Source organism: Curtobacterium sp. MCBD17_019 (assembly GCF_003234555.1).
Taxonomy (GTDB): Bacteria; Actinomycetota; Actinomycetes; order Actinomycetales; family Microbacteriaceae; genus Curtobacterium.
In genome coordinates, this window is record NZ_QKTT01000006.1 from 56,987 (window position 1) to 171,893 (window position 114,907).

At 72.2% G+C, this 114,907-nt stretch carries 101 protein-coding genes and 1 other RNA gene (2 of these 102 cut by a window edge); 68 read left to right on the forward strand and 34 right to left on the reverse strand.

Features of this window, described 5'->3' with window-relative positions; genetic code table 11:
• Window positions 1-1,174: the 3' portion of an FAD-dependent oxidoreductase gene (locus DEI82_RS07455; protein ID WP_111036373.1), read on the forward strand. 83 nt of this gene lie to the left of the window's left edge; 1,174 of the gene's 1,257 nt are visible here — the last part of the coding sequence; the start codon falls outside the window, past its left edge; it ends in the stop codon at window positions 1,172-1,174.
• Window positions 1,175-1,193: 19 nt separating this feature from the next.
• On the opposite strand, the gene DEI82_RS07460 is transcribed toward DEI82_RS07455, so the two are convergent.
• The gene (locus tag DEI82_RS07460; protein ID WP_111012526.1) at window positions 1,194-2,069 is read right to left on the reverse strand and encodes a UbiA family prenyltransferase; all 876 of its coding nucleotides are present in this window, start codon (window positions 2,067-2,069) and stop codon (window positions 1,194-1,196) included.
• Window positions 2,070-2,203: 134 nt separating this feature from the next.
• Here DEI82_RS07460 and DEI82_RS07465 point away from each other — a divergent pair, with 134 nt between their 5' ends.
• From DEI82_RS07465 to DEI82_RS07475, 3 genes are read left to right on the forward strand one after another with little or no spacing between them, the layout of a single operon-like run.
• A complete protein-coding gene (locus DEI82_RS07465) occupies window positions 2,204-3,277 on the forward strand; it encodes a heavy metal-binding domain-containing protein (protein ID WP_111036374.1) in 1,074 nt (357 codons plus the stop codon).
• On the forward strand, window positions 3,274-4,098 hold the full coding sequence (locus DEI82_RS07470) for a heavy metal-binding domain-containing protein (protein ID WP_111008766.1): 825 nt from the start codon (window positions 3,274-3,276) through the stop codon (window positions 4,096-4,098). The genes DEI82_RS07465 and DEI82_RS07470 overlap by 4 nt, the downstream gene beginning before the upstream one ends.
• Window positions 4,095-4,925, forward strand: a complete 831-nt coding sequence (locus tag DEI82_RS07475) for a hypothetical protein (protein WP_111036375.1) — start codon at window positions 4,095-4,097, stop codon at window positions 4,923-4,925. Before DEI82_RS07470 ends, DEI82_RS07475 begins: the two co-directional genes overlap by 4 nt.
• Window positions 4,926-4,946: 21 nt before the next feature.
• Here the strand turns inward: DEI82_RS07475 and DEI82_RS07480 are convergent, their stop codons facing one another.
• Window positions 4,947-6,167 carry a toxic anion resistance protein gene (locus DEI82_RS07480; RefSeq protein ID WP_111036376.1) on the reverse strand — a complete coding sequence of 407 codons (1,221 nt, stop codon included), beginning with the start codon at window positions 6,165-6,167 and terminating at the stop codon, window positions 4,947-4,949.
• Window positions 6,168-6,348: 181 nt separating this feature from the next.
• Entirely contained in the window at window positions 6,349-8,547 is a 2,199-nt protein-coding gene (locus DEI82_RS07485) for a glycoside hydrolase family 36 protein (protein ID WP_181435140.1), read from the reverse strand.
• Between the two features lie 278 nt (window positions 8,548-8,825).
• Here DEI82_RS07485 and DEI82_RS07490 point away from each other — a divergent pair, with 278 nt between their 5' ends.
• From DEI82_RS07490 to DEI82_RS07510, 5 genes are all read left to right on the forward strand, one after another.
• Window positions 8,826-10,175, forward strand: coding sequence for a sugar ABC transporter substrate-binding protein (locus DEI82_RS07490; RefSeq protein ID WP_111008770.1), 1,350 nt, complete (start codon window positions 8,826-8,828; stop codon window positions 10,173-10,175).
• Window positions 10,162-11,133: a carbohydrate ABC transporter permease gene (locus tag DEI82_RS07495; RefSeq protein WP_258370061.1), complete on the forward strand. Its 972-nt coding sequence runs from the start codon at window positions 10,162-10,164 to the stop codon at window positions 11,131-11,133. The genes DEI82_RS07490 and DEI82_RS07495 overlap by 14 nt, the downstream gene beginning before the upstream one ends.
• Window positions 11,130-12,095: a carbohydrate ABC transporter permease gene (locus DEI82_RS07500; RefSeq protein WP_258372001.1), complete on the forward strand. Its 966-nt coding sequence runs from the start codon at window positions 11,130-11,132 to the stop codon at window positions 12,093-12,095. The genes DEI82_RS07495 and DEI82_RS07500 overlap by 4 nt, the downstream gene beginning before the upstream one ends.
• A gap of 31 nt (window positions 12,096-12,126) precedes the next feature.
• Complete coding sequence (locus DEI82_RS07505; protein WP_111036379.1) at window positions 12,127-13,155, forward strand: LacI family DNA-binding transcriptional regulator; 1,029 nt, start codon at window positions 12,127-12,129, stop codon at window positions 13,153-13,155.
• A gap of 133 nt (window positions 13,156-13,288) precedes the next feature.
• Window positions 13,289-15,946, forward strand: a complete 2,658-nt coding sequence (locus tag DEI82_RS07510) for a phosphoenolpyruvate carboxylase (protein WP_111036380.1) — start codon at window positions 13,289-13,291, stop codon at window positions 15,944-15,946.
• 38 nt (window positions 15,947-15,984) lie between these two features.
• Here DEI82_RS07510 and DEI82_RS07515 read toward each other — a convergent pair whose 3' ends face one another.
• Window positions 15,985-17,292, reverse strand: a complete 1,308-nt coding sequence (locus tag DEI82_RS07515; protein ID WP_181434643.1) for a PP2C family protein-serine/threonine phosphatase — start codon at window positions 17,290-17,292, stop codon at window positions 15,985-15,987.
• A 196-nt stretch (window positions 17,293-17,488) separates the two neighbouring features.
• On the opposite strand from DEI82_RS07515, the gene DEI82_RS07520 reads away from it, so the two are divergent.
• From DEI82_RS07520 to rnpB, 5 genes are all read left to right on the forward strand, one after another.
• A complete protein-coding gene (locus tag DEI82_RS07520) occupies window positions 17,489-19,060 on the forward strand; it encodes a protease pro-enzyme activation domain-containing protein (protein WP_111036382.1) in 1,572 nt (523 codons plus the stop codon).
• Window positions 19,061-19,149: 89 nt separating this feature from the next.
• Complete coding sequence (locus DEI82_RS07525; protein WP_111036383.1) at window positions 19,150-20,244, forward strand: hypothetical protein; 1,095 nt, start codon at window positions 19,150-19,152, stop codon at window positions 20,242-20,244.
• Window positions 20,245-20,374: 130 nt separating this feature from the next.
• Window positions 20,375-21,256 carry a Nif3-like dinuclear metal center hexameric protein gene (locus DEI82_RS07530; RefSeq protein WP_111036384.1) on the forward strand — a complete coding sequence of 294 codons (882 nt, stop codon included), beginning with the start codon at window positions 20,375-20,377 and terminating at the stop codon, window positions 21,254-21,256.
• Window positions 21,253-21,987 (forward strand): zinc ribbon domain-containing protein, encoded by a 735-nt coding sequence (locus tag DEI82_RS07535; RefSeq protein ID WP_111008777.1) that lies wholly within the window; start codon window positions 21,253-21,255, stop codon window positions 21,985-21,987. The genes DEI82_RS07530 and DEI82_RS07535 overlap by 4 nt, the downstream gene beginning before the upstream one ends.
• A 95-nt stretch (window positions 21,988-22,082) precedes the next feature.
• Window positions 22,083-22,447: RNase P RNA component class A (gene rnpB, locus DEI82_RS07540), an RNA gene on the forward strand.
• 152 nt (window positions 22,448-22,599) lie between these two features.
• Here rnpB and ppgK read toward each other — a convergent pair.
• A complete protein-coding gene (gene ppgK, locus DEI82_RS07545) occupies window positions 22,600-23,352 on the reverse strand; it encodes a polyphosphate--glucose phosphotransferase (protein ID WP_111008778.1) in 753 nt (250 codons plus the stop codon).
• Window positions 23,353-23,381: 29 nt separating this feature from the next.
• The gene (gene map, locus DEI82_RS07550) at window positions 23,382-24,245 is read right to left on the reverse strand and encodes a type I methionyl aminopeptidase (RefSeq protein WP_111036385.1); all 864 of its coding nucleotides are present in this window, start codon (window positions 24,243-24,245) and stop codon (window positions 23,382-23,384) included.
• Window positions 24,246-24,301: 56 nt separating this feature from the next.
• On the opposite strand from map, the gene DEI82_RS07555 reads away from it, so the two are divergent.
• Together DEI82_RS07555 and DEI82_RS16200 are read left to right on the forward strand one after the other, a co-directional pair.
• Window positions 24,302-24,487 (forward strand): SPOR domain-containing protein, encoded by a 186-nt coding sequence (locus DEI82_RS07555; protein WP_111012513.1) that lies wholly within the window; start codon window positions 24,302-24,304, stop codon window positions 24,485-24,487.
• Between the two features lie 201 nt (window positions 24,488-24,688).
• The gene (locus DEI82_RS16200; protein ID WP_181435141.1) at window positions 24,689-24,847 is read left to right on the forward strand and encodes a hypothetical protein; all 159 of its coding nucleotides are present in this window, start codon (window positions 24,689-24,691) and stop codon (window positions 24,845-24,847) included.
• A gap of 69 nt (window positions 24,848-24,916) precedes the next feature.
• On the opposite strand, the gene DEI82_RS07560 is transcribed toward DEI82_RS16200, so the two are convergent.
• Window positions 24,917-26,680 carry an NAD+ synthase gene (locus DEI82_RS07560; protein WP_111012836.1) on the reverse strand — a complete coding sequence of 588 codons (1,764 nt, stop codon included), beginning with the start codon at window positions 26,678-26,680 and terminating at the stop codon, window positions 24,917-24,919.
• 38 nt (window positions 26,681-26,718) lie between these two features.
• On the opposite strand from DEI82_RS07560, the gene DEI82_RS07565 reads away from it, so the two are divergent.
• The 5 genes from DEI82_RS07565 to DEI82_RS07585 all read left to right on the forward strand — a co-directional run bounded on the left by DEI82_RS07565 (window position 26,719) and on the right by DEI82_RS07585 (window position 36,212).
• A complete protein-coding gene (locus DEI82_RS07565; RefSeq protein ID WP_111008781.1) occupies window positions 26,719-28,056 on the forward strand; it encodes a glutamine synthetase family protein in 1,338 nt (445 codons plus the stop codon).
• A 77-nt stretch (window positions 28,057-28,133) separates the two neighbouring features.
• Window positions 28,134-31,094 carry a bifunctional [glutamine synthetase] adenylyltransferase/[glutamine synthetase]-adenylyl-L-tyrosine phosphorylase gene (locus tag DEI82_RS07570; RefSeq protein ID WP_111036386.1) on the forward strand — a complete coding sequence of 987 codons (2,961 nt, stop codon included), beginning with the start codon at window positions 28,134-28,136 and terminating at the stop codon, window positions 31,092-31,094.
• Between the two features lie 564 nt (window positions 31,095-31,658).
• On the forward strand, window positions 31,659-33,230 hold the full coding sequence (locus tag DEI82_RS07575) for a glycosyltransferase (protein ID WP_111036387.1): 1,572 nt from the start codon (window positions 31,659-31,661) through the stop codon (window positions 33,228-33,230).
• On the forward strand, window positions 33,223-34,782 hold the full coding sequence (locus tag DEI82_RS07580; RefSeq protein ID WP_111036388.1) for a glycoside hydrolase family 26 protein: 1,560 nt from the start codon (window positions 33,223-33,225) through the stop codon (window positions 34,780-34,782). The genes DEI82_RS07575 and DEI82_RS07580 overlap by 8 nt, the downstream gene beginning before the upstream one ends.
• Entirely contained in the window at window positions 34,779-36,212 is a 1,434-nt protein-coding gene (locus DEI82_RS07585) for a UDP-glucose/GDP-mannose dehydrogenase family protein (RefSeq protein ID WP_111008785.1), read from the forward strand. The genes DEI82_RS07580 and DEI82_RS07585 overlap by 4 nt, the downstream gene beginning before the upstream one ends.
• Before the next feature lie 218 nt (window positions 36,213-36,430).
• Here the strand turns inward: DEI82_RS07585 and glnA are convergent, their stop codons facing one another.
• Window positions 36,431-37,855, reverse strand: a complete 1,425-nt coding sequence (glnA, locus tag DEI82_RS07590; RefSeq protein WP_111008786.1) for a type I glutamate--ammonia ligase — start codon at window positions 37,853-37,855, stop codon at window positions 36,431-36,433.
• Between the two features lie 138 nt (window positions 37,856-37,993).
• On the opposite strand from glnA, the gene DEI82_RS07595 reads away from it, so the two are divergent.
• A complete protein-coding gene (locus DEI82_RS07595; protein WP_111012509.1) occupies window positions 37,994-38,434 on the forward strand; it encodes an RDD family protein in 441 nt (146 codons plus the stop codon).
• Between the two features lie 202 nt (window positions 38,435-38,636).
• On the opposite strand, the gene DEI82_RS07600 is transcribed toward DEI82_RS07595, so the two are convergent.
• The 4 genes from DEI82_RS07600 to DEI82_RS07615 all read right to left on the reverse strand — a co-directional run bounded on the left by DEI82_RS07600 (window position 38,637) and on the right by DEI82_RS07615 (window position 45,338).
• Window positions 38,637-39,350 (reverse strand): DUF4191 domain-containing protein, encoded by a 714-nt coding sequence (locus DEI82_RS07600; RefSeq protein ID WP_111008788.1) that lies wholly within the window; start codon window positions 39,348-39,350, stop codon window positions 38,637-38,639.
• Window positions 39,351-40,724: 1,374 nt separating this feature from the next.
• Window positions 40,725-42,257, reverse strand: coding sequence for a 2-oxoglutarate dehydrogenase, E2 component, dihydrolipoamide succinyltransferase (gene sucB / locus DEI82_RS07605; RefSeq protein WP_111036389.1), 1,533 nt, complete (start codon window positions 42,255-42,257; stop codon window positions 40,725-40,727).
• A gap of 70 nt (window positions 42,258-42,327) precedes the next feature.
• Window positions 42,328-43,701, reverse strand: a complete 1,374-nt coding sequence (lpdA, locus tag DEI82_RS07610) for a dihydrolipoyl dehydrogenase (protein WP_111012506.1) — start codon at window positions 43,699-43,701, stop codon at window positions 42,328-42,330.
• Window positions 43,702-43,847: 146 nt separating this feature from the next.
• A complete protein-coding gene (locus DEI82_RS07615) occupies window positions 43,848-45,338 on the reverse strand; it encodes a leucyl aminopeptidase (protein WP_111036390.1) in 1,491 nt (496 codons plus the stop codon).
• Window positions 45,339-45,443: 105 nt separating this feature from the next.
• Here DEI82_RS07615 and DEI82_RS07620 point away from each other — a divergent pair, with 105 nt between their 5' ends.
• The 5 genes from DEI82_RS07620 to DEI82_RS07640 all read left to right on the forward strand — a co-directional run bounded on the left by DEI82_RS07620 (window position 45,444) and on the right by DEI82_RS07640 (window position 51,426).
• A complete protein-coding gene (locus tag DEI82_RS07620) occupies window positions 45,444-46,382 on the forward strand; it encodes a proteasome assembly chaperone family protein (RefSeq protein ID WP_375334614.1) in 939 nt (312 codons plus the stop codon).
• A 65-nt stretch (window positions 46,383-46,447) separates the two neighbouring features.
• Window positions 46,448-47,788, forward strand: a complete 1,341-nt coding sequence (locus DEI82_RS07625) for a nitrate/nitrite transporter (protein WP_111036391.1) — start codon at window positions 46,448-46,450, stop codon at window positions 47,786-47,788.
• A gap of 284 nt (window positions 47,789-48,072) precedes the next feature.
• Window positions 48,073-49,392 carry an RNA polymerase sigma factor gene (locus DEI82_RS07630; RefSeq protein ID WP_111008795.1) on the forward strand — a complete coding sequence of 440 codons (1,320 nt, stop codon included), beginning with the start codon at window positions 48,073-48,075 and terminating at the stop codon, window positions 49,390-49,392.
• A 7-nt stretch (window positions 49,393-49,399) separates the two neighbouring features.
• Window positions 49,400-50,659, forward strand: coding sequence for a MurT ligase domain-containing protein (locus tag DEI82_RS07635; protein WP_111036392.1), 1,260 nt, complete (start codon window positions 49,400-49,402; stop codon window positions 50,657-50,659).
• The gene (locus DEI82_RS07640; RefSeq protein WP_111036393.1) at window positions 50,656-51,426 is read left to right on the forward strand and encodes a type 1 glutamine amidotransferase; all 771 of its coding nucleotides are present in this window, start codon (window positions 50,656-50,658) and stop codon (window positions 51,424-51,426) included. Before DEI82_RS07635 ends, DEI82_RS07640 begins: the two co-directional genes overlap by 4 nt.
• 111 nt (window positions 51,427-51,537) lie before the next feature.
• On the opposite strand, the gene DEI82_RS07645 is transcribed toward DEI82_RS07640, so the two are convergent.
• Window positions 51,538-51,762: a hypothetical protein gene (locus DEI82_RS07645; RefSeq protein ID WP_111008798.1), complete on the reverse strand. Its 225-nt coding sequence runs from the start codon at window positions 51,760-51,762 to the stop codon at window positions 51,538-51,540.
• Window positions 51,763-51,989: 227 nt separating this feature from the next.
• Between DEI82_RS07645 and DEI82_RS07650 the strand changes: the two genes are divergently transcribed.
• A complete protein-coding gene (locus DEI82_RS07650; protein ID WP_111008799.1) occupies window positions 51,990-54,116 on the forward strand; it encodes a type IIA DNA topoisomerase subunit B in 2,127 nt (708 codons plus the stop codon).
• 93 nt (window positions 54,117-54,209) lie between these two features.
• Here DEI82_RS07650 and DEI82_RS07655 read toward each other — a convergent pair whose 3' ends face one another.
• Window positions 54,210-56,684, reverse strand: a complete 2,475-nt coding sequence (locus DEI82_RS07655; protein ID WP_111036394.1) for a DNA topoisomerase (ATP-hydrolyzing) subunit A — start codon at window positions 56,682-56,684, stop codon at window positions 54,210-54,212.
• Window positions 56,685-56,725: 41 nt separating this feature from the next.
• On the opposite strand from DEI82_RS07655, the gene DEI82_RS07660 reads away from it, so the two are divergent.
• Window positions 56,726-57,871, forward strand: a complete 1,146-nt coding sequence (locus DEI82_RS07660; protein WP_258372002.1) for an alkaline phosphatase family protein — start codon at window positions 56,726-56,728, stop codon at window positions 57,869-57,871.
• Between the two features lie 15 nt (window positions 57,872-57,886).
• Here DEI82_RS07660 and sepH read toward each other — a convergent pair whose 3' ends face one another.
• Window positions 57,887-58,984, reverse strand: a complete 1,098-nt coding sequence (gene sepH, locus DEI82_RS07665) for a septation protein SepH (protein WP_111012500.1) — start codon at window positions 58,982-58,984, stop codon at window positions 57,887-57,889.
• A 298-nt stretch (window positions 58,985-59,282) separates the two neighbouring features.
• On the opposite strand from sepH, the gene DEI82_RS07670 reads away from it, so the two are divergent.
• The gene (locus DEI82_RS07670; protein WP_111008960.1) at window positions 59,283-59,579 is read left to right on the forward strand and encodes a DUF4193 domain-containing protein; all 297 of its coding nucleotides are present in this window, start codon (window positions 59,283-59,285) and stop codon (window positions 59,577-59,579) included.
• Between the two features lie 121 nt (window positions 59,580-59,700).
• Here DEI82_RS07670 and DEI82_RS07675 read toward each other — a convergent pair whose 3' ends face one another.
• On the reverse strand, window positions 59,701-60,132 hold the full coding sequence (locus DEI82_RS07675) for a DUF3093 domain-containing protein (protein ID WP_111008803.1): 432 nt from the start codon (window positions 60,130-60,132) through the stop codon (window positions 59,701-59,703).
• A gap of 39 nt (window positions 60,133-60,171) precedes the next feature.
• Between DEI82_RS07675 and dut the strand changes: the two genes are divergently transcribed.
• From dut to dxs, 5 genes are all read left to right on the forward strand, one after another.
• Window positions 60,172-60,702: a dUTP diphosphatase gene (gene dut, locus DEI82_RS07680; protein WP_111036396.1), complete on the forward strand. Its 531-nt coding sequence runs from the start codon at window positions 60,172-60,174 to the stop codon at window positions 60,700-60,702.
• Entirely contained in the window at window positions 60,699-61,406 is a 708-nt protein-coding gene (locus DEI82_RS07685) for a DUF3710 domain-containing protein (protein ID WP_111036397.1), read from the forward strand. The genes dut and DEI82_RS07685 overlap by 4 nt, the downstream gene beginning before the upstream one ends.
• A complete protein-coding gene (locus DEI82_RS07690) occupies window positions 61,406-62,182 on the forward strand; it encodes a DUF3159 domain-containing protein (protein WP_111036398.1) in 777 nt (258 codons plus the stop codon). The genes DEI82_RS07685 and DEI82_RS07690 overlap by 1 nt, the downstream gene beginning before the upstream one ends.
• Window positions 62,183-62,252: 70 nt before the next feature.
• On the forward strand, window positions 62,253-65,090 hold the full coding sequence (locus tag DEI82_RS07695; protein ID WP_111036399.1) for an aconitate hydratase: 2,838 nt from the start codon (window positions 62,253-62,255) through the stop codon (window positions 65,088-65,090).
• A 155-nt stretch (window positions 65,091-65,245) separates the two neighbouring features.
• Entirely contained in the window at window positions 65,246-67,195 is a 1,950-nt protein-coding gene (gene dxs / locus DEI82_RS07700) for a 1-deoxy-D-xylulose-5-phosphate synthase (RefSeq protein WP_111036400.1), read from the forward strand.
• 105 nt (window positions 67,196-67,300) lie between these two features.
• Here the strand turns inward: dxs and DEI82_RS07705 are convergent, their stop codons facing one another.
• The 6 genes from DEI82_RS07705 to DEI82_RS07730 form a co-directional block, all read right to left on the reverse strand.
• Window positions 67,301-69,469, reverse strand: a complete 2,169-nt coding sequence (locus DEI82_RS07705; protein WP_111012497.1) for a 3-hydroxyacyl-CoA dehydrogenase NAD-binding domain-containing protein — start codon at window positions 69,467-69,469, stop codon at window positions 67,301-67,303.
• Between the two features lies 1 nt (window position 69,470).
• The gene (locus DEI82_RS07710; protein ID WP_111008810.1) at window positions 69,471-70,682 is read right to left on the reverse strand and encodes a thiolase family protein; all 1,212 of its coding nucleotides are present in this window, start codon (window positions 70,680-70,682) and stop codon (window positions 69,471-69,473) included.
• A gap of 77 nt (window positions 70,683-70,759) precedes the next feature.
• A complete protein-coding gene (locus DEI82_RS07715) occupies window positions 70,760-72,028 on the reverse strand; it encodes an HRDC domain-containing protein (RefSeq protein ID WP_375334615.1) in 1,269 nt (422 codons plus the stop codon).
• The gene (locus DEI82_RS07720) at window positions 72,021-72,617 is read right to left on the reverse strand and encodes a DUF3000 domain-containing protein (RefSeq protein WP_146242859.1); all 597 of its coding nucleotides are present in this window, start codon (window positions 72,615-72,617) and stop codon (window positions 72,021-72,023) included. The genes DEI82_RS07715 and DEI82_RS07720 overlap by 8 nt, the downstream gene beginning before the upstream one ends.
• A gap of 174 nt (window positions 72,618-72,791) precedes the next feature.
• Complete coding sequence (locus DEI82_RS07725; RefSeq protein WP_111008812.1) at window positions 72,792-73,226, reverse strand: SufE family protein; 435 nt, start codon at window positions 73,224-73,226, stop codon at window positions 72,792-72,794.
• Window positions 73,223-74,146 carry a sulfurtransferase gene (locus DEI82_RS07730; RefSeq protein WP_111036402.1) on the reverse strand — a complete coding sequence of 308 codons (924 nt, stop codon included), beginning with the start codon at window positions 74,144-74,146 and terminating at the stop codon, window positions 73,223-73,225. Before DEI82_RS07730 ends, DEI82_RS07725 begins: the two co-directional genes overlap by 4 nt.
• Window positions 74,147-74,318: 172 nt before the next feature.
• Here DEI82_RS07730 and zapE point away from each other — a divergent pair, with 172 nt between their 5' ends.
• The 3 genes from zapE (at window position 74,319) to DEI82_RS07745 (ending at window position 77,596) form a co-directional block, all read left to right on the forward strand.
• Window positions 74,319-75,347 (forward strand): cell division protein ZapE, encoded by a 1,029-nt coding sequence (gene zapE / locus DEI82_RS07735; protein WP_111036403.1) that lies wholly within the window; start codon window positions 74,319-74,321, stop codon window positions 75,345-75,347.
• A gap of 243 nt (window positions 75,348-75,590) precedes the next feature.
• On the forward strand, window positions 75,591-76,865 hold the full coding sequence (locus tag DEI82_RS07740) for an ammonium transporter (RefSeq protein WP_111012494.1): 1,275 nt from the start codon (window positions 75,591-75,593) through the stop codon (window positions 76,863-76,865).
• A gap of 71 nt (window positions 76,866-76,936) precedes the next feature.
• Complete coding sequence (locus DEI82_RS07745; protein WP_181434640.1) at window positions 76,937-77,596, forward strand: tyrosine-protein phosphatase; 660 nt, start codon at window positions 76,937-76,939, stop codon at window positions 77,594-77,596.
• A gap of 165 nt (window positions 77,597-77,761) precedes the next feature.
• Here the strand turns inward: DEI82_RS07745 and DEI82_RS07750 are convergent, their stop codons facing one another.
• Together DEI82_RS07750 and DEI82_RS07755 are read right to left on the reverse strand one after the other, a co-directional pair.
• Complete coding sequence (locus DEI82_RS07750; protein ID WP_111008817.1) at window positions 77,762-78,085, reverse strand: hypothetical protein; 324 nt, start codon at window positions 78,083-78,085, stop codon at window positions 77,762-77,764.
• A 55-nt stretch (window positions 78,086-78,140) separates the two neighbouring features.
• Entirely contained in the window at window positions 78,141-79,112 is a 972-nt protein-coding gene (locus DEI82_RS07755; protein ID WP_111012491.1) for an aldo/keto reductase, read from the reverse strand.
• Window positions 79,113-79,231: 119 nt separating this feature from the next.
• Between DEI82_RS07755 and DEI82_RS07760 the strand changes: the two genes are divergently transcribed.
• The 3 genes from DEI82_RS07760 (at window position 79,232) to DEI82_RS07770 (ending at window position 81,638) form a co-directional block, all read left to right on the forward strand.
• Window positions 79,232-80,083, forward strand: a complete 852-nt coding sequence (locus DEI82_RS07760) for an SDR family oxidoreductase (RefSeq protein WP_111036404.1) — start codon at window positions 79,232-79,234, stop codon at window positions 80,081-80,083.
• Between the two features lie 106 nt (window positions 80,084-80,189).
• The gene (locus DEI82_RS07765; RefSeq protein WP_111036405.1) at window positions 80,190-80,582 is read left to right on the forward strand and encodes a ChaB family protein; all 393 of its coding nucleotides are present in this window, start codon (window positions 80,190-80,192) and stop codon (window positions 80,580-80,582) included.
• Window positions 80,583-80,669: 87 nt separating this feature from the next.
• Window positions 80,670-81,638 carry a beta-ketoacyl-ACP synthase 3 gene (locus DEI82_RS07770; protein ID WP_111036406.1) on the forward strand — a complete coding sequence of 323 codons (969 nt, stop codon included), beginning with the start codon at window positions 80,670-80,672 and terminating at the stop codon, window positions 81,636-81,638.
• 40 nt (window positions 81,639-81,678) lie between these two features.
• Here the strand turns inward: DEI82_RS07770 and DEI82_RS07775 are convergent, their stop codons facing one another.
• The 5 genes from DEI82_RS07775 to DEI82_RS07795 form a co-directional block, all read right to left on the reverse strand.
• Window positions 81,679-82,623, reverse strand: coding sequence for a hypothetical protein (locus tag DEI82_RS07775; RefSeq protein WP_181434639.1), 945 nt, complete (start codon window positions 82,621-82,623; stop codon window positions 81,679-81,681).
• A 615-nt stretch (window positions 82,624-83,238) separates the two neighbouring features.
• A complete protein-coding gene (locus DEI82_RS07780; RefSeq protein WP_111036407.1) occupies window positions 83,239-83,631 on the reverse strand; it encodes a flagellar assembly protein FliW in 393 nt (130 codons plus the stop codon).
• Window positions 83,628-84,521, reverse strand: a complete 894-nt coding sequence (gene flgL, locus DEI82_RS07785; RefSeq protein ID WP_111036408.1) for a flagellar hook-associated protein FlgL — start codon at window positions 84,519-84,521, stop codon at window positions 83,628-83,630. Before flgL ends, DEI82_RS07780 begins: the two co-directional genes overlap by 4 nt.
• Window positions 84,522-84,526: 5 nt before the next feature.
• Complete coding sequence (flgK, locus tag DEI82_RS07790; protein WP_111036409.1) at window positions 84,527-85,957, reverse strand: flagellar hook-associated protein FlgK; 1,431 nt, start codon at window positions 85,955-85,957, stop codon at window positions 84,527-84,529.
• Between the two features lie 2 nt (window positions 85,958-85,959).
• On the reverse strand, window positions 85,960-86,448 hold the full coding sequence (locus tag DEI82_RS07795) for a flagellar protein FlgN (RefSeq protein WP_111008825.1): 489 nt from the start codon (window positions 86,446-86,448) through the stop codon (window positions 85,960-85,962).
• Between the two features lie 305 nt (window positions 86,449-86,753).
• Between DEI82_RS07795 and DEI82_RS07800 the strand changes: the two genes are divergently transcribed.
• The 22 genes from DEI82_RS07800 (at window position 86,754) to DEI82_RS07900 (ending at window position 105,082) form a co-directional block, all read left to right on the forward strand.
• Window positions 86,754-87,575: a sigma-70 family RNA polymerase sigma factor gene (locus DEI82_RS07800; protein WP_111036410.1), complete on the forward strand. Its 822-nt coding sequence runs from the start codon at window positions 86,754-86,756 to the stop codon at window positions 87,573-87,575.
• Window positions 87,576-87,711: 136 nt separating this feature from the next.
• Complete coding sequence (locus DEI82_RS07805; RefSeq protein WP_111036411.1) at window positions 87,712-88,914, forward strand: flagellin; 1,203 nt, start codon at window positions 87,712-87,714, stop codon at window positions 88,912-88,914.
• Window positions 88,915-89,002: 88 nt separating this feature from the next.
• Window positions 89,003-90,442 (forward strand): flagellar filament capping protein FliD, encoded by a 1,440-nt coding sequence (gene fliD, locus DEI82_RS07810; RefSeq protein ID WP_258372003.1) that lies wholly within the window; start codon window positions 89,003-89,005, stop codon window positions 90,440-90,442.
• Between the two features lie 4 nt (window positions 90,443-90,446).
• Window positions 90,447-90,926, forward strand: coding sequence for a flagellar export chaperone FliS (gene fliS, locus DEI82_RS07815; RefSeq protein WP_111008828.1), 480 nt, complete (start codon window positions 90,447-90,449; stop codon window positions 90,924-90,926).
• 46 nt (window positions 90,927-90,972) lie between these two features.
• Window positions 90,973-91,266 (forward strand): hypothetical protein, encoded by a 294-nt coding sequence (locus DEI82_RS07820; protein ID WP_111036412.1) that lies wholly within the window; start codon window positions 90,973-90,975, stop codon window positions 91,264-91,266.
• Between the two features lie 146 nt (window positions 91,267-91,412).
• Entirely contained in the window at window positions 91,413-91,757 is a 345-nt protein-coding gene (locus DEI82_RS07825; RefSeq protein WP_111012833.1) for a flagellar basal body protein, read from the forward strand.
• Window positions 91,754-92,149, forward strand: a complete 396-nt coding sequence (locus DEI82_RS07830; protein WP_111008830.1) for a flagellar basal body rod protein FlgC — start codon at window positions 91,754-91,756, stop codon at window positions 92,147-92,149. Before DEI82_RS07825 ends, DEI82_RS07830 begins: the two co-directional genes overlap by 4 nt.
• Window positions 92,149-92,478, forward strand: a complete 330-nt coding sequence (fliE, locus tag DEI82_RS07835; RefSeq protein ID WP_111012485.1) for a flagellar hook-basal body complex protein FliE — start codon at window positions 92,149-92,151, stop codon at window positions 92,476-92,478. Before DEI82_RS07830 ends, fliE begins: the two co-directional genes overlap by 1 nt.
• On the forward strand, window positions 92,478-94,172 hold the full coding sequence (gene fliF, locus DEI82_RS07840; protein ID WP_111036413.1) for a flagellar basal-body MS-ring/collar protein FliF: 1,695 nt from the start codon (window positions 92,478-92,480) through the stop codon (window positions 94,170-94,172). Before fliE ends, fliF begins: the two co-directional genes overlap by 1 nt.
• Complete coding sequence (gene fliG / locus DEI82_RS07845) at window positions 94,169-95,224, forward strand: flagellar motor switch protein FliG (RefSeq protein ID WP_258368435.1); 1,056 nt, start codon at window positions 94,169-94,171, stop codon at window positions 95,222-95,224. Before fliF ends, fliG begins: the two co-directional genes overlap by 4 nt.
• A complete protein-coding gene (locus DEI82_RS07850) occupies window positions 95,217-95,879 on the forward strand; it encodes a FliH/SctL family protein (protein WP_181435142.1) in 663 nt (220 codons plus the stop codon). The genes fliG and DEI82_RS07850 overlap by 8 nt, the downstream gene beginning before the upstream one ends.
• A 2-nt stretch (window positions 95,880-95,881) precedes the next feature.
• Window positions 95,882-97,213: a FliI/YscN family ATPase gene (locus DEI82_RS07855; protein ID WP_111026074.1), complete on the forward strand. Its 1,332-nt coding sequence runs from the start codon at window positions 95,882-95,884 to the stop codon at window positions 97,211-97,213.
• Window positions 97,213-97,683, forward strand: a complete 471-nt coding sequence (locus DEI82_RS07860) for a hypothetical protein (protein ID WP_111008835.1) — start codon at window positions 97,213-97,215, stop codon at window positions 97,681-97,683. The genes DEI82_RS07855 and DEI82_RS07860 overlap by 1 nt, the downstream gene beginning before the upstream one ends.
• The gene (locus DEI82_RS07865; RefSeq protein WP_111036415.1) at window positions 97,680-98,591 is read left to right on the forward strand and encodes a C40 family peptidase; all 912 of its coding nucleotides are present in this window, start codon (window positions 97,680-97,682) and stop codon (window positions 98,589-98,591) included. Before DEI82_RS07860 ends, DEI82_RS07865 begins: the two co-directional genes overlap by 4 nt.
• Window positions 98,588-100,381, forward strand: a complete 1,794-nt coding sequence (locus DEI82_RS07870; protein ID WP_111036416.1) for a flagellar hook-length control protein FliK — start codon at window positions 98,588-98,590, stop codon at window positions 100,379-100,381. The genes DEI82_RS07865 and DEI82_RS07870 overlap by 4 nt, the downstream gene beginning before the upstream one ends.
• Window positions 100,382-100,441: 60 nt before the next feature.
• On the forward strand, window positions 100,442-100,885 hold the full coding sequence (locus tag DEI82_RS07875) for a flagellar hook capping FlgD N-terminal domain-containing protein (protein WP_111036417.1): 444 nt from the start codon (window positions 100,442-100,444) through the stop codon (window positions 100,883-100,885).
• Window positions 100,886-101,039: 154 nt separating this feature from the next.
• Window positions 101,040-102,215: a flagellar hook protein FlgE gene (locus tag DEI82_RS07880; protein WP_111026046.1), complete on the forward strand. Its 1,176-nt coding sequence runs from the start codon at window positions 101,040-101,042 to the stop codon at window positions 102,213-102,215.
• A gap of 139 nt (window positions 102,216-102,354) precedes the next feature.
• On the forward strand, window positions 102,355-102,885 hold the full coding sequence (locus DEI82_RS07885) for a MarR family winged helix-turn-helix transcriptional regulator (RefSeq protein WP_111036418.1): 531 nt from the start codon (window positions 102,355-102,357) through the stop codon (window positions 102,883-102,885).
• 47 nt (window positions 102,886-102,932) lie between these two features.
• A complete protein-coding gene (locus DEI82_RS07890) occupies window positions 102,933-103,511 on the forward strand; it encodes an RNA polymerase sigma factor (protein ID WP_258368437.1) in 579 nt (192 codons plus the stop codon).
• Window positions 103,477-104,517, forward strand: a complete 1,041-nt coding sequence (locus DEI82_RS07895) for a CU044_5270 family protein (RefSeq protein WP_111036419.1) — start codon at window positions 103,477-103,479, stop codon at window positions 104,515-104,517. Before DEI82_RS07890 ends, DEI82_RS07895 begins: the two co-directional genes overlap by 35 nt.
• Window positions 104,514-104,642, forward strand: coding sequence for a hypothetical protein (locus tag DEI82_RS16495; protein WP_258368438.1), 129 nt, complete (start codon window positions 104,514-104,516; stop codon window positions 104,640-104,642). The genes DEI82_RS07895 and DEI82_RS16495 overlap by 4 nt, the downstream gene beginning before the upstream one ends.
• 53 nt (window positions 104,643-104,695) lie before the next feature.
• On the forward strand, window positions 104,696-105,082 hold the full coding sequence (locus tag DEI82_RS07900; protein WP_258368439.1) for a VOC family protein: 387 nt from the start codon (window positions 104,696-104,698) through the stop codon (window positions 105,080-105,082).
• Between the two features lie 9 nt (window positions 105,083-105,091).
• Here the strand turns inward: DEI82_RS07900 and DEI82_RS07905 are convergent, their stop codons facing one another.
• The 5 genes from DEI82_RS07905 to DEI82_RS07925 all read right to left on the reverse strand — a co-directional run bounded on the left by DEI82_RS07905 (window position 105,092) and on the right by DEI82_RS07925 (window position 110,252).
• Window positions 105,092-106,093, reverse strand: coding sequence for a Gfo/Idh/MocA family protein (locus DEI82_RS07905; RefSeq protein WP_181435143.1), 1,002 nt, complete (start codon window positions 106,091-106,093; stop codon window positions 105,092-105,094).
• 59 nt (window positions 106,094-106,152) lie between these two features.
• Window positions 106,153-107,250, reverse strand: a complete 1,098-nt coding sequence (locus DEI82_RS07910) for a Gfo/Idh/MocA family protein (protein WP_111036421.1) — start codon at window positions 107,248-107,250, stop codon at window positions 106,153-106,155.
• Window positions 107,247-108,230: a glycoside hydrolase gene (locus tag DEI82_RS07915; protein ID WP_111036422.1), complete on the reverse strand. Its 984-nt coding sequence runs from the start codon at window positions 108,228-108,230 to the stop codon at window positions 107,247-107,249. The genes DEI82_RS07910 and DEI82_RS07915 overlap by 4 nt, the downstream gene beginning before the upstream one ends.
• A gap of 27 nt (window positions 108,231-108,257) precedes the next feature.
• Window positions 108,258-108,995, reverse strand: coding sequence for a sulfite exporter TauE/SafE family protein (locus DEI82_RS07920; RefSeq protein ID WP_111036423.1), 738 nt, complete (start codon window positions 108,993-108,995; stop codon window positions 108,258-108,260).
• A gap of 75 nt (window positions 108,996-109,070) precedes the next feature.
• Complete coding sequence (locus DEI82_RS07925) at window positions 109,071-110,252, reverse strand: glutamate--cysteine ligase (RefSeq protein ID WP_111036424.1); 1,182 nt, start codon at window positions 110,250-110,252, stop codon at window positions 109,071-109,073.
• Between the two features lie 223 nt (window positions 110,253-110,475).
• On the opposite strand from DEI82_RS07925, the gene DEI82_RS07930 reads away from it, so the two are divergent.
• From DEI82_RS07930 to DEI82_RS07950, 5 genes are all read left to right on the forward strand, one after another.
• A complete protein-coding gene (locus DEI82_RS07930; protein ID WP_111012472.1) occupies window positions 110,476-112,254 on the forward strand; it encodes an N-acetylglutaminylglutamine amidotransferase in 1,779 nt (592 codons plus the stop codon).
• Window positions 112,255-112,423: 169 nt separating this feature from the next.
• The gene (locus tag DEI82_RS07935) at window positions 112,424-112,720 is read left to right on the forward strand and encodes a flagellar FlbD family protein (protein ID WP_111008849.1); all 297 of its coding nucleotides are present in this window, start codon (window positions 112,424-112,426) and stop codon (window positions 112,718-112,720) included.
• Window position 112,721: 1 nt separating this feature from the next.
• Window positions 112,722-113,546, forward strand: coding sequence for a motility protein A (locus tag DEI82_RS07940; RefSeq protein WP_111008850.1), 825 nt, complete (start codon window positions 112,722-112,724; stop codon window positions 113,544-113,546).
• A gap of 1 nt (window position 113,547) precedes the next feature.
• Complete coding sequence (locus DEI82_RS07945; RefSeq protein ID WP_258372004.1) at window positions 113,548-114,570, forward strand: flagellar motor protein MotB; 1,023 nt, start codon at window positions 113,548-113,550, stop codon at window positions 114,568-114,570.
• A 73-nt stretch (window positions 114,571-114,643) separates the two neighbouring features.
• Window positions 114,644-114,907, forward strand: partial view of a flagellar motor switch protein FliM gene (locus DEI82_RS07950; RefSeq protein WP_258372005.1) — the 5' end (the start) only. 714 nt of this gene lie beyond the right edge of the window; the window shows 264 of its 978 coding nt (coding positions 1-264); it begins with the start codon at window positions 114,644-114,646; the stop codon falls past the right edge of the window.

A 114,907-nucleotide genomic window follows, 5' to 3' on the forward strand; every position in this document is an offset into this window, starting at 1 on the left:
CGTCGACGTCGCGGTGTGGGAACGGCGCGCCGGAGCGCCGTCCGGTTCCCGCGCGATCGGGATCCACCCGCCGTCGCTCGACGCGCTCGCCGCGGTCGGCGCGACGGCACCGGTGCTCGCGGAGGCGGCGCGGGTGGACCGCGGAACGGCGCGGAACGGGGGGCGTCCGATCGGCTCGCTGTCGTTCGCCCGAGCGTCGTCGACCCATCCGTTCGTCGCGACCCTCGACCAGCACCGCACGGAGGCGATCCTCCGGGAGCGTCTCGCGGCCCTCGCCCCGGGATCGCTCCGCACGGGCACGACACTCACCGCACTCGAACGACGGCGGGACCGCGTCACCGCGCAGGGGAACGGCCCGGAGGGGCCCGTCACGCTGACCGCGCGGTTCGTCGTCGGAGCGGACGGCGCCCGGAGCGTCGTCCGCGACCGCATCGGGGTCCGCAGCCACGGGCGGGACTACCGCGACCGGTACGTCATGGGCGACTTCGCGGACGCCGAACCCCCGTGCTCCGGTCGCGGCGGCTCGGGCCCGTCGCCCGCGACCACCGCACTCGTCGACGTCGGTCGGCACGGGGTCGTCGAGTCGTTCCCGCTGCCCGGCGGTCGCCGCCGGTACGTCGTGCTCCGCTCGGACCCCGCGGACCGGCACGCGCTGGACGGCGCGTCACTGGATCGGGACGCGCGCGCGCCGGGCCGGCCGCTCGACCCGGACGACCCCGACCCCCGCGCCGCCGCACACCTGGCGCGGACGATCCGGGAGCGCACCGGCACCGAGGCGGACCCGGAGACCTGCACCATGCTCAGTCCGTTCCGGGTGCGCCGCCGCACCGCCGAGCGGGTCGGGGTGGGCCGGGTCGTGCTCGTCGGCGACGCCGCCCACGAGATCAGTCCGATCGGCGGGCAGGGCATGAACCTGGGATGGCTCGACGCGGCCGCGCTCGCACCGATCCTCGCCCAGGCCGTGGCCACCGGCAGCGCCGGCCCATGGCCCGAGTACGCGCGGCACCGACAGGCCGCGGCGCGTCGGGCCGCGCGGCAGGCCGAGCTGAACATGGCGCTCGGGCGACCGGCTGCGGGCCCCGCGCTCGCGGTCCGGGAGGCCCTGCTCCGGACGCTCCTGGCCCTGCCGACCGCGGACGCCCTGGCCCGCGTCTACGCCATGCGGTGGGCCTGAGGGCGAGGTCCCAGGCGGGTCACGCCGCGAGTCGTGCGCCGGAGAGCGCCAGCTGCACCACGACCACGAGCGACGCGATGATGACGAGGCGGAACAGCGTGCGCGTCGGGGGACCGGTGAGCACGAGGCGGATGCCCACCGCGGCGAGGACGACCACCGTGACCGCGCCCGCGACCGCCAGGGCGAGCGCCGGACCCCGCGCGGGGTCGTCGCCGGTCGTCTGTCCGACGAGCACGAGCCCGTCCGCCACGACGAGCGCGGCGAACGCCAGGACGCCCGACGCGTGCAGCCCCAGACGATGCGGGAATCCCCGGACCCCGGTGGCGGCGTCGTCGACGAGGTCCGGCAGCACGTTCGTGCAGTGGATCGCGACGCCGAACACCGCGCCGGTGGCGATCGCCCAGGGCGCCGGCCACACCGCTGGCATCCCGCCGGGCCCGAGGCCGCTGTCGGCGGACACCGCCACGACCGGCAGCAGCCCGAACGCGACGACGAACGGGGCGACGGACCACACGCGGCGCTTGAGTCCGGCGTCGTACGCCCACCCCGCGGCGACGAGGACGAGGTGCGCGGCACCCGCGACCAGTCCGAGCGGTACGGACAGCAGCACCGCGGCGACGGCGGTGCCGATCGCCGCGCGGCGGACCGTCGTGACGGGCACGAGCCCGCGCGCGACGGGCTTGTCGCTGCGGCCGACGGCACGGTCGCGGTCGGCGTCGATCCAGTCGTTCGCCAGGCCGATCGACAGCTGGCCCGCGAACACCGCGAGCGCGACGAGGAGCACGCTCCACACCGGGTGTCCGACGGCGACGGCGATCACCGTGGCGAGCACGGTCACGGCCACGGTCGGACCCGGGTGCGACGCGGCGAGGAGCAGACGCACCCGGGAGGTCACGGCGCCAGCCTACGGACTGCCCGGAACCTGAGCGTTCTCGCCGTTCCCAGCGCGCCACGCGCCTGGCATGCTGGCGGGGTCTCCCGTGTCCGCGCGCCGTCCGCGCGCCGAACCGGGCCGACGGAGGGGAACGCATGGACGGCTGGGCCGGGGGGCTGCCGCCCGCTGCGCACGACCGCATCGAACGCCAGCGGTCGAGCGGCGTGGCCGGGTCGTTGCTGTCCGCCGCCGGCGCGGCCGCGATCCGCGCGGTCGACCTCGCGCCGGTCGGCGAGGTCTTCGGGTGCGTGGTCGAGCAGCTCGCCTACGCCGGTGGCGGATGTGGCATCTGGTCGTCGGGGCTGAACATCCCGTTCGGCGGCGGGTACTCGGCCTTCCCCAACGGTTCCGGCACGGCGACCCTCGGACGCTCGGGACCGTTCGGCTCGGGCGGCTTCGGGTCCGGACCCTTCGCCTCGGGTCCGTTCGCCTCCCAGCCCGGCGGGTACGTCCCCTGGACCTCGCCCGTGCTCACCACGGGGAGCGACGGCCGGAACGCCGGCTTCGGCTCCTACGTCCACGCCGTGCAGGAGGCCTGGCACGGGGCGCTCGACCGGATGATCGCCGAGGCTGCGGCCCTCGGCGCCGACGGTGTCGTCGGTGTCCGCATCCGGCGCACGCGGCTGGAGACCGCGACCCACGAGTTCACGGCGACCGGCACCGCCGTGCGCACGCTCGACGCCTCGGTCTCGCCGCACGCGCGGTCGGCACGCGACGTCTGGGCGGCCGGGTCGACCGCCGAGGAGGTCGCGGCCCTCATCCGCTCGGGCTGGGTCCCACGCGGGATGGCGTTCGGCGTCTCCATCGCCACGAAGCACGAGGACCCGCTCCTCAAGTCACAGCGGAGCGTCTGGTCGGGCAACGTCGAGATCGAGGGCCTCACCGAACTCGTGAACGCCGCCCGTCACGACGCCCGGGTGCAGCTCACCCGTCGCGCCGCACCGCTGAACGGCTCGGACATCGTCATCACCGGCAGCAGCCTCGGTGAGTTCGACACCCCGTGCGGCGAGGAGGCCGACCTCCACGCCGAAGCGACGTTCACCGGCACCGTCATCGCGCCGGGGCCCATGCACGCGTTCCGCGACCACTCCGCGACCGCCGCCGCCCGGCGCGACGTCACGACCGTGATCCCGCTCCGCGACACCACGAGAGGAACCACCGGCCGATGAGCACCACCGGACCCGACCTGTCCCGCGTCCCGCTCCCCGCCGACGCCACCGCGCGCCTCGACGAGGGACGGCGCCGCCTGTTCACGTCGGACCTGTCGGTCAACGAGTTCCTGCTCGTGCGGCAGGCCGGGTTCCGTCCGGTCGGCCTCGTCCTCGGCTCGAGCGTCTACCACGTCGGGATCCAGACCGGACGCTGGAGCAAGAACATGGAGCTCGACAAGCTCAGCCAGGCGATGTACCACGCCCGGGAGCTCGCCATGACGCGCATGGAGGCCGAGGCGGACCGACTCGGTGCCGACGGCATCGTCGGTGTCCGGCTCGAGATCGAGTTCAAGGAGTACGGCAACGACCTCGCCGAGTTCGTCGCGGTCGGCACCGCCGTCGTCGCGGACGCCCCGCCGCCCACGGGCAAGTGGCGCAACACCCGGGGCCTGCCGTTCACGTCGGACCTGTCCGGGCAGGACTTCTGGACCCTCATCCAGGCCGGGTACGCGCCCCAGGGCCTCGTCATGGGCACGTGTGTCTACCACATCGCCCACCGCGGCATGATGGCGTCGCTCGGCACGATCGGCCAGAACACCGAGATCCCGCAGTACACCGAGGCCCTCTACGACGCGCGGGAGCTCGCGATGGGCCGGATGCAGACCGAGGCCGAGTACCTCGACGCCGAGGGAATCGTCGGCGTGCAGCTCCTGTCGCTGCCGCACCGGTGGGGCGGCCACACGACGGAGTTCTTCGCGATCGGCACCGCGGTCCGGCCCCTGCGCGAGGACCACGTCATCGCCACGCCGGGGCTCGTGCTGCCGCTCACCGACCGATGACCGTGTCGCTCCCGGTGCCCCTGCCGTCCGCGGACGAGCCGCAGGCGCTCGTCGAGGCGCTCGCGGTGAACGCCGCGCGCGCGCTCGGCCCCGCGGCCGACGCGGCGCTCTCGGTCGAGCGCGACCGGTCGCTCGGCGATCGCCTCGCCGGGCGTCCCGGGACGGTGACCGCCCTCCGGCTCGAGGGCGTCGATGCGCGCATGACGTTGCGCCTCGAGCGGCACCGACTCACGGGGGAGGCCGCGCAGGTCTCGGGCGGCGTCGTCATCGCGCGTCGGGCGATGCCGCTCGGCGCATGGCTCCAGGCGTTCGCGGGCGAGGTCGCCGCGGTGGCCGCGGACGCCGCCGGCGACGCGGCCGTGGCCGCACGGGCGCTCGCAGCCCTCGGTGTCGCCCCGGCCGCCGACGTCGTGCGCGTCGACCCGTCGGACGTCGCCGGCGGTCTGCTCCCGCTCCGCGCGGCCGTCGCCGGACGCGTGCCGGAGCCGGCCGCCGCGATCGTCGACCGGATCGCCACGGCCCTCCAGGAGGCCCTGCCGCGCGTCACCGGCACCGGCGAACCCGAGGTCGTCGTCACCCGGACGGCGACCGACTACCTGCCCGAGACGCTGCGGGCGTACCTCGCGCTCCCGGCGGAGTGGGCGGCGCACCACCGGCTGTCCGACGGCCGGACGCCGGCCGAGGCGCTCGTCCAGCAGCTCACCGCGCTCGAGCAGGCGGCCGCGCGGATGCGCGACGCGGCCGTCGAACGCGACGCCGACGCCCTCCTCGTCAACGGGCGCTTCCTCGACGACCGGTTCCGGACCTCCCGGCTCGACCTGCCCTAGCCGCCCGGCCTGCCACGCGCGTCAGGCGGTCCGGCTCGCGTCCTCGGCGTGGGAACGAGCGAGCGCTCCGCGGGCACGCTCGACCTGCGCGCCCAGCGCGTCCACCGTCGTCGCCATGGACTGGACGGCACCCGCTCGGTAGGCGTCGATCGCGTCCATCGTCGCGAACACCTGGTCGAACGCTTGCTGGAGGGTCTCGACGCTGACCCCGGACGACGTCGCCTGCTCGTGCACGGCCGCGGTCTGCTGCCGGAGCAGGTCGCTCGTCCGGCCGATCATCGCGTCGGTCGCCGAGTTGAGCGCGGCGACCTGTTCGAGGACGAGCCGCTGCTGCCCGAGCGCCTGCGCGACGACGATGGCCGTGCGGAGCGCGGCGACGGTGGTCGTCCGTGCGCGGTCGACGCCGCGGATGAGCTCGAGGTTGTTCTTGCGGATGAGGTCGAGCGCCAGGTACCCCTGCACGGACACGGCGATCTGCGTCGCGAGGTCCTGCCGCCGCTGCCGCACGGGGAACAGCGCGTCGGCGACCAGCGCGTCCGCCGCGCGGCCGTCCGAGGCCCGGAGCGCCTCGGCCTTCGCGCTGATCGCGTCGTCGAGGGCGGCCGCCAGCGTGGCGTACTCCGCGAGTCGTCCCATCGTGGCCCACAGCTCCGCCCGCTCCTGCTCGATGGCGGCGTTGTCCCGGCGCAACGAGTCCTGACCGGACACGAGCGCCGTGATGATCGCGTCGAGTTGCTGCTGCGCGGACTCGTACTTGTGGAAGTACCGGGCGATCCGGTTCGCGCCCGGCAACCGACCGAGCAGGCGGCGGGCGCCGGTCAACTCGGCGCGCGCGGGGTCGAGGTCCGTGACGGTCTCGCGGAGGTCCTGCAGCGTCCGGGCCACCGCCGCCTGCGGATCACCCGCCGGGCCCTGGCCCTTCGCGGCGGCGAGCGACGTGGCGGGCCGCTCGAGCATGCGGCTCGACACCTGCGACGCCGAGCGGATGTCCTGTTCGCCCATCCGCACGAGGTCGTCGACCCGCTTCGTGAACTCGGGGCTGCCGGGCTGCTCGGCGGCGAGTGCATCGGCGAAGGCGCGGGCCTTGTCCTGCAGTTCCGACCGCTTGTCGGCCGGGACGGCCACCATGCCGACGGCCTGGTCCGGCTCCACCTCGGGCACGGCGGCCGGCGGCGTGAGCTGGAGTTCCTGCCCGGTCGGCTCCGGCGGGGTCAGCGGTGCGTCGAGGTCGAGTTCGGACATGCGGTGTTCCCCCTCCGGCGACCGGCCGTCGGCGCCCGCGCCCAGCGTAGGGCCGGCGGCGTGGTGTGCGCCGGACGGCTCCCTGAGAAGACGGTCATCGTCCAGGGCCGACGGGCGCAGCGCGATCCGGGCGCGGCGGCCCGCTCCTGGTGGGGCGGCCCGCCGTCGCGGCCGTTCCTCCTCAGACCGTCAACCGGTACATCCGCGCCTGCGCGTTCCCCGCCTCGGTGCCGATCGTCAGCCCGGCGGTGGTGGGCGTGACGGACCAGGGCGCGCCGACGCCGGCGGGCGGGTAGACCTGCTCGACGGTCGGCACGCTGCCACCCAGGTGCGGCAGGGCGAGCTCGACGTCGCCGGCCGCGGCCGGGAGGCGCCACACCACCAGGAGCGTCTCGTCACCGGCGTCGAACGCGACCGACAGCCACTGGTCGTCCCACGTCGGCAGCCCCGTCGGGAACCGGGGGACCGCGCGGGCGAGGGTGTGCTTGGTGGCCTGGTGGGCCTCCACGGCCGCACCGACCAGGGCGAGCTGGTCGTCGTCCATGCCGCTGAGCACGCCCGCGAGGTACAGGCGACCGGCGAGCCCGGCACCCATCGCGAACACGATCTCCTCGTCCGACATCGTCGGCTGCGGGTACGCCCAGTTGCCCGCCTGCTCGGGCAGCACGTGTGCGAGGGCCCCGACGGCGATCGCCGGGTACAGGAGCGGGTCCTGCTGGTCCGAGGTGGACTGCAGCTGCAGGGTGCCGAGCATCGCGGGATCCGAGCGCATGGCCCCGGATCCGCAGTTCTCGATGACCAGGTCCGGGTGGCGGTCGAGCACGTCGCCGAGCCACGCCAGCAGCGCGCGGTCGTGTTCGAGCAGGCCCTGGCCCGCGGACTCGGCACCGACCTCCGTGCCGGCGCCGGGCGTGACGTTGTAGTCGAACTTGAAGTAGCCGATGCCGAACTCGGCGATGAGCCGGTCGACCGCCTCGTCGAGGTGTGCGCGTGCCACCGGGGAGCGCATGTCGAGGAAGTACCGCTGGTGCTCGCGGATCCGTTCGCCGTGCCGTCGGAGGAACGCCTCGTCGGGGAGCGTCTCGGCCGCGGTGCTCGTGACGCCGACCACCTCGGGTTCGAGCCAGACCCCGGGCACCATGCCACGGTCCCGGATGTGGTCGACGACCGCGCCGAAGCCGTCCGGGAACCGCAGGGTGGACGGCCGCCAGTCGCCGACGCTCGCCCACCATCCGGCGGAGTCGTCGTACCAGCCGGCGTCGATGCAGAAGTACTCGGCACCGGCCCGCGCTGCTGCGTCGACGAGCGGCAGGAGCTTCGCCGTGGTCGGGTCGCCCTCGAGGGTGTTCATGTAGTCGTTGAACACCACGGGCAGCGTGTCACCGACGGGGTGCGGTCGTCGGGCCGCGCGTCGATGTGTGGCGAGGTTCCCGAGGGCGTCCTCGAACGACGCCGCGACGGTCACGGTGACGGGCACGGTCGTGAACGTCACGTCGGGCGTCAGGGTGAGCGACCACTGGTGGTCGGCGTCCTCGGGGCCGAGCAGCGCGACGTAGGCACCGTCGTGCGAGCGGTCGCCCTTCGGTGGTCCGTACGGCTCCGGCGCGCGGACCCGGTCCTCGATCGGCACGGCGCCCCGGTTCCAGTCGGGGTCCTCGCCGACCTCCCAGTGCCAGGCGCCGTTGTGCTCGATCTGCCACGCGAGGGTTCGGCCGGTGCTCCGGGCGACGGCGGCACCCGCGGGGTTGTACAGGCCGGACGACCACGTCGAGGTGCTCGTGGCGGCGATGCGGTTCCGGCTCGTCTCGCCGCGCGCCCCGGGGTCGATGGACGGCAGACCGGGAGCGCGGAGCGGGGTGGGCGCCCACCGGTTCTCGGCGGACCACCCGGTGCGCGCCGACCAGATGTCGAGGTCGTCGATGTCCTCGGAGACCACGGCCCCGGTGGCGAGACTCGTGACCGCCCAGAGCGTGAGGGGAGCCGCGCCGTCACGGAGCGACACGGTCGTCGCGGTGCGGACGGCGGGCGCTCCGCCGACGAGCTCGAACCGCGAGGACACGACGAGCCCGTCGGGGTGCTCCTGGCGGATCTCGAGGCACTCGCACCCGGGCCGTCCGTCGGTCGCGGGCTCGGTCGTCGCGACGTGCGTGACGTACCGGAGGCCCGCGCCGAGTTCGGTGCCGTCGAACCGGTAGCTGTTGTTCCGCCGCCCGTACCGGGGCGCGAGCACCTCGACGAGGGGCTGCGTGGGCAGCAGGTCGTCCTGGATCCGCGGCGCCGGAGCGGCCGGACCCGCCAGCGACACGAGCCGGACCGGCCCGTCCTCGTCGGCGGCGAACGTCAGGGTGAGGGATGAGGGTTCCCAGGAGAAGTGCGTCACGGTGCTTCCTCGCATCGGTCGGACGGGTCGGTCAGCGGCGACCGTAGCACCGCGAGAGCGGTTTTGGTAACGTTTACATTCGTTATCATCCCGTTACCGAACGCGCTTGACCGGCTTCCCGGCCGCCGGACATGATCGTCCCCACGTTCCGGAGCCGAGCAGCCCGGGACCCACATCCGGCCCAGGCGGACACCCGTCCGCGGGGCTCCATCGGCGATGGCGCCGGTGGTCCGTCGGCGTGCCCGCCGGCGGTCTCGTCAGGACTCGAGGAGGCGTCCGTGAACGATCAGAAAGCCCAGCCCGGAGACGACGGACGGCTCTCGCGCCGTGGGTTCGTCGGCATGGGCGCGGCCATCGCGGGCGGGGCCCTGCTGTCCCCCCTCGCCGCCGCCGGCGTGCCGTCCGGCGCCGCCGAGGCCGCCGTCCCGAAGAACGTGAAGGCCGACCTCGTCCTGTCGACGTGGGACATCGCCGCGGACCTCGTCACGTACGCGAAGTTCGCCGCGGCGTACAAGAAGACGCACCCCGGGGTGAACATCAAGATCCAGAAGACGCCCGGCGGCGACTTCAACCAGTGGTTCACGACACAGCTCAGCGGTGGGAGCGCGCCCGACATCGTCCGTGTGACGTGGCAGTCGTTCGGCCGGTACGCCGAGAACGGCGGCCTCATCGACCTGTCGAAGTGGGTTCCCGCGCGGTACGGCAAGGGGTTCCAGAAGAGCTTCTGGCAGGCGTCGCTGCTCGACGGCAAGCCGCACGCGATCCCGCAACACACCGACACGTTCGCGACCTACTACCGCAAGGACGTCTTCGCGGCGATCGGCGAGCAGCCCCCGGCGAGCATCGGGCAGGCGTGGTCGCTGTCCGAGTTCCACGACCTGCTCGTCAAGGTCAAGAAGCAGACCGGCAAGTACGGCATGGTCTACGGCTTCGGCGGTCCGAACACGGCCTACCGCTGGCTCCCGTTCCTCTACATGATGGGCGGCCGGTTGCTCGACAACGACCTGAAGAAGCCGATGATCAACACCAAGAAGGGCATCGCCGCGCTCGACTGGTTCCAGGGCCTGTACAACGACGGCCTCATCCCGAAGTCGAACACGATCAAGGCCTCGAACGACGCCTCGACGCTCAACAGCTTCACGACCGGTCAGGTCGGCGTCATGCTCTACGGCGACTGGCTCATGGGGGACGTCGGCAAGGGCCTCGATCAATCGAAGTGGGACGTCACGTACATGCCGAAGGGCAAGAAGGCCGCGTCCGACCTCGGCGGGAACCTGCTCGGCGTCTCGAAGTCGTCGAAGCACCCCGACGTCGCCGCCGACTTCATCAAGTTCGTCTGCAACCAGGCGAACATGGAGTACTTCTGCGAGAACGACCTGTTCCTGCCGATCCGCACCGCGCTCGACGCCGACTCGCTGCACTTCAGGTCCAACAACGACCAGATGAAGACGTTCGTGGAGCAGGTCGCCACGATCCCGACGAACATGGCGAAGATCGAGACGAGCCCGCAGTTCAACCAGATCAACGAGGTGCTCGCCGACCAGCTCGACCTCTGCTTCATCGGGACGCAGACCCCGAAGGAGACGGCGAAGAACATCTCGGACGGGATCAGCCGTGTCGTCGGCTAGCGAGGTCGCCGCGCGCGGGGTGGTCGGGTCGGTCGACGTGCGGCCGTCGTCCCGCACCGGCGGGCGGCCGCCGCGTCGGGGCGGGCGGCGTCGCGTCCCGGTCGCCGTGCCGTGGACCTTCGTCGCCCCGTCGCTGCTCCTCTTCGTCGTGTTCGCGTTCGGACCGATCATCGTGTCCGTCGTGCTGTCGTTCCAGGACGTGCAGACGTTCGGCGGCGGGAGCTGGATCGGTGGGAAGAACTACGCCGACATCCCGAGCGACCCGGTGTTCTGGACGAGCGTGTGGAACACCGTCGTGTTCACGCTCGGCACGGTGCCGACGTCGGCGGCGATCGGGCTGCTGCTCGCCGTGCTCCTCAACCGCAGGCTCCCCGGCCGCGGCGTCATCCGCAGCCTGTACTTCCTGCCGATGGTCGTGTCCGGCGTGGCCGTGTCGCTCGTCATGGCGTGGATCTTCAACGCCGACAACGGGATCGCGAACGCCGCGCTCCAGGCGCTCGGGCTCCCGCGGATCACCTGGTTGTCGTCGCCGCACTGGGCCATGGCCACGGTCATCCTCACGGTGGTCTGGGGACGGATCGGGTTCTGCATGGTGACCTACCTGGCGGCGTTGCAGAACATCAACCCGAGCGTGCTCGAGGCGGCGAGCGTCGACGGTGCCGGCAGTGGCAAGCGCTTCTCGAACATCGTCTGGCCGCTGCTGCGACCCACGACCTACATCCTCGTCGTGCTCAACGTGGTCTTCTCGATCCAGGCGTTCGACGTCATCTACGTGCTCACCGGCGGTGGCCCCGGGTTCTCGACGACCGTGCTCGTGCAGTACATCTTCCGGGCCGCGTTCACGCAGGGGACGATGGGGTACGCGTCCGCCGTCGGCGTGCTCCTCGTGCTGACGCTGCTCCTGCTGACACTGGTGCGCAACGTCCTCGCGCGCCGCACCGAGGAGGACCAGGCATGAGCACCTCGACATCGCGTCCCGTCGAGCGGGTCGGCAGCTCCACCGCCGTTCCCGCCCGTGCCGTCGGACGCTCCACGGCCGGTCGTCCGGGAGGCACGGCACGCGTCGTGCGCACCCGTCCCGACCGCCGCGTACCGATCCAGGACCGGATGACCCCCGCGCGGTGGGTCATCTGGGTGGCGATGGTCCTCGGGGGACTCGTCATGGTGTTCCCGGTCTACTGGGTGTTCGTCACCGCGATCAGCCCGGGCGGCCTCGCCCAGACGTCGGGGTTCTCGCTGTGGCCGCACCGGGTCGACCTCGGGGTGTTCGCCAAGGCGTTCGCGGACCAGCCGGTGCTGACGTGGCTGGTCAACTCGGTGGTCATCGCGGTCGCCGGGGTCGTCATCTCGGTGTTCATCAGCGTGCTCGCCGGGTACGCGTTCGCGAAGTTCTCGTTCCGCGGACGGAACCTGCTGTTCGGCGCGATGCTCGTGACGATCATGGTGCCGATCCAGGTGGTCATGGTGCCCGAGTTCGTCATCATCTCGAAGCTCGGACTCGTCGGCACCCCGTGGGCCGTGATCCTGCCCTCGGCGGCACAGGCCGTCTCGATCTTCATGGCCCGGCAGTACATCCAGGCGATCCCGACCGAGCTCATCGAAGCGGCTCGGGTCGACGGCGCGGGGGAGTTCCGCACCTTCCGGACCGTCGTGCTGCCGGCGTGCGGCCCGCTCGTCGCGGTCCTGACGATCCTGACGTTCGTGTGGCGGTGGAACGACTTCGTCTGGCCGCTCGTCGCCCTGCAGAAGCCGGAGAGCTACACGATCTCCGTGGGCTTGTCCTCGCTGAACGGGTCCTACTCGCACCCGTGGGACGAGATCATGGCGATCACGCTCGTCTCGATGATCCCCGTGATGATCGTGTTCTTCGTCTTCCAGCGGCAGTTCGTGCAGGGCATCGCGGAGTCCGGCATCAAGTGACCGGCGCGTGGTGTCGGGATAGCATCGTCCGATGGTCGAGCGTCCGCCCCGCGCGCCGGGCATCGCGGACGTCGCCCGGATGGCCGGCGTCTCGGTCGCGACCGTCTCCCGCGTCCTCAACGACCCGGGGGTCGTGAGCGAGCGGCGTCGGACCGCCGTGCAGGACGCCATCGTCCGACTGGGCTACCGGCCGAACGAGGCGGCCCGCGCGCTCAAGTCGGGTCGCCAGAAGATGATCGGCGTCATCACCGGGAACACGACCCGGTACGGGTTCGCCTCGGTGCTCCGGGGCATCGAGGAGGCCGCGCGTGAGGGCGACTTCCTCGTCACGATCACGGTCGTCGAGAACGGGGACCCCGACCACGTCCGGTCCGCGGTCGAGCTCGTGCTGTCCCAGCCGTTGTCCGGGATCATCGGCATCGAGTTCGACGAGTTCGTGACGGCGGCACTGGCGCGGATCCCCGCGACCATGCCGACCGCCACCGCGGCGATGGTCGGCACGAACCGGTCGGGCCTGCCCTACGCATGGCTCGACGACGAACTCGGTGCGCGACTGGCGACCGAGCACCTGCTCGCGCTCGGTCACCGCACGGTCCACCATCTCGCCGTCGACTACCCGAACGACATCGGGCACGGCCGGACGTACGGGTACCTGGCCGAGCTCGCCGCCCGCGACGCGCCGGTGCCGCCCGTGGTCGCCACGGACTGGGCCCCGATGAGCGCCCGGGCCGCCGCGATCGAGCATCTCCCGGACGACGCGACCGCCGTGTTCTGCTTCAACGACGAGGTCGCGATGGGCGTGCTCCGGGCGATGGCGGACCAGGGCCGCGCCGTCCCCGGCGACGTCAGCGTGGTCGGGTTCGACGACATGCCCCTCGCCGAGGTGTGGACGCCCGGGCTCACCACCGTCCGGATGGACTTCGCCGGGCTGGGCCGCGCCGCGTTCGAGGTCCTGCGCGCGACGATGGCGGGTGCCCCGCCTCCGACCGCGCGGGCGATCCGGCCCTCCCTCGTGGTCCGCGGCTCGTCGGGCGCACCCCGCGCCGCCGCGCGACCGTGACGCGTTCGACGGTCCCCGCTCGGACGCTCCCGCCGGGCCGACCCGGGCCTCCCGGCGTCACGCGAATCGCGCCCGGCGAGCACGATGTGGTACTCACGTGTGTGCACCCCGCCCATCCCTCGGAGGAACGACGATGACCACGATCGACGGCACGGCCCGCCACGACCGGCCACGCGACGACGTCCGGGGCGAGGTCGACGACGACCTGCGCGGCGACGTCAGCTTCCTCGGGAACCTGCTCGGGCGGGTGCTCCGCGAGACCGGCGGCGAAGCCCTGTTCGCCGACGTGGAGGCCCTCCGCGCCGCCGTGATCGACGCGTACGAGGGCACGGACGACCGGGCCATCGACCGGGCCCAGGAGATCGTCGAGGGCTTCGACCAGGACCGCGCGGAGCAGGTCGCCCGGGCCTTCACCTGTTACTTCCACCTCAGCAACCTCGCCGAGGAGCACCACCGCGTCCGCGTCCTCCGACGCCGTGGTGACGTGGGGGGCACGCCGGGGGACTCGATCGCGGCGACCCTCGCCGGACTGCGTGACGCACTCGGCGAGGACGAGGCGGCCGCCCGCCTGGCGGCCCTCCGGTTCCACCCGGTGCTCACGGCGCACCCGACCGAGGCCCGACGCCGAGCCGTGGCCACGACGATCCGCCGGATCAGCGACCTGCTCGACGCACGGGACGCCGTCCGGAACGCCGTCGACGGTGCCGAGAACGCCCGCCGCCTGCTCGAGGAGGTCGAGACGCTCTGGCGTACCTCGCCCCTCCGGCCCACGCGTCCCACCCCGCTCGACGAGGTCCGCACGGCGATGAGCGTCTTCGACCAGACGCTGTTCGAGATCGTGCCGGCGGTGTACCGGCTGCTCGACGACCGCCTCCTCGGCGACGAAGCCGGGCGCCGTCCGGTGGCCGCCCCGGCGTTCATCCGCCTCGGCAGCTGGATCGGTGGCGACCGCGACGGCAACCCCCACGTCACCGCCGACGTCACGCTCGAGGCGGCCCGGATCCAGTCCGAGCACGTGCTGCTCGGGCTGACCCGCGCCGCGACCCGGATCGCCGACGCGCTGACCCTCGACGACGGCGGCACCCCGCCCACGGCCGACCTCACCGCGCTCGATGACGCCCAGCAGGCGCTCGACGCCGAGGTCGCCGCCCGCATCGCGGTCCGCGCGCCGCAGGAGGTCCACCGCCGCGTGCTCCTGTTCGTCGCGGCCCGCATCGACGCGACCCGGCGCGAGGACGTCCCGCTCGCGTACGCCTCGCCCGAGGACCTGCTCGCCGACCTCCGGACCGTCCAGGGCTCGCTCGCCGCCGCCGGCGCCGAGCGCGCGGCCCACGGCGAGCTCCAGAACCTGATCTGGCAGGTGGAGACCTTCGGCTTCCACCTCGCGGAGCTCGAGGTCCGGCAGCACTCGCAGGTGCATCGAACCGCCCTCGCCGAGGTCCGTGCCGGCGTCGAGCACAGCCCGATGACGGACGAGGTGCTCGCGGTGTTCCGGGCGATCGCGTCCCTGCAGGCGCGGTACGGCGTGCGCGCGGCGTGCCGGTACGTCATCTCGTTCACGCAGTCGTCCGAGGACATCGCCACGGTGTTCGAGCTCGCCGAGGCCGCACTCGGGTCCGCCGAGGCCGCGCCGGTGCTCGACGTCGTCCCGCTCTTCGAGACCTTCGCCGACCTCGACGCGAGCACGCGGATCCTCGACGAGGCCGTCCGCCTGCCCGCGGTCGAACGTCGACTCGCCGCGACCGGGCGCCGGCTCGAGGTGATGCTCGGGTACTCCGACTCGTCGAAGGACGTCGGTCCGGTGTCGGCGACGTTCGCGCTGTACGACGCCCAGGCCCGGATCGCCGCGTGGGCTGCCGACCACGACATCGAGCTGACGCTGTTCCACGGCCGGGGCGGTGCGCTCGGCCGCGGCGGCGGTCCGGCGAACGAGGCCGTGCTCGCGCAGCCGCCGGGGTCGGTCGACGGCCGACTCAAGATCACCGAGCAGGGCGAGGTCATCTTCGCCCAGTACGGCGACAAGACGATCGGCGCGCGGCACCTCGAGCAGATGGCCGCTGCGACCCTGCAGGCGTCCGCGCCCTCGAACGAGTCCGTGACCGCCGCGGCCGCCGATCGCTTCGCGGACGTCGCCGCCACGATGGACCGCGCATCGCGCGCGGCCTTCTTCGACCTCGTCAAGGCGGACGGGTTCGCGCCGTGGTTCGCCACCGTCACGCCGATGGAGGAGATCGGGCTCCTCGCGCTCGGATCCCGGCCGGCCCGTCGCGGCTTGTCGGTCGAGTCCCTCGAGGACCTCCGCGCCATCCCGTGGGTGTTCTCGTGGACCCAGGCGCGCATCAACCTCGCCGGCTGGTACGGCCTCGGGTCGGCGCTGGCCGCGGTCGGCGACGTCGAGCTGCTGCAGGACGCCTACCGGTCCTGGCCGCTGTTCTCGGCGATGATCAAGAACGTCGAGATGTCCCTGGCGAAGACCGACGAGGCGATCGCGAACCGGTACCTCGCGCTCGGCGACCGTCCGGACCTCGCCCGCATGGTCCTCGACGAGATGGCTCTGACGCGCGCCTGGGTGCTCCGGACGAGCGGCTCGTCGGACGTCCTCGAGGACCGGCCCGTCCTGAGCCGCGCCGTCCGCCTGCGGAGCCCGTACGTCGACGCCCTGTCGCTCCTGCAACTCCGGGCGCTCCGTGGCATCCGGACCGCGAGTGACGGCGACCCGCAGGACGCCGACCACCGACTGCTGCTCCTCACCGTGAACGGCGTGGCCGCCGGTCTGCAGAACACGGGTTGATCCCGTCGTCCCCGTGGAGGCGTCCCTCCCGGGCGGGATCAGACGCCGACGGTGATCGCGCTGGTGGGCACGGCGGCCGCGGCGGTCGCGACGGGTTCACGCCGGAGCGCCACGACCGTGACGTCGTCGTCGTGCCCGGCGGTGCGGGCCATCGCGACGAGGGCCTCGACCACGGCGCCCGGCCGCGGATCCCGGCGGGCGATCGCGGCGACCTGGTCGATCGTGTCGAGTCCACCGCCGAACAGGTCGAGCACGCCGTCGCTGAAGGTGACGAGGACGTCCCCGGGCGCGATGGCGATCTCCATCGTCTGCCAGGCGTCGTCGATCCCGAGACCGATCGGCAGGTGCGCGGTGGTCAGGCGCTCGTGGGTCCCGTCCTCGCGGACGACGATCGACAGGCCGTGTCCGGCGTCCGCCCAGCGGAGGACGTCCCCGCTGAACCGGGCGTGGAAGAGCGTCGTGAAGGCCGTCGACTCGCCTCGGTCCGCGACGTCGGTCGAGAGCCCTTCCGAGGCACGCACGATCGCGGCCGCGGGGTCGGGATCACGCCGGGAGCTGCGGACCACGGCCCGCACGGCCGCGGCGATGAGCCCGGCGCCGACGCCCTTGCCCATGACGTCGCCGAGGGTGATCGCGATGCCCTCGTCGGTCCGGTACCAGTCGAAGAAGTCGCCGCCGACCGTGGCCGAGGGCAGACAGGTCCCCGCGACGGAGTAGCCGGGCAGCGAGCAGAGGGGCTGGGGGAGGAGCGAGCGTTGCACCGCGGCGGCGCGGTCGATCTCGTCCGTGACGGCTGCCTCGCGCTCGGCGGCGAGGCGCAGCTGCGTCGCGTGCTGCCGGGCGAACTCGTTGACGACGAGCGCCACGGTCGTGTAGACGACGAGCACGACGACGAGGCGGATGAGCTCGGTGACCCGGCCGCTGCCGCTGATCCCGAAGACGAACGGCGTGAGGATCACGACTGCAGTACCGAGCATCGCGTAGAGGACGTGCCGTCGGCCGTCGGTGGCGGCGAACCACACGACGGGCAGGACCACGAGGGCGGTGAAGATCGACGCCGACGAGCCCGTCGCCCATCGGAGGACGCCGAGCGCCACGAAGTCGACCGCGGGCACGAGGAGCGCGAGGGCACCGAGCCGCTCGCTGCGCGCGGTCACCACGCTCGCCCAGAGCGTGGCGATCGCGGTGAGCACCAGGCTCACCGCGAGTCCGGTGTGGTCCGACACGGCGAGCTGCGGGACGGCGACCGAGAGCACCGCCGCCAGGGCGACCAGCACCGCGATCGGTGCCTGCTTGAGGAACGGTGTCACCGAGTACCGGTGGATGAACCGACGCACGCTGGTCATGGGGGGGTGCCTCCGGTCCGCGTCCACGAGAGTGATCGTGACGACGATAGGTGTCGCGGCTCCCGCTTCCCACCCCCAGAACGGGCACGGCGGCGGATGGGCGCCACGCCGGAGCGGGTCGCCGCTGAGCGGTCCTCGGCGTGCATGCGCCACCCGGGACACGGGCGACGTCATGGGTGCGGAGTAGACCGGTGCCATGACCGACAGCTCGAAGGACCCGCAGCTCGTTCCGCTCGCCGGCAGCGAGCGTCCGTCCGCCCCCGGCGTCCGCGCCGCGGCGGCCCTCCCGCCCGACTCCCCGGTCCAGGCGACCGTGGTGGTGCGGCGCGCGAACCCCGTCGCGCCGCTCGACGGCACCGCCGTCCCGATGGACCGCGCCGCGTTCGTCAGTGCGCACGGGGCGACCGAGGCCGACCTCGACCTCGTCCGCACCACGCTGGAGGCCCTCGACCTGACCGTCCTCAGCGCCGACCCCGCCACGCGTCACGTGCGCGTCGAGGGGACGACCGCGGCGATGGGCCGGGCGTTCGGCACGGACCTCGAGACCGTCACGAGCGACGCGCCCGGCGGTGGCAGTGCCCAGCACCGGCACCGGTCGGGGGGCCTGAGCGTCCCCGCGGCACTCGACGGCGTCGTCGTGGCGGTGCTCGGCCTCGACGACCGCCCGCAGGCGCGGACGCAGTTCCGTTCCGTGCCCGCCGCCGCCCGCGCGACCAGCTACTCGCCCGTCGAGCTCGGCACCGCGTACGCGTTCCCGCCCGACACCGACGGCTCGGGCCAGACGGTGGCGATCATCGAACTCGGCGGCGGGTACGTGCAGTCCGACCTCGACACCTACTTCTCCGGTCTCGGCGTGGGCTCCCCGTCGGTGACCGCCGTGGGTGTCGACGGCGCCGAGAACGTCCCGGGTGGGGATCCGAACGGCGCGGACGGCGAGGTCATGCTCGACGTCGAGGTGGTGGGGGCGCTGGCTCCCGGAGCGGCCATCGTCGTGTACTTCGCCCCGAACACCGACGCCGGCTTCGTCGACGCCGTGGCCGCCGCGGCGCACGCGACTCCGACCCCGACGGCCATGAGCATCAGCTGGGGACAGAGCGAGGACGCCTGGACCGCCCAGGCCCGCTCCGCGCTCGACGACGCCGTGGTCGACGCGGTGTCCCTCGGGGTCACCGTGACCGCGGCCGCGGGCGACAACGGCAGCACCGACGGGCAGTCGGACGGCGGGCAGCACGTGGACTTCCCGGCGTCGAGCCCGCACGTCCTCGCCTGCGGCGGGACCCGGCTCGAGGCCTCGGGCACGACGATCACCTCCGAGACCGTGTGGAACGACGGCGCGAGCGGTGGCGCCACGGGCGGCGGGGTCAGCGATGCGTTCCCGCTGCCGGCCTGGCAGCAGGGCGTCGGCGTGCCGGGCACCGCCGGGTCATCGGGCGGCCGAGGCGTCCCCGACGTCGCCGCGGTCGCCGATCCCCAGACCGGGTACGAGGTCCTCGTCGACGGCAACCGCACCGTCATCGGCGGCACGAGCGCGGTCGCTCCGCTGTGGGCCGCGCTGATCGCCCGGATCGTCCAGTCGGCCGGGCGGCCGCTCGGGCTCGCGCAGCCGGTGCTGTACAGCGCGGCGTCGACCTTCCGCGACGTCACGTCGGGGTCGAACGGCGCCTTCGCGGCGGCTCCCGGGTGGGACGCCTGCACCGGGCTCGGGTCCCCGGACGGCGCTGCATTGCTCGGAGCCGTGGCCGCGGGCAGCGGTGGCGCCGGCGCGTGACGTCTCCGGACGACACCGCGGCCCCGCTCGGAACGCGACACACCGCCGATCATCCGGGTTCCTCCGCTCCTCGTGCCTACGATTCGGCCATGGAGACCCAGTCCGGAGCACGTCCCGCCCTCGTCGACCCGTTCGGCCGCGAGGTCGAGGCGTGGCTCCGGGACGTGCCGGCGGTCCACGCCCCGTACGTCCCGGACCTCGTCGTGCCGCCGGTGACCGGGCCCGTCGCACTCCCCACCGAGACCGACACGGCGGCCGCTCCGGACGCGGGCGGCACGGACGCGGGCGGTCCGGAGACGGCGGCCGAACCCGTCGCCGCTGCGGCCGTCGTCGCCGAGCCCGTGCGGGCACTCGAGGTCGCTCCGCTGGACGACCCGGCACCCGCCACGCTCGTGGACCCCGCGCCCGCCGCCTTCCGCCGTGATCGCGGACGGCACGCCTCCGCCTGCGCCCCGACGTTCCCCGAGCCCCCGGCCCGGATCTCGCTCCGGATCGGGGACCTCGCCGTCGAGCTCGCGACCGCGACCGGCCGGAGCACCGTGGAGCGCATCTCCCTGCTCGAGGAAGAACTGCGCCGCCGCGACGAGGACCGCGCGCGCTTCGCCGCATGGGAGGCCCGGATCGCCCGGTCCTCCGACCCCGAGGTCGCCGCCGCCCGGGCCTGGGCCACCGAGGTCTTCGCGGACCTCCTCGCCGCCGCCGTGGTCGCCCGACCAGCCCGCACCGCCGTCTCGCCCCGGGCCACCACCACGCCGGCCCGGGGCGACGCACTCCCCGCCCTGCAGTCCGTCCTCGCCGACGCCCTCGACCGCGAGGACGTCGACGTCGAGTCCGCCAGCGCGCCGGTCGCTCCGGTGGCCGCGGTGACGCGTCCGACGCCGCTCGTGCCGCCCGCCACGGGCCCGAGCGCGATCGACCACGAGGCCTTCGTCGCCGCGTTGCGCGCCCACACGGGTGCCGACGCCGGTGCGGCGACCGCGTTCCCGCTCGGTCCGGTCCGGTCCGGGTCCGACACCGCGGTCGAGGCATCTGCCGGGCCGCTCGCGGGCACCGACACCGACGAGCAGCACCGTTCCGACGTGGCGGCACCGGGGGAGCCCGTGCCGTCCGACGTGGCGGCGACCACGCCGAGCTGGTGGGCACGCGTCGTCGCCCGCGTGCTGCGGGTCCTCCGCCGCGCCTGACGTGCCGCTGGGGGCTGTCCTGCCGCGGGGGGCTGTCCTGCCGCTCGGCGCTGACGTGCCGCTCGGGGCTGACCTGCCGCTCGGGGCTGACGTGCCGCTCGGGGCCGACGGCCCTCGGTAGACTGGGCCGATGCCGACCCTCCGCGCCGTCCTCGCCGCCGCCGAGGCCCTCTGGCCCGCCGACGGTGCCGAGTCGTGGGACGCCGTCGGACTCGTGTCGGGCGACCCCGATGCCGAGGTCCGTCACGTGCACCTCACCGTCGACGCCGTCCCCGAGGTCGCGCGAGAGGCCGTCGCGCTCGGCGCCGATCTGCTCGTCGCGCACCACCCGTTGCTCCTGCGTGGTGTGACCACGATCGCCGAGACCACGTACAAGGGGTCGGTCCTCGCCACCCTCGTGCGCGGCGGCTGCGCGCTCCTCGCCGCGCACACGAACGCCGACGTCGTGACGACCGGGACCTCCGCGGTGCTCGCCGACCGCCTCGGCCTCGTCGAGCAGCGCCCGATCGAACCGGGCGCCCGACCGGGGACCGGGATCGGCCGGGTGGGCGTCCTCGCCGCCCCGATGACGCTCGGGGCGCTCGCGCGGCACCTCGTCGACGTCCTGCCCGCCACGGCGTCGGGTGTCCGCGTGTCGGGCGAGCACGACCGCCCGGTCCGGACCGTCGCACTCTGCGCGGGTGCCGGCGACTCCCTGCTCGGTGCTCCCGAGGTCCTCGCCGCCGACGTCTACGTCACGAGCGACCTCCGGCACCACCCCGCGTCGGAGTTCCGGGAGCGCGCGATGCTGTCGGACGGTCCGGCACTCGTCGACACGTCGCACTGGGCCACGGAGTGGCTCTGGCTCGACGTCGCCGCCGCGCAGCTCGCCGACGCCACGGGCGTCCGGGTGACCGTGAGCGACATCCGAACCGACCCCTGGGACTTCGCCGTCCTCCCGTCGTCCGCCCCGCATGCCGACGGGACCGACGAGGGGCCCCAGCCGACCGACCCGGAAGGAGCCGCCGCGTGAAGGCAGCCCCGGAGGCACAACTCCTCCTCCTCGATCTCCAGCGCATCGACAACGACGTGACCCGCATCGGCCACCGCATCACCGGACTCCGCAAGGGCGAGCACCTCGCGGAGCTCGGTCGGCGTGCGGCGGTGCTCCGCAGCGACCTCGCCGCGGCGACCGGCAGCGTGGAGGACGCCGAGCGCGAGCTCGCGCGCCTCGAGTCCGACACGGCAACGGCACAGGCCCGCATCGACCGCGACACCACCTTGCTCCAGGCGGCGAAGAACGCGAAGGACGCCGCCGGGCTCGAGAGCGAACTCGCCAGCCTCACCCGGCGCATCAACGACCTCGAGACCACGGAGCTCGAGGTCATGGAACGGCTCGAGGTCGCGCAGGCCCGCCTCGGCGACGTCCAGGCGCAGCTCGCCGAGATCGACGGCGAGCACGACCGGCTGCTCCACGAGCGGGAGGCCCAGGTGGCCTCGCTCGAGCAGGACCTCGGTCACGTGCGGGCGAACCGCGAGACCGTCGCCGCGCGCGTCCCCGCGGACCTCCTCGCGCTGTACGAGCGGCAGCGGGCGCGGTACGGCTTCGGCGCGAGTCTGCTCCAGGGTGGGGTCTCGACCGCGTCCGGTGTGTCGCTCACGGCCTCGGACCTCCAGACCGTCCGCGCGGCCGCGCCGGACGAGGTCCTGCTCTGCCCGGACAGTGACGCGATCCTCGTGCGGACGGCCGAGTCCGGGCTCTGACCACCCGGTGCGATCGCCGCGGTGGCCGTGCTGATGGCCGTCCGAGCGGCGACGACTGCGATCTCGGCGATCGGGCCGGTAGGCTGGACGCGCGAATGGGTCGGTGAGACGGTCGCGTCACCCCTCGGGGTGCCGAGGAACGTCCGGGCTCCACAGAGCAGGGCGGTGGGCAACACCCACCCGGGGCAACCCGCGAGACAGTGCCACAGAGAACAGACCGCCGTCGGGGCGACCCGGCGGTGAGGGTGAAACGGTGGTGTAAGAGACCACCAGGGATCCGGGTGACCGGATCTGCTCGGTAAACCTCGCCCGGAGCAAGGTCAGACAGAGGACGACGAAGCTGCTCGCTGAGTCCTCGGGTGGACCGCTGGAGGCCGACGGCGACGTCGGTCCGAGATAGATGGCCGTCACCGCCGCGCGAGCGGCGGGACAGAACCCGGCGTACGGCCGGCCCATTCGCACCGACGTCGGCAACGGCCGCCGAACCGGTACCTTCCGGTTGAACACCGGCATGCCGCGGTTCCGCCGGAAGCAACCGGTTCAACGGGGCGGGACGCGGCAGGACCGACGGACGGGAGGGGCGGTGCCAGGCGGCGCCGCCCCTCCCGACCGTCACTCCTTGCTGTCCGCCGCCAGCTTCGCGGCCCCGATGATCCCCGCGTTGTTGCGGAGCGTCGCGGGGATGATCTTCGCCTGGAGGTCGAGCAGGGGCAGGAACTCCTCGTGCTGCTTCGAGATGCCGCCGCCGACGACGAACAGCTCGGGGGACAGGTACGCCTCGAGGTGGGAGTAGTACTTCTGCAGGCGCTTGGCCCAGTGTTTCCAGGAGAGGTCGTCGCGCTCCTTCGCCGCGTACGACGCCTTCGTCTCGTAGTCGACGCCGTCGATCTCGATGTGGCCGAGCTCGGCGTTGACGATGAGCACCCCGTCGTTGATGAGGGCCGTGCCGATGCCGGTGCCGAGCGTCGTCATGATGACGAGGCCGTCGACGCCCTTCGCCGCACCGAACTGCTGCTCGGCGAACCCCGCTGCGTCGGCGTCGTTGACGAAGTGGATCTGCCGCCCGAGCCGCTTCTCGAACAGCTCCTCGGCCGGGAAGCCGATCCACTTCTTCGACACGTTGGCCGCGGACATGGTCCGGCCGTCCTTCACCACGGCGGGGAAGCAGATGCCGATCGGCTCGTCGTTCGTCATGCCGAGCTCGTTGATGATCTCGACGACGACCTCGGCGATGTCGTCCGGCTTGCCGCCCTCGGGCGTGGCCTTCTTGATCCGGTCGCTCGTGAGCGCGCCGGACTCGACGTCGACGATCGCGCCCTTGATGCCGGTTCCGCCGATGTCGACGCCGACCGCGAGTTGTGCCATGGGGGGAGTGCCTTCCGGTGCTGGTGGGTTCAGGAAACGGTGAGGAGCTCGGCACCGCGTTCGGTGACGACGAGGGTCTGTTCGAACTGTGCCGTCCAGGACTTGTCGCGGGTCGAGACCGTCCAGTCGTCGGGCCAGATGTCCGCGTCGATGCCACCGAGGGTGAGCATCGGTTCGATCGTGAACACCATGCCGGGCTCGATGACGGTGTCGTACTGCGGGGCGTCGTAGTGGGGGATGATGAGCCCGGAGTGGAACGCCCGCCCGACGCCGTGGCCCGTGTAATCGCGGACGACGCCGTACCCGAAGCGCTTGGCGTAGGACTCGATCGCCCGCCCGATGACGTTCACCTGGCGTCCGGGAGCGACGGCGCGGATGCCACGGCGCATGGCTTCCTCGGTCCGGGTGACGAGGTCCTGGACCTCCTGGCTCGCGGTGCCGACGACGAAGGTCCGGTTCGTGTCCCCGTGGACGCCGCCCTTGTACGCCGTGATGTCGATGTTCACGATGTCGCCGTCCTGCAGCACCGTGTCGTCCGGGATGCCGTGGCAGATGACCTCGTTGACGCTGGAGCAGAGCGACTTCGGGAACCCGCGGTAGCCGAGCGTCGACGGGTAGGCGCCGCGCGCGACGATGAACTCGTGGCCGACCCGGTCGAGCTCGTCGGTGGTCACCCCCGGGCGGATGGCGGCGGCGACCGCGTCGATGGCCTGCGACGCGATGCGGCCCGCGGTCCGGATCCGCTCGACCTCGTCGGGCGTGTACGTGTCGCCCAGGCCGTGCTCGTGCGGTTCGACGTGGCCCACGTACTCCGGTCGGGCGATGTCCGCGGGGACGGGGCGGGTGGGACTGATGCGGCCGGCAGTGAGGTGTCCGTGTTCGTCCCGGGGCATGCTGCCGAGTCTATCCGGCGGTCACGGGCCGGATCCTCGCGCGTACGCTCGCGGTCATGAGCGACGAACGGATCGAGTCCCAGTTCTGGTTCAACACCACCACGCACCAGGTCGAACAGGGCATGCAGTCCCCGAACCGCGACCGCATCGGGCCCTTCGACACGCGCGAGGAGGCGCAGGCGGCACTCGAGCGTGTCCGTGCGAACAACGCACGGTGGGACCAGGAGGACGCGCAGGGCTGACCGTCCCGCCGCCGCCGCGCCGATGTCCGGTTCGCGCGAGCGGAGGTCCGATGTGCGCAGGACCTCGTCCGGCTCGCGCAGTCCGATCGCGTCGCGACCCCGCCGGACGTAGCGTCGGAACGGGCGGGGAGGCTGACCACGGCGACCCACCGACGCCAGCATCCGGTCCGGTGTCCTCGCTCCGTCGAGAGGAGGCACCAGATGAGCCTGTACGAGTCCCAGTCCGGCGTGGAGCCGGCCCGCATCGCCACCTACCGCCGGCTCCGGCAGCAATGGCGCCGCGGCACGCTGACGAGCAGCGGTGGCCCACGGTACGAGGACTTCTTCAGCGACGACCCGTCGTCGCTGGTCGATCGCTAGCCGACACGAGGAACGGCCCGGCACCCATGGGGTGCCGGGCCGTTCGTCATCCGGCCGGGAGGCCCGGCCTCAGCGGTACTGCTGCGGCCGGTACGTGATCGGCAGACGACGGTCGCGTCCGAACGCCATGCCCGAGATCTTCGGGCCGATGGCACCCTGCCGGCGCTTCCACTCGGAGCGGTCGACCAGCCGGGTCACCTCGGCCACCGTGTCGGGGTCGTGACCCTCCGCCACGATGTCGGCGGCACCCAGGGCCCGGGTGATGTACCCGTCCAGGATGCTGTCGAGCACCTCGTACGGCGGGAGCGAGTCCTCGTCCTTCTGGTCGGGACGGAGCTCGGCGGATGGCGGTTTGGTGATCGAGTTCTCGGGGATCGGCTCGGTCTCGCCCCGTCCCGCGGCGAACCGGTTGCGCCACGTGGCGAGTTCCCACACGAGGGTCTTGGGGACGTCCTTGATCGGTGCGAAGCCGCCGACCGAGTCACCGTAGATGGTGGAGTACCCGACCGACAGCTCGGTCTTGTTCCCGGTCGTGAGCACCAGGTGACCATCGAGGTTCGACAGCCCCATGAGCACGAGCGCCCGGGCGCGGGCCTGGATGTTCTCCGCGGCGAGCCCGGTCAGGTGGAGCTGGTCCTCGAAGGGGCGTACGAGGTCGGCGATCGCCTCGGTCCGGTAGTGCAGGCCGAGGCGTTCGGCGACGTCGTCGGCGTCCGAGCGGGAGTGCTCCGACGACCACTGCGACGGCATCGAGACGCCGTACACGCGGTCGGGGCCGAGGGCGTCGACCGCGATCGCCGCGCACACCGCCGAGTCGATCCCACCGGACAGGCCGAGGACGACCGAACGGAAGCCGTTCTTCTCGACGTAGTCGCGGGTGCCGAGGACGAGCGCGTTCCAGATCTCCTCGAGGTCGTCACGGGGTTCGGCGACGTCGCGGGGGAGTGCCGGGCGTTGGCCGTCCAGCGCCATGCTCCCGGGGGTGGTGTCCGGGGTGTCGAGGAGGACCCGGTGGACGTCCTCGGTCACGACCGGGTCGGTCGCCGGTGCGGGGTCGAGGTCGACGAGGAGCAGGTGCTCCCGGAACTGCGGGGCGCGGGCGAGGACCGTCCCCGCTTCGTCGACGACGAGGCTGTCCCCGTCGAAGACCAGGTCGTCCTGGCCGCCCACGATGTTGACGTAGGCGACGATCGTGTCGGACTCCGTGGCCCGCCGGGTGACGAGCGGGAGGCGGACCTCGTCCTTGTCCGCGATCCACGGGGAGGCGTTGACGACGAGGAGCAAGCCGGCGTCGGCGGCGAGCACCCGGGCGACCGGACCGCCCTCGCGCCACAGGTCCTCGCAGATGATGATCGCGACGTCGACGTCGGCGATGCGCGCGACCAGCAGGTCGTCGCCCGGGATGAACACCCGGTACTCGTCGAACACCGAGTAGTTCGGCAGGTGGTACTTGGCGGTCGTGGCGATGACCCGCCCGTGCTGGAGCACGCTCGCGCAGTTCTGGGCGATGGCGCTCGGCGCGGTGGTGACGTCCACCGAGCGGGGCTCGAACGGGCCGTCCGGGTGGCCGACGACGACGGCGACGTCCCCGAGGCCCTGGTCGGCGAGCCGGCGTGCGAGGGTCTCCACGGCCTCCCGGGCGGCGCGGAGGAACGACGGGCGCGAGGCGAGGTCCTCGATGGGGTACCCGGAGATCGCCATCTCGCCGAAGGCGACGAGGTCCGCGCCCTGCTCGGCGGCCGATCGCGTGGCCGTGATGATGCCTGCCGCGTTGCGCTCGAACGCCCCGACGACCGGGTTCGTCTGTGCGAGCGCCAAGCGGAGTCGGGGCATGGCCACTACCCTAGTGACGACCATCAGAAAGGGCGTGCATGGACAAGCAGACGGACTTCGTGCTCCGCACCATCGAGGAGCGCGGCATCAAGTTCATCCGACTCTGGTTCACCGACGTCATCGGCACGCTCAAGTCCGTCGCGATCGCCCCCGCCGAGGTCGAGGGTGCGTTCGCCGAGGGCATCGGGTTCGACGGCTCCGCGATCGAGGGCCTCACCCGCTCGTACGAGGCCGACGTGCTCGCGCACCCGGACCCCTCGACGTTCCAGATCCTGCCCTGGCGCGGCGAGGTCGACCCGACCGCCCGCATGTTCTGTGACATCACGACCCCGGACGGGCAGCCCGCGGTGGCCGATCCGCGCAACGTCCTCAAGCGCACGCTCGCACGTGCCGGCGAGCGCGGCTTCACCTTCTACACGCACCCCGAGGTCGAGTTCTACCTGCTCAAGAGCCTGGCGCTCACCGACGGCCGCCCGGAGCCCGTCGACCAGGCCGGGTACTTCGACAACGTGCCCGGCGGCAGTGCCCACGACTTCCGGCGTCGTTCGGTGCGCATGCTCGAGGACCTCGGCATCTCGGTGGAGTTCTCCCACCACGAGGCCGGCCCGGGCCAGAACGAGATCGACCTCCGCTACGCGGACGCCCTGACGACCGCCGACAACATCATGACCTTCCGCACCGTCGTGAAAGAGGTCGCGATCGAGCAGGGCGTGTACGCCACGTTCATGCCGAAGCCGCTGTCGGGTCGGCCGGGTTCCGGCATGCACACGCACGTGTCGCTGTTCGAGGGCGACCAGAACGCCTTCTACGAGCCCGGTGGCGAGTACCAGCTGTCGACGATGGGCCGTCAGTTCATCGCGGGGCTGCTCCGACACGCGCCCGAGATCACCGCCGTCACGAACCAGTTCGTCAACTCGTACAAGCGCCTCTGGGGCGGTGACGAGGCTCCGTCCTTCGTGACGTGGGGGCACAACAACCGCTCGGCCCTCGTCCGCGTGCCCCTGTACAAGCCGAACAAGGGGCAGTCGAGCCGGGTGGAGTACCGGGCGATGGACTCCGCCGCCAACCCCTACCTCGCGTTCTCGCTGCTCCTCGCCGCGGGGCTCAAGGGCATCGAGGAGGGCTACGAGCTCCCCGCGGAGGCCGAGGACAACGTGTGGAGCCTCACGGACGCGGAACGCCGTGCGCTCGGCTACAACCAGTTGCCGGCGAGCCTCGACCACGCGCTGAGCCTCATGGAGGACTCGGAGCTCGTCGCCGAGACACTCGGCGAACAGGTGTTCAACTTCGTGCTGCTCAACAAGCGGCAGGAGTGGAAGGCCTACCGCGACCAGGTGACGCCGTTCGAGCTCGAGACGAACCTCGAGCGGCTCTAGCCGGACCGGACCACGAGCGGGTCCGAGCGCACGGTGCTCCGGACCCGGAACCACCGCCGAGCAGGACCAGGAACCGCATGAGCGACACGACGACGACGTCGCGGAGCGTGTTGGCGCGCCTCGGGTTCGCGGACCTCGGGACGGCACAGGAGCGGATCGCGGCCCTCGGCCGTCGGGTTCCCGTCGCCGAGGCCGCGTCGACCTGGGGGGCCACGGCCGACCCCGACGGCGCACTGCTCGCGGTCGAGCGGCTGCTCGACGCCGCGCCGGAGGCCGTCGCCCCCGTGCTCGCCGACCGAGCAGCCACCGAGCGCCTCATCCGCCTCGTCGGGGCGTCGGCGGGGCTGGCGGAGTTCCTCGTCCGTCGGCCCGGGGAACTCGCCCTGCTGCTCGACCCCGTCGCACCGCCGGACGACGCCGACACCTACCGGCAGGCGCTCGAGCGGGCGGTCGACGGCGCGGTCGGCGAGGACGCCCGGGTCCGACTCCGGGTGCGCTACCGCAGCCTCCTGGCCCGCATCGCGCTCCACGACGTCATGCACCCGGACGCGACCGAGGCGTTCCCGGCCGTCGCCGCGGGACTCGCCGACCTCGCTGGCGCCGCCCTCGACGTCGCCGTCGCGATCGCCCGGCGCGAGGTCCCCTTCCCGGAGGGCGACGTCGCCGCGACTCCGCTCGCCGTGATCGGCATGGGCAAGGCCGGCGCCCGCGAGCTCAACTACGTCAGCGACGTCGACGTCATCTTCGTCACCGAGCCCACCGAGGGCGTCGGCACCGACCGCGCGGTCCTCATCGCGACGCGCATCGCGATCGCCGCGACGCACGTCATCACGGACCTCGCAGCGGAACCGCCCCTCTGGGAGGTCGACGCGAACCTCCGCCCCGAGGGCAAGGACGGCGCGCTCGTGCGGACGCTCGACTCGCACGTGGCGTACTACGCCCGGTGGGCCCGCGAGTGGGAGTTCCAGGCACTGCTCAAGGCGCGGCCGATCGCCGGTTCGCGCGACCTCGGCGAGCGGTACGTCGCGGCGGTCGCGCCGTTCGTGTGGGAGTCGTCCGACCGGCCCGGCTTCGTGGAGTCCGTGCAGCGGATGCGCGAACGCGTCACGGCGGCGATCCCGGGCGACCAGGTGGACCGGCAGATCAAGCTCGGACCGGGTGGGCTGCGCGACGTCGAGTTCACGGTGCAGCTCCTCCAGCTCGTGCACGGTCGCACGGACCCGACCGTCCGGCAGCGTGCGACGCTCGATGCGATGGCGGCCCTCACCGATGCCGGGTACGTCGGGCGTCCCGAGGCGGCGCGGTTCGGGCCGGACTACGCGTTCCTCCGGGTCCTCGAGCACCGCATCCAGCTCCGGGGGCTGCGTCGCACGCACCTCATGCCCGCCGACGAGTCCGACCTGCGCGTGTTGGCGCGGTCGACCGGGCTCGCGACGAGCGCCGAGCAGCTGCTCACCCGGTGGCGCTCGGTCAAGCGCGAGGTCCGCGGCCTGCACGAGCGGCTGTTCTACCGACCGCTGCTGTCGGCGGTCGCCGCGACGTCGGCGGACGGCATCGTGCTCACGAGCGACCAGGTGCGGCAGCGCCTCGCGGCGATCGGGTTCGTCGACCCGGACGGCGCGTTCGAGCACATCCGCGCGCTCACGCAGGGGGTGTCGCGACGGGCGACGATCCAGCGCACGCTCCTCCCGGTCCTCCTGCGGTGGATGGCCGAGGGTCCGGCACCGGACCGCGCCCTGCTCGCGTTCCGACGGCTCAGCGACGCGCTGGGGGAGTCGAACTGGTTCCTCCGCATGCTCCGTGACTCGGACGGCGCCGCCTACAGCCTCACCGTCGTGCTGTCGGAGTCCGCGTTCCTGGCCGGTCTGCTCGAGCGGACGCCCGAGGCCGCACGGTGGCTCGACGACCCCGACGAGCTCCTGCGACCGCGTCCACGTGCCGCGCTCGTCGCCGAGGCCGAGGCGACCGTCGCGCGCCACGCGACGGACGACGTGGGCGCCGCCGCGGTCCTCCGCGCTGCCCGTCGGCGCGAGACGCTCCGGCTCGGCATGGCCGCGGTCATCGGGCGGATCCGGGTCGAGGAACTCGGTGAGGCGCTGACGGACGTGTCCGAGGCCATGCTCACGGGCGCGCTCGAGCTCGCGCGCCGGGGGACCGCGCCGGGGCTCGAGTTCGGCATCGTGGCGATGGGCCGGTTCGGCGGCCGCGAACTCGGCTTCGGCTCCGACGCCGACGTCCTGTACGTGTACCGCGCGGACGGCTGGGACCGCGAGGCCGCCGCACGTGCCGCCCGCCGCATCGTGACGCGCCTCGGGACCTGCACCGAGGACGCCCTGTTCCCCTTCGACCTCGACATCGGACTGCGGCCCGAGGGTGTGAACGGCCCGGTCGTCCGGACGCTCGAGTCGTACGCCGCGTACTACGCCCGCTGGTCCCTGACCTGGGAGGCGCAGGCGCTCCTCCGCGCCCGCGGTGCGGTCGGCGACGACGCACTGCTCCGGAACTTCGAGCACCTGGCCGACCTGACGCGGTACCCGGAACACCTCGACGACCGCGAGGTCCGCGAGGTCAAGCGCATCAAGGCGCGCGTGGAGTCGGAGCGGCTGCCTCGCGGCGCGGACCCCGCTCGGCACCTCAAGCTCGGGCGGGGATCACTCAGCGACGTCGAGTGGTTCGTACAGCTCCTCCAGCTCCGGCACGCACTCGCGATCCCCGGGCTCCGGACGACGTCGACCCTGCGGGCACTGCGCGCCGCCGAGCGCGCCGGGCTGGTCACGACGGACGACGCCGAGCGCCTGGCCGACGCGTGGCTCCTGGCATCGCGGGCCCGCAGCGCGCTGGTGCTCTGGACGGGCCGCACGACCGACGTGCTCCCCGTCGAGCGAGCCCAGCTCGAGGGCGTCGCGCGGTTGCTCGGGTACCCGCACGGGTCGGCGTCGCAGCTCGAGGAGGACTACCTCGCGACGACGCGCCGCGCTCGGCAGGTGTTCGAGCGCGAGTTCTACGGAGGACCGGACCGGAGCCCCGTCGAGGGCTGACATTCCTGCGGACGAGAGCCGCCGGGCGACAGCCGGTGCTCCCGGGCCGGCAGACCACTCGGATCTGCGCCCGACACGCCCGAGATGCAGATCTCGCGGGTGATGCGCCCGACGATCACGGGTGATTTCGTGTTGGCGCGGATCGTCCCCCGACCTGGGAACGGTGTACCCCGGCGCTCAGGGACTGCGCGGCTCCGGCGCGGCGCCGCCCGCGGTTCGACGCAGTGGTCCCGGTCCGGCCCCCGGGCGACACCTGTCGAGGACGAAAACAGGCTGTGACCAGGGAATCATGCGAGACGGACCGAAGCGGCGAACGGCCGTTCCGGCGCTGGAACATCGGCTCGATGCGGAACCGTCGGTCCCCCTTCCTGCTGTCGGGCGGACGGCGGACATGTCGGGTAGGGCGAACGACCGACCCCGATGTACCCCGTAACGCGCGTGAAACACCCCCGGACGGGGGCCGCGTTGCGGACTCCGGCACGCTCTGTCAGAAATGAAGCACCCGAACTGACCCTGGTTCCCCGATGGCGCGGAATCCCACCTCGAACGCCGAAGCAGGGATCGATGTTCACTTTCATCCTCCAAATCCGCCAGATGGTCGATGGACACCCGGAGTTCTACTTGTTCACCGTGTACTCGGCGATCATCTGGCTCCTCTGGATCGCCAAGGTGGTGATCTCCGCCCGGTACCGGCCGTACACGGGCACGTTCACGGGGACGACGAGCGTCGTCGTCCCCGTCGTCGACGAGCCACTCGACCTCTTCCGCGACGTCATCGGCCGCATGGTCGAGCAGCGTCCGGGCGAGATCATCGTCGTCATCAACGGCGCGCCCAACGCGGGGCTCGTGCAGGTCTGCGAGGAATTCGCACCCCTCGTGACCTGGACGCACACCCCGATCCCCGGCAAGCGCAACGCCGTCAAGATCGGAACCGAGCTCTCGCGCGGTGACATCACGATCCTCGTCGACTCGGACACCGTCTGGACCCCTGGCACGCTCGACGAACTCGTCAAGCCGTTCGCCGACGAGTCCGTGGGCGGCGTCACGACGCGCCAGCGCATCCTCGAACCCGAGCGCAGCTGGATCACCCGCTGGGCCGACTGGCTCGAGAACTCCCGAGCCCTCTACTCGATGCCGGCGCAGAGCGTGCTCGGGCAGATCGGGTGCCTCCCGGGCCGGACGATCGCGTTCCGCCGCAGCATCCTCATGCGCGTCATGGAGAAGTTCATGACCGAGAAGTTCATGGGCGTGTTCCTCGAGGTGTCCGACGACCGGACGCTCACGAACCTCACGCTCAAGGAGGGCTACCGGACCGTCTACCAGTACACGTCACTCGTGTACACGGATGCGCCGCTCAAAGTGAAGAAGCTGTTCAAGCAGCAGCTCCGCTGGGCGCGTGGTTCGCAGTACAACACGCTGCGGATGCTCCCGTGGATGATCGGCCACGCCCCGATCCTCGCGCTGTTCTTCGTGACCGACATCATCCTGCCGTTCATGCTCTTCGGTGTCATCGCCGGCTGGGTGTACCGCGCGTTCACCGGTCAGGGCCAGAACCTCTACCAGGGCATCCTGCACCAGTACGGGTTCTCGACCGGCTTCGTCTACGTCGCCGCGCTCATGGTCGTCTCGAGCGTGCTCAGCATGGCGATCCGGCAGATGCGGCACCTCGCCGAGAAGCCGTCCGACTTCGTCCGCCTGCCGATGTTCATCATCGTCTCGACGTTCTTCCTCATGCCGATCCGGCTGCTCGGGTTCTTCCGCCTCGCGCACGCCTCGGGCTGGGGAACGCGCGCCGGTGCGTACGCGGGCGGACCGATGGAGACCGAGCCCGCCGTACCCGTCCCCGGCCACGACAGCACCCCGCCCGTCAGCCCCATCGACCGGGTCGACGAGGTCCGCTCCGAGGACGTCGACCGCGAGTTCGAGCAGATGTTCCAACTCGGCTCCTCGACCGGCGCCGACGCCACCAGCACCTCCACCACCACCGTCCTCGCGACGCGTCGGGACACCGTCCGGGACGCCCGCATCTCGCGCAAGGCGGCGGCGACGCCCGCCAAGCGCGTCAACCCCTACGCGGTGATCCCGTACCTCATCGGTGTCGCGATCTTCGCCCTGGAGGCACTCACCATTGTCTGAATCCATCCGCCACTCCGGAAGCTGGTGGGCCCCGTCGAGCAAGCACGCCAAGCGCACCGCCGTCGGGACCACCGCCATCGTCGTCGCCCTCGCACTCATCACGTGGGCCGTCTGGATCTCGCCCGGCAACGTGGTCAGCACCGCCGTGCACCACGCGCTGGGCGTGAAGACCCAGGCCCAGAAGACCGCGGACGCCACAGCCGACGCGGCGAAGCTGCAGGCGAAGCTCACCGCCGCGCAGCACCGCATCTGGAAGCTCGAGGGGCAGCTCCAGTCCGCGAATGCCTCCGGCGCCTCTCGCGCCGAACGTCTCGCCTCCTTGCAGGCGCAGCTCAAGACCGCGTACGCCAAGCTCGGCACGGCCGAGTCGGCGGCGTCCGGTGGGACCACGACCGCGTCCGGATCGACGTCGGGCGGGTCCGGTTCCGCCAGCGCCTCCAACGGGTCCGGCGGGTCCGGTGCCGCCCCCGCGGCCGCCGGGAACCCGGCCAAGGCGTCGTCGACCTCGACGGCGGCCGTCGCGGCCCCGACGAAGGCCGAGGTCCTCGCGCAGACGTCCCGCTGGTACGGCCTGTACACGCCGCAGTCCCCGTTCAACTGGGCGGACTACGACGCGATCGAGCAGAAGGTCGGTACAGCGGCGAACATGGCGGGGTACTTCCAGGGCTTCGACCAGGCGTTCAACGCGACTGCCGTGCAGCGGTCGTGGGCGAACGGCCGCCTCCCCGTGATGACTTGGGAGACCGCACCGTCGCAGACCGGCAACGACAGCCCCTACATCGCGGGGTACTCGAACGCGGACATCATCAACGGCAACTTCGACGCCTACATCAAGCAGTACGCCGACGCCGTCAAGGCGAATGGGATGCCGCTCGTGATCCGGCTCGACCACGAGATGAACGGATCCTGGTACAACTGGTCCGAGAACATCACGAGCCTCCCCGCGAACGAGCGCAACGCGACCCACAGCTACACCGACATGTGGAAGCACGTCTGGACGATCTTCCAGAACGAGGGTGCGAACGCCGACGTGATCTGGGACTGGTCCCCGACGCGCATCGACAACCTGTCGCCGAACGCGAATTCGGTGAAGATGACGCAGGGGTACCTCAACGAGTACTACCCGGGCGACCCGTACGTCGACTGGGTCGGGATGAGCGGGTACTACCGCGACGCGTCCACGCCGGCGACCTTCGACGAGACCTTCGCCGGGACGCTCAAGCAGATCCGCGCGCTCCCGCACACCGAGGGCAGCAAGCCGATCTTCCTCGCCGAGATCGGCGCGACCGAGACCGGCGGCAGCATCGGCTCGGCCAACGCACCGAGCCAGAAGGCCGCGTGGATCACGTCGCTCTTCGACGCCCTGGCCGAACCGCAGAACAAGGACATCATCGGGTTCTCGTACTTCGACGAGACCGCGACGACGATCGCGGACGGCGTCCGCAGCACCAACGACTGGCGCATCGACTCGCGCTCCGACAGCCTCGCCGCGTTCACGGCGGGCATCGCACGCACCGACATCGACTACGACCTGCAGGAGGTCAGCAAGTGACGAACAGCAACAGCGAGCACGCCGCCACCGGGCTCGACACCCGCCCGGCGCCCCGGATCAGCGTCATCGGGACCGGGTACCTCGGTGCGACGCACGCCGCAGCCATGGCCGAGATGGGGTTCGACACCATCGGCGTGGACGTCGACCCGTCGAAGCTCGCGGCCCTCGCCGCGGGCGAGGTCCCGTTCTACGAGCCCGGGCTCCCCGAACTCATCACCAAGCACGTCGCGAGCGGCAAGCTCCGCTTCACGGCGGACCTCGCCGAGGCAGTCGCGTCGAGCGATGTGCACTTCATCTGCGTCGGCACGCCCCAGCGAGCGGGTAGCCACGCGGCGAACCTCAGCTACGTCGAGAGCGCCACCCGGTCCGTCGCGGAGCACCTGACGCACCCGGGCCTCATCGTGGGCAAGTCGACGGTCCCGGTCGGTACGGCGGCACGGCTGCGCTCCCTCGTCGCCGAGTTCTCGCCCGCCGGCATCGACGTCGAGCTCATCTGGAACCCCGAGTTCCTCCGCGAGGGCAAGGCGGTCGAGGACACGCTGCACCCGGACCGCCTGGTCTGGGGCGGTGCCTCCGCGGCGGCGGACGCCGTCATCCGCGAGGTCTACGCCGCACCGATCGCCGAGGGCACGCCCGTCATCGCGACGGACCTGCCGACCGCCGAGCTCGTCAAGGTGAGCGCGAACGCGTTCCTCGCCACGAAGATCTCGTTCATCAACGCGATCTCGGAGCTGTGCGACATCGCCGGCGCGGACGTCACGACGCTCGCCGACGCCCTCGGGCACGACGTGCGCATCGGTCGTAAGTTCCTGAACGCGGGCCTCGGCTTCGGCGGTGGCTGCCTGCCGAAGGACATCCGTGCGCTCATGCACCGCTCGTCCGAACTCGGCGCGAACCGGGTCGTCGGCCTCATGCAGCAGGTCGACGAGATCAACATGGGCCAGCGCCAGCGCGTCATCGACATGGCGATCGAGGCGGCCCAGGGCTCGGTGCTCAACCGGCGCATCGCCGTCATCGGCGCCGCGTTCAAGCCGCTCACCGACGACGTGCGCGACTCCCCGGCGCTCAACGTCGCCGCGGCCCTGCACCTCCGCGGCGCGCAGGTCTCGCTCTGGGACCCGGAGGCCATGGAGACCGCCAAGCGCAGCTTCCCGACGCTCACCTACGCGGAGAGCATGGAGGCCGCGGTCGAGGGTGCCGACATGGTGCTCGTCCTCACCGAGTGGGACGACATCGTGCAGGCCGACCCGTCGAGCCTCCGTGCGCTCGTCGGTCGCGCCATCGTGATCGACGCGCGCAACTGCATCCCGGTCACCGACTGGGTCAAGGCGGGGTGGTCCGTCCGATCCCTGGGCCGGACCGCCTCGGTCGCGGGTGCACCCGTGAGCATCGCCGCTGGGACGAACGACTTGATGGCCACGAGTCGCTAGCCCCGCGGGGAACCGGAGGGCCCGTGTCGGCGGACACGGGCCCTTCGCCGTTCCCGCACACGGCCGGGAGGTCCGTCCCGCGTCGCGCGCTGCGGTGACGCTCGCGGGCGGCCCGGCCCGTGCCTCCCAATCCGTGTCTCCCGGTCGTCCTCCGTGGTGACGAGACGACGAGAGGCCCGCACCCTGCCGGGTGCGGGCCTCTCGCGAGCGGCTGCGACTCAGACGCCGAAGTACATCTCGTACTCGAACGGGTGCGGGCGCTGCGCGTACGGGAGGATCTCCTTCTCGTACTTGTAGTCGATCCAGGTGCGGATGAGGTCCTCGGTGAAGACGTTGCCCTTCGTGAGGAACTCGTGGTCGGCCTCGAGCGCGGCGAGGGCCTCCTGGAGCGACGACGGCACCTGCGGGATGCCCTTGGCTTCCTCGGGCGGGAGCTCGTAGAGGTCCTTGTCGACCGGCTCGTGCGGCTCGATGCGGTTCTGGATGCCGTCGAGCCCGGCCATCATCTGCGCGGCGAACGCGAGGTAGGGGTTCCCCGAGGCATCCGGTGCACGGAACTCGATGCGCTTCGCCTTCGGGTTCGTGCCCGTGATCGGGATGCGGATGGACGCCGACCGGTTGCCCGCCGAGTACACGAGGTTGACGGGGGCCTCGAAGCCCGGGATGAGCCGGTGGTACGAGTTGATCGTCGGGTTCGTGAAGGCCAGGACCGCCGGGGCGTGCTTGAGCAGGCCGCCGATGTACCAGCGGGCGATGTCCGACAGACCGCCGTAGCCGTTCTCGTCGTAGAACAGCGGCGAGCCGTCGCTCCACAGCGACTGGTGCGTGTGCATGCCCGAGCCGTTGTCGCCGAACAGCGGCTTCGGCATGAAGGTCGCGACCTTGCCCCACTGCTCCGCGGTGTTCTTGACGATGTACTTGAACTTCAGGATGTCGTCGGCCGCGTGCACCATCGTGTCGAAGCGGTAGTTGATCTCCTGCTGCCCGCCCGTGCCGACCTCGTGGTGGGCGCGCTCGAGCACGAGGCCCGAGTCGATGAGCTTGAGCGAGATGTCGTCACGCAGGTCGGCGGTCTTGTCGACCGGCGACACCGGGAAGTACCCGCCCTTGTACGCGGTCTTGTTCGCGAGGTTCCCGCCCTCTTCGCGACGACCGCTGTTCCAGGCGCCCTCTTCGCTGTCCACCTCGTAGAAGCTGCTGTTCTGCTTCACCTCGTAGCGGACGTCGTCGAAGATGTAGAACTCGGCCTCGGGAGCGAAGAACGCGGTGTCCGCGATGCCCGTGGACGCGAGGTACTTCTCCGCCTTCTTGGCGACCTGACGCGGGTCACGGGCGTAGATCTCGCCGTTCCGCGGGTTGTAGATGTCGAAGACCATGATCAGCGTCCGCTCGGCCCGGAACGGGTCGATGTAGGCCGTCGTCACGTCGGGGATGAGCTGCATGTCCGACTCGTGGATCGAGGCGAACCCGCGGATCGACGAACCGTCGAAGAGCTGCCCGACGGCGAAGAAGTCCTCGTCGACCGTGGAGGCGGGGATGTTGAAGTGCTGCTGGACACCGGGCAGATCCGTGAAGCGGATGTCGAGGAACTTGACATCCGTGTCCTTGATGAACGCGAGCACCTCGGAGGAATCACTGAACATGTGAGTCGTTCTCCAATGGTTGGTGATGGCGGGGGCCAGGAGGCTACCTCCGTCGAGGCTATTGACCCGGCATTTCCCCGACGTGACTGCATTGTTTCCGGCATGTTACGTGGCGGTCGGCCCAGTACCCTGGGTGGTATGCCCGGTCCGACCAACTCAGCCCCCGCCGCCTCGTCGGACACCTGGCCCGGGAAGGACCTCGGGCTCCCGGCTGAAGGGTCCCGGAGCGTCGCTCGGCTCGGTCGTCGGATCGCTGCTCTCGCGATCGACGGTGTCCTGGCGGACCTGGTCGCCGTGGCGCTCCACGTCTACCCGTCCGGCCGCGACGTCGCCGAGGGCTGGTGGGTCCTCGGGATCTTCGCCGTGCTGCAGATCGTCTTCATCGCCGTGCTCAGCGGCAGCTTCGGTCACCTGTGCGTGGGGCTGCGGGTCGTACCTGTTCGACCCGGGTACATCGGCGTGGTTCGGCCGGTGGTCCGCACGGTCCTGCTGTGCATCGTGATCCCCGCGTTCATCTTCGACCGGGATCAGCGTGGGTTGCACGACCGGATCCCGGGCACCGTGCTCGTCCGCCGGTAGCCGAGCGCGCCCTCAGGGGACGAGGCGGACGCGCGAATTCCGCCCCCGCGAGCGGAGGGAGCCAACGTTTCGCCCCGGGAGCGGAGGGCGCCGACGTTTCGCGCCGGGAGCTGAGGGGCGCCGACGATTCGCCCCGCGAGCGAAGGGGGCCGACGACGAAGGCCCCGCAGTCGAGCGGGGCCTTCGTCGTGATCCGGGGTGCTCAGCGAGGTCGCCCGGCACGCATGCGCGTCGGGTCCATGCCCTTCGGGATCGCGGACGCGGGGTTCTGGGTCAGCGAGTCGAGCCGGTTCGCGACGGCGACGACCTCGTTGCGGTTGAGCGAACGCTTCAGACGGTTCATCCGCCGTGGCAGCCGGTGCAGCGTGACGGCGTCCTCGCCGTCGCCCACGGCGATCACGTGGAGCGCGACGTTCGGCACGATGCGGTGCACCTTGCGTCGCTCCTCCTCGACCAGGCGGGAGAGCGTCGCCGTCCGTCCCTCGGTGATGAGGACCACGCCGGGAGTCCCGACGGCGCGGTAGACCGCGGCCTGCGACCGGGCATGCACGGCGACGGGCATCTCGCTCGACCGCCAGTTGCGGCGGAGGGAGTTCGACAGGACGGCGCCGACCGCGCCGGGCTGGCCGTCGATCTGCGAGTACGCCGCCCGCTCGGCGAGACGCCCGAGCACGATGAGGAACAACAGGACGCCGAGCAGCACGCCCGCGACGATCCAGAGGATCTGGGCGAAGACGGTCTGGTTCGGCAGCAGGAACGCCAGCAGGACGCCCGCGAGCACGGGAACGCCGAACGCGAGGATGAACCACCCGAGCGACGTCGGGTCGGCGCGCCGCGTCATCTGGAAGACCTGGAACATCTGCTTGAGACGTCCGGGCTCCTTCGCCGTCGGCTCCGGGGTCGTGGTGCGTGCCATGCGTCCAGGATACGGCCTGCCCGGACACCGGCGATCTCGAGGTCGGCGCTGTGGGCGAACGAACCGTCCTGGTCCGTGTGGAGGGCGCGGGAGCCGTCGTCCACATGTGCCTGGCCGCCGGATCGTTCCCCTGGTGGATTCCGTGGCCGGCCGTGGCGGCGTGGGGACCGTGATGCTACGGGGCATGGACGGATGGTTGCGCGGAAGGAACGGGCGACGGAACGGCCGGATCGCGCCACCGCAGGTCCGGATCACCCGGAGACCCGACCGGCGTACCCCGCGCGTCGACCGTGGACGGGGCCACGGTACCGAAGCGGACGGGGGTACGGACGTCGCCGAGGCGGTCGTGCTGGACGACCAGGGGCGGCCCGGCTCCTGGATCCCGTGCGTCGACGTGGACGCGGCTGCTGGCTTCCTCGGATGGGTGGCAGCGAGAGGTGTTGACGAGGACCGTCACCTCGTCCGCGTCTCCGCGCTGGCGGCCGGTCCGGACGGCCTCCCGATGGCGTTCGTCCGTCAGGTGGAGGGTCTCCCGCTGCCGATCGCGCTCGACGTGCTCGGCGGACTCACGGTCGGTGTCGCGGTGACGCTCGGGCTGCCGCTCGTCCGCCTCGCCGTGCGCGCCGCCGTGTCGGGCAGCACCCCGGGCCTCCTGCCGTTCGGCCCGGTGCGCCCGTCGGACGTGCTCGTGGACCGCTCGGGGGCGGTCGTCGTCGCCGAGCGGCCCCCCGGCGCGGGGGGTCCGCCGCACCTGCCCGGTTCCGGCACGGAGAGCGCCATGATGCGTTCCTCGGCGGCGGGACGTCGCCACCGCGCGCCTGCCGGTGTGGACGGCCTGCTCGTGGCGTGCCGCGTCGTGTGGGAGCGCGCGGACCCGCGTCTGCCCGAAGTCGACCGCGTGTTGCGCGCACTCGACGAGGCGCGCGCCGACGTCGACGGCTGGACCGATCGCGTGCCCGCGGCGATGATCGCCGCGGCGGTGCCTCGCCCGGTCCGATGGCCTCACGACGCGACGTTCCCGGGCACGGTCGCCACCGACAGGGCCTCGCCGGCTTCGGTGCATGGGGAAGCGACGCGGTGGGGCGCAGGGGGAGCGGTGCGTGCCGGCGCGGGCCACGGCGACGGCGCGTCCGCGTCGCTCCCGAGCCGCGTGGGCACGATCGTCGGCGCGCTGTCGGCGGGTCTGCCGGTACCCGGGGGTCGGCGGCTCCCGCTCCGGGTGGCGATCGGCGTCCTCTTGGGCGTGGTCGGGCTCGTCACCGGGCTCGTGCTCACGGGCGGGCCGCGTGCGGCGACCGCGATGCCGGTGTCGCCCGGTGCGGGCACGACAGCGGCCCCGGTCCTCGTGCGAGGACCGGGGCCGCCGTGGTCGCGTCAGTACCCGAGGTGCGCCGTGAAGTCGCCCGCCTCGAGCCGGTTCTTCACCGCGACGAGGTACCGCGCGGCGTCGGCACCGTCGATGATCCGGTGGTCGTACGACAGCGCGAGGAACACGGTCGATCGGATGGCGATCGCGTCCTGACCGTCGACGGTGATCACCGCCGGCTTCTTGACGACGATGCCCGTGCCGAGGATCGCCGACTGGGGCAGGAACACGACCGGGGTGTCGAACAGCGCACCACGCGAACCGGTGTTCGTGAGCGTGAACGTGCCTCCGGAGAGCTCGTCGGGCTTGAGCTGGTTGTTGCGCGTCCGCGCGGCCAGGTCCGCGATGCTGCCGGCCAGTTCCGCCAGGCTCAGCTCCGCCGCGTCCCGGATGACCGGGGTCAGCAGCCCGCGCTCGGTGTCCACCGCGATCGAGAGGTTCTCCGTCTCCGGGTACACGATCTCGTCGCCCTCCACCGTGGCGTTGAGCTTCGGGTGGGCCTTGAGTGCTTCGGCGGCGGCCAGGGCGAAGAACGGCATGAAGCTGAGCTTTGAGCCGGTCTTCTGCTGGAACTCGGCCTTGTGCGCGTCACGGAAGCGGGCGACGTTCGTCACGTCGACCTCCACCACGCTCGTGAGCTGGGCGGTGGACTGCATCGACTGCACGGCCCGCTCGGCGACGACCTTGCGCAGGCGCGTCATCTTCTCGCGGGTGCCGCGGAGCGGCGACACCTCGGCGACGAACGGTGTCCCGCTCGCAGCCGGAGCCGTCGTGGTCGACGCGGTGGAGGCCGCCGCTGCGGCAGCGGCCTCGGCGGCCGCGAGGACGTCCTCCTTGCGGACACGCCCGCCGACACCGGAGCCGGTCACGGTGGCGAGGTCGACGCCCTTCTCGTTCGCGAGCTTGCGGACGAGCGGGGTGACGTATCCGGAGGTGCCTGACGTGGTCGGGTTCGGGACCGTGGCCGACGTCGCCGGGGACTGCGGCGCCGCCGCGGGGGCTGACGGCACGGCGGCCGGAGGAGCGGGGACCGGCGCCGGCGGCGCGGGCACGGCGGCGGGCGGCGCGGGCACGGCGGCCGGCGGAGCGGCGGGAGCGGCCTGCGCGGCCGGCATCGGCTGGACGGCGGGCGGCGCCGGCGGTGCCGGGACGGGCGCGGGAACCTCGTGGTCCTGCTCGTCCGTCGGGGCGGCGAACGGGGCCTCCTGGTCGGCGGCCTGCTCGTTCTCGGGCGCGACCGGCTCGTTCGACTCGACGGGCGCGGCATCCTGCGCGGGGGCGTCGTCGGAGGCGCCCTGGTCGGAACCGTCACCGATGCGGACCAGCGGCGTCCCCACCTCGACGGTCTCGTCCTCGCCGACGAGGATCTCCTCGACCACACCCGCGACCGGTGACGGGATCTCCGTGTCGACCTTGTCGGTCGAGACCTCGAGCAGCGGCTCGTCGACCTCGACGCGGTCGCCCACGTTCTTCAGCCATCGGGTCACCGTGCCCTCGGTGACGCTCTCCCCGAGCGCCGGGAGGTTGACGGATTCGCTCATCAGGTGGACTCCTCTTCGAAGGCGTGGTGGTGTGGTGGTGCGGTGGTGCTCGACCGGGTCCGGCGGAGCGTCACAGTGCGTGGAGGGGCTTGCCCGCGAGGTGCAGGAACGCCTCGCCGAGCGCCTCGTTCTGGGTCGGGTGTGCGTGGACCAGCGGGGCGACGTCCTCGGGGTGGGCTTCCCAGTTCACCGCGAGCTGGGCCTCACCGATGAGTTCGCCGACGCGCGCACCGATCATGTGCACGCCGACGACCGGACCGTCGACCACGCGCACGACCTTGATGGAGCCGGACGTGCCGATGATGTGGCTGCGCCCGTTCCCTGCGAGGTTGTAGTCGTACGCGTCGATCTTGTCGGCGCCGTACTCCTGCTCCGCCTTCGCCTGGGACAGCCCGACCGAGGCGACCTCGGGGTCGCAGTAGGTGACCTTCGGGATGTTCTTGTCCTCGATGATGACGGGACTCAGCCCCGCGATCTCCTCGGCGACGAAGATGCCCTGCTGGAACCCGCGGTGCGCGAGCTGCAGGCCGGGGACGATGTCGCCGACGGCGAAGACGCCGGGGACGCTCGTGCGGAGCCGGTCGTCCGTGAGCACGTACCCACGGTCCATCCGGATGCCGGTTTCCTCGTAGCCGAGCCCGGCCGTGACGGGACCGCGGCCGACGGCGACGAGCAGCAGGTCGGCCTCGACGGTGGAGCCGTTCTCGAGCGTCACGACGACGCCGTTCTCGTGCTGCTCGACGCCCTGGAACCGGACGCCGAGCGAGAACCCGATGCCGCGCTTGCGGAACGCCCGCTCGAGCTGCTTCGACATCGCCTCGTCCTCGTTCGGGACCAGGTGCGGCAGCGCCTCGATGATGGTGACGTCGGCGCCGAAGGACTTCCAGACGCTGGCGAACTCGACTCCGATGACACCGCCGCCGAGGATGGCCACCTTGTTCGGCACGTAGTCCATCTGCAGGGCGGTCTCGGAGGTGATGACCCGCCCGCCGATCTCGAGACCGGGCAGGCTGCGCGAGTAGGAACCGGTCGCGAGCACGACGTTCTTGCCGGTCACGGTACGGTCGCCGACCTGCACGGTGGTGGGGGAGGTGAGTCGACCGGAGCCCTCGACCACGGTGATGCCGCGCGCCTTGATCAGCCCCTGCAGGCCCTTGTACTTCGAGGTGATGACGCCCTCGCGGTACTCGATCACCTTCGGGACGTCGATGCCGTGCAGCTGGGCCCTGACGCCGAAACGCTCGGCGTCACGGGCGCCGTCGGCGATCTCGGCCGCGTGGAGCAGTGCCTTGGTCGGGATGCATCCGCGGTGCAGGCAGGTCCCGCCGAGCTTGTCCTTCTCGACGAGCGCGACGCTCATCCCGAGCTCCGCGGCCCGGAGCGCCGCGGCGTACCCGCCGCTGCCGCCACCGAGGACCACGACGTCGTAAGTCTCTTCCGTCACCTGGTGCAACTCCCTCGTGCGAGAGGGCCGATCGGGCCCTCGTGGAACGCCGCGCCGCGGCGGCGCCCGGCGGTCGGTGCCCTGGTTCGGGTCCCGTGCCGTGTGTGAGCAGTCGGCGGATGACAAGCGCATCCGCCGGAACGACCCTACTCCTCGGACTGAAGCTGTTCTGCGAGGGCGACGAGTGTCCGGACCATGACGCCGGTCGGACCCTTGCCGAGCCAGCCGTACCCGCCACCCTTGTTCTCGGCGGGCCCGGCGATGTCGAGGTGGGCCCACGGGATCGTGCTGCCGTCCGGGCGGGTGCCGACGAACCGCTCGAGGAACCGGCCCGCGAGCAGCATCCCGGCGGCGGGTTGCCCCGGCGTGGCGTTCACCATGTCGGCGACCTCGCTCGCGAGCCGAGCGTCCAGCTCGTCGGGCAGGGGCATCGGCCAGACGAGCTCGGAGACGGATTCGGCCACCGCACGGACGCGGTCGACGAGGTCGTCCGATCCCATCAGCCCGGACGTGCGGTCACCGAGGGCGACGACCTGCGCACCCGTGAGTGTCGCGACGTCGACGATCGCGTCCGGGACCTCGAGCGACGCCGCGGCGAGGCCGTCCCCGAGGACGAGGCGCCCCTCGGCGTCGGTGTTCGTCACCTCGACGGTCTTGCCGTTCTTGAGCGTCAGGACGTCGCCCGGGCGCGTGGCGGACCCCGACGGCATGTTCTCGGCCAGGCACAGCCACGCCGTGACGCGGACGTGGAGCCCCAGGCGGGCGGCGGCGACCGTGGCGGCGAGCACGGTGGCGGCGCCGGTCATGTCGTCCTTCATGCCGTTCATGCTCGCGGCGGGCTTCAGCGAGAGACCCCCGGAGTCGAAGGTGATGCCCTTGCCCACGAGCGCGAGGTGCTTCGACGCTCCGTCGGGCGCGTACCGCACGACCACGAGCCGGGGCGGCCGGACGGAGCCGCGGCCGACCCCGAGGATCCCGCCGTAGCCCTGCTCCTCGAGCGCGGCGACGTCGAGCACCTCGACGTCGAGGGGGAGACCGCGCGCTGCGTCCAGGGCGGCCTCGGCGACGTCCTCGGGCGCCATGTCGGCGGCAGCGGTGTTGACGAGGTCACGGACGAGCGCCACCGCGTCGGCGACGATCGCCGGTCGGACCGTGGCCTCGGCCGGGGCGGCCGCGAGCACCGTGATCCGCTGGTCGCCGCGGACCGGTCCGGTGGTGCCGGTGCCGCGGTGCCGGGTGAACGTGTAGGTCCCGAGGGCCGCGCCCTCGAGCGCTGCGTCCACCAGGTCCTCGTGATCGGTCGGGAGGCCCAGCGCGATCGAGACGACGTCGTGGAGCTGTCGGACGGCGCTGCCCGAAGCCGCACGGATCGACGCCGCGTCGACCCGGCTCCCCAGGCCGATGAGCGCCACGCTGCGCGCGGCGAGGCCGGGCGCCGGCAGCCGGACCAGCTGGTCCTTCGTGCCGCGGACGCCGAGCGCCGCGAGGTCGATCCCGAGGTCGACGACGGTGCCGTCGGCGGTGGGGGCGACGACGGCGGGCGAGCCGTCGGAGCCCGGGCGGACCCCGAGCACGAGGACGTCGGCGTCGACGCTGTCGGGGCGGTCGGAGGTGGTGTCGAGCGTGGGGCGGACCATACCGCCAACCCTACTGACGCGCTCGTGCCGGACCGTCGGAGCTGTTCGCTCTGGGCGTGCAGCGGCGGTCGGGGGTGTCCGACGGCCCCGCCTAGCATGGTCGGGATGAACCCCGAAGACCTGTACACGCTGACCGCGGCAGCGGCGGACGTCCCGCCCGGTCTGCATCTGGTCGCGGGCCTGACGGGGTTCGCCGACGCCGGCACGGCGGTCGGTCAGGTGACCGAGACGCTGCTCGCCGGTCCGGGGGCGGTGCTCGTCGCGGAGTTCGATCCGGACATCCTGCTCGACTACCGGGCGCGCCGCCCGGTGATCACGTTCGACCGCGACCACATCGCCGAGGTCACGCCGTCCCGTCTGACGCTGCACCTCGTGCACGACGAACTCGGTCGCCCGTTCCTCTTCCTCTCCGGGTACGAGCCGGACTTCCAGTGGAACCGGTTCGTCCGCGCGGTGGTCGACCTCGCCGAGGACCTGGCCGTCACCGACACGACGTGGATCCAGTCCATCCCCATGCCCGTCCCGCACACCCGTCCGATCGGGATCACGGTGAGCGGGACACGCGCGGACCTCGTCGAGTCGATGAGCATCTGGAAGCCGCAGACCCAGGCACCGGCGAACGTGCTGCACCTCGTCGAGCACCGCATGAGCGAACTCGACCGCCAGGTCACCGGTCTCGTGCTGCTCGTCCCGCACTACCTGTCCGACACCGAGTACCCCGACGCCGCCGTCGCCGCGCTCTCCGGCATCGCGGCGGCGACCGGCCTGATCTTCCCGACGGACCGCCTCCGCGAACTCGGGCGCGACTTCCACAACCGCGTCGACGAGCAGGTCGCGGGCAACGGCGAGCTCGAGCACCTCGTGCAGGCACTCGAGGAGCGGCACGACACGTACGTCGAGGGCAACCCGGTGTCGTCGCCGCTCACCGGTGCCGACGGTGAGGTCCCGACGGCGGACGCGATCGCGGCCGAGCTCGAGCGCTTCCTGGCGGACCGCCGCCCGGACGGCCCCGACGGGGTCGCGGGCGACGCCACGCTCGACTGAGCCGCAGGACGTCGGCAGCCGGAGCCGCACGGTCCGGAGGGCGGCCGCTGGATACGCTGGCGGGGATGAACTCCCGCCGCTCGTGGACCGTCTGGTCCGTCGCCGTGCTCGCCTACGTGCTGGCCGTGCTGCAGCGGTCGTCGCTCGGTGTGTCGGGCGTCCAGGCGCAGGAGCGGTTCGCCGTGTCCGCGGCCGTGCTCTCGACGCTGGCGGTCGTGCAGATCGCGGTGTACGCGGGCCTCCAGATCCCGGTCGGGATCCTGCTCGACCGGGTCGGGCCACGTCGGCTCGTCGCCGCCGGCGCGGCGTTGCTCGCGGTCGGTCAGGCGGTGGTCGCGATGTCACCGACGATCGGTCCCGCGATCGGCGGTCGGGTGCTCGTCGGCGCCGGCGACGCCATGACGTTCATCTCGGTGATCCGGCTGTTGCCGATGTGGTTCACCGGGCCGATCCTCCCGCAGATCTCGCAGTGGACCGGCAACCTGGGGCAGCTCGGGCAGATCGCTTCGGCGTTCCCGTTCGCGGTCCTGCTCCACGCCTCGGGGTGGAGCGCCGCGTACGGCGTCGCGGCCGCGGTGAGCCTCGCCGGGTTCGTGCTGGTCGCCGCGTTCGTCCGCAACGGTCCGATCGCGGTGCGGACGGACGCCATCCCGTTGCCCGGCTCGCGGCGCGGCGCGTTCTCGACGTTCGGGCAGGCGCTGCGGCGTCCCGGGACCCAGCTCGGCTTCTGGTCGCACTACGTCACGCAGTCGTCGGGGACGGTGTTCAGCCTGTTGTGGGGCGTGCCGATGCTCGAGCGCGGGCTCGGGTACTCCGCGACCGTGGCGGCGGCGTTCCTCACGGTGATCGTGCTCGTCGGGTTCGTGGTCGGCCCGGTCCTCGGGGTGCTCTGCGCACGCTTCCCGTTCCGGCGGTCGAACCTCGTGCTGACGATCGTGGGCGTCATCTTCGCCGCGTGGACGGCCGTGCTGCTCTGGCCCGGCGCTCCGCCGACGTGGCTCGTCGTCGTGCTCGTGGTGGTCCTCGGCGTGGGCGGCCCCGGGTCCCTCATCGGCTTCGACTTCGCGCGGACCTTCAACCCCGTCGGGTCGCTCGGTTCGGCGAACGGCGTCGTCAACGTCGGCGGGTTCCTGGCCGCCTTCGTCATGATGTACTGCATCGGCGTCGTGCTCGACGCGGTCCACGACCACACGGGCGCGGCGGTGTTCGCGTGGTCGTCCTTCCGGGTCGCCCTGCTCGTGCAGTACGTCGTGGTGGGGTTCGGCGTGGTGATGCTCCTCGTCGCGCGGAACCGCACGCGAGCACGGATCCACGCCGAGGACGGAATACGCGTCGGCCCCCTCTGGGTTGCACTGGTGCGGCGTATGCGCGCCGGCCGTACGACGGACGGGCCGACCAGACCCTGACATCGCATCCCACCCGACCACGCATCGTGCGTTCGATCGACCTCGAGCGGACGACACGCGTCGGGCGGCGGCGGGACGTGCAATAATGGCGTACGGACCCGTTCGGGTCCTGGTACGCCGATCAGCGGCGAGCTCCGGCTCGTGGTGATCGGGGCACGAGGACTTGACATGGGTCCTCATGCTGCCCGGAACGCAGGGTCCTGACGTCGGTCCGCCGACGGCGGGGGCAGGACAGCGAGGGGCCGTCACGACCCAGGACGTGACACGACGAGAGAGGTGATCGCATGGCTGCCCGGAGCACGACGATCGATGCGACGAAGGCCACGGCCGACGCCGAGACGGTGGAGACCGCGACCGATGAGAACGCGGCACCCGCCGCGCCGAAGAAGCGCGCCCCCGCCAAGAAGGCCGCGCCGAAGAAGACGACCGCCAAGACCGCGCGCGGCAAGGCGGCCGCCCCCGCCGACGACGAGCCGGACACCGTCGAGGACGCGCCGGAGGACGCCGTCGACGTCGAGGCCGACGACACCGAGGTCGCGGCCGACTCCGAGGACAGCGACACCGAGGACGGCGAGGAGACCGAGTCCGAGGACACGGCGACCCCCGCGCCCGAGGCGGCCCCTCCGGCGGGCGCGCTCGTCATCTCGCAGGCCGACGACGACGAGGTCCCGGTCTACTCGACCACGATCACGGGCGCCACGGCGGACCCGGTCAAGGACTACCTGAAGCAGATCGGCAAGGTCCCGCTCCTGAACGCGGCCGAGGAGGTCGAGCTCGCGATGCGGATCGAGGCCGGCCTGTTCGCCGAGGACAAGCTCCAGCACGCGACGGGGCTGTCCAAGCAAGAGGAGCGTGAGCTCAAGTGGGTCGCCCGCGACGGTCAGCGCGCGAAGTCCCACCTGCTCGGTGCGAACCTCCGCCTCGTGGTGAGCCTCGCCAAGCGCTACACGGGTCGCGGCATGCAGTTCCTCGACCTCATCCAAGAGGGCAACCTCGGCCTCATCCGTGCCGTCGAGAAGTTCGACTACACGAAGGGCTTCAAGTTCTCGACCTACGCGACCTGGTGGATCCGGCAGGCGATCACCCGCGCCATGGCGGACCAGGCGCGGACCATCCGCATCCCGGTCCACATGGTCGAGGTCATCAACAAGCTCGCCCGCGTCCAGCGGCAGATGTTGCAGGACCTCGGACGTGAGCCCACGCCCGAGGAGCTCGCGCGTGAACTCGACATGACGCCCGAGAAGGTCGTCGAGGTCCAGAAGTACGGCCGCGAGCCGATCTCGCTGCACACCCCGCTCGGCGAGGACGGCGACAGCGAGTTCGGTGACCTCATCGAGGACACCGAGGCCGTCGTCCCGGCGGACGCAGTGGGCTTCACGATGCTGCAGAAGCAGCTCGAGAGCCTGCTCGACTCGCTGTCCGAGCGCGAGGCGGGCGTCATCCGCATGCGCTTCGGGCTCGGCGACGGCATGCCGAAGACCCTCGACCAGATCGGCGACACGTTCGGCGTCACCCGCGAGCGCATCCGCCAGATCGAGTCGAAGACGATGGCGAAGCTGCGCCACCCGTCGCGGTCGCAGTCACTGCGCGACTACCTCGAGTAGGCCCCGCGTGCGTTTCGTCGTCCCGATCCTCATCGGGCGGATCCTCCGCGCCCTCGCTCGTGCGCGCGGCGGGGGATCCGCCTACCCCGGCTACATCCTCCTCAAGCTCGTTCCCGACTTCCTCCGGCACGTGTCGCGGCAGTTCCCGAACGGGATCGTGTTCGTCCTGGGTTCGAACGGCAAGTCGACGACGACCCACATGATCTCCGAGATCATGCGGGCGCACGGGCTCCGCGTGTTCACGAACCCGTCCGGGGCGAACCTGCCGCAGGGCATCGCGTCGGCGCTCCTCTCGGAGGTCGGGCTGACGGGACGCCTCAAGGCGGACATCGGCATCCTCGAGGTCGACGAGGCCTTCGCCGTGGAGCTGTCCGGCATCCTCTCGCCGTCGACGGTCACGATGCTCAACGTGCAGGTGGACCAGCTGTACCGGTTCTTCGAGACGGAGCGCGTCGCGACGATGATGCTCGACACCGCGGCGACGTCGTCGCGGAACGTCATCACGAACCACGACGACCAGTTCCTCGACGCCTACGAGGGCCGGGCCGGCCAGCGGGTCCTGCGCTTCGGCGCCGCGCCCGAGGTCGTCGCTGCGGCCCCGAACGGATTGCAGAACGCGGACGACTTCGCCCGGGGAGCGTCGGGCACGACCGCCGCGGACGCCGAGGTCGTCGAGTCCACCGGGGACGCAGCGGTGGTCCGCTTCGGTGGGGCCGACATCCCGGTGCGGCTGCCGGCCCGGGGGCTGCACTACGCGGTGGACGCCGCTGCTGCAACCGCGACCGCTTCGGCCGCCCTCGGCGAGCAGTTCCGCGCGGAAGCGGTGACCCGGGCCTTCACCGCGATGAAGCCGGCCTACGGGCGTGGTGAGCGCATCCCGATCGCGGGAGAGCACGCCGAGTTCACCATGTTCAAGAACGCCGCGAGCCTGCAGCTCAACCTCGACGCCCTGTCGACGCCGCCCGAGCAGGTGCTCATGGCGATCGACGAGGGCACGCCGGACATCTCCTGGATCTACGACATCGACTTCTCGCATCTCGACCACGTGGACGTCGTGTCGGGTGACAAGGCGTGGCAGATCGCCCTCGCCCTCGAGTTCGCCGGGGTGCGGATCGGCCGTGTGGAGCCCGATGTCGAGGCCGCGATCCGACTGATGTCCGGACTCGGGGCGACGACGTCCGGCACGAAGCACTTCATCGTCAACTACGAGATCATGATGCTGGCCCGCAAGGCCCTCGGTCATCCCGACCTGGAGAGGACGGCATGACGGCCGATCGCCTCACGATCCTGCACCTCTACCCGCGGCAGATGGGCGTCTCGGGCGACCGGGGGAACGTGACCGCCCTCGTCGCCCGCGCGGACGCCGCCGGGATCCCGACCGCGGTCGTGCGCCACGACGTCGGGGACAGCCTCCCGACGGACGCCGACGTCGTCGTGGTCGGCAACGGCCCGCTCAGCGCGATGCGCTCGCTCGGCGGGGACCCGGCTCGACTCGCACCGTTCCTCCAGGACGCCGTCGCCGCCGGCGTGCCGCTCGTGGCGGTCGGTGGCGGCTACGACCTGGCGACCCGCGAGGTCGTCCCCACCGAGGGGACGCCGGTGACCGGCCTCGGGGTGTTCGACGCCCGCGCCGTGCGCGGCGCCGAGCGCCGGGTCAACTACTTCCTGCTCGACGTGCGTGGGACCCTGCCCGGCGGAGACCAACGCGTGGCGGGGTTCGAGGACCACGCGACCCGCATCGAGAACATCGATCCCACGGCGGTGTTCGCGGACGTCGTGTCGGGCGGCGGCAACCAGGACGGCACCGGCACCGAGGGCTCGGCGACCGCCGCGGCGTTCGGCACCCACACGCAGGGGCCGCTCCTGCCACTGAACCCGCACCTGACCGATGCGGTGTTGGCCGCCGCCACCGGTCGTCTGGGTCGCGAATACGCGCCGGATCCGACGCGCACCGCCGCCGTGGACCGCTACGCTCGCGAGGCCCGCGCGGTGATCACGCGCTACGTCGACAAGGCGTTCAAGCGCATCGCCTGACGCGGTCGCGAGCGGCACACCGGCCGGGTACGCGAGAGGCCGGATCCCCGATGGGGATCCGGCCTCTGTTCGTCGGACCGACCGCGGCGATCGCCGTGGCGGGGCCGGGCGCTACTTGCTCTCGTAGAGCCGGCTGGTCTCGTCGTGCCACTCGAGAGCGGTCGCGGCGAGCTTGTCCTTGAACTCGGCACCGTGGTGGGCGCAGAAGAGGAGCTCGCCGCTCGCCATCGTGGCTCGGATGTAGGCCTGCGCGCCGCAGCTGTCGCAGCGGTCGGCCGCCGTGAGCTGGTTGCTGCCGAGGTCGTCGATGGAGAGGTCCTGCACGGTCTGGGACATGGTGTGCTCCTCGTTGATCGGAGGCGGTGCCGGGGTTGGTGCGTCCATTTCAGCACGCGCTCCCTGGGATCCCCGCATTGTGGTCGCGCTGTTTCGCTGACCGCGGATTCCGTCGACGGTCACCTGCGCGTCGCGGACACCGCCGGGAGGCGCGGGTCGACCGCGTCGTGCGCTCACGTCCGGGGTGGTGCGCCAGGAGCGTCACCGGTCGCGGGTAGCCTCGGCAGGTGAGTTCCGACTACAACGCCCGCCATCTCTCCGTGCTCGAAGGGCTCGAGGCGGTCCGCAAGCGTCCCGGGATGTACATCGGTTCGACGGACTCACGAGGGCTCATGCACTGCCTGTGGGAGATCATCGACAACTCCGTCGACGAGGCCCTCGCGGGCCACGGCGACGAGATCACGGTGCGGCTGCACGCGGACGGCAGCGTCGAGGTCGGGGACGTCGCGCGTGGCGTGCCCGTCGACGTCGAGCCGAAGACGGGGCTGACGGGCGTCGAGGTCGTGTTCACCAAGCTCCACGCGGGCGGCAAGTTCGGGTCCGGCTCGTACGCCGCGTCCGGCGGTCTGCACGGGGTCGGGGCATCCGTCGTGAACGCACTGTCGGAACGCCTCGACGTCGAGGTCGACCGCGGCGGCAAGACGTACGCGATGTCGTTCCACCGCGGTGAGCCCGGCGTGTTCGACGACGCTGCGGGCATCGGCCCGGACGCACCGTTCACCCCGTTCACCTCGGGCAGCGAGCTCCGGGTGATCGGCAAGGTGAAGCGCGGCGTCACCGGCACGCGCGTCCGGTACTGGGCCGACCGGCAGATCTTCACCGCCGACGCGGTGTTCCAGCTCGGCGACCTGACGAACCGGGCGCGGCAGACGGCGTTCCTCGTGCCGGGTCTCGGCATCACCATCACCGACGAACGCCCGCACGCGATCGCCGCGGCGTCCCGGCTCGCCGAGGGGCAGGGCGCCGAGCGGCTCGAGGGACCGGTCGTCGAGCGGTTCCGGTTCGACGGTGGCATCAGCGAGTTCGCCGAACACCTCGCTCCGGACACGGCCGTGACCGACACGTGGCGCGTCACGGGGACCGGTACCTTCACCGAGACCGTGCCGGTGCTCAACGACGCCGGGGCGATGGTCGCGACCGAGGTCGAGCGCACCTGCGAGGTCGACGTCGCGCTGCGCTGGGGGAGCGGCTACGAGACCGTGACCCGGAGCTTCGTCAACATCATCGCGACGCCGAAGGGCGGGACGCACCAGACGGGCTTCGAGAACGGTCTGATGAAGGCGATCCGCGCGCAGGTGGACGCGAACGCCCGCAGGCTCAAGGTGGGGCAAGACAAGCTCGACAAGGACGACGTGCTCGCCGGACTCACCGCGGTGTTGACGGTGCGGCTGCCCGAGCCACAGTTCGAGGGGCAGACGAAGGAGATCCTCGGCACGCCGGCGGTCCGGCAGATCGTCGCGAACGTGGTGGCCGCCCGGATGACCGAGATCCTGACGTCGACGCAGCGGACCGAGAAGGCACAATCGCAGGCGCTGCTCGAGAAGGTCGTCTCGGAGATGAAGTCCCGGATCTCCGCTCGCGCGCACAAGGAGACCCAGCGCCGCAAGAACGCGCTCGAGAGCTCGTCCCTGCCCACGAAGCTCGCCGACTGCCGGTCGAACGACGTCGCCGCGAGCGAGCTGTTCATCGTCGAGGGCGACTCCGCGCTCGGCACCGCCAAGCTCGCCCGGAACAGCGAGTACCAGGCGCTGCTTCCGATCCGCGGCAAGATCCTCAACGTGCAGAAGGCCTCGGTGAGCGACATGCTCTCGAACGCCGAGTGCGCGTCGATCATCCAGGTGGTCGGAGCCGGATCCGGACGCTCGTTCGAGCTCGACCAGGCCCGTTACGGCAAGGTCATCGTCATGAGCGACGCCGATGTCGATGGTGCGCACATCCGCACGCTGCTGCTGACGCTGTTCTTCCGGTACATGCGCCCGATGATCGAGGCCGGCCGGGTGTTCGCCGCCGTCCCGCCGTTGCACCGCGTCGTGGTGGTGAACCGGGGCAAGCCGAACGACACGCTGTACACGTACTCCGAGCAGGAGCTGCAGGGCGTGCTCCGGAAGCTCGAGAAGTCGGGCAAGAAGTACCAGGAGCCGATCCAGCGGTACAAGGGCCTCGGCGAGATGGACGCCGACCAGCTCGCCGAGACCACGATGGACCGGGCGCACCGGACCCTCCGGCGCGTCAACGTCTCGGACGCCGAGAACGCCGCCCGGGTGTTCGAGCTGCTCATGGGCAACGACGTGGCGCCACGCAAGGAGTTCATCCTGGCCGGCCAGGGGCTCGACCGGGACCGCATCGACGCCTGACCGGCCCAGGCCCCGGCCGCCCCGCGGGGTCGCCTTCCGGCCGCTCCGCGGGGTCGCCTTCCGGCCGCTCCGCGGGGTCGCCTTCCGGGCCCGCTACGCGGGGTCGGACTCCGCCCCGATGGGGACGGCGGGGCTCGCACCGATCGTGGTCACGACGGCCTCGAGCGGTGACCCGGAGCCGTCCCGCTTGGACAACCAGTCGGGCAGCGTCCGGGCCGCGCCGTCCGGACCGAGCGCGTGCGGGGGAGCGACGCCGGCCCACGCGACGGCGAGGCCGTCCTCGCCCTTGAGGAACGCGTGCGCCCGGACCCCCATGGTGCCGCGCCCCTTGGCGGGGAACTCGGACAGAGCGGAGACCTTGGCGCGGCCGGGGTCCGTGCCGGCGAGCGTCGCGGACGACGTGGACACGGTCGCGACGACGACGTCGGCCGCTGGGTCGACGGTCGTGAAGGCGATGACCGTGGCACCCGCGGCGAGCTGGACGCCGGCGACGCCGCCCGCGGGGAGCCCCTGCGGGCGGACCACGGCGGCGGGGAACCGCAGGAGCTGCGCGTTCGAGGTCACGAACACGACGTCGTCCTGTTCGGGTCCCTGTGTGGCACCGACCACGGCGTCGCCGTCCTTGAGGGCGATCGCCACGACGTCGGGCTTGTCCGGCCACGCGTTCGGCACGACGCGCTTGACGACGCCCTGCCGTGTGCCGATCGCGAGCGCGTTCGGTGACTCGGGGTCGAGGAGCGCGACGACGGTCTCACCCGACGGCAGGCCCAGGTAGTCGCGGACTCGCACGCCGGCGTCCAGGCGGACCGAGGCCGGCGGGACGGCGGGGACGTCGACGGGCGAGAACCGCACGACGCGGCCACGGTCCGTGAGTGCGCCGACGGAGGACCGCACCGTGGTGGCGACGGTGGACCGCACGGCGTCGTGCTTCGATCGCGCCGGGGAGCGCGCGACGCGGTCGGAGCCCTCGGTCTGGTCGACGCGCACGAGCCGTCCGGTGGTGGACAGGAGCACGCGGCACGGGGCGTCCACGATCTCGAGCTCGACGGCGGCCTTGCGTCCGCCGCGCACGGGCGCGTCGGCTTCGGTGAGCAGGGTGCGGCGCGGGGTCGCGAAGCGGTCCGCGACCTCGGTGAGTTCCGTGGCCACCTGGGTCCGGAGCCGGGCGTCGGAGCCGAGCAGTTCCTCCAGGGCGGCGATGTCGGTGAGCAGCTCGTCGCGTTCCCGCTCGAGCTCGAGGCGCGAGAACTTGGTGAGGCGCCGCAGGCGCAGCTCGAGGATGTACTCGGCCTGCACCTCGGACAGGTCGAAGACCTCTTGGAGCCGCGTGCGTGCGGCCTCGGAGTCGTCCGACGTCCGGATGACCTCGATGACCTCGTCGATGTCGAGGATCGCGATGAGCAGGCCCTCGATGAGGTGGAGGCGCTCGCGACGCCGCGCGAGGCGGTAGCGGGACCGGCGGGTCACGACGTCGAGGCGGTGTGCGACGTAGACCTCGAGGAGTTCCTTGAGTCCGAGCGTCTGCGGGGTGCCGTCGACGAGGGCGACGTTGTTGATGCCGAAGCCGTCCTCGAGCGGAGTGTGCTTGTACAGCTGCTCGAGCACGGCGGACGGGTTGAACCCGGTCTTGATCCCGATGACGAGCCGGAGTCCGTGGTTCCGGTCGGTCAGGTCGGTGACGTCCGAGATCCCGGAGAGCTTCTTGGACTGGACGCCGTCCTTGATCTTCTCGATCACCCGTTCGGGACCGACGAGGTACGGCAGCTCGGTGACGACGAGCCCGGTCTTGCGCGGGGTGATGCTCTCGACGCTCACCTTGGCGCGCGTGCGGAAGGAGCCGCGACCGGTGGCGTAGGCGTCCCGTACCCCGGCGAGGCCGACGATCGTGCCGCCCGACGGCAGGTCGGGGCCGGGCACGAACTCCATGAGCTCGTCGAGGGTCGCGTCGGGGTGACGGAGCAGGTGCTTCGCGGCCTCGACGACCTCGCCGAGGTTGTGCGGCGCCATGTTCGTGGCCATGCCGACCGCGATCCCGGACGCGCCGTTCACGAGCAGGTTCGGGAACGCCGCGGGCAGCACCTCGGGCTGCATGAGCTGGTTGTCGTAGTTCGGGACGAAGTCGACGACGTCCTCACCGAGGCCGTCGGTCATCGCCATCGACGGCTCGGCGAGTCGTGCCTCGGTGTAGCGGGCGGCGGCGGGTCCGTCGTCGAGCGAGCCGAAGTTGCCGTGGCCGTCGACGAGCGGGACGCGCATCGTGAAGTCCTGTGCCATCCGCACGAGGGCGTCGTAGATCGCGCCGTCGCCGTGCGGGTGCAGCTTGCCCATGACCTCGCCGGTCACGCGCGCGCACTTGACGTGTCCGCGGTCCGGGCGGAGGCCCATCTCCGACATCTGGTACAGGATCCGGCGTTGGACGGGCTTCAGGCCGTCACGGGCGTCGGGCAGCGCGCGGGAGTAGATGACCGAGTACGCGTACTCGAGGAACGAGCCCTGCATCTCCTCGGAGACGTCGACGTCCTCGATGCGCTCACCGTCGGGGAGGCCGACTGCGTCCGTGCGTGCCATGGGCCCTCTCTGTCGCGGCGCTGTCTGGTTGACTGGGCCGGATGACTCCGATGGTACCGACGGCGACGCAGGACACCGCGAACCTCGCCGACGTGGTGCCGGCCTGCCTGACCGCACTCGGCCACCCTGGACCGGCGCTCGCGGGGCTCGGTCGGGAGGCCCGGATCCGGCTCCGTCCCGCCCGGTCCGCGATCGTCGTGCTCGTCGACGGACTCGGTGCGAACGCCGTGCGGGCGCGCGCCGGTCACGCGCGGTTCCTCGCCGCCGAGAAGCGCCGGCTGCGGAGCGGGTTCCCCACGACGACCGCCGCCGCGCTCACGACGCTCAGCACGGGTGCGACGCCCGGGACGCACGGCGTCGTCGGGTACAGCGGGTTCGACCCGGGCTCGGGCCGCGTGGTCAACCTGCTCAGCGGTTGGGACACCGAGGTCCCCGCGGGGTGGTTGCTCGTCCCGACGCTGTTCGAGCGGGCCGTGGCCGACGGGCTCGTGGTGCGGTCGGTCGGGCCGGCGCGATACCGGACGTCGGGGTTCACCGCGAACGTCCTGGCGGGCGCGGACTACGTCGACGCCGACACCATCCCCGCCCGGGTGGACGCCGCGCTCGAGGCGGTTGCCGACGGGCCGGCCACGCTCGTCTACCTGTACGTGCCGGAGCTCGACTCGATCGCCCACAAGCACGGCTGGCAGTCGGACCGGTGGACGAGCGCGCTCGAGGCCCTCGACGCCGAACTGGCCCGGCTCGCGGCGGCGCTCCCGGCCGATGTCGGCCTCGTCGTCACCGCGGACCACGGCGTGCTCGACGTCCCCGACGAGGCGAACGTCGCCATCGCTCCCGACCTGCTCGAACCGGTCGTCGGGTTCGCGGGGGATCCGCGCTGCCGACAGCTCACCCTGGCGCGGGGGACCGACGTCGACGCCACCGTGCGCGCGTGGCGGAAGCGCGTCGGCAAGCGCGCGTGGGTGGCGAGCCGCGACGAGGCGATCGCCGCCGGGTGGTTCGGGGCGGTCACCGACCCGGTCCGGGCGCGACTCGGCGACGTCGTGGTCGCCGCTCGCGGTCAGTGGGCGTTCAACGACGACCGCGAGGCCGGCGAACACCCCCGGCGGATGCTCGGCCAGCACGGATCGATGTCGGACGACGAGACCTACGTCCCGCTGCTCCTCGCGGGGGCGTTCGCCACCTGAGGTCGGGGTGCCGGATCAGGCCAGGTCGTCGTCCGGCCGCGTGCCGAACACGATCTCGTCCCAACTCGGCATCGCCCGTCGGCTCCGCTTCTTCCGGTCCGGTCGGCCTCCGTCGGGCTGCTCCGCGGTGGAGCCGGACTCGTCCGCCCGGGGCGCGGACGACGGGCGGCCGCCGTCGCCCACCGGGTCGTCGACCCCGTCGGCGTCGCCGACCTCGCCGGGAGCGAGGGTGTCGAGCGGGATGTCCACGACGGTCACCGACCGGCGCTGCCGGTCGTCCCCGCGGCGGTCGTCCGAGTGGTCGCCGAACGTGGCGGCCTCGCGCTCACCGCGCCGGCGCCGCAGCGCCTCGAGCAGGTCGGCGGTCTCGTTCCCCGGGCCCCGTTCCTCGACGGCCGGCGCGCCGATGCGCGGCAGCGGTGCGCGGAGTGGCGGACGGTCGGCGGCCTCCCGGTCCGGTGCCGGACGCTGGTCGGTCTCGACCCGGAACGCGCCGGAGTCGAACCGGGTGGACGCGCTGTCCTCGGGCTCCGGATCGACGGCGCGGAGCCGAGGGGTGAGGCCCTCGTCGTCGTCCTCGCGCGACAGGCGGTGCGCGTCGCCGTTGTCGGGCGTCAGCGTCGAGGTCTTCGGGTCGAAGCGCCACTGCGCGTCGTGCTCGACCTCGTCCGCGATGTAGTGGACCTGCACCTGCCAGCCGTGCTCGACGTCCTTCCGGCTGGACCAGCGGACGTCGGTGGCGTCGCCGGCCTCGAGCCGCGCCGTGATGGCGTCACCGAAGACCTCGGGTGCTCCCGCTTCGCCCGTGACGGAGACGCGTCGGGCGGCGTCGAGCACGAACGACCGCTCGGCCATCACCGGCCCCTCGAACCGACGGACGTCCTCGACCGCGACGCCCATGAGCTCGGCGACCTGCTCGCTGCTCAGCCCGGCGCGGATGCGCGCCTGGATCTCCTTGGGCGGGATCCGGCGGTGCGGCTCGCCCTCGGCGGGGCTCGCCTGGCGGACCTGGCCGGACAGCGAGGGGGTGACCGCGAGCCGGTACTCGCTCCCGGAGTCGGTCGCGAGGAGGATCGCGCCCGGTTCCACACCGATGACTCTCACGTCTTGCATCTGTCCGCCTTCCCGTGCATGCGTACAGTCCGGAAGTGTGCCACCCGCCCGACCCCGCGACCGGGACGTCGTGGGCGTGCCGCGCGGAAACGTCGTCGGCCTCGTGTCCGTGGCCGGCCGCTGACGCCGGTGCCGACGATGGCGTGAAGACGGGCTGGAAGCGGGAATGCGCAGCCGGCCCGACGGGTTGCACCGCCTGCTGGAGCACCGGATCGCACGGTTTGCGAATCATCGGTACTTGATGCAAACTGTCGCCGCCGATCCCGGCGACGACCCCTCTCAACGAGAACGGATGGGCATGGCCACCGACTACGACGCCCCTCGGAAGACCGACGACGACTCCGAGTCGATCGAGGCACTGAAGGAGCGCGTCCCCGACAAGATGTCGGGTGTCGTGGACGTCGACGACGCCGACAACCCCGGCAGCTTCGAACTCGCCGGACAGGACCTCTCCGACGTCGACCTCGACGTCGTCGTGCTGCCGCCGCAGGTGGACGAGTTCACCTGCGTCGAGTGCTTCCTCGTGAAGCACCGCTCGCAGCTCGACCACGAGACGAAGCTCGGTCCCGTCTGCATGGAGTGCGCCTCGGCGTAGCCCACACCCCGCACGTCGAACGGCGCCGGATCCCGATCGGGTCCGGCGCCGTTCGTCGTCCTCCCGACCGGCGCCGTTCGTCGTCCTCCCGACCGGCGCCGTTCGTCGTCCTCCCGACGGGTCAGCGTCCGAGGGCCGCGACGACCTGGTCGGGGTGCCGCACGGACACCAACCAGTACGGGGTCGGGTCCTGCGCGTCGGCGACCTCGACCTTGACCACGCCGTGGACGTAGCCACGGAAGAGCGTCCATGCACGCGCGTCCAACGTCGGCCCGCGCTCGCGGGTCGCCGCGCTGCCGTCGTACCCCTGCACCGCGCCGACCGCGCTCCGCGGCAGGTGCGCGCGACCGGCCCGGAACTCGTCCTCGGTCACCTCGACGATCGGTGCGAGCAGCCAGAGCATGACGAGGACCGCGAGCTCCATGCCGATCGCGACGACGACGCCGACGGTGGTGTTGATGGGCAGGAACACGAGCAGGCTGGCGGGGATCACCAGCGCGGTCGCGAGGTAGAGGGTCGGGGGAGCCCAGAGTCGTTCGCGGTACACGGTCACCCCCCTATTCGACCACGCCGTGTGCACTACCCTCGTCACGTGACCGAGCCCCTCGACGTGCCATGGACCGGGGCGGACGCCCCTCGGTTCGCCCACCCGGGAGACGCCGGAGCCGACCTCGTCTCCACCGAGGCGGTGGTGCTCGCCCCCGGTGAGCGTCGACTCGTCGGCACCGGCGTGCGGATCGCCCTGCCCGACGGGTACGCCGGGTTCGTGGTGCCGCGGAGCGGTCTGGCCGCCAAGCACGGGATCACGATCGTCAACGCGCCCGGCACGATCGACGCCGGGTACCGCGGGGAGCTCAAGGTCGCCCTGCTCAACACGGACCAGCGCGAGTCGTACTCGGTGGCGGCGGGGGACCGCATCGCCCAGCTCGTCGTGATGCCCGTGCCCGCCGTGCGGTTCGTCGCCGTCGACGAGCTCCCGGACAGCGTCCGCGGACACGGCGGATTCGGGTCGTCCGGGTACGGTACGGCGGTGGACGTGAGCGTGGCGGCCGCCCCCACGACGGAGGGCTCGGCGCACGGCACGCGACCCGGAACGGACGACCAGGAAGGAGCCGGCGCATGAGGATCGGCAGGGGCAAGAAGGGCACCGAGCCCGCCGAGGAGGTCGAGCTCGCCTCGACCACGCCCGAGGTGGACATCGCGGACGAGGCCGACGAGGCGCTCGACGAGGTCGTGACGGTCGAGCCGACGGCGAAGTCGGCTCCTGCGGACCGCGAGGAGAACGGGCCGCTCGACGAGACCGAGGCGAATCCCGTGCGTCCGTACGTCGACCTCGGCGGGGTGAAGATCCTGCCGCGCGAGGGCCTCCACCTCCGCCTCGAGGTCGAGGAGGGCTCGCAGCGGGTCGTCGCGGTCGGTCTCGACTTCGAGGAGTCGACGCTCCAGGTGCAGCCGTTCGCCGCGCCCCGGACGACGGGGCTCTGGCACGAGATCCGCGCGCAGATCGCCGAGCAGATCGGCCGGCAGGGTGGCGTGGCGACCGAGGTGGACGGGCCACTCGGCCCGGAGCTCCGCGCGGACGTCCCGGTGGTCGGCGAGGACGGCGTCACCGACGGCCTGCGGACCGCGCGCTTCGTCGGGGTCGACGGGCCCCGCTGGTTCCTCCGCGGTGTGATCGCCGGCAAGGCGGCGGAAGACCCCGACGCCGCGACCGAGATCGAGGACCTGTTCCGGAGCGTGGTCGTCGTCCGCGGGACGAGTCCCATGCCGCCCCGCGACCTCATCCCGCTCCACATGCCGAAGACGATGCCGACCGCGACGATCTGATGACGTCGGACCCGAGCGCCCCGCTCCCCGAGGACCACGCCACCGACCACGCCGACGCGCTGTCGTTGTCGGCGCAGCTGCGTGACGCGGTCGCGCGGGCCGGCATCGCGCGGGTCGCTCCGGGCGAGGCACCATCGGGTCGGGCGCTCGTCGCGGCGGTCGGCGGGGTGCGCGGACTGGCCGAGTCGATCCTCCCGGGGTTCGCGTTCCTGATCGTGTTCGCCGTCACGCACCAGCTCGTGCCGAGTGTCGTGGTCCCCGTGCTCGTCGGGCTCGTGTTCGTCGGGCTGCGGCTCGTGCAGCGTCAGCCGCTCGTCACCGCGCTCTCCGGGATCCTCGGCGTCGCGATCTCCGCCGGCCTGTCGCTGTTCACCGGGCGCGCCGAGAGCAACTTCGTGCCGGGCATCGTCGTGAACGCGGTGTCCCTGGCCGTGTTGCTCGCCACCCTCGTGGCCCGACGGCCGCTCATCGGGATCGTCGTCGGGCTCCTGCTGCCGGAGGGCGACCACTGGCGCAGCGACCCCGGCAAGCGCCGTGTGCTCACCGTGGCGACCTGGCTCTGGGCGGGGCTGTTCGCCGTGCGGCTCGCGATCGAGGTCCCGCTCTACCTCGCCGCGCAGGTGGAGCTCCTGGCCGGCATCAAGCTCGTCACCGGGGTACCGCTCTACGCGGCGATGCTCTGGGTGACGTGGCTGCTCGTCCGCTCCGTGTTCGGGCAGGTCGCCGACGGCGGCACCGGGGACGTCGACGCCGCCGGAGGCCGCGACCGCGTGTAGCATCTGTCTCGACATCGAGACATCTCGGGCCCGCGACGGAGCGGACCCGACCAGCATTGGAGGCGGCACGATGGCTGCGTTGAACAGCTTCGGTTCGAAGGACGTCCTCACGGTCGGGGGTGTCGACCACGCGTTCCACCGCATCGACACCGTGCCCGGGCACGAGCGACTCCCGTACAGCCTGAAGGTCCTGCTCGAGAACCTGCTCCGCACCGAGGACGGCGCGAACGTCACCGAGGCGCAGATCCGCGCGCTCGGCTCCTGGGTGCCGACCGCGGAACCCGACACCGAGATCCAGTTCACGCCCGCGCGCGTGGTGATGCAGGACTTCACCGGCGTGCCGTGCATCGTCGACCTCGCCACCATGCGTGAGGCGATGGCGGAGATCGGCGGGGACCCGACGAAGATCAACCCCCTCGCACCGGCCGAGCTCGTCATCGACCACTCGGTGATCGCCGACCTCTTCGGGCGTGCTGACGCGCTGAAGGTCAACACGGACATCGAGTACGAGCGGAACGGCGAGCGGTACCAGTTCCTCCGCTGGGGGCAGACCGCGTTCGAGGACTTCAAGGTCGTCCCGCCCGGCACCGGCATCGTCCACCAGGTGAACATCGAGTACCTCGCCCGTGTCACCTACACGCGCGAGATCGACGGCGAGCTGACGGCCTACCCGGACACCCTCGTCGGCACCGACTCGCACACCACGATGGTGAACGGACTCGGCGTCCTCGGGTGGGGCGTCGGCGGCATCGAGGCCGAGGCGGCGATGCTCGGTCAGCCGGTGTCGATGCTCATCCCGAAGGTCGTCGGGTTCAAGCTGTCCGGTGCGATCCCGGCCGGCGTCACCGCGACCGACGTCGTCCTGACGATCACCCAGATGCTCCGGAAGCACGGCGTGGTCGGCAAGTTCGTCGAGTTCTACGGCGAGGGCGTCGCCCAGGTGCCGCTCGCGAACCGCGCGACGATCGGCAACATGAGCCCGGAGTTCGGGTCGACCGCCGCGATCTTCCCGGTCGACGACGTCACGCTCGAGTACCTGCGCCTCACCGGGCGCGAGGAGTCGCAGATCGCCCTCGTCGAGGCCTACTCGAAGGCGCAGGGCCTCTGGCACGACCCCTCGGTGGAGCCGGCGTACTCCGAGTACCTCGAGCTCGACCTCTCGACGGTCGTGCCGTCGATCTCCGGACCGAAGCGCCCTCAGGACCGCATCGAGCTCTCGGTCGCCAAGGACCAGTTCGAGGTCGACCTGGCGAACTACGCCACGATGACGCCGTCGGAAGAGGACAAGGCCGTCGCCGACTCGTTCCCCGCGTCGGACCCGGTGGCCGCCGCGCCCGGCGACGAGCACGCCGTCCAGGACGACGCGGACGCCCAGCCGCCGGAGGTCCCGCTCCACGCCGCCAGCGCGCCGAACACGGCGTCGAAGCCGGTCCGGGTGGCGCTCGACGGCGGCGACGCGTTCACGATCGACCACGGCGCGGTCGCCATCGCCGCGATCACGTCGTGCACGAACACGTCGAACCCGTCGGTCATGCTCGCGGCCGGGCTCCTCGCCCGGAACGCCGCGAAGAAGGGCCTGAAGTCGAAGCCGTGGGTCAAGACCACGCTCGCGCCCGGGTCGAAGGTCGTCACGGACTACTACGAGAAGGCCGGGCTCACCGGGTACCTCGAGGACCTCGGGTTCTACACGGTCGGCTACGGCTGCACCACGTGCATCGGCAACTCCGGCCCGCTGCCCGACGAGATCTCGCAGGCGGTGCAGGACAACGACCTCGCGGTGACCGCGGTGCTCTCCGGCAACCGGAACTTCGAGGGGCGCATCAACCCCGACGTCAAGATGAACTACCTGGCGTCCCCGCCCCTCGTGATCGCGTACGCGCTGGCCGGGTCCATGCACTTCGACTTCGACGCGGACGCGCTCGGCACCGACCAGTCGGGGGAGCCGGTGTACCTCAAGGACATCTGGCCCGACGCGGCCGAGGTGCAGGAGGTCATCGACCACTCCATCGACACCGGGATGTTCACGCACGAGTACGCCTCGGTGTTCGAGGGCGACGACCGCTGGAAGTCCCTGCCGACGCCGACCGGTGACACGTTCGAGTGGGACGCCGAGTCGACCTACGTCCGGAAGCCCCCGTACTTCGAAGGCCTGACGATCGAGACCACCCCGGTGTCGGACATCAGCGGCGCCCGGGTGCTCGCGAAGCTCGGCGACTCCGTCACGACCGACCACATCTCGCCCGCCGGGTCCATCAAGGCGGACAGCCCCGCCGGGCACTACCTGGCCGAGCACGGGGTGGACCGGAAGGACTTCAACTCGTACGGGTCGCGCCGCGGCAACCACGAGGTGATGATCCGCGGGACGTTCGCGAACATCCGCCTCAAGAACCTGCTGCTGGACGGCGTCGAGGGCGGGTACACGCGGGACTTCACGACCCCGGAGGGTGCACAGGCGTTCATCTACGACGCGTCGCAGCACTACCAGGCGCAGGGTGTCCCGCTCGTGATCCTCGGCGGCAAGGAGTACGGCTCCGGGTCCTCCCGCGACTGGGCGGCGAAGGGCACGAACCTGCTCGGCGTCCGTGCGGTGATCGCGGAGAGCTTCGAGCGCATCCACCGCTCGAACCTCATCGGCATGGGTGTCGTGCCGCTGCAGTTCCCGGCGGGCGAGACCGCGGACTCGCTCGGACTCGACGGCACCGAGGTCGTGTCGATCTCGGGGCTCGAGCAGCTCAACGACGGGACGACCCCGCGCACGGTGCACGTCACCGCGACGCCGAGTGAGCACTCGCCCGCGGGTGCCCAGCCCGTCGAGTTCGACGCGGTGGTGCGCATCGACACCCCCGGCGAGGCCGACTACTACCGCAACGGCGGCATCCTGCAGTACGTGCTCCGCTCGCTCGTCTAGGTGACCGGTGGACGGACGGGAGGGAGGGTGCGACTGGCACCGTCCCTCCCGTCCGTCCAGGTCACCATCTGCGCGACGAGCCCCGCGCCGCCAGCAACCAGACCGTTCTGCGGTGGCGCGAATACACTGAGCGTTCGCCCACGAAAGGAGCGTCCGTGAGCCTGTTGTCCGGCATCCGGTCGCCACGCGACCTGAAGCGTCTGTCCGACACCCAGATGGTCGAGCTCGCAGCGGAGATCCGCACGTTCCTCGTGGCCGAGGTGGCGAAGACGGGCGGGCACCTCGGGCCGAACCTCGGCGTGGTGGAACTCACCCTCGCCATGCACCGGGTGTTCGACTCGCCGCACGACCCCATGGTGTTCGACACCGGGCACCAGTCGTACGTCCACAAGCTCATCACGGGGCGACAGGACTTCAGCGGCCTGCGGACACAGGGCGGTCTCGCCGGGTACCCGCAGCGATCCGAGTCCGAGCACGACATCGTCGAGTCCTCGCACGCGTCGTCGTCGCTGTCGTGGGCGGACGGCATCTCGCGGGGGTTCCAGCTCACCGGGCAGAGTGATCGCACCGTCGTGGCCGTGGTCGGAGACGGCGCGCTCACCGGCGGCATGACGTGGGAGGCCCTCAACAACATCTCGGACGACAACGACCGCCGTCTCGTCATCGTCGTCAACGACAACGGCCGCTCCTACGCGCCGACGATCGGCGGCATGGCGCGGTTCCTCAACCAGGTGCGGACGCGGCGTGAGTACCGCGAGATGTACGAGCGCACCCAACGCTTCGCCAGCCACTTCGGGCATCCCGGACGTGCCGTGTACCGGGGACTCCGGGGCGGCATGCACGGGTTCCTGTCGCGGTTCACGAACAACGAGGCGCTGTACTCGAACCTCGACATCAAGTACATCGGACCGGTCGACGGCCACGACGAGCGCGCGCTCGAAGCCGCGTTCCGGCAGGCGAAGGACTACGGGACGCCGGTCATCGTGCACGCGATCACCGAGAAGGGGCACGGCTTCGAGCCCGCGCTCCGTGACGTCGCCGACCAGTTCCACGCCGTCGGGCACATCGACCCCGAGACGGGCGAGTCGCTCGAGAGCGCGAGCGCCGGACCCGCCTGGACGGACGTGTTCGCGGAGGCACTCGCGCAGGCCGGCGACGACGACGAGCGCATCGTCGCGATCACCGCGGCGATGCTCCGGCCGACGGGACTGCACCGGTTCCAGGAGCGGCACCCGGAGCGCGTGTACGACGTGGGGATCGCCGAGCAGCACGCCGTCACCACGGCAGCGGGGCTCGCGTTCGGCGGACTGCACCCGGTCGTGGCGCTCTACGCGACGTTCGTGAACCGCGCGTTCGACCAGGTCCTCATGGACGTCGCCCTGCACCGCGCCGGCGTGACCTTCGTGCTCGACCGCGCCGGCGTCACCGGTCCGGACGGGCCGAGCCACCACGGCATGTGGGACCTCGCGATCCTGCAGGTCGTCCCGGGCATCCGCATCGCTGCGCCCCGTGACGCCAGCACCCTCCGCGAGGAGTTCCGCGAGGCCGTCGCCGTCGACGACGCCCCGACCGTCGTGCGGTTCCCGAAGGGCGCGGTCGGGCCGGACATCCCCGCGGTGCACCGCCTCGCGGACGGCGTGGACGTGCTCCGGTCGGCCTCGGACTCGTCGGACGCCGAGGACGTCCTCATCGTCGCGGTCGGGGCGATGGCACCGATCGCGCTCGACGTCGCCGCGCTCCTCGAAGCGCAGGGCATCGGCGCCACGGTGGTCGACCCGCGATGGGTCGTGCCCATCGCGACCTCGCTCGTCGACCTCGCGCGCGACCACCGGCTCGTCATCACGCTCGAGGACGGCGTCCGCGTCGGGGGCATCGGGACGCGCCTGCGGCAGGACCTCCGCGCGGCGGGGGTCGACACCGCGGTGAACGAGCTCGGGCTGCCCGACGCGTTCATCGACCACGCGTCGCGGTCCCAGATCCTCGAGCAGGTCGGACTGTCGGCACAGGCGATCGCGCGGGACGTGATCGACCAGGTCGTGGGCACGAAGCTGCCGAAGGCGAAGCCCGCCCCCGCTCGCGCGTCGTCGGGCTCGGCGCAGCGCTGACGGCGGCGGGGTCCCCGACCGCCGTCGCACCGCCGGGTGCCGGTCGCACGGGGGCATCCCGGTGTCCGAACGGGATACCCCGGTGCGACGCGGCCGGAGCGGCGCTCAGCGGGAGGCCGGACCCACGATCCGCGGGTCGTGGAACGTGCCGCCGAACACCCGCTCGGACGCGCCGACCCGGTCGAGGTACGGGCTGATGCCGCCCGAGTGGAACGGGTACCCGGCGCCGAGGATCAGCCCGAGGTCGATGTCCTCGACGGCGGAGACGACGCCCTCGTCGAGCATGCGGTGGAGCTCGTCCGCGAGGCCGTCCTCGAAGCGTCGCTGGATCTCGGCCGCGGACGACGGCGTCGCGTCCTTCTTCGCGGGCGCGACGAGTTCCACCGCCGCCCGGTCGTACCCGGTCACGGCGCCCTTCTTGTCGCGCGTCGTGATGGCACCGTGCTCGGCGAGCCGCCGGAGCCCGTCGCCCGGCCAGTAGCGGTCGGGGAACGCCTGGTGGTGGGAGTCGAGCACGTGGGCGCCGACGGGCAGACCGACGAGTTCGAGCAGCTCGAACGGCGACATCGGGAGGCCGAGCGGTGCGGCGCCCTCGGCCACGACCTCGAACGGGGTGCCCTGCTCGACGCCGCGCATCGCCTCGCCGAGGACCCGGGCGAGCACACGGTTCACGACGAAGCCGGGGGCGTCCGCCGTGATGATCGCGGTCTTCTTCAGCGTCCGCGCGACGGCGAGTGCGGTCGAGACGGCCTCGTCCGACGTCCGCGGTGCGCGGACCACCTCGACGAGCGGCATGACCGCGACCGGGTTGAAGAAGTGGAAGCCGACGAGGCGGTCCGGGTGCTCGAGCGCGTCGGCCATGGCCTCGACCGAGAGCGACGACGTGTTCGTGGCGAGGATCGCGTCCGGGGCGACGATCTGCTCGACCCGGCGGAGGACGTCCTGTTTGACGCCGAGTTCCTCGAACACGGCCTCGATGACCCAGTCCGCGTCAGCGAACGGCTCGAGGGACACCGTGCCGGAGACGAGGCCCACGATCCGGTTGGCGTCGTCGGGCGAGATCCGTCCCTTGCCGAGCAGCGCGTCGACCTCGCTGCGGATCCGGGCCACCCCGGCATCGACGCGGCCCTGGTCGAGGTCGGTGATGACCACGGGCACACCGAGACGGCGGGCGAACAACAGCGCGAACTGCGACGCCATGAGTCCGGCACCGAGCACGCCGACCTTCGTGATCGTCCGCGGAGCGGCCTCGGGTGCGCCGACCGGACGCTTGGCCCGCTTCTGCACGAGGTCGAACGCGTACATCGACGCGGCGAACTGGTCGCCGCTGATGAGGTCCGCGAGGGCGTCGTCCTCGGCCGCGAACCGGTCGTCGAGGCTGCCGGAACGGGCGGCGGCGACGAGGTCGAGAGCGACCCGGGGCGAGCGCGGCACGGTGCCGATCCGGCCCGTGACCTGCCCTCGGGCGACCTTGACGACCGTGCCCCAGGTGGCCTTGGCGAGGGTGCCCGGCTCGTTCGGGCGCTGCACCGTCACCCGACCGGACAGCACGCCGTCGGCCCAGCGCAGCGCATCGGTGAGGAACATCGCCGAGGGCACGAGCGCATCGCCGATGCCGAGTTCGACGGCGGTGGGCCCGTCCATGAGCCGGTTGTTCTTCAGCGGGTTCTCCACGATGACGCGGAGCGCGCGCTCGGGCCCGATGAGCCGCGGGAGCAGCGTCGCGCCGCCCCAGCCGGGGATGATCCCGAGGAACACCTCGGGCAGCCCGATGCCCTGCGCCGCGGACGAGAACACGCGGTAGGTGCAGTGCAGCGCGACCTCGAGTCCGCCGCCGAGGGCCATCCCGTTGACGAAGGCGAACGACGGCACGCCGAGGTCGCCGAGCCGCCGGAGGGTGTCGTGTCCGAGCCGGGCGAGCGCGTGCGCGGTCTCGCGGTCCGGCACGCGGGAGGCCTGGGAGAGGTCGGCGCCGGCGGCGAGGCAGTACTGCTTGCCCGTGATGGCCGCGGCGCGGATCGTGCCGGCGGCGGCGTCCGCGCGCACCTGGTCGAGCGCCTCGCCGAGCGCCCGGAGCGACCGCGGGCCGAGCGTGTTGGGGCGTTTGTGGTCCTTGCCGTTGTCGAGCGTGATGAGCGCCAGACGGCCTCCGGAGGGCAGCGCCACGTGCTTGACGTGGGCGTTCGTGACGACCTCGTCGGCCGCGAGCGCCTCGAGTCGGTCGAGCACGGCCTGGTCCGGTGCCGCGGTGGCGTTCGTGCCGGTCGTGGTCATGTCAGGCCGCCTTCCGTGCCGCGCTGCGCGAGAAACCCGGGTTCTCCCAGACCACCGTGCCGCCCTGCCCGAGTCCGATGCACATCGTCGTGATCCCGTACCGGACCTCGGGGTGCTCGGCGAACTGGGCGGCGAGCTGGGTCATGAGCCGGACACCGCTCGACGCGAGGGGGTGGCCGACCGCGATGGCCCCGCCCCACGGGTTCACCTTCTCGCTGTCCTCCGGGATGCCGTAGTTGTCGAGGAACGCCAGGACCTGCACGGCGAACGCCTCGTTGATCTCGAACAGCCCGATGTCGTCGATCGACAGCCCGGCCTTCCGGAGCGCCTTGTCCGTCGCCGGGACGGGTCCGACGCCCATGACCTCGGGGTCGACGCCGGCGAACGCGAACGACACCATGCGCATCTTCGTCGGGAGTCCGTGCTGCTTCGCGCCGTCCTCCGAGGCGAGGAGGCTCATGGTGGCGCCGTCGTTGAGGCCGGCGGCGTTGCCGGCGGTGACCCGTCCGTGGGGCCGGAACGGTGTCCCCAGCGCGGCCAGGGCCTCCAGGGTGGTGCCGGGCCGCGGCGGTTCGTCGCGGTCGACGACGTCCCAGCCCGATCCGGTCGCGACCGCGACGGGGACGAGGTCCGGCTGGAGCTTCCCGGCCTCCCACGCCGCCTGGTACCGCTGCTGGGAGCGGACGGCGTAGGCGTCGGTGCGGTCCTTCGTGATCGCGGGGAACCGGTCGTGCAGTCGTTCCGCGGTGTTGCCCATGACGAGTGCGTCGCCCGCGACCATGCGCTCCGCGAGGAACCGGGGGTTCGGGTCGACCCCGAAACCCATCGGGTGCCGACCCATGTGCTCGACCCCGCCGGCGATCGCGACGTCGGCGGCGCCGAACGCGATCGCCCCGGCCAGGGTCGTCACGCTCGTCATCGCGCCGGCGCACATCCGGTCGATCGCGTACCCGGGAACCGACTTCGGGAGGCCCGCGAGCATGCCGACCGTGCGGCCGAGCGTCAGCCCCTGGTCGCCCTGCTGCGTCGTCGCGGCGACCGCGACGTCGTCCACGGCGGCGCCGTCCAGCGACGGGTTCCGGTCGAGCAGGCCACGCATCGCGTGCGTCGCGAGGTCGTCCGCCCGGGTGTTCCAGAACACGCCCTTCTCGCCGGCGCGTCCGAACGGGGTCCGGACACCGTCCACGAAGACGACGTCTGATGCCTTGGTCACATGAGCCTCCTGATCTTCCTCGATCATCGCCGACGCTATGCCGGGCGCGACCCCGGAGCGAGTCGGTTGGCCGGTTCCTACGAGGCGGACTCGCCGCCCGGCTCGTCGGCCTGTCCGGCTGCCACAAACGCGGCGGCGATGCGGTCCGCGGTCTCCTCGATCTGCCATGGGCGGGCGTCGAGCGCGGCCAGGGCGTCGGCGACGGTCTCGGGCGTCACGGGCGAGGGGGGCTCCCACGCGAGCGTCCGGAGGGTGTCCGGAGTGAGCAGGTTCTCGACCGGGAGCGCGAGCTCCTCGGCGCGCGCCACGACCGCCGGTCGCGCCGCCTTGTACCGGCGATCGGCCGCGGGATTGCGGTCCGACCACGCACGCGGCGGCGGGAGGGACGGCTCACCCGTCCCACGCACCGACGGGAGGTCCGTGGTCGCCCGGCCCTCCTCGACGGCGGCCCACCACCGGTCGAGTTCGCTGCGGCTCGCGCGTCCGGAGAACGTCTTGACGGCACCCAGCTCGCGCTTCGACGACGGGTTCGCGGCCGCGGCGGCGATGATCGCCGAGTCCGGGATCGTGCGCCCGGGCGCGACGTCCACCGCCTGGGCGTAGGCGTCACGCGCCTGCCAGAGCGCCCGTGCGATCGCGAGGGACCGCTGTCCGCGGAGCGTGTGCAGCCCCGAGAGTCGGCGCCAGGGCTCCGCGCGCGCGGGCTTCGGCACGCGCGTCAGGACCGCCGCGAACTCCTGTTCGGCGATGTAGGCCTTGCCGGACCGTTCGAGGCGCTCGGCCATCTCGTCGCGGAGGTCGACGAGGAGCTCGACGTCGAGGGCCGCGTACACGAGCCACGCCTGGGGGAGCGGACGTGTGGACCAGTCGGCGGCGGAGTGCTCCTTGGCGAGGTGGATCCCGAGGAGCTCCTCGACGACCGCGCCGAGGCCGACGCGGCTGAGCCCCGCGAGCCGCGCTCCGAGCTCGGTGTCGAAGATGCGCCGCGGCACGAGCCCGACCTCGCGGAGGCACGGCAGGTCCTGGCTCGCGGCGTGGAACACCCACTCCTCGTCCCCGATGACCGCTTGGAGCGCGGCGAACGCGTCGGCGTCCTCGGCCCTGATCGCGATCGGATCGAGCAGGAACACCCCGGCACCGCGGCGGTAGACCTGGATCAGGTAGGCGCGCTGGGAGTACCGGTAGCCGCTCGCGCGCTCGGCGTCGACCGCGACCGGACCGTGACCGGCGGCGATGTGCGCGACGGCCTGCCGGTACGCCGCGAGGTCCTCGATGACGCGGACGGTCGCGTGGGAGTCCTCGACGCCGGGGTCCGTTCCGTCGGGCGTCGTGCGCTGGTCAGTCACGGGCGAGCCGCCTCGGGGCGAGGAGGGTGACGCCGTCCGACGACGGTGGGAGTCCGGCGAGCATCGCGACGATGTCCTCCCAGGCCCGCACGTGCGCCGTGAGGTCGTCATCGGTGGGGCTCCACGAGGCACGGAGCTCGAGCTGGGCGCCGTCGCCCTGGGCGCTCAGCTCGCCGTAGCCGCGCGAGATGATCTTGGTCGCCGTGCCGGAGGCGTGGTCGTAGGCGGCACCGTGCGCCGCGAGGGCGTCGACGAGCCAGCTCCACGTGACGTCGGCGACGAACTCGTCCACCCCGATCTCGGGCTCGAGGGGCGCCTGGGCGAACGTGACGACGCGGAACGGGCCGTACCAGCCCTCGGGCTCCGCCGGGTCGTACATGGCGATGAACCGACCGGTGCCGAGGTCGGAGTCGACCCCGTGGGCGATCCCCGAGACGTCGGCGGCCAGCGCGAGGGAGTGCGGCGCCACCCGGCTCGGCGACGGGATCTCGGTCACGGTCGTCTCCGACCGGGTCGAGCCCTGGGCCACGAACGTCCGCAGGCGCGCGAACGCCTCGGGTTCCGCGGTCGGTGCAGGGGTATCGGACACCTCTGCAGACTAGGCTCCGGAGCCGGGACCGGGAGGGGCGGCACGCCGTCCGTCGGTCTGCTCGGCAGGGAGGACGCGTGCGATGACCGGAACGGCGTCGTCGGCGCGCCTCGCGAGGAGTGTCCTCACGGTCGGTCTCGGCGCCGGCACGGTCTCCCTCGGACGCACCGTGACCTACGCGGCGACGGCCGCCCGGACCTGCCGCTGCACCCGGCCGAGCATGCCGACCATGCCGCGGATCCGCAGCGGGCTCACGGCCTCGCTGAGTCCGAGCGTCAGCGGGTAGTCCGCCGGCACCGCCAGGACCTCGTCCGAGGTCAGTCCGCTGAGTCCCTGCGCGAGGATCGACGCGAAGCCGCGGGTGGTCGGGGCCTCGCGCGGAGCCGTGGCGTGCATCGTGACCACGCCGTCGTCGACCGTGACGAAGATGAACACGGGGGACTGGCACTCCTCGACGCGCTCGAGCAGGTCCGGGTGCTCGGCGTACTCCTGCGGCAGCGCCGGGAGTTCGTCCGAGAACTCGAGCAGCAGCTGCAGGCGGTCCTGGAGCCCCAGCGCGAGGAAGTCGTCGCGGATCGTGGCGAGCGACGCGGGCAGCGTGTCGGTCATCGGGTCCGTTCCGCCGGGATGTCGCCCGGCTCGCTGCCCGTCGCGATCGGCACGCGCACCGCGCTGCCCCACTCGGTCCACGAGCCGTCGTAGTTCTTGACGTCCTGGATCCCGAGCAGGTGCGTGAGCACGAACCAGGTGTGGCTCGACCGCTCGCCGATGCGGCAGTAGGCGATCACGGCGTCGTCGTCGCCGATGCCCGCACCGTCGCGGTACACGGCGTCCAGCTCGGCCCGAGGACGGAACGTGCCGTCCGGCGCCGCCGCGGTCGCCCACGGGATGTTCGTGGCGGTCGGGATGTGGCCGGCGCGCAGCGCGCCCTCCTCCGGGTAGTCCGGCGCCGTGGTGCGCTCACCCGAGTACTCGGCGGGGCTCCGGACGTCGATCAGGGGCTCGCCGAGGTGCGCGAGGACGTCCTCCTTGAAGGCGCGGACGGCGCTGTCCCGCCGCTCGACCACGGGGTACTCGACCGGCGTCACCTCGGTCCGGTCCGTCGTCAGGGGGCGACCCTCGGCCACCCACTTCGCCCGCCCGCCGTCGAGCAGACGGACGTCCTCGTGCCCGAAGAGGGTGAAGACCCACAACGCGTACGCGGCCCACCAGTTGTTCTTGTCACCGTGGATGACGACCGTCGTGTCGCGCGCGATCCCCTTGCCGCCGACCAGGCGCGCGAACGCCTCGCCGTCGATGTAGTCGCGCTGCACCGGGTCGTTCAGGTCGGTGTGCCAGTCGATCTTGACGCTGCCGGGGATGTGGCCGGTCTCGTACAGGAGCACGTCCTCGTCGGACTCGACGACGACGAGGTCGTGCTGACCGGGTTCCGCGGCCGTCAGCCGTTCGGCGAGCCACGCGGTCGACACGAGTCGCTCGGGGTGGGCGTACGCGGCGAACTGCTCGGACGGGTCGACCGGGGCGGTCATGGGTACCTCCTGGGCCCCTCGGGGCCGGTTCGGATCGTGCGGGTGGACATCGGACGCGGATAGCATCGACGGGCGGCGCCCGGACAACGCTACGCGTCCGCACCGTCCGTGGTCGATCAACGTGACGACGGGTGACGCTGTTCCCGATCCCTCGACGGAAGGTCCGCCCAGCATGCCGAACGACGCCGTCGGGACCCTGCCGCGTCTGGCGGACCGGGACCCCGTCGTCACGCCGGAGCAGATGGCCGCGGCGCTCGTCCCGCCGCCGCAGTTCGCCGACGCGTCGTTCGCCTCGTACCGACCCGACCCCGACTTCCCGTCGCAGGCCGAGGTCCGCGACGCCGTCGAGCGGTTCGTCGCCGACCGGCCCGTGTCCGCCCGCCGCGGACTGTTCGGCCGTCGGCGTCCCGCACCCGACCCGACGACGTCGGGCGTGTACCTCGACGGCGGCTTCGGTGTCGGCAAGACCCACCTGCTGGCGGCGGCGTACCACGCGGAGACCGGCCGCCGGACGTTCGGGACGTTCATCGAGTACACGGCACTCGTCGGTGCGCTCGGGTTCCAGGGCACCGTGGACCTGCTCACGGGCACGGCGCTCGTGTGCATCGACGAGTTCGAGCTCGACGACCCGGGCGACACCATGATGATGACCCGACTGATCCGCGAACTCGCCGAGCGCGGCACCCGCATCGCGGCGACGTCGAACACCCCGCCCGGGGCCCTGGGCGAGGGCCGGTTCGCGGCGCAGGACTTCCTCCGGGAGATCCAGGCGATGGCGGATCGGTTCACCACGCTCCGCATCGACGGGCTCGACTTCCGCCGCCGCTCCACCGACGAGACCGCCGCGACCGTCGACGACGTCGCCGCTGTCCTCCGCGCCCTGCCGGGAGGCCAGGCGCGCGTCACCGAGGACCGGTTCGCCGACCTCGTCGCGCACCTCGGGACGGTGCACCCCTCGCGGTACGTCGCGATGGTCGAGGGGCTCGACGCGGCCGGCCTCGTCGACGTCGTGCCGTTCACCGACCAGACCGACGCGCTCCGGTGGGTCGCGCTCGTGGACCGCCTGTACGACGCCCAGGTGCGGCTCGTGGCGTCCGGCACTCCGCTCGACCAGGTGTTCCCGGAGTCCATGCTCTCGGGTGGGTACCGCAAGAAGTACCTCCGTGCCGCGTCGCGCGTGGTCGCGCTGACGCGCGCCTGAACGCCGCTCCGGCGCGTCGACTGCGCGTCGGCACCTGTTCGGGGGAGGTCCTCGGCTGCTGTCGAGCGCCGCGCCAGCCTGCCGAAACACAACGTTCACACGGCGGCGCGTCGTGTTACATCCGTGAAACACGCCGTGCTCCGGAGTGAAACCTCTCGTCGCCACACTGGTCCCACCCGAGGCGGGCCCGTCAGACGCGGACAGCGCCGCCGACGCGGTCCACAGCAACAGAGAGGTGAACAGATGCTCAACCAAGGTCAAACGGCCTTCATCTTGATCATGGCGGCGCTGGTGTTGTTCATGACGCCGGGCCTCGCGTTCTTCTACGGCGGCCTGGTCAAGGCGAAGAGCGTCATCAGCATGATGATGATGTCCTTCGGCGCGATCGGTCTCGTGAGCGTCCTGTGGGTGCTGTACGGCTACGCGATCTCGTTCGCGAACACCGGCCCCGGCACCCACGTCGTCGGCAAGGTCGGGTTCTTCAGCATCGACCTCAACCAGCTCGGCCTCGGCCAGGCGTTCGAGCAGTCGCAGGCGTCGACGCTCCACGCCACGTACCCCGACCTCGCCTTCGTCGGGTTCCAGGCCACGTTCGCGATCATCACGGTCGCGCTCATCTCCGGCGCCATCGCCGACCGCGCCAAGTTCGGCGCGTGGATGATCTTCTCGGGCATCTGGGTGACCCTCGTCTACTTCCCGGTCGCCAGCTGGGTGTTCAACCTCAAGTCCGGCATGTTCGCCACGTGGGGTGTCATCGACTTCGCCGGTGGCACGGCGGTCCACATCGACGCCGGTGCCGCGGGCCTCGCCCTCGCGATCGTGCTCGGCCGCCGCGTCGGGTTCGCCAAGGGCGCCCACAAGCCGCACAACCCCCCGTTCGTCCTGCTCGGCGCCGGCATCCTCTGGTTCGGCTGGTTCGGATTCAACGCCGGGTCCGAGGGCGCCGCGGACGGCATCGCCTCGCTCGCGTGGATCAACACGCTCGCCGCACCCGCCGCCGCCGTGCTCGGCTGGCTCATGATCGAGAAGATCCGCGACGGCAAGGCCACCTCGGTCGGCGCGGCGTCGGGCGCCGTCACCGGTCTCGTCGCGATCACGCCCGCCTGTGCCGCGCTGACGCCCGGCTGGGGCGTCGTCCTCGGGTTCGTCTCGGGCATCATCTGCTGCTTCGCGATCGACTGGAAGTACCGCCTCGGTTTCGACGACTCACTCGACGTCGTCGGCGTCCACCTGGTCGGCGGCATCGTCGGCACGCTGTGGCTCGGGTTCTTCGCGAACACCACCGGCCTCATCTACTCCGGCTCGTTCGTGCAGCTCGGCAAGCAGGCCACCGCGGCCGGCGTCGTGCTCGTCTACTCGTTCGTCCTCGCCTTCGTGATCGGCTGGATCGTCGAGAAGACCATCGGGTTCCGCGTCCGCGCCGAGGACGAGGTCGCCGGCATCGACACCGCCGTCCACGGCGAGGAGGGCTACGTGCTCTACGAGGAGGCCGACCGCACCCCGGTCTCCGTCCGCTGACCCACGCGACACGCACGACGCCCCCGGCTCCGCGCCGGGGGCGTCGTCGTGTCCGGTGGCAGACTGACGCGGTGACCACGACGACACCGCCCACGCTCGCGAACTTCCGTGAGGTCGGCGGACCCGGGTTCCAGGCGGGGCGGACCCGCACCGTCTACCGCTCGAACACCGAGGACGTGCCGGCCACCGCCTACCCCGTCGTGCTCGAGACGGTCGTGGACCTGCGCCGCGGCGACGAGGTCGCCGCGCTCGCGCACCCGCTCCGCGCGGCCGCGGGCTACCGGAACGTGCCGCTGTTCGACCCCGCGGCCGGTGAGGAGTCGGCCCCCGACGCCCTCGAGCTCCGCGACCAGTACGTGGACTGGCTCGTGCGGCACCGAGCGACGATGCTCCTCGTGTTCCGCGCCCTGGCCGAGACCGAGGGCGACGTGCTGGTCTGTTGCTCCGCGGGCAAGGACCGTACCGGCGTCGTCAGCGCGTTGCTCGCCCGGCTCTGGGGCGCGGACCTCGACCGCATCGGCGCGGACTACGCCGCGACCGGGGCGGCGCTGGCGGACCGTTTCGCCCGCGAACGCGCCGAGGCTGCCGACGCCGAGCACTTCGACCGGAACGCCCGATCGGAGGCCGCCACGGCCGTCGCGGTCGTCGAGCACGTGGAGGAGCGGTTCCTGTCCGTCCGCGGCTACCTGCGCTGGCTCGGGCTGAGCGACCGCGAGGTCGACCGACTCTGACCTCGGGTCCCGGCCCCCGGCCCGGGGACCGCGAGATCGCGGACGATGCCGCCCTGTCGTGTGTCAGAGCGGCATCTCGTGCGACCTCGATCGTCCCGGGTCCCGGGTCCCGGGTCCGGGGTCCCGGGTCCGGGGTCCCGGGTCCGGGGTCCCGGGGTCAGGGCATCACGGAACGTCGGCGCCGTCCGCGCGGTCGCCGCCCGGTGCCTCCTGGTCGTCCTGCTGGGTGCCCGAGGACGCGTCGCCGGCCGCATCGGCCGCGCCGACCATCGCGTCGCCGCCGCGCGCGTCGTCGCCGAGCGCGGCCAGGGCGCTCTGCTCCTGCTCGCCCCGGTCCTCCCGGTCGAGGCCGGACGAGCCGTCCTCGGCGCGACCCATCTGCTCCGGGTGCTGGTCCATGTGCCGGTCGCCCGACTCGGATGCCTCGTGCTGCAGGCTCGCACCCACGCTCGCGGCACCCTCGTTCATCCCGCCGCGGTCGTTCACCATGTCGTCGTCCTCTCCGAGTTCCCTGCCACCGGATGGGTGACCGGCGCGTCCGTCGTCACCAGGCGTAGTCCTCCGGGGACGTCTTGTGCCCCGGGAAGATCTCGTCGAGGCGGTCGAGCGCCGCCTGGTCGAGGTGGATGTCCACGGATGCCACCGCCGACTCGAGCTGCTGCATCGTCCGCGGGCCGGTGATCGGCGCGGTCACGCCCGGCTGGTGGAGCAGCCACGCGAGCGCGAGCTCGCCCGGCGCGTGGCCGATCTCCTTCGCGAACGCCTCGTACTGCTCGATCGCGGGTCGGTTCGCCTCGAGGGCCTCCTTCGCGCGACCCTCCAGCCGGCGCGAGCCCTCCTCGGTCTTCTCGATGACGCCACCGAGGAGACCGCCCTGGAGCGGCGACCAGGGGATCATCCCGAGGCCGTACGCGCGCGCGGCGGGCAGGGTCTCGCGCTCGACGTCGCGGACGAGCAGGTTGTAGATCGACTGCTCACTGACGAGGCCGACGAAGTTCCGGCGCGCGGCGGCCTCCTGCGCCTGGGCGATGTGCCACCCGGCGAAGTTGCTCGACCCGGCGTACAGGACCTTGCCCTGCTGGACGGCGACCTCCATCGCCTGCCAGATCTCCTCCCAGGGCGTCTCGCGGTCGATGTGGTGGAACTGGTACAGGTCGACGTGGTCCGTCTGCAGCCGGCGGAGCGAGTCGTCGAGCTGACGACGGATCGCCAGGGCCGAGAGCTTCGACTCGTTCGGCCAGTCGCCCATGTCGCCGTACAGCTTGGTCGCGATGACCGTGCGTTCGCGGCGGCCGCCGCCCTGCGCGAACCAGCGGCCGACGATCTGCTCGGTGACGCCCTCGCCCTTCTGCCAGCCGTACACGTTGGCGGTGTCGAAGAAGTTGACGCCGAGGTCGTGGGCGCGGTCCATGATCGCGAACGAGTCCTCTTCGCTCGTCTGTGGTCCGAAGTTCATGGTGCCGAGCACGGCGCGGGAGACGGACAGGCCGGTGCGTCCGAGGTGTGTGTATTCCATGCCTCCGGGTCTACGCCTCCCGCTGAGCGCGGGTCCAGGAGCAGCGGACCAGCCTGGGTGCGTGCGTCCGCCACGCATCGCCAACGGACGCCGACGGAGCAACGACAGGAGAGGACCACATGAGCGACCAGCAGCAGCCCCCGCAGCAGCAGGACACCCCCGGCAGTGAAGCCGAGCTCGGCCCCAAGGCGGACCACGGCGAGCAGTCGTACAAGGGCTCAGGCAAGATGACCGGCAAGCGTGCCGTCATCACGGGCGGCGACAGCGGCATCGGCAAGGCCGTGGCCATCGCGTTCGCCCGTGAGGGTGCCGACGTGCTCATCAGCTACCTCCCGGACGAGGAGGAGGACGCCCAGGACACGAAGCACTGGATCGAGGACGCCGGCCGGAAGGCCGTCCTGTTCCCCGGTGACCTGTCCGACCCGGCGTACTGCCGCTCCGTGATCGCGACGGTGGTCGAGGAGTTCGGCGGGCTCGACGTACTCGTCAACAACGCCGCGTTCCAGATGACGCACGAGACGCTCGAGGAGATCCCCGACGAGGAGTGGGACCACACCATCGCCACGAACCTCAGCGCCTACTTCCACCTCGCGAAGGCCGCCCTGCCGCACATGGAGTCGGGCGCGTCGATCATCGGCACGAGCTCGGTCAACTCGGACAACCCCGTGCCGACGCTCCTGCCCTACGACGTGACGAAGGCCGGCATCGCGAACTTCTCGGCTGCGCTCGCGCAGCTCGTCGGGTCGCGCGGCATCCGCGTGAACAGCGTCGCGCCCGGGCCGATCTGGACGCCGCTCATCCCGTCGACGATGCCCGAGGAGCAGGTCGAGTCGTTCGGGTCGCAGGCGCCGCTCGGTCGCGCCGGCCAGCCCGCGGAACTCGCCCCGGTGTACGTGCTCCTGGCCAGTGACGACGGCAGCTACGTCTCCGGTGCCCGCATCGCCGTCACCGGCGGCACGCCGATCCTCTGATCCGCGACCACGGGACGGACGGGAGGCGCGACACCGGGCCGGTGCCGCGCCTCCCGTCCGACACCCGGCCGTGTGGGGTACGACTGGACCAGCGAGAGGAGTCACCATGCCCGCGAAGGACGAGATCCCGAGCACCCTGCAGCGCTCGGATGAGCACGCGCAGGAGATCTACGCGAAGACGCTCGACTCGGCGAACGAGACCTACGGCCCCGGGGAGCGTGCCCACCGGACCGCGTTCGCCGCCGTCAAGCACGAGTACGAGAAGATCGGCGACCACTGGGAGCGCAAGGCGGAGAACGGTCCGTCCGACTCCGGTGCAGCCGGGAGTCGTGACGACGGTGAGACCCAGCAGGGCGTCGACGCGAACGCGTCCAAGCAGCACCTCATGGACGTGGCGAAGCGGCTCGACATCAGCGGGCGATCGTCGATGACCAAGGACGAACTCGTCGACGCGATCAAGAAGGCCAACGCGAAGGCGACGCGCGACGCCCGCTCGTGAACGTGCACGAGGGCCCCAAGACGGGGTCGGGTTCGTTGTCGTGCGCACTGCACGGTCGCCCGGCGCGCGTCGACTAGCGTCGATCCGGTGAACGACGCGAACACGCCCGGCAGCCGCATCATCGGCCTCGGGCACCACCAGCCCGCCCGGATCATGACGAACGACGACCTCGCGGCGATCGTCGACACGAACGACGAGTGGATCCGGACCCGAACCGGGATCCGCACGCGGCACATCGCGTCCGAGACCGACACCGTCACGAGCATGGCGATCGAGGCCGGCCGCGCCGCCATCGCCGATGCGGGCATCGACCCCGCCGAGATCGACCAGGTGTTCGTCGCGTCGACCTCCGCCACCGACCGCGCGCCGTACACGGCCGGACGCGTCGCCGTCGCGCTCGGACTCACTGCCGGCCCGGCGCCCATCGACATCAACACCGCATGCTCCGGCTTCGAGTACGCGCTCGCCCTCGCCGACCAGTCCATCCGGCTCGGCAGCGCCACGACCTCGCTCGTGATCGCGTCCGAGAAGATCTCCGGTCTCGTCGACTGGACCGACCGGTCGACGTGCGTCCTCATCGGCGACGCAGCCGGAGCCGCCGTCGTCCAACGCAGCGACACCGCCGAGATCGGCCCGGTGTCCTGGGGGAGCGTCCCGCACCTGCTCGAGGCCGTGCTCGTCGACGGGGACCCGCAACGGTTCTCGCAGGAAGGCCGCTCGATCTACCGCTGGGCGATCACCGAGGCGGAGGGGCACGCGCGCCGCGTCGTCGAGAAGGCCGGGATGACGATGGACGAGATCCAGGTGCTCGCGTTCCACCAGGCGAACCTCCGGATCATCGAGCCGCTCGCCAAGGCGCTCGGGGGCGACACGAAGTTCGTGATCACCGACGTGCAGGAGTCCGGGAACACCTCGGCCGCGAGCGTGCCGCTCGGGTTGTCGAAGGCGTGGGCGGCCGGGGAACTGCCCGAGGGCGTGCCCGCGCTGCTGTTCGGGTTCGGCGGGGGCTTCGCGCACGCCGGACAGGTCGTCCGGACGCCGGTCCGGCGGGGCTGAGTCCACCGTCGGCGCGGCCGTGACGCGCCCGGCCCGCTCGCTACGACGCGGGCGTGTCCGTGCCCGTGTCCGGGTCGGCCCAGAGGTCGTCCGTGTCGGCCGGACGACGCCAGGGCAGGGCGCGCTGCCGGCGCCGCGAGGTCCCGGCCTCGACGCCCGGGGCGACGTCGCGCCCGCGTCGAGCCCGCTCGGGGCGCGGCGACACCGGGAGCGGGAAGTGTGCCGGCGGCGGGCCGAACGCCGTCCGCGAGCCGTCGATCACCTTGCGGCCGAGCGCGTGGTTCCCGACCCCGCCGATGACCGCACCGATCCCGAACGGCACCGCGCGGCCGAGCACGCTCGCCCCCTGCCGCGCCAGGAAGCGCTTGACGAACGAGTCACGGAGCCGCCCGCCGATGCCGCTGACGACCGAGCGGGGCAGGCTCGACGTGACGAGTTCGCCCCAGAACGCCGTCCGCGTCGGGCCACCCCCGGCCTGGGCCGCGAGCTGCTTGACGAGCGAGGTTCCGGGCGCGCCGAGGATCATCGCCATCACGAGCGTCCGCGCTCGTTCGGGGTCGGTCACCGCGATGCCGTGCACCTCGGTGACCGACTGGGCGAACAGGGCGCTCGCCTCGAGGAACGCCGCCGTCTCCGCGCCCGTGAGGCCGAGGCTCGTCGCGAACCCGACCCCGGGGATCACCGCGCTCGCTCCGACCGCGGCGCCGCCCGTCGACACCGCGGTGAGGTACTGGCGCTCGAGGATCGCGATGACCTCGGCCGGTGTGGCGTCCGGGCGGCGCCGACGGATCCGGTCGACGTGTGCGACCACCACCGGGCGTTGCACGCTGAGCACGCGGTCGAGCGTCGCCGACCAGCGAGTGGACGCCAGGCCGCTCGGGCCGGGTACGTCGGTCTGCGCCTCGACCGAGGTGTTGTCGGTCGGAACCGTGACGGGAAGGGGGACGATGGCGTTTCGATCGCCCGGGGTGCCTCGTTTGGCCATTCGTGCACCCTACGCTCGGCGGTTTCGCGGGTGCCGGGGCCGGTGCGTTCCGCCCGCCCTGCCTGCGCGCTTCTTCCGCTTCAGACTGCGCGTCGGGGCGGCGATGGGGCGGAGGGGTAAGCCCGCGCGGGGGAGCGTCGGCAGCTCGGCCCGCGGGCGGCGTCGGCGTCGTGGACGCGTGCTGGCGGCGTGGACGCCGGTCGTGCGCTGCGGGGATCCGTGAACGGGGCCCGCATCGACCGTGCGCGCCCGGCGGTTGCCGGTCCGGCGGGGACGAGGTGGGCCTCCCGGTCGGTGGCGGCACCGGCGGCCGTCGGCGGCGCGACCAGAGCGGGCGTGACGAGTCGACGGCATGCAGTGATGCTCGTGGAGCTCCGGGCGCGCCCACGCACCGGGAGCACTGGACTGGGGACGGGCCTCCTGGTGGATCACCTGGGGAGGAGCGTCGTCACCGTCGGAAGCGAGTGGTGCGTCACCTGGCGACGATCCCGCTGTCGTCCGTCATCGGCGATGTCGTCGTATGCGCGGGAACCAGATGCACGCGTATTCGGCGACGTCGTGCGTGTCGGACGACCGCTGACCTGTCGGGAAACCAGCGGGAGCGGCGGGGCGGCGTCAGCGGCGCGCGAGCACCGCTCGGAGGGGGTGGTTCTGCCCCTCGAGGATGAGCTGCGCGCCGATGCCGGTCCGGGCGTTGACGATGACCGGCGCGAGCAGGTTCACCGTCGTGCCGCTCTCGGCGGGGTTCGCGACGACGAGGAGCATCGCCTCGCCCGCGTCGCGGAGGTCGAGGAGCGCGGTCTGCTCCTCGGTGATGACGGGCGCGTAGTCGGGCAGGTGCACGGCGGCGTCGAGGACGAACAGGCGTGGATCCTCGGTGCCGGCAGCGGTGGTGCCGTGCCCGGCGAGGGCGAAGAGCCCCTCGGCACCGGTGACCTCCTGCAGGGTGAACGACGTCAGGGGTTCGAGACCGAACGGTGGGACGGTGAACGTCAGCGGGATGTTCATGAGAGGTAGTCCATCAGGGTCGGCTGCAGCGTCTTCGCGGTGACGGCGAGGGCTGCCTGGTAGTTGGTCTGCTGGAGCTGCAGGTCGAGGATCGCCTTGGCGACGTCCTTGTCCTCGATCTGGGAGCGCTGTCCCTCGAGGTCGGTGGACTGGGACGCGAGCGTCGACTGCGCGGCGATGACCGAGGAGTGTCGTGTGCCGACGTCGCCCTGGACGCCACGGACGGCGGCGATGCGGCTGTCGACCTGACTGATCCGCGCGCTGACGTCGGCACCGGACTGCAGGTCGCTGCTGATGTCGTCGATGAGGCTGAACACCGAGTCACTCCCGGTCCCGAAGACGGCGCTGCCGTCGGTGTCGACGCGCACGGTCGTCCCCGACGCGATCCGGCGCTGCACGCCGACGTCGGTGCCGTCGGTCGACCCGTTGTAGGTGAAGTCGCTGCCGTACGCGGCGGACGCGTCCGTGTTGCCGGCGAAGACGGTCCGACCGCCGTACTGCGTGTTGGCGTCCTGGAGCAGGTCCTGCTTGAGTCCCTGGAGCTCGGTGACGATCGCGTTCCGGTCGGTGTCGTTCATGGTGCCGCTGTTGGATCCCTGCACGGTGAGGTCACGGACCTTGTTCATGACCGAGTACACGCTCGCGAGCGCGGAGTCGGTCGTGGCCAGCCACCCGGCGCCGTCGTCGGCGTTGCGGGAGTACTGCGCGTTCTGGGCCTGGGCGCTCCGCACGGTGATCGACTTGCCGGTACCGCTGGGGTCGTCCGACGGGACGGTGATGTTCTTCAGGCTCGACGCCTGGTCCTGCAGCTGCGCGAGCCGCGCGGCACCGGTCTGGAGACGCTGTTGCGCCGCCGCCATGGACATCTGGGTCGTGACACGAGTGAGCATGACGATCAGCTGATCCCGACGACGCCGACGTGGTTGATGAGGGTGTCGAGCATCTGGTCGACCGCGGTGAGCACGCGCGCGGCCCCCTGGTAGGCGTGCTGGTAGGTGAGCAGGTTCACGTTCTCCTCGTCGAGGTCGACGCCGGCCCCGGACTGCTGCTGCGTCTTGGCGCTCGTCGCGGCGAGTCCGGTGAGGGTGGTCTGGGTCGCGGCCGTCTTCGACGTCGTGCCGATGCCGGTGACGACGTCCGACCAGGTCCGGTCGGGGGCGTCCGCGGCGGAGCCGATCTGGCCGATGGTGTCCGCGATGCTGCCGCTGTACGAGCCGTCCGCGGTCCGCACGGCGATGCCGGCGGCGTCGGTCGGGACGACGGTGAGGCCCTGCGCGGCCGGGACACCGGCCGCGATCGCGAAGAAGTCCGTGCCGGTGGCACCCGCGGGGGTGTACCCGGTCTCGTGCACGGCGTTCACCTGCGTGGCGAGCGCGGTCGCGACACGGTCGTACCCCGCGGAGGCCTCGGCGAGGGCGCCCCCGGTGCCGTCGGCGTTCGCGGGCGCGAGGACGCTGAGCGTGCCGGCGATGCTGCCGCCGTCCAGTGTGACGGCCGAGCCGGACCCGCCGACCCACGACAGGGTCACCGGGGAGGCGGCGGCGCCGCGCAGCGTGTCGGAGCCGGTGACGGCCACGGCATGGGCGGACGTGCCGTCGACGATCGCGTTCCCGCCGATGACCACGTCGACCGTGCCGTCGCCGTTGTCCCGCACCGTGGCGCCGGACAGGGACGCCATCTGTTCGGTGAGCACGTCGCGTTGGTCCATCAACTCGTTCGTCGAGCCGCCCCCTGCGGCGGTGGTGCGGATGCGGTCGTTGAGCGCCGCGACCTGGGTCGCCGCGGTGTTGAGCTGCCCGACCGCGTCGCCGACGTCGGACCGCGCGGAGGCCCACTGCGCGTCGATCGCCTGGGATCCGGTCCGCAGCGTGCTCGCCACCTGCGTGGCCGAGCTGAGCACGACGCCGCCGGACGCGGTGTCCCCGGGATTGTTCTGGAGGTCCGACCAGGCCGACCACATCGTGTCCAGCTGGCTGGACAGTCCGTTCGCCCCGGGTTCGTTCAACGACGTCTCGAGGTCGGACAGTGCGGACGAGCGAGCCGACGCGTACCCGGAGGCGGACGCGGAGGCACGGACCTGCGTGTCGAGCGTCATGGTCGCGAGTCGGGCGATGCCGTCGACGGAGACGCCCTGGCCGGCGGTCGCGACCGTACCGGTGAGGAGCCCGGTCGCGGCGACCGGCGGGATGGACGTCTGGGTGATCCGCTGCCGGGTGTACCCGGTCGTCCCCGCGTTCGCGATGTTCTGACCCACGACGTCGAGTCCGGCACGGGCGGCGGAGAGCCCGGAGTAGGCGGTTGCGAGCGATCCGAAGGTGCTGACCATGACTACAGGCTCCCGTCGAAGAAGTGCGCTCCGGCGGCGCCGGCGTCGGCGGACCCGCGGCCGTCGTACGTCGCGACCTCCCCGACCGCACCGGCCAGCGTCTCCTGCGTGGCGCGCGCCGCCGCTCGGAGGAACCGCTCGTTCTCGTCCCGCAGCGCGGCGACCTGCGCGGTCAGCTCGATCATCGCGCGGAGGTGCGCAGCGAGGATCTCGCCCCACGGCCCCTCCGGCGCGGCGGCCGACACGATCTCGCGGAGGGGTGCGTCGGTCGGCGCGCCGAGCTGCTCGGCGACGGCGGCGCTCTCGACGCTGCGCTCGAGGCCGACGGCGCGCAGCCGCTCGAGGACCTGTTCGACCTCACGGCTCGCGTGGTCGACCCACCGCGAGCGTCCGGCGGTCAGGAGCAGCTGCTCCTCCTCGAGCTTGAAGGTGAGGAGCTCGAGGAGCTCGCGTTCCCGCCACAGCACGGCGGACAGTTCGTTCATGCCCAAGGTCTCCTCCCGGTGATCGGCTCGCTGCGTCGACGGGGACTATCGGTCCGCGCGGACGCCGTCGTTAGGAGTCACGGCAAGAGCGAGCTGGGCGTGCGCTAGCCGAACCCTCAGGGAGGCACCAGTGGCAGTGCGCCTCCACTTCGGGGGGACGCGGTCCGACTTGTCCCCCGAAATGACGACACCTGCCACCCAGGAAACCCCCGGACTGGGGCCGGTGGAGGTCTCCTGTCCCCCTCAGCTCGTCGATAGGTTCATGACTGCACCGCGGGCGACCGCACCGATCATCGAGGGGGAGACACCGGATGGACCGCACGGCACGCAACGCACTCGTGGTGGAGAACCTCCCGCTGGTGGGGTACCTCGTCGCCGAGGTCTGCGCCCGTGCGACCCACCTGTCGCGCGACGACATGGCCTCCGTCGGTGCCCTGGCGCTCGTCACCGCCGCAGACGCGTACGACCCCTCGCTCCGGGTGCCGTTCGGCGCGTACGCCCGCACGCGCATCACCGGGGCGTTCGCCGACGACATGCGCGCCGGCGACTGGGCCAGCCGTGGGACGCGCAAGCGCATCAAGGAGACCCTCGCCGTGCAGGACACCCTGACGGCGCAGCTCGGACGCGCGGTGTCGGTCCAGGAGCTCGCGGACGCCATGGGGGTCGACCGCCAGTCCGCGGCGGACGCCCTCGCCGACGCGGGCCGGACGGTCACCACGATCGACGAGACCGTGCACGACTCGCTCGCGGCCGAGGTCCCGCTGCCCGGTGACGACCTCCTCGCCACCGAGCGCACCCGCTACCTCCGCGCCGCCGTCGCCGCTCTGCCGGAGCGCATGCGGTTCATCGTCGAGGCCGTGTACTTCGGCGACCGCACCGTCACCGAGGTCGCCGAGGAGCTCGGGATCACCCACTCGGCGGTGTCGCAGCAGCGGTCCGAGGCGATGCGCCTGCTCCACGACGGCCTGACCGCCCACTACGGCGACAGCGACGACGTCGTCGTCGAGCCGCGCTCCCGCACGACGGCCGCGCGACGCAGCGCCTACCTCGCACGGGTCGCCTCGAACGCGGCGGTCGGCATGGCCCGCGCCGTGATCGAGCCCCTCGCCGGAACTGCCGCCGCGGCGAGCTGAGAACGTCGGGAGCACGGCACCGCGGAAATCGGTCCGCACCGTCTCCTAACGGCTCCGGCCGCACGGCCGAGAGTCCTCGATGCCAGCCCATGGACGGGCCGGCGCACCACACCCACGTTTCACGGAGGAAATCACCATGGGTATGTCCATCAACACCAACCTCTCGGCACTCGACACGTACCGGAACCTCAACGCGACCCAGAACGACCTGTCGAACTCGCTCGAGAAGCTCTCGAGCGGTCTGCGGATCAACAAGGCCGCCGACGACGCCGCCGGTCTGTCGATCTCCGAGGGCCTGAAGTCGCAGGTCGGTGGCCTCACGGTCGCGGCCCGCAACGCCCAGGACGGCATCTCCGTCGTGCAGACCGCTGAAGGTGGCCTCACCGAGGTCCACTCGATCCTCCAGCGCATGCGTGACCTCGCCGTGCAGGCCGGCAACGACTCGAACAACGCCGACTCGCGCACCGCGATCACGACCGAGGTCTCGTCGCTCCAGTCGGAGCTCAGCCGCATCGCCTCGTCCACGAACTTCAACGGCACGTCGCTGCTCAACAGCAACAGCACGCTGAAGTTCCAGGTCGGCGCGAACGGTGACGCCAACAGCCAGATCTCGGTCGACCTGTCCGGCGCCAACGTGAACAAGGTCGTCGACGCGCTCGGCGCGACGCAGTCCGACGGCACCGCGTTCACGATCGCCGCGGGCACGAACCTCGACACCGCGTTCAAGGGCGCGACGCTCTCGTTCGAGTCCGGAGCCGGTTCGACCTCGGACCTGTCGATCACGACCGGCGCCCTGCAGGGCTCCGGCACGGGCGGCTCGTTCACCTCGATCGACGACGTCGTGTCGGCGCTGAACGGCGACGCCACGTTCTCGAAGAACTTCACCGCCACCGCGGTGAAGGACGCGAACGGCGCGACCACGGGCTTCAACGTCCGTGCGGACGACGGCAGCGCCGTCAGCACGACCAGCCCGCTCACCGCGGACGCCACCGCCACGACGCCGACCCTGGTCGGTGCCGCCGGTTCGTCCACGACGGGCCTGCAGTTCGACACCGCGGACCACGCTCAGGCGGCGATCCGTGCCATCGACGCGCAGATCACGGCCGTGTCGACCGCCCGCTCGAACCTCGGTGCCGTCCAGAACCGCTTCGATCACGCCATCAACGTGACGAACGTGGCGAAGGAGAACCTCACCGCGGCGCAGTCGCGGATCACCGACGTCGACATGGCGGAGGAGATGGTCAACTACACGCGCGACAACATCCTGAGCCAGGCCGGCACGGCGATGCTCGCGCAGGCGAACCAGAGCACGCAGGGCGTCCTCTCGCTGCTCAAGTAACACCCCTGGCGGCCGCCGCCGTACGGATCCGTTCGGGTGATCCGTGCGGCGGCGTCGCTGCCGTCGAACGACCGGAAGGAGCCCCACGGTGTCCACCACCTCCGCCTTGACGACCACCTCGACGTCGGCATCGGGCACGCTCGGCATCGACGGCCTCGCCAGTGGCCTCGACACCACGAGCATCATCAACTCGCTCATGTCGATCGAGCAGCTGCCGCAGTCGCTGCTCCAGGACAAGGTCACCTCGACGAGCGCGTTCATCTCGTCGCTGCAGACGATCAACGGCCTGTTCGCGACCATGGCGACGAAGGCCACGGCCGCCGCCACGAGCACCTCCCTCAACCTCCTCACCGCGTCGAGTTCGTCCTCCGCGGTCACGGCGAGCGTGTCGAGCACCGCGGCCGCCGGGAGCGTCAGCTTCACGGTCGGCAGCACCGCCGCCACGCAGGTCGGCGTCACCGCAGCGATGACGACCTGGTCGAGCAGCGCGCCGACGCTCACGCTCGTCTCCGCGAGCGGTGCGAAGACCGAGATCAGCCCCGCCTCCGGCTCGCTCGACGACGTCGTCAGCGCGATCAACAAGGCGGGCGCCGGTGTCACCGCGACGAAGGTCGCCGCGGGCACGACGGCCGACGGCACGAAGCAGTACCGGCTCCAGCTCACCGCCACGGCCTCGGGGTCGGCGGGCGCGTTCAGCCTCTACCGCGGCTCGGGCAGCGACGTCGACGCGGGGACCGCGACGAACGTCCTCACCGAGTCCGGCGCCGCGGTGGTGCAGCAGGCGTCCGACGCCTCGGTCACGCTGTGGGCGGGGACCGCGGCCGCGCAGACGATCACGAGCTCGACGAACACGTTCACCGACCTCGTGCCCGGACTCACCGTGAACGTGTCGGCGGTGTCCGCGTCGCCGGTCACGATCAACGTCGCCCAGGACACGACGAAGGCCACCGCCGTCGCGTCCGGTCTCGTCGACGCGCTCAACGCGATCACGAGCTACTACTCCTCGAACACGAGTGTGTCGACGTCGACGAGCGCCACCGACGGCTCGCAGTCCACGACCGCCGGCGTGCTCCTCGGCGACGCGACGACGCGGGACGCCGTGCAGCAGATCACGAGCGCGATGTCGACCCCGGTGAACGGGCAGTCCCCGTCCTCGATCGGCATCGAGATCACGAAGGACGGCGACTTCACCTTCGACTCCGACGCGTTCCAGGCCGCGCTCGCGACGGACCCCGCCGGCACGCAGAAGATCCTCTCGGGCCTGGCGCAGAACGTCGCGAACGTCGCGAACGGCGCGTCCGACAAGTACAGCGGTTCGATCACGACCGCGATCACGGGGCAGCAGTCCGTGGTCACGGACCTCAACCAGCAGATCAGCGACTGGGACACGCGGCTCGCGGACCGCCGTGCGACGCTGCAGGAGGAGTACACGAACCTCGAGACGAACCTGTCCACCCTGAAGTCGCAGTCGACCTGGCTCACGAGCCAGATCTCGTCGCTGCCCTCGTACTCGTCGTCGAGCAAGTGACCCGATGAACGCCTTCGACCTCGCCTCCGCCGCCGCGTTCCGTCGCGCCGCCGCCGAGGGCACCGCCGCTGACGACCGTCGCCGCGCGCAGTACGCGACCCAGTCGGTGCTGTCCGCGACCCCGGCCCAGCTCGTCACGATGCTCTACGACCGGCTGCTCCTCGACCTGCACCGCGCCGAGCAGGCGCAGACCACCGCCGACTGGTCGACCGCTCGGGAGCAGCTCATGCACGCGCAGGCGATCGTGGGGGAGCTGTCCACGTCGCTCCGCATCGACGTGTGGGACGGCGGGGAGGGGCTGCTCGCCATCTACAACTACGCGTCGACCGCGCTGATCACCGCGAACGTGCACCACGACGTCGACGCGACACGGCAGTGCATCCGTCTGCTCGAGCCGCTCCGTGCCGCGTGGCACGACGCCGCCGCGGCGTTGCCCGCGTCGGCGACGGCGACCGGGACCGGGGGAGCACTCGGTGTCGCCTGAGTGGTCGACGCCCGGCGAGCAGTCCGGTCAGGATCGCGGCGACGCAGTGACCGTGGACGCGCACTCGGCGTGGGACCGCGTCCTCACCGACCTCGAGGTCGCGGTCGCGCGCGCCGACGCCGTCGGCGTCGCGGTGCCGCCGTGGACCCCGCCGACCGGGCTGGGACGGATCCCGCGCGAGCTCATGGGTCGGGCCTCCCGGCTGCTCGCAGCGCAGCGGGACGCCGTCGCGCGCGTCGACGCGGCCAGGAGGGACGTCGCCGCGCACCTGGGCGCGCTGCGGTCCGTCGCGTCGTCGCGGGCGCCGGAACCGGCTCGGTACCTCGACGTCACGGGCTGACCGACCCCCGTTCGGGGCGACCGCTTACGTCGGGCGGGCGGTGCGCCGATAGCCCCTCTCGAGCACGGATCGCTCGTCCTCGGCCACGGATCGGCCTCCGCCACCGGCGACCCCGCACGGTCGCCGTCCTCGTGGAACGGCTGGTCATGCTCGACTCCGTGTCGACCTCGGCGCTGCAGAGCGCGCTCGACGGTCTCTCGCTCCGGCAGAAGGTGATCGCGAACAACATCGCGAACATCAACACGCCGAACTACCACGCCGAGAAGGTGCAGTTCGAGGACGCGCTCGCCCAGTCCGTCGCGGACGGGAACGGCAGCACGACGCCGACCATCGCGCGGAGCCTCGAGCCGACGAACACGAACGGCAACAACGTCGACCTCGACGAGGAGACGCTGTCGAACGTCGACACGACCCTGCGGTACCAGTTCGCGTCACAGGCGATGAACGCGGAGCTCACGGCGGTCCGCGCGGCGATGCGGACCGACTCGTGACCACGTTCGACGCGATCGGCATCGCGAGCACCGGCCTCACGGTGCACCGGAAGTGGCTCGACGCGATCTCGGACAACATCGCGAACGTCAACACGGTCAAGTCCATGGACGACTCGGCGTTCCAGGCCCGGTACGTCGAGGTCCAGGAGGGCGACGGCGTCTCCGGCGCCTACGTCGAGGGCGCGGCGTTCGGCAGCGCCGCCGGCCGCGTGACCTACGACCCGGACAACCCGCTCGCGAACAAGGAGGGGTACGTCCGGATGCCGGACATCGACCTCGGGACGCAGATGGCGGACCTCATCATGGCCCAGCGCGGCTACCAGGCGAACGCCGCCGTGGTCGACCGTGCCAAGACCGCCTACGAGGCGGCACTCCAGATCGGGAAGAACTGATGCCCATCGACGCCGTCAACGGGGTCACCACGAACGCGCTCTCCGGCGTGTTCGGCACCTCGCAGGCCACCACGCCCGCCACCACCGCCGAGCCCACGACCGGCACCGACGGGTCGTTCGCCACGAGTCTCGGCAACGCGGTGGACGGCCTCCAGTCGCTCGAGAGCCAATCGAACACGCTCGCCGTCAAGGCCGTGACCGGGAACCTCGACGACATCCACGACGCGACCATCGCCGCCACCCGCGCGCAGGTGACACTCGAACTCGTCTCCGCCGTGCGGAACAAGGGCGTCGACGCCTTCAACGAGATCATGAGGATGCAGGCCTGATGCCGCTCGCACTCCGCAACGCGTTCGCGCGTCTCGGCGCGACCCTCAAGGGCTTCAGTGTCGCGCAGCGCACCATCGCGGTCATCGGGATCGCGGCCGTCGTGCTCGGCGCGATCGCCCTGACGAGCTGGCTCTCGAAGCCCTCGTACGCGCCGCTGTTCACCGGCCTCGCCGCCACCGACGCCAGCTCGATCACCGACCAGCTGACGACGGACAACGTGCCGTACCAGCTCACCGACGGCGGGGCGACGATCCTCGTGCCCCAGGGCGACGTGTACCAGGAACGCCTCAAGGCGGCCTCGAACGGGCTGCCGTCGTCGAACGAGGGCGGGTACGCACTGCTCGACAAGATGGGCGTCACGGCGTCGGAGTTCCAGCAGAACGTCACGTACAAGCGCGCGATCGAGGGCGAGCTCGCCAAGACGATCAGCGCCATGGACGGCGTGCAGACGGCGTCCGTGCAGCTCGCGATCCCCGAGAAGAGCGTGTTCGTGTCCGAGACCAAGGACCCGACCGCCTCGGTGTTCGTCGAGCCGAAGGCGGGCCAGACGCTGAGCACCGAGCAGGTCCAGGCGATCGTCCACCTGACGAGTGCCGCCGTCGAGGGCATGCAGCCGACCGACGTCTCGGTCGTCGACGCGAAGGGCGACGTGCTCTCGGCCGTCGGCACCGGCACCACCGGCGGGTCCGACGACCAGGCGAGCGACTACGACACCCGCGTCGGCCAGCAGGTCCAGGCACTGCTCGACAAGGTGGTCGGCGCCGGCAACTCCTCGGTCGTCGTCGCGGCGACCATGGACCCGAACTCCGGGACGCGCACCACCGAGTCGTTCGCCCAGCCCACGAGCGGCCCGGTCGCGCTCAACGAGTCCAGCTCGACCGAGAGCTACGACGGCTCCGGCGCCGACGGATCCGGAGCGACCGGTGTCCTCGGTCCGGACAACATCGCCGTGCCGAGCGGCAGTTCGACGAGCGGCACGAGCGGATCGAGTGGGTCCAGCGGCTCGGGCAACGGTTACACGAACGAGTCGTCGACCAAGGACAACGCCGTCGACAAGACGACCGAGACCACCACGATCCCGGCCGGTGCGCTCAACCGGCAGACGATCTCGGTCGCGCTCAACAGCAAGGCCGCCAAGGGCGTCAACCTGCAGAGCATCGACGACCTCGTGGCCAACGCCGCCGGTGTGGACCAGACCCGCGGCGACCAGGTGAAGGTCGCGGTCGTCGACTTCAACAACGACGCGGCCAAGCAGGCCGCCGCCGCGCTCAAGGCCGCCGACGCCCAGGCCGCGGCGACCGCGATGTGGTCCACCATCCGCACCGCGGCCATCGTGGGCGGCGTCGTGCTCGCGATCGTCGCCGTGCTCGTCATGATGGCCCGCCGGGGTCGGCGCGCCGAACGCGAGGACGTCGACCTCGGCGAGCTCGACGCGTTCTCCGACGCGTACGAGCTGCCGATCGCGCTCGACGGTGCCGACCCGCGTGCGTCGCTCGCCGCGGCGGACGCACCGACCATCGCGCTGCCGGCGCTCGGCGAGGCGCCCACCGGAGACGCCCCGACCGAGGTGCTCTCGAGCGAGGACGTCACGGCGGAGCGCCGGCGGGCGGACATCGCCGCCCTCGCCGAGCGTGATCCCGAGAAGACCGCCGACCTGCTCCGCGGGCTGCTCGACGACAGGACCTCGGTGTGAGCACCCCGCTGACGACCCCGAGCAGCGGGGCCCCGACGGCCGGGACGCAACAGCTCACCGGCGCGCAGAAGGTCGCGGTCATCCTCATGCAGATGGACACGGCCAGCGCCGCGAAGGTCATGAAGCAGTTCTCGGAGCTCGAAGCCGAGGAGATCACGGCCGAGATCGTCCGGATGCGCCGCGTCGACCAGACGGTGGCGGACCGCGCGATCGCCGAGTTCCACCGCATCAGCACGACCGGCCGGGTCACCCGCCGCGGGGGCAAGGACGCCGCGCTCGGACTGCTCGAGGCGTCGTTCGGCTCCGAGCGGGCCGCGGGTGTCATGGAACGCCTGGCGTCCACGATGGCCGGGGCGTCGTTCGAGTTCCTCGACGAGGCCGAGCCCGGGCAGGTCGTCACGCTGCTCGACGGCGAGCTGCCGCAGACGATCGCGCTCGTGCTCGCGCACCTCAGCGCCGGGCAGGCGTCCGCGGTGCTCGCCGGCATCGACGAGGCCGCGCGGACCGACGTCGCGCAGGCGTTCGCGACCATGGGCACGGCGACCCCGGAGGCCGTCGGGATCGTCGCCGCGACGCTCCGCGGTCGCGCCGGCGCCGTCGTCGCTCCCCGCGAGAGCGTCGAGGTCGTCGGCGGCATCGCGCCCCTCGTCGAGATCATCAACCGGTCGGACGTGTCGACCGAACGGGCCCTGCTCGACAGCCTCGAGTCGCGCGACCCGGAGCTCGCCGAGGACATCCGGTCGCGCATGCTCACGTTCGCCGACATCGTCAAGCTCGAGGCGCGGGACATCCAGCAGGTGCTCCGCGGCATCGACTCGAAGGTGCTCGCGACAGCGATGAAGGGCGCGCAGCAGGCGGTCGTCGAGACCATCCGCGCGAACGTGTCCGAGCGCAACCGTGACCTGCTCGACGACGAGGTGCAGTCGATGGGGCCGGTCCGCATGTCGCAGGTCGAGGAAGCACGCGCCGAGGTGGTCCGTTCCATCCGCGAGCTCGAGGCCCAGGGCGTCATCACGGTGCACCGCGCCGAGGAGGACGACTTTGTTGAGTGACGTCGACACGAGCGCTGCCACGTTCACCCGGATCGCCTACCCCTCGATCGCGGCCCCGGCCGAGGAGCGTCGGAAGGCGCAGGCCGACGTGCGCGGTCACGCCGCGGGCTACGCGGCGGGCCTGCGCGCCGCCGAGGCCGAGGCGTCGGTGCGGCGGGCTGAGCTCGAGGCCGAGCACGTGGCCCGCACCGCAGCGCTCGAGGCGCGGACGGCCGCCGCCGTGGCCGCGCTCGAGACCGCGACGCGCGCGCTCGTGGCACGCGTGGTCCCGGTGCTGCACGAGGCCGAGGAGACCGTGGTCACCACCGCCGTGGAGCTCGCCGAAGCCGTCGTCGGACACGAGATCCGGGCCTCCCGGGCGGTGCCCAGCGACGGCCGGGAGGCGCAGCACCCGTCCGGCGCGCTCGCGACCGTCCGACGCGTGCTCGCGTCCCTCGACACCGACGTCGCGCTGGCGGTGCGCCTCAGCCCGGCGGACGCCGCCGCCGTCGCAGGGGCCGCTCTGCCGGTCCCCGTCGTCGCGGACCCGGCGTTGCGCGACGGCGACGCCGTGGTCGACCTGCCCTCCGGGATCCTCGACGCGCGCATCACCACGGCGTTCGCCCGCGTGCGTGCCGCGCTCGACCTCGCGCCGGACGACGGGACCGCCTCGTGAGCGTGGGAACGCCGCTGCGGATCCGTCCGGCGGCCCTCGACCGCGCCGTCGCGGCGGCACGTCCGCAGCGGGTCGGCGTCGTCACGAGCGCCGTCGGACTCGGACTCACGATCGCGGGGCTCGACTGCGCGATCGGCGAGGTCGTCGCCGTCGGGCGGGACGGCGAACCACCGGTCGCCGTCGAGGTCGTGGCCACCGACGCGAGCGGCATCCGCTGCATGCCGCTCGGCCGACTCACCGGCGTGACCGCGGGCACCCCGGCACGGCCGACCGGGCGTCCCGTGCTCGTGCCCACCGGTACCGGTCTGTTCGGGCGTGTGCTCGACGGGCTCGGGCGGCCGATCGACGGTGCCGGGCCGCTCGACGCCGACGACCTGGTGCCCCTCGACCACGACACGCCCTCCGCCATGCACCGCGCACGGATCGCGACCCCGCTCCAGCTCGGTGTCCGCGTGCTCGACACCCTCACCACCGTCGGCCGAGGGCAGCGCCTGGGGCTGTTCGCCGGCTCGGGTGTCGGCAAGTCGTCCCTGCTGTCGATGATCGCGCGGGGGAGCGACGCGGCCGTGAGCGTCATCGCCCTCGTCGGTGAACGCGGTCGCGAGGTCCGGGAGTTCCTCGAGGACGACCTCGGGCCAGCCGGGCTCGCGCGTTCGGTCGTCGTCGTCGCCACCTCCGACGAGCCGGCGCTCATGCGGCTCCGGGCGGCGTTCCTGGCGACCCGCATCGCCGAGTCGTTCCGCGACGCCGGACAGGACGTCGTCCTCATGATGGACTCGCTCACCCGCGTCGCGATGGCGCAGCGGGAGATCGGCCTGTCCGTGGGCGAGCCGCCCGCGACCCGCGGGTACCCGCCGTCGACCTTCTCGCTCCTCGCAGGCCTGCTCGAGCGTGCCGGAACGGACCGCGTCGGCAGCGTCACCGGCCTGTACACGGTGCTCGTCGACGGCGACGACCACAACGAGCCGATCGCCGACGCGGCGCGGAGCATCCTCGACGGGCACGTCGTGCTCGACCGGCGCCTGGCGGTCACGGGACACTTCCCGTCCGTCGACCCCCTCGGGTCGGTGTCCCGCGTCGCCGGCAAGGTGACGCCGGCGGACCGCCGCGCCCTCGCCACCACGCTCCGATCGGTCATGGCCGCGCGGAAGGCCGCGCAGGACCTGCTCGACGTCGGGGCGTACCAGCGGGGGAGCAACCCCCTCGTCGACGCCGCGGTGGACCACCAGGGCGCGATCGACGCGTTCCTCCGGCAGGGCATGGACGAGCGCGCCGAGGCCGAGGACTCCTGGCGCCGGCTCGCCGCCCTCGTCGCGCGGTTCGGGGGCGTCTGATGCCCCGCCGCTTCGCCCTCGCCGGACTGCTCCGCCTCCGGCACGCGCAACAGGACCAGGCCGCCGCCGAGCTGGCTGCCGCCAACGAGCGGCTCCGCGACGCCGCCGACGCACGGATGGCCGCCCGCCGCACGCTCGACGACCCGCAGGCCGAGGTCACCGACGCCGCGGTGCTCAGCGCGGTCGCCGCCGCCCGCGCCGCGACCCGCGGGATGCTCGAGGAGCTCGCGGGGGTCGAGGCCACCCGCCGTGCCGCCGCCGACCGGGCCCGCAGCGCCCACCACGACGCACGCCGTGCCGCGATCGGACTCGAGAAGCTCGAGCAACGGCACGCCGAGCGCGTCGCCGAGGAGGACCTGCGCGCCGAACAGCTCGTCCTCGACGAGATCGCCGCCCGCACGGCACGACCCACGCCGCCGGAGACCGAGCGTCCCGCGGCCCCGACCGACCCCACCGGAGGTGCCCGATGACCGTCGACGCGGTGTTCGCCCGGATCCAGGAGATCCAGTCCCAGATCGCCACCCTGCGCGGCGGTGTCGACGCGAGCGCGACCGCCACGAGTTCCACCGATGCCTCGACCGCGTTCGCGGACGCCCTGAGCGCCGCGAGCGACCCGACGACGGCGACCGGCGCCAGTGCCACCGCTGCTCCGGCCACCACCGACGCTGCCGCGCCGACGTCGACGGATGCCGAGGCCGGCACGCTGGCGACGGGGTCCGGGGCCACGGGAACCGAGGTCGTGGCGGACGCGGAGAAATACCTCGGCGTGCCGTACGTGTTCGGTGGCACCACCCGGTCCGGTATGGACTGCTCGGGACTCGTCCAGACGGTGTTCAAGGACCTCGGCGTCCACATGCCCCGCGTCGTGCCGGACCAGGCGAAGATGGGCGTCGCCGTGCCCTCGCTGGCCCAGGCGCAGCCCGGGGACCTCATCATCCCGAAGGGCGAGGGCCACGTCGTCATCTACGTCGGCAACGGGAAGGTGCTCCACGCGCCGCACCCCGGCAAGGACGTCCGCATCGTCGACAACTGGCTGAAGGACAGCGACATCGCGACGATCCGACGCATCGTGCCGTCGACCGCCACGTCCTCGCCCCCGGCCGCGGCCGCCCCCGACGCGTCCGCGGTGGCGTCCGCCCGGTCCCTCCTGGCGTCGCTGTCGTCCGCGACGGGAGCGGGCTCGAGCGCGTCGTCGCTCGACGCGCTGGCGTCGCTCGGGGGGCTGTCCTCACTCGGCGGCCTGTCCTCGCTGTCCTCGCTGTCCTCGCTCGGGGGCCTGTCGTCGCTCTCGTCGCTCGGCGGCACCGCGGGGACCTCGTCGGCCGATCTCCAGACAGCGGCGCTCATGTCGCTGCTCGGCGGCGGGAGCATCGCATGACCGTGCTCGCCACGCCCGCGGCGCCGCCGCCCCCGTCGCCACGGTCCGGTACGGGACGTCCGACGTCGCCCACCGGCTCCGGGGACTTCGACGCGACCCTGGCCTCCGTCGCCACCGACAGCGATCGGGACGGCCGGTCCGACGACCGGCTGGACCAGGAGGCCGGCATCCGACCCGATCACCGGCCCGCTCCATCGACCGGGAGGCCCGGGAGCAGCCACGACGACCGCTCCGCACGACCACGGGGTCGCCACGACGGCGCCGACCGCCATGCGGAACGAGCCCGGTCGGCATCGACGCCCGCGAACGGGACGGACGCGGGCGACCAGTCCGGCGCCGACGTCGGGGACGGGCTCGTGGACGTCGCCGGTGCCGCGGCGCTCGCGAGCCTGGCTGCTGCCGTCACCGGGGCCTCCTCGGCGACCGCCGGTGCGCCCTCGGCCGTGGCCGACACCGGAGCCGCGTCCGGCTCGGCCGGCGCTGTCCCGACGGGCGCGGGTGCTGCGCTCGACGTCCCCGGTGCCACGACCGCCACGGCCACCACCGTCGCCGGGGGCGCCGCGCCCACGGGCGTCGGTCTCGGCGCGGACACGACCACCGGCCGCCGCGCGGCGCTCGGGTCCGGTGCCTCCGGCCCGACACCCGCCGTGCCGGCGACGCTCACCCCGATGGGGGGACTGCCCGGGCTCGCCGCCGCCCCGGTGTCCGACGCCGTTCCGGGGAACACCTCGGCCGACGCGACGTCCGACCCGAGCGCGACCGCAGGCGTCCCCGGCACGCTCGCCGGAGGCACCACGGCCCCGGGCGGCGCCTCCGTCACGTCGACGTCGCCGGTCGGACTCGACACCGTCGGCCGCAGCCGGCTCGGCCGGAGTGCCACCGGCACCGGCACCGGCGCCCGCCGAACCGGCTCCGTCGAGACCAGGACCTCCGAAGCCACCACCGACGGGGTCGGCATCGCCGGGCGCGCCACCGACGGCTCGAGCACCGGAGCGAGCGTCACCGGACCCGCCACGACCGGCACCGCGACGAGCGGCACCGCGACGAGCGGCACCGCGACGAGCGGACCCCTGCCGAGCGCGGCGGCGGCCAGCGGGGCGATCACTGTCCCGCCGTCGACGGCGACCGAGCGACCCGCGGTCCGCATGGCGTCCGCGGACGCCGCACCGTCCCTCCCGACCCGCACCGCGGGACCGGCTCCGGCCGGGCCGGCGCGCACGACGACCGGACCCGCGGCCGTCGACCAGCGCGCGCCGGACGCGGCCCCGTCCCTCCCGTTCGCCGTACCCGCGGTGGCCCCGGGAGCCGGACCGGCCGGTCCCGCGGTGTCGGCGACCGCCGCAGCGCCGTCGCCGACCCCCGCGCCGTTGGCGCAGCAGCTCGCGCGACCGTTGTTCACGCTCGCGGCAGCGCCACACGGCGAGCACGTCGTGACCGTCACGGTGAGCCCGGAGACGCTCGGATCGGTGACCGTCCGCGCGCACGTGTCCGCCGACGGGATGCGCGTCGAGCTGTTCGCCGCGTCGGACGCGGGCCGGGACGCGGTGCGGTCGATCATGCCCGAACTCCGACGTGACCTCGGGCAGACCGGGGTGGCGACGACACTCGACCTCTCGGGGCAGAACCAGCCGTCGGACACGGGCGGCGGCGACCGGCGACCCTCGACCGCCCCGACGCCCGCGTCGGGCGATCCGGTCCGGGCCGCCGGCGCCACGGCGGCGTCCGCTGACGCCGCTGCGGCCACCGGACGGACGGCCACTCCGACCACCGGGCTCGACGTCCTCGCCTGACGGCGCTGACGAGACCCGAACGACGACCGATAGTCACCGAGAACGAACGAAGGACCGCACATGGCACTCGACGGCATCACCGGCACCGTGGACACGGCCGCCCAGGCATCAGCGCTCGCGGCGAACCCGGCGACGACCTCGTCGACGATGGACTCGCAGATGTTCCTCAAGCTGCTCGTCACGCAGCTGCAGAACCAGGACCCGTCGAGCCCGATGGACACGAACGCCATGATCAGCCAGCAGACGCAGATGGCGATGATGGAGCAGATGACGAACCAGACGTCGACCGCGAACGAGAACTTCTCGCTCCAGATGCGGATCGCCGCCGCCAACCTCGTCGGCAAGCAGGTCTCCTACACCGACGCGACGACCGGCACCGACGTGACCGGCACCGCCACCGCCGTCTCGTACGCCGGGAGCGTCCCGCAGGTGACCGTCAACGGGAAGGAGGTCGCTCTGGACAGCGTCTCCGGCGTCACGACCACGACCAGCAGCGGGTCCTGACGGCCCTGCACATCCCCGGGCGCTGCCCGCACGACCATCCCGGCCAGGACGGCCGGTCGGACCACCACCGCACAGCACGGACGCGCCGCGGAGACCACCACTTCCGTCACCGACGGCGAGCCAGCCGGCCCGTCGCCCTCCGAAAGGACGCACCATGCTCCGCTCGCTGTACTCCGGGATCTCCGGACTCCGCTCCCACCAGGAGATGCTCGACGTCACGGGCAACAACATCGCCAACGTCAACACGGCCGGCTTCAAGTCGTCGACGACCGTGTTCCAGGACACCCTGTCGCAGATGACCCAGGGTGCGGGCTCCCCGCAGTCCGGCCTCGGCGGCACGAACCCGGCCCAGATCGGCCTCGGCGTGCAGGTCGCCGGCGTCTCGACGAACTTCGCGCAGGGCTCGGCCGAGGCGACCGGCAAGGCCACCGACCTCATGATCTCCGGCGACGGGTTCTTCGTCACGCGTCAGGGGAACGACACCGTCTACACGCGGGCCGGCTCGTTCGACTTCGACGCCCAGGGCCGTCTGACCACCCCGGACGGCAAGATCGTCCAGGGCTACTCGGCCACCAACGGCGTCGTCGACGACGGCGGCCAGCTCGGCGACATCACGCTGCCGCTGACCGCAGCGGCACCCGCTGCCGTGACGACCTCGGCCACGGTCGACGGTAACCTGCCGTCGGACACCGCGACCGGACAGGTGATCACCCGCGACAGCGACGTGTACGACGCGTCCGGCACCAAGCACGCGATGACGCTCGCGTTCACGAAGACCGCCGCGGGCTGGAACGTCAGCGGCACCGACGGTGAGGGCAACGCCGCGTCCGGCACGATCACGTTCGGCGCCGACGGCAAGATCAGCGGCGGTGGGACGCTGAAGATCGGTGGCATCACCGCTGACATGACCCAGCTCACCGGGTTCGCCACGCTCTCGACCGCGTCGATCAGCAGCCAGAACGGCCACGCGGCCGGCACCCTCAAGGGCTTCTCCATCTCGCAGGACGGCACGCTCGTCGGTCAGTTCTCGAACGGCTCGACCGAGGCGCTCGGCCGCATCGCACTGGCGTCGTTCGCGAACCCGGGCGGCCTCGAGAAGGTCGGCGACTCCGGCTACCGCGCCACGGCGAACTCGGGTTCGGCGCAGGTCGGGAGCCCCACGTCCGGCAGCCTCGGCTCGCTCGCGTCGGGCACGCTCGAGATGTCGAACGTGGACCTCTCGCAGGAGTTCACGAACCTCATCGTCGCGCAGCGTGGGTTCCAGGCGAACGCCCGCATCATCACGACGTCCGACTCCGTGCTCGAGGAGCTGACGAACCTCAAGCGCTGACGCGCACGCCGCGCGGCCGGGAGGCCCGGCGGACGTCCGGTTCACCGGTCACGTCCGCCGGGCCTCCCGCCATGTGCGCGGTCACCGGCGCGCCGCTGCCCCTCGGGTGCTGGGAATTCGAAGCACCTACGATGGACGGATGCCCGTCGACGAAGCCCGACCCCTGCTCGACCCCGTCGAACTCGACGCGTACTTCGCGCTCATCGAGGTGAGCAGTCTGCTGCGCCACACGGTCGAGCAGCAGCTGCGTGAGGCCGGCGACCTCAGCTACGTGCAGTTCCAGCTCCTCGCCACGCTGGGCGACGCTCCGGGCGGCAGCCGCCGGATGACCGAACTCGCCGACGGCGTCGTCTACAGTCGGAGCGGCCTCACCTACCAGGTGGGGCTGCTCGAGCGGGCCGGGCTCGTCGCCCGGAGCACCTCGGCCGAGGACGAGCGCGGTGTCACCGTGACGGTCACCGACGCGGGTCGCGCCGTGCTCGCCCGCGTGTTCCCGGGCCACGTCGCGGTCCTCCGCGAGCTGTTCCTCGAGCCGCTCGGCCACGACGACGTCGTGGCGCTGTCCCGCGTCCTCGCCCGCGTCCGCGACCACATGCGCACCATCCCGCCCCGTTCCGCCAGGCCGCGGCGCACCCGTGCCGCACGGCGCGACACGCCGAGCGGTGACTGACCGGAACGGATCGTGAACCCGATCGCCCGGTCCGTGCAATACCTGGTGTGAGCACCGACAGCGACATCATCCGGCGGACCCTGGAACGGCCCGCCGAGTTCGCGCAGCTGTACGACCGGCACGCCCCGGCGATCCACCGGTTCGCAGCGCGCCGCGCGGGACCCGACGTGGCCGAGGACCTGGTGTCCGAGACCTTCACCGTCGCGTTCGAGCGCCGGACCGCGTACGACCTCGACCGCGCGGACGCCCTGCCCTGGCTGTACGGCATCGTCACGACGCTGCTGAAACGGCACCGTCGGATCGAGGCGCGGCTCTGGGCGAGCGCCCGGGCCGACCCGACCGCGCTCGTCACCGAGCACGACCACGAGGCGCTCGAGGCCGAACTCGCGGTCCGCCGACTGCGCTCCGCGATCCAGCGGATGCCCGCCCGCGACCGCGACGTGCTGCTGCTCTACGCCTGGGCCGACCTCGACTACGAGGGCGTCGCCCTGGCGCTGGACGTTCCCGTCGGGACCGTCCGCTCACGACTCAACCGAGCACGCCGCACGCTGCGTGCCGCTGCAGGCCGCGACGCGGCACAGGAGGTGGAACATGGACGAGTTGACACTGCTCCGGTCCGTTCGTGACGACGTGGAACCGGTCCAGCCGGAGACGTTGGCACGCGGCCGGGAGGCCCTGCTCGCGCACATCGAGCAGGGCACGTCAACACGGGGTCCGGTCCGACGTGGATCCGGTCGGCGCAGCCGCCGTGCCGGGTGGATCGGCGCCGGTTCCGTCGTCGCCGCGGGCGTCGCGGCGGCCCTCGTCGTCGGCAACGTGATCGGCGTGGCCGGCACCGGACCGCACGGCAGCGCGGCACCGGCCGCGGCGGAGGTCCTCACCCACGCCGCCGCCTCGACGACCGCCACGACGGACCCGGTCGTGCACCCCGGTCAGTACCTCGAGGTCGCGACGCGGGCCGTCTACGCATCCGGGTTCGAGGACGACCACGGCTCCGGCACCTACCTGTCGTCCCAGGACGGCCAGTTGTACGTCCCCGCCGACACGGCCGGTGACTGGGTCTGGGTCCGCGACCCGGAGCGGGTGGTGCAGACGTTCGGGCCCGACTCCGAGCGCGCCGCGCGCGTGTCCGACAAGGCGAAGGGGGAGTACCTGCGCGCAGCCGGTGGTGGGTTCTACGGGAGCCCGGCCGTGGTGTCGCCGTCGGACCTCGCGGCCCTTCCACGGGACCCCGCCGCGCTGCTCCGGCACGCCTACGACGCCACGAAGGGCCAGGACGACCCGGACCTCGCCGCGTTCGGGTGGATCGCCGACACGCTCCGCAGTGGACTCGCACCGGCGGACCTCCGCGCAGCCCTGTACAAGGCGGCCGCGGGCATCCCCGGGGTCGTCCTGACCGACCGCCAGGCCAACCTCGAGGGACGGACCGGCGTCGCGATCGGCTACGCACAGGGCAACGGCGACCAGCAGGAGCTCATCATCGATCCGTCCACGGGCCTGCTCATCGGCGAACGCGAGGTCGTCACGGGCGGGGCGGCTGCCTCCTGGAAGGTGCCCGACGGCACCCCCATCGGCTGGACCGCGGTGACCACGAGCGTCGTCGACGCCGCACCGGCCAGGAGCGCCCGGTGAGCGCCGCACCGCAGGTCGAGACCGTCGGCGTGGACACCGTGCCGCTCCTGGTGATCCCGACACCGAGGACCCGCTGGGTCGACGTCACCTGGGCACTCGAGCGCGAGGCCGCGAACGGACGATGACGGCCCGTGCCGGGGAGCGGCACCGCCCGACCACCGGGCGTACGCTCCCCGGCATGACCGCCGCCGACCCCGCGATGCCGACCCTCGTCGCCACCGTCCTCGACTCGCCGCGCCCCCTGGAGCTCGCCCGCTTCTACGGCGCCCTGACGGGTTGGACGGTGTTCGAGGACGACGACAGCTGGGCCCGGGTCCGTCCTGACGACGGCCCGGGCCTCTCGGTGCAGCTCGAGCCCGAGTACGTCCCGCCGACCTGGCCCGGCCGATCGGACGCCCCCGGCATGCAACTCCACCTCGACTTCCTGGTCGAGGACCTGCCTGCCGCGGTCGCGCGAGCCGAGGGGCTCGGCGCACGGCAAGCCGCGTGGCAGCCGACCGAGGACGTCCGGGTGATGCTCGACCCGGACGGCCACCCGTTCTGCCTGTTCCTGCCGGGGGCTTGAGCGTTCCCGTCACCGTCGGACCGGCTCCGTCCCTCCGGACCGTGCGGCTCGGCGGATGGCATCCACCACGTCGAGGTTGGCGACGATGTCGTCGCCGCGTCCGTACGTCGCGCTCGGATCGGCGGGACCGGCACGGACACGACGGACGAAGGCGTCGAGCTGGTGGTCGAAGCTCGTGCCGCCGGCGACCGTCGTCATCGTCGGAGCGCCGTGCCAGGGGATGACACGGAGGCTGTTTCCGTGGTGCGGCACGATCGGTCCCGTCACCGTCACCTCGGCCTCCGCGAGTTGGAGCGTGAGGGACACCGGATCGTCCTGGTCGAACGAGCAGTGGATGCTGGCGGTGGTGCCCGTGGAGAAGCGCAGCGTCGCGATCGTGTCCGAGTCCGCGCCGCTCGGGTTCCGCCGCTGACGGGCGGTCACCTCGCTCGGCTCCGCGTCGAACAGGAGTCGCGACCAGTGCACGGCGTACACGCCGTTGTGGAGGAGGGCACCGCCTCCGAGCGCGGCGACGTGCAGGATCGACCGCGGGTCGTACGGGCGGGTGCCGTTGACCGACGAGCTGATCGACGAGAGCGGCCCGTACCGGCCGTCGCCGACCAGCGCCCGGAGTGCGTCGAACAGCGGGTGGAAGCGGTAGTGGAAGCCCTCCATGACGAGCCGCCCCGAGTCCGCCGCGACGGCGACGATCGCGCGACCCTCGGCGCCGCTCACACCGATCGGTTTCTCGCACAACACGTGTTTGCCCGCGCGGAGCGCCGCGATCGTCCACCGTGCGTGGTCGGCCGCGGCGTTCGCGATGTACACCGCGTCGACGTCGGCGTCGGCGAGGACGTCCTCGTAGTGCTCCGACGCGCGCGGGATGTCCCACGTCCGCGCGTACTCCGCGGCTGCCCCGGGGCGACGCGCCGCGACCCGCGCGACGCGCACGTCCGGACGACGTGCGGCAGGCTCGAGCAACCCGGATGGACCGATCGTCGACGCCCCGATCATCCCGAACGTCAATGGCATGCTCGCTCCCTCGTGGCTCATCTCGGTGTTCGTGTTCGCTCCGCGCGACGCGCGGACGCTCACCAGGTGTCGGGACGCGCTCCCAGCGGGACGGGCTCCGGTCGCTCGACGCGCGACGCGATCTCGAGGACGCGGTGCTCGGCGGCGGCACGGGTGATCGACTCCATCACGTCGAGCACGTGGAACGCGAGCGCGCCGGAGGCCCGGTGCGGCCGGCCGGTGGCGATCGCGTGGGCCATGTCCGCGAGGCCGTGACCGCGGCCCGCGTCGGCGTACCCGCCGGCGACCGGGAGCTCCCGCCACGCGTCGCTCCCGGCGACGAACACCGACACGGGGTCCGAGAAGCGGTTGGGGTCGGGCACACCCAGCGTGCCCGCGGTGCCGTACACCTCGAACAGGGGTGCGCGGGTCGCCCAGACCTCGAACGACATCGTGACGGTCGAGACGCTGCCGTCGACGTGCTCGAGGATCGCGACGACGTGGGTGTCGACCGACACGTCGATGTCCGTCCCGGCCGCCGGGCCCGTACCGATCGTGCGCCGGCGGTCCGATCGCGTCGCACTCGCGCTCACCCGGGCGACGGGGCCGAGGAAGGTCACGAGGCTCGACAGGGAGTAGGGACCCATGTCGAAGAGCGGACCCCCGCCCGGCTGGTAGTAGAACCCCGGCGCGGGGTGCCACAGCTCGTGCCCGGGCGCGCTCCACGCGACGGCGGCACCGACGGGTGTGCCGATGAGCCCGTCGTCGATCGCGGCCCGCGCGGTCTGGATGCCGGTACCGAGCACGGTGTCCGGGGCGCTGCCCACCCGGACCCCCGCGCGCGCGGCGGCCTCGAGCACCGGGGCGGCCTCGGCGGTCGAGAGCGCGAGCGGCTTCTCGCCGTACACGTGCTTGCCGGCCGCGACGGCGCGTGTGGCCACGGAGGCGTGCGCGGCGGGGATCGTCAGGTTGAGCACCACGTCGACGTCGGGCGAGGTCAGGAGGTCGTCGACCGCGAGTGCCTGCACGCCCGCAGCCGCGGCGACGGCAGCCGCACGGTCCTCCAGGACGTCCGCGACGGCGGTGAGCCGGAGTCCGGGCAGGGACGGCAGGTCGGCGAGGTACTGGGCGCTGATGGTGCCCACGCCGACCAGGCCGACGCGCATCGGGGCGGTCATCGCGCGGCCTCCCCGTGGAACTCGACGTGCGGGGTCGCACCGTCGAACGACACCCGCGTCGCGCCGATCCGCCACGTGTGCCCGTCGTCCGCGTTCGCCTGGAAGAACAGCACCCCGGCGTCGGGGCCGTCGGCGAGGAACCCGGGATGTCCGGACTCGCTGTGGTTCCAGGCGCCGACCGGACCCGCCGGGATCAGCGGCTCGTGGGCACCCCGCGTCCACGTCCGCGCGTCCGTGCTCGTCGCCCAGCCGATCTGCTGCGGGCAGTTGTTGTACGCGCCGGCGTAGAACATCGTGAACGTCGTGCCGTCCCAGCGCAGCGCCGGCGCTTCGATGCACTCCTGCTCCCACGGCAGTTCCGGTGCCAGCGCCGGACCGTCGACCGACAGCTGCTCCCAGTCCGCCCTGCCGAACGCGCTGTCCAGGGGCGCGCGAGCGGTGCCGAGCATCTGGATCCGCATCTCCGGGTCGCGCGTGACCCAGGCGAGCACGAGGTGCTCGTCGGTCGCCACGAGGTCGGCGTCGATCGCACGTCCGCACGTCCAGTCGCCCGACGGCGCGAAGACCGGGTTCTCGGGGTGCGGCGTGAAGGCGATGCCGTCGTCGCTCACGGCGTGGCAGATCGCGTCCTCGCGACCACGGCCGTAGGTCTGGAAGAACAGGTGCACGCGTCCGTCGAGCACGACCGCACCGGGGGCGGCGGCGCCCGTCGCGTCGTAGTCGCCGAACGGCGGCAGGACGGCGACGGTGCGCCAGGACACGAGGTCGTCGCTCTCGGCCACGGCGACCGACCAGCCCTCGGCGACGTCGTCGGACCCGGACGGCAAGGAGCAGTAGAGCAGGTAGCGGCCGCCGAACCGGATCACCGACGGGTCCTTCGCGTACGGGCGGCCCCGCCGCGAGGTGTCACCCCACGGTGCGCCCACCAGTCGAGGGGTGCCGGGGAGGTCGATGGACCCGAGTGCGTCGTCAGCGGTCATGCCCCGAGCCTGCTCCCGATCCGCTCGTCATGCCGCGACGAGCAGGTACCCGGCGAGCACGAACCCGCACACCGCGATGGCGACACGGAGGACGGTCTGCGGGACACGCCGTGCGACGCTCGGACCGATCAGCCCGCCGATGAGCGCGCCGAGGCCGAGGGGCCACACCGCCGCCCACGTGACCGTCCCGGAGAGGGCGAACAGCACGGCGGGCACGATGTCACCAGCGAGGAGCAACACGTTCTTCAGCGCGTTCGCACGGTGCAGGACGGGTTCGCCGTCGAGCAGCAGCACGGCGATCATGAGGACGCCGGAGCCCGCCCCGAAGTACCCGTTGTAGAGCGAGACGCCGGCGACGCTCGCCGCGGCGACCGAGCGCGCCATCGTCGTCGCCGTCCGTCGGCGGTCGATCCACGGTTGCACGAGCAGCAGGGCGGACCCCGCGGCGACGAGGAACGGGACGATGCGGTCGAACACGTGCGACGGCGTCGCGAGCAGCAGGGCCGCGCCCGCGGTCGACACGACGACCGTGACCGGCAGCCACCGCCGGACGGTCGGCGCGTGCCCGACCAGGTCGCCCCGCGCGCGGAGGGCCGATCCCGCCCCGCTGCCGAGCAGGGCCACGGAGTTCGTCACGTTCGCGGCGAGGGGCGGGATGCCCACGGCGAGCAGGGCCGGGTACGCCACGAGCGACGTGATGCCGCCCGCGGTGCCGATGACGCCCGCGGCGACACCGGCCACGAACAGGAACACCGCGGTCGTCACCGTTGGATCCTGGCACGTCGCGGAGCCCGGCCGACGGGTCCGCGCCGTGGCTCGGCGGGTTCCCGCTGCCGGTCGTCAGGCGGTCGCGGTCCTCGGCCGGGAGGCCCGGTGCGGGGTTCCGGACGGGTCCGGCTCCTCGAGGTGGATCGTCCCGGAGCGGTTGCGTCCCTGCGTCTCGAGCACCGCGCTCCGCACCACGGCGCCGAGATCGCCCGTCCGCGCGTACTCGGCGCGCTGCCGCTGGGCACCCGTGCCGTGCGCGAGGACCTCGGCGATGCCCCGCTCGACGAACTGCTCGTCACCGTTCGCGCGGAGCGCCGGGCCGAGGCGCTCGAGGAGCATCCCGATGACCGTGCGCGCCTCCGCCGCACGTCCCGTGACCGGGTCGACGAGTTCGCCCTCCAGTCCCTCGAGTGCCGCCCGCCAGTTCGCCAGTCGAACCGCGCACGCGGGAGCGTCCGGGGCGGGCACGCCGTTGCGCCAGTCCGCCGCGGCGGTGTCGACCATCGCCCGCACGATGCCCGCGATCATCGCCGTCACCGCCGGGTCCAGGGGCACGTCGGCGACGCGCACCTCGACCGTGGGGAACGCCCGCGACAGGCGAGCGTCGAGGTAGAGCATGCCGGCATCGAGCAGGGCACCGGTGCCGAGCATCGCCTGCTCGACGGCGTTGTACCGGGCGACGGATCCGAACCGCTCCATCGGCCCGGCGGAGGGCCACCGCGTCCACTCGATGCTCCGGTAGCTCGCGTGCCCGGTGTCCTCGCCGTCGTGGAACGGGGAGTTCGCGGTGAGGGCGATGAGGATCGGTGTCCAGGTGCGGATCCGGTCCAGCACGGCGACGCCCTCGTCCTCGGACTCGATGCCGACGTGCACGTGCAGCCCGCAGGACAGGCTCCGACGGGGCAGCGCTCCGTAGCGGTCGAGCATCGTCCGGTACCGCGGTGTGTCCCGGGCGTGCGGTCGCGTCGGGAGCGGCGCGCTCGCGAGTGCGGCGACCCGGGCACCCTCGAGCGCCGCGATCGCGTCGACCGTGCCGCGGTTCGCCAGCACCTCCTGCTCGAGCGCGGACAGCCGGTTGTGCACCGACGACACGGTCTCCAGCATCTCGAGCTGCATCTCGCCCGTCAGGGATCCGTCGGCACGTGACCCCTGCAGCCGGGTCCGCCAGCCGAGGACCTCGTCGGCGAGGGGCACCGGCTCGCCGGTCTCGCCGTCGACCAACAGCAGTTCTTCCTCCACACCCATCGTTCGCATGGGACAACTGTGTGCGGATGCGGCCGGGAGGATTCACGGGGTTGTCAGGAGCAGCACACGGCGGTACGCGGGCGCGCGGAACGTGCGCGCGGACTCGCGAGCGCACCCGCGGTTCGCGCACCGCCGGTCCGGGCGGGACCACCTGGATCGACGCTCGGGTGTCACCGGGTTCGGTGGACGCGGTCGGCCTGCGGAACCCTCGCACCGGCGTGGAGGCACGAGCATGTGTGGTGTGGCAGGCGAGGTCACGTTCGACGGAGAACGGGCCGACACGGACGTCGTCCGCCGCATGGCGGCGACGATGCGCGACCGGGGCCCGGACGGCGAGGGAAGCTGGTCGTGCGGGTGGGCGGCGCTCGGGCACCGACGGCTCAGCGTCATCGACCTCTCGGACGCTGGGGGCCAGCCGATGCAGTCGGCCGACGCCCGGGTGACGATCGTGTTCAACGGCTGCGTGTACAACCACCGGGAGCTCCGCCACGAGCTCGAACCGGGCCGCCCCTTCGGCACCACGAGCGACACCGAGGTGGTGCTCGCCGCGTACGAACGCTGGGGCGCACGGTTCGTCGACCACCTCGTCGGGATGTTCGCGGTCGTGGTCGTCGACGAACGGCGGCGGGAGGTCGTCCTGGCTCGTGACCGCCTCGGCGTGAAGCCCCTCTACCTGGCGACCGTCGGCGGTCGGCTGCGGTTCGCGTCGACGCTGCCGGCACTCCTGGCGGGTGGGGGCGTCGACACGGAGCTCGACCCGGTCGGGCTCCATCACTACCTGAGCTGGCACTCGATCGTTCCGGGGTCGCGCACCGTGCTGCGGGGGGTCCGGAAGCTCCCGCCGGCCACCGTGCGGGTCATCGACGAGCGCGGCGGGACACAGGACCGCGAGTACTGGGCGCCGACGTACGAACGCGACGCGGGACGGGCGTGCTGGACGGCCCGCGACTGGGAGGACGCCGTCGAGGACGCCCTCCGCACCGCGGTCCGACGCCGCCTGGTGGCCGACGTCCCGGTCGGCGTGCTGCTGTCCGGTGGACTCGACTCGAGCCTCCTCGTCGCCCTGCTCGCCGAGGAGTCCGCCGACCCCGTCGGCACGTACAGCATCGGGTTCGAGGACGCCGCGGGGGAGTCCGGGGACGAGTTCCGGTGGTCCGACGTCGTCGCGGAGCGGTTCGGCACCGAGCACACCCGCATCCTGGTCCCGACGACCGATCTGCCGACGGCGGTGGACGAGGCCGTCGACGCCATGACCGAGCCCATGGCCACCCAGGACGTCGCGGCGTTCTTCCTGCTGTCACGGGCGGTCTCGGAGGACCGGAAGGTCGTGCAGTCCGGGCAGGGTGCCGACGAGGTGTTCGCCGGCTACCGATACCACCGGCGTGCTGGTCGGGTGTCGCGGGACGGGGCGCTCGACGCCTTCGCGGGCGCCTTCTCCGAGAGTGCCTCCGGCGTTCGCGCGCTCGTGGAACCCGGCCGGCTGCCGGCCGGTGACGTGAGCCGTGACACCATCGCCGCGCACCTCGCGGCCCCGGGTGCCGAGACCGCGCTCGACGCCGTCCTCCGGCTCGACACGCACCTGCTCATGCCCGACGACCCGGTCAAGCGCGTCGACAGCATGACGATGGCCTCCGGTCTGGAGGCTCGGGTCCCGTTCCTGGACCAGGACCTCGTCACCCTCGCGGCGGCGTGCCCGCCCGCGCTGAAGATCGCCGACGACGGCAAGGGCCTGCTCAAGGCACTCGGTCGGCGGCTCCTGCCGCAGGAGGTCGTCGACCGGCCGAAGGGGTACTTCCCGGTCCCCGCGCTCCGGCACCTCGACGGCGCGTTGGCCGGGGTCGCGCGCGACGCCCTGCTCGCGCCGGAGGCCCGGCAGCGCGGGCTGCTGCGCCAGGACGTCGTGCAGGCCGTCATCGACCGGCCTGACGCGTTCCGCACGCGCGTCGGCGGCGCACTCTGCTGGCAGCTCGCGGTGCTCGAGCTGTGGTTGCAGCGGCACGGGATCCGGTGAGCGGCCGCCGAACCGGCCCGGTCCACCCCCGGGCACGAGACCGCCGACGGCGCGGGGCACCGGGCTAACGGCGGCGACGCCACGGCCGATAGTCGTGCCTGTACCGCTCAGGACGAGCGGGACACCCGCCCCACGGACGGCGGCGGGAGCACACGACCTAGGACGGGCCATGATCGTCGTCACGCGACTCAACGACAGCAGATTCGCTGTCAACCCGGATCTCGTGGAACGCATCCAGGAGAGCCCGGACACCACCCTCATCATGGTGGACGGCGCGAAGTACATCGTGCAGGAGTCGATGGCCGAGGTCATCGACATGATCGCCGCGTACCGCGCCCGGATCATCGCGATCGCCTCCGGCGTGGCCGACGACACGGCCTCGAGCGTGAACACGACGGGCCCGCAGCCGGTCCTCGCGCCGGTGTCCGACATCGCCGCACCGCGCACGTCCGAGGGGCGGCGCTGACGTGGACCTCGCGACGATCATCGGCGTCCTGCTCGCGTTCGGGGCGCTCTTCGGCATGGTCTCGATGGAGCACGTCGAGATCTCCGGACTCATCATCCCCGCCCCGATGGTGCTCGTGTTCGGCGCGACGCTCGCCTGTGGCCTCGCCGGAACCACGCTCAAGGACGCCATCGCGAACCTCAAGGCGATCCCGACCGCGTTCACCGGCAAGGTCGTGCCCCCGGCATCGGTGATCGAGGACGTCGTCGGTCTGGCTGAGACGGCGCGGACGAACGGCCTGCTGTCGCTCGAGCAGGAGGCCGACAAGCACGACGACCCGTTCCTCAAGAAGGCGCTCCAGAACATCGCGGACGGCACCGACGGCGAGGAGCTCCGGATCCTCCTCGAGGACGAGATCGAGTCGAACGCGTCGACCCTGCGGAACGCGAGCAAGTTCTTCATGGGACTCGGCGGCTACGCCCCGACGGTCGGCATCATCGGCACCGTCGTCAGCCTGACCCACGTGCTCGCGAACCTGTCGAAGCCGGACGAGCTCGGGCCGCTCATCGCGTCGGCCTTCGTGGCGACGCTCTGGGGCCTGCTCAGTGCGAACTTCCTGTGGCTGCCGATCGGCGGCAAGCTCAAGAAGCTCGCCGACCTCGAGGTGGCTCGACAGACGCTGCTCATGGAGGGCCTCCTGGCCGTGCAGGCGGGCAGTCAGCCGCGCCTGCTCGGCGAGCGGCTCCGCGCCATGGTGCCGCCGTCGGCCCGCGGTGACGCGGCTCCGGCCAAGGGCGCCAAGGGCAAGGGCAAGGGCGCCGCCGACGACGAAGCGCTGGCGGCCTGACGTGGCTGGCAGAGGGCGCGGGCGCCGCGGTCACGGCGGCGGCGGACACGACGACGACGACCACCCGGACGAGCGCTGGATGGCGTCGTACATGGACATGATCACCGTGCTCATGTGCATGTTCCTGGTCCTGTTCGCGATGTCGCAGGTCGACCAGCAGAAGTTCATCGCGCTCAAGGACTCGCTCGCGACCGGCTTCGGCCAGGTGCAGAAGCAGAAGGTCGACACGGCGTCCGGCACGGTCGTCAAGCCCGACGAGGTGACGAAGAAGGACGGCAAGGGCTACGCGCTGTCGAAGTCCGACGCGGAGCACTCGAGTGCGGCGAGCGGCACGGCGAACAGCAACGCGGACGGCACGAGCGCCGACCCGAGCGCGGTCGCGGTCCCCGCGGCGGCCCCGTCGCCGAACACCGCCGTGGCGAAGGCGAGCAAGGCGGACGTCGAGGCGGCGAAGAAGGAGCTCGACGACCTGAAGGCGATCGAGGCCGCGATCAAGAAGAACCTGACGGCCGAGGGCAAGACCGCGAACGTGCAGTTCGACCTCGACGCCCGCGGGCTGACGGTCCGGCTGGTCGGGAGCGAGACGTACTTCGCCACCAACAGCGCGGACCTGTCGGACGAGGCCCGGGGGGTCATGGACGCGATCGCCCCGGTCCTCAAGAGCAGCGGCCACGACATCAGCGTCGAGGGGCACGCCGACCAGCGGAACTCGACCGCGCCCTACGCCACGAACTGGGAGCTGTCCGCGGCCCGCGCGACCGGCGTGCTCCGGGATCTCGTCGAGCGCGGAGGCCTGCCGGCCGACCACGTGCAGAGCGTCGGGTTCGGGTCGAGCCGGCCGCTGTCCAAGGGGTCGACCGACGCCGACCTCGCGCTGAACCGTCGCGTCGACATCGTCGTGCTGTCGAACCAGGACCAGGACGTCAGCGCGCTCATGCCGGCCATCGCGGCTGCGCAGGACGCGGCGCATCGGGGCGAGACGGCGGGGACCACGGCGCCGACGACCGCGGAGGGCGATGGGTAGCGGCGACGGGATCCCCGCCCAGTCCGGGGGACAGCGCTAACGACGGATCACCGCGGGACCGATAGTGCCCGTCGTGACCGACCTCCTCGCCCAGCGCGCCGTGGCGTCCCCGCGCGACGACCACGGTGGGGACCAGCGTGCGCACGACGACGCCCAGGTCGAGGTGGTGGACTTCCGTCGACCGACGACCCTCGCCCGTGAGCAGTCCCGCGTGCTCGAGCTCGCGTTCGAGACGTTCGCGCGGCAGTGGGGCACCCAGTTGACCGCGAAGGTCCGGGTGCTCTCCCAGGTCACCTGCGAGCAGGTGCAGGTGCTGACGTACGACGAGTACGCCGCG

Excerpts from the sequence above, each read along its gene's own strand:
- DEI82_RS07465 (WP_111036374.1), top strand. The coding sequence starts at position 2,204 with ATGGACGGCTGGGCCGGGGGGCTGCCGCCCGCTGCGCACGACCGCATC.
- DEI82_RS07470 (WP_111008766.1), top strand. The coding sequence starts at position 3,274 with ATGAGCACCACCGGACCCGACCTGTCCCGCGTCCCGCTCCCCGCCGAC.
- DEI82_RS07475 (WP_111036375.1), top strand. The coding sequence starts at position 4,095 with ATGACCGTGTCGCTCCCGGTGCCCCTGCCGTCCGCGGACGAGCCGCAG.
- DEI82_RS07480 (WP_111036376.1), bottom strand. The coding sequence starts at position 6,167 with ATGTCCGAACTCGACCTCGACGCACCGCTGACCCCGCCGGAGCCGACC.
- DEI82_RS07500 (WP_258372001.1), top strand. The coding sequence starts at position 11,130 with ATGAGCACCTCGACATCGCGTCCCGTCGAGCGGGTCGGCAGCTCCACC.
- DEI82_RS07505 (WP_111036379.1), top strand. The coding sequence starts at position 12,127 with ATGGTCGAGCGTCCGCCCCGCGCGCCGGGCATCGCGGACGTCGCCCGG.
- DEI82_RS07510 (WP_111036380.1), top strand. The coding sequence starts at position 13,289 with ATGACCACGATCGACGGCACGGCCCGCCACGACCGGCCACGCGACGAC.
- DEI82_RS07515 (WP_181434643.1), bottom strand. The coding sequence starts at position 17,292 with ATGACCAGCGTGCGTCGGTTCATCCACCGGTACTCGGTGACACCGTTC.
- DEI82_RS07520 (WP_111036382.1), top strand. The coding sequence starts at position 17,489 with ATGACCGACAGCTCGAAGGACCCGCAGCTCGTTCCGCTCGCCGGCAGC.
- DEI82_RS07525 (WP_111036383.1), top strand. The coding sequence starts at position 19,150 with ATGGAGACCCAGTCCGGAGCACGTCCCGCCCTCGTCGACCCGTTCGGC.
- DEI82_RS07530 (WP_111036384.1), top strand. The coding sequence starts at position 20,375 with ATGCCGACCCTCCGCGCCGTCCTCGCCGCCGCCGAGGCCCTCTGGCCC.
- ppgK (WP_111008778.1), bottom strand. The coding sequence starts at position 23,352 with ATGGCACAACTCGCGGTCGGCGTCGACATCGGCGGAACCGGCATCAAG.
- map (WP_111036385.1), bottom strand. The coding sequence starts at position 24,245 with ATGCCCCGGGACGAACACGGACACCTCACTGCCGGCCGCATCAGTCCC.
- DEI82_RS07555 (WP_111012513.1), top strand. The coding sequence starts at position 24,302 with ATGAGCGACGAACGGATCGAGTCCCAGTTCTGGTTCAACACCACCACG.
- DEI82_RS16200 (WP_181435141.1), top strand. The coding sequence starts at position 24,689 with ATGAGCCTGTACGAGTCCCAGTCCGGCGTGGAGCCGGCCCGCATCGCC.
- DEI82_RS07560 (WP_111012836.1), bottom strand. The coding sequence starts at position 26,680 with ATGCCCCGACTCCGCTTGGCGCTCGCACAGACGAACCCGGTCGTCGGG.
- DEI82_RS07565 (WP_111008781.1), top strand. The coding sequence starts at position 26,719 with ATGGACAAGCAGACGGACTTCGTGCTCCGCACCATCGAGGAGCGCGGC.
- DEI82_RS07570 (WP_111036386.1), top strand. The coding sequence starts at position 28,134 with ATGAGCGACACGACGACGACGTCGCGGAGCGTGTTGGCGCGCCTCGGG.
- DEI82_RS07575 (WP_111036387.1), top strand. The coding sequence starts at position 31,659 with ATGTTCACTTTCATCCTCCAAATCCGCCAGATGGTCGATGGACACCCG.
- glnA (WP_111008786.1), bottom strand. The coding sequence starts at position 37,855 with ATGTTCAGTGATTCCTCCGAGGTGCTCGCGTTCATCAAGGACACGGAT.
- DEI82_RS07595 (WP_111012509.1), top strand. The coding sequence starts at position 37,994 with ATGCCCGGTCCGACCAACTCAGCCCCCGCCGCCTCGTCGGACACCTGG.
- DEI82_RS07600 (WP_111008788.1), bottom strand. The coding sequence starts at position 39,350 with ATGGCACGCACCACGACCCCGGAGCCGACGGCGAAGGAGCCCGGACGT.
- sucB (WP_111036389.1), bottom strand. The coding sequence starts at position 42,257 with ATGAGCGAATCCGTCAACCTCCCGGCGCTCGGGGAGAGCGTCACCGAG.
- DEI82_RS07615 (WP_111036390.1), bottom strand. The coding sequence starts at position 45,338 with ATGGTCCGCCCCACGCTCGACACCACCTCCGACCGCCCCGACAGCGTC.
- DEI82_RS07620 (WP_375334614.1), top strand. The coding sequence starts at position 45,444 with ATGAACCCCGAAGACCTGTACACGCTGACCGCGGCAGCGGCGGACGTC.
- DEI82_RS07625 (WP_111036391.1), top strand. The coding sequence starts at position 46,448 with ATGAACTCCCGCCGCTCGTGGACCGTCTGGTCCGTCGCCGTGCTCGCC.
- DEI82_RS07630 (WP_111008795.1), top strand. The coding sequence starts at position 48,073 with ATGGCTGCCCGGAGCACGACGATCGATGCGACGAAGGCCACGGCCGAC.
- DEI82_RS07640 (WP_111036393.1), top strand. The coding sequence starts at position 50,656 with ATGACGGCCGATCGCCTCACGATCCTGCACCTCTACCCGCGGCAGATG.
- DEI82_RS07645 (WP_111008798.1), bottom strand. The coding sequence starts at position 51,762 with ATGTCCCAGACCGTGCAGGACCTCTCCATCGACGACCTCGGCAGCAAC.
- DEI82_RS07655 (WP_111036394.1), bottom strand. The coding sequence starts at position 56,684 with ATGGCACGCACGGACGCAGTCGGCCTCCCCGACGGTGAGCGCATCGAG.
- DEI82_RS07660 (WP_258372002.1), top strand. The coding sequence starts at position 56,726 with ATGACTCCGATGGTACCGACGGCGACGCAGGACACCGCGAACCTCGCC.
- sepH (WP_111012500.1), bottom strand. The coding sequence starts at position 58,984 with ATGCAAGACGTGAGAGTCATCGGTGTGGAACCGGGCGCGATCCTCCTC.
- DEI82_RS07670 (WP_111008960.1), top strand. The coding sequence starts at position 59,283 with ATGGCCACCGACTACGACGCCCCTCGGAAGACCGACGACGACTCCGAG.
- DEI82_RS07685 (WP_111036397.1), top strand. The coding sequence starts at position 60,699 with ATGAGGATCGGCAGGGGCAAGAAGGGCACCGAGCCCGCCGAGGAGGTC.
- DEI82_RS07690 (WP_111036398.1), top strand. The coding sequence starts at position 61,406 with ATGACGTCGGACCCGAGCGCCCCGCTCCCCGAGGACCACGCCACCGAC.
- DEI82_RS07695 (WP_111036399.1), top strand. The coding sequence starts at position 62,253 with ATGGCTGCGTTGAACAGCTTCGGTTCGAAGGACGTCCTCACGGTCGGG.
- DEI82_RS07705 (WP_111012497.1), bottom strand. The coding sequence starts at position 69,469 with ATGACCACGACCGGCACGAACGCCACCGCGGCACCGGACCAGGCCGTG.
- DEI82_RS07725 (WP_111008812.1), bottom strand. The coding sequence starts at position 73,226 with ATGACCGACACGCTGCCCGCGTCGCTCGCCACGATCCGCGACGACTTC.
- DEI82_RS07730 (WP_111036402.1), bottom strand. The coding sequence starts at position 74,146 with ATGACCGCCCCGGTCGACCCGTCCGAGCAGTTCGCCGCGTACGCCCAC.
- zapE (WP_111036403.1), top strand. The coding sequence starts at position 74,319 with ATGCCGAACGACGCCGTCGGGACCCTGCCGCGTCTGGCGGACCGGGAC.
- DEI82_RS07740 (WP_111012494.1), top strand. The coding sequence starts at position 75,591 with ATGCTCAACCAAGGTCAAACGGCCTTCATCTTGATCATGGCGGCGCTG.
- DEI82_RS07750 (WP_111008817.1), bottom strand. The coding sequence starts at position 78,085 with ATGGTGAACGACCGCGGCGGGATGAACGAGGGTGCCGCGAGCGTGGGT.
- DEI82_RS07755 (WP_111012491.1), bottom strand. The coding sequence starts at position 79,112 with ATGGAATACACACACCTCGGACGCACCGGCCTGTCCGTCTCCCGCGCC.
- DEI82_RS07760 (WP_111036404.1), top strand. The coding sequence starts at position 79,232 with ATGAGCGACCAGCAGCAGCCCCCGCAGCAGCAGGACACCCCCGGCAGT.
- DEI82_RS07765 (WP_111036405.1), top strand. The coding sequence starts at position 80,190 with ATGCCCGCGAAGGACGAGATCCCGAGCACCCTGCAGCGCTCGGATGAG.
- DEI82_RS07775 (WP_181434639.1), bottom strand. The coding sequence starts at position 82,623 with ATGGCCAAACGAGGCACCCCGGGCGATCGAAACGCCATCGTCCCCCTT.
- DEI82_RS07780 (WP_111036407.1), bottom strand. The coding sequence starts at position 83,631 with ATGAACATCCCGCTGACGTTCACCGTCCCACCGTTCGGTCTCGAACCC.
- flgL (WP_111036408.1), bottom strand. The coding sequence starts at position 84,521 with ATGCTCACTCGTGTCACGACCCAGATGTCCATGGCGGCGGCGCAACAG.
- flgK (WP_111036409.1), bottom strand. The coding sequence starts at position 85,957 with ATGGTCAGCACCTTCGGATCGCTCGCAACCGCCTACTCCGGGCTCTCC.
- DEI82_RS07800 (WP_111036410.1), top strand. The coding sequence starts at position 86,754 with ATGGACCGCACGGCACGCAACGCACTCGTGGTGGAGAACCTCCCGCTG.
- DEI82_RS07805 (WP_111036411.1), top strand. The coding sequence starts at position 87,712 with ATGGGTATGTCCATCAACACCAACCTCTCGGCACTCGACACGTACCGG.
- fliS (WP_111008828.1), top strand. The coding sequence starts at position 90,447 with ATGAACGCCTTCGACCTCGCCTCCGCCGCCGCGTTCCGTCGCGCCGCC.
- DEI82_RS07825 (WP_111012833.1), top strand. The coding sequence starts at position 91,413 with ATGCTCGACTCCGTGTCGACCTCGGCGCTGCAGAGCGCGCTCGACGGT.
- fliE (WP_111012485.1), top strand. The coding sequence starts at position 92,149 with ATGCCCATCGACGCCGTCAACGGGGTCACCACGAACGCGCTCTCCGGC.
- fliF (WP_111036413.1), top strand. The coding sequence starts at position 92,478 with ATGCCGCTCGCACTCCGCAACGCGTTCGCGCGTCTCGGCGCGACCCTC.
- DEI82_RS07860 (WP_111008835.1), top strand. The coding sequence starts at position 97,213 with ATGCCCCGCCGCTTCGCCCTCGCCGGACTGCTCCGCCTCCGGCACGCG.
- DEI82_RS07865 (WP_111036415.1), top strand. The coding sequence starts at position 97,680 with ATGACCGTCGACGCGGTGTTCGCCCGGATCCAGGAGATCCAGTCCCAG.
- DEI82_RS07870 (WP_111036416.1), top strand. The coding sequence starts at position 98,588 with ATGACCGTGCTCGCCACGCCCGCGGCGCCGCCGCCCCCGTCGCCACGG.
- DEI82_RS07875 (WP_111036417.1), top strand. The coding sequence starts at position 100,442 with ATGGCACTCGACGGCATCACCGGCACCGTGGACACGGCCGCCCAGGCA.
- DEI82_RS07880 (WP_111026046.1), top strand. The coding sequence starts at position 101,040 with ATGCTCCGCTCGCTGTACTCCGGGATCTCCGGACTCCGCTCCCACCAG.
- DEI82_RS07885 (WP_111036418.1), top strand. The coding sequence starts at position 102,355 with ATGCCCGTCGACGAAGCCCGACCCCTGCTCGACCCCGTCGAACTCGAC.
- DEI82_RS07895 (WP_111036419.1), top strand. The coding sequence starts at position 103,477 with ATGGACGAGTTGACACTGCTCCGGTCCGTTCGTGACGACGTGGAACCG.
- DEI82_RS07900 (WP_258368439.1), top strand. The coding sequence starts at position 104,696 with ATGACCGCCGCCGACCCCGCGATGCCGACCCTCGTCGCCACCGTCCTC.
- DEI82_RS07905 (WP_181435143.1), bottom strand. The coding sequence starts at position 106,093 with ATGCCATTGACGTTCGGGATGATCGGGGCGTCGACGATCGGTCCATCC.
- DEI82_RS07910 (WP_111036421.1), bottom strand. The coding sequence starts at position 107,250 with ATGACCGCCCCGATGCGCGTCGGCCTGGTCGGCGTGGGCACCATCAGC.
- DEI82_RS07915 (WP_111036422.1), bottom strand. The coding sequence starts at position 108,230 with ATGACCGCTGACGACGCACTCGGGTCCATCGACCTCCCCGGCACCCCT.
- DEI82_RS07925 (WP_111036424.1), bottom strand. The coding sequence starts at position 110,252 with ATGCGAACGATGGGTGTGGAGGAAGAACTGCTGTTGGTCGACGGCGAG.
- DEI82_RS07930 (WP_111012472.1), top strand. The coding sequence starts at position 110,476 with ATGTGTGGTGTGGCAGGCGAGGTCACGTTCGACGGAGAACGGGCCGAC.
- DEI82_RS07935 (WP_111008849.1), top strand. The coding sequence starts at position 112,424 with ATGATCGTCGTCACGCGACTCAACGACAGCAGATTCGCTGTCAACCCG.